The organism is Rhizobium sp. AAP116, from assembly GCF_001295785.1.
Lineage (GTDB): Bacteria > Pseudomonadota > Alphaproteobacteria > Rhizobiales > Rhizobiaceae > Allorhizobium.
The window spans coordinates 1-112,212 of record NZ_LJIB01000016.1 but is presented as its reverse complement, the minus strand read 5'-3'; the positions used below and the strand labels follow the sequence as shown (position 1 = coordinate 112,212).

The window sequence follows — 112,212 nt, the reverse complement described above, 5'->3', positions numbered from 1 at the left end:
CCACTGGCCAGGAAGAGGACGTCTTTTCGAAGGACCGGCTGTCTCGCGTGTTCAGCGAGGACTTCGCATCGGCCTTCGAGGCGGCTTCGAAGAATCCTCCCTATGACATTCCCGAAGGAGAGACTACGGGCTTCCCCTTCGACTATGACCCGATCGCGCAGGGACAGGATGGATGTCCCTTCGAAGACATCAGGATCGAGGACGACGGCGACGGGCAGGTAACCGCCCTGTTCGACAACCGCTCCTGTTTTGGTGGCGGCGATGCTCCGGATACCGTCTTGATCTTTCACGTTGTCGAGGAGGGCGGTCGCCCTGTCATCGACGACATCTATCCCGTCGAGAACGGGCAGTCCGGCAGTTCGATCAAGCAGGACCTGAAGCGGCAGGGTGGCCTGTGAACCGCCTCCGCTCCGTCGGCCTCACCGCCGTTGCCGCAATGGTGGGCTTAATTCCGGCAAAGACGGTCCTGGCAGCCGATCCGCTCGAACCGGTGCGGATCGTGATGAGCATCGCCGGATGGAAAGACAAGGATGCGCCCAAGGTGGAGGCGTCCGGCTATTTCGATGATCGCCTGCTCGCCACGATCTACAGCGCAAGCTTTGTCGACGTCTATCTTCTCGCCGAGAAGACGGACGCGTTGCAGGATGGCAGCGGCTACATGCTCGGCTATGACGTGGTCATTGGCGGCCAGGACAGTTGCGAATTGAAGGATGTCCGCATCGAGGCCCGGGCGGAGCGGGATGGGGTTACCCCCGTCGACGTCTATTTCGATGCCGTCTCCTGCTTCGGCCATGCGCCTGATCCCTCTCGGCCACAGACGGTTTTCCATGTCGTCGAGGAAGACGGTCGCTACGTGATCGACAACCTGTGGAGCGATAGCGACCGCGAGGGTGCGCTCGAAAGCTCGGTCAAGGCGGAATTCGCTGCCATGACCAAGGCCTATCTCGATTTCCGGCTGACGGGATCTTGGCCCAAAGAGTAGGCCCTCCTCTTTGCCTGCGGGGCATTTTGTGCCAAGGGGGGCGCAAAATATCTTTGAGGGAAACGTAATGGCAGGGACGAACAGCGAGCGCGTTCTGCTGGCCGAGGGGCCGGCAATCATTCTGGTGGAGCCGCAACTCGGCGAAAACATCGGCATGGTGGCGCGCGCCATGGCCAATTTTGGCCTGGTTGAGCTGCGTCTCGTCAATCCGCGTGACGGTTGGCCGTCCGATAAGGCCCGTGCTGCTGCCTCCAAGGCCGATCATGTCATCGATGGCACTGTCGTCTATGACACGCTTGAGGAGGCTATCGCAGACCTCAACTTCGTCTACGCGACGACTGCGCGCTACCGCGACGGCTTCAAGCCTGTCCGCTCACCGGTAACGGCGGCGGAGACGCTCCGAGCCAAGTTCCGCACCGGTGAAAAGACCGGCATCCTCTTCGGCCGGGAAAAGTCCGGCCTGTCTAACGAGGAAGTGGCGCTTGCCGACGAGATCGTCACCTTTCCCGTCAATCCTGCCTTCGCCTCGCTGAACATCGCCCAGGCCGTTCTGCTCATGTCCTACGAGTGGATGAAATCCGGCATGGAGGATGTGCATGGGGTGCCCTTTGACGCGCCGGAACAGCCGCCAGCGACCAAGGAGCAGGTCATCGGCCTGTTCGAACATCTGGAAGAAGCGCTCGATGCGCGCAACTACTTCCATCCGGTCCACAAAAAGGCCAGGATGATCGAGAACCTGCGAGCCGTGTTCAGCAGACGTGCTTTCACCGGTCCGGAGATCCATGTGGTCCGCGGTGTCATCAGTTCGCTCGACCGTTTTGCACGACCGGGCCAGAGGCCGCCTGCGGGAAAGAGCGAGAGCGAGGCTGAGGCTCAGCATGACGACAACCGGGACGCCTGATCTCAAGCCGATCCTGGTCTTCGATTCCGGGATTGGCGGTCTCACCGTCTTGCGCGAAGCGCGGCTGCTGATGCCGGAACGTGGCTTCATCTATGTCGCCGACGATGCCGGCTTTCCCTATGGTGGCTGGGAGGAAGAGCCACTCAAGGCTCGTATTGCCCTGCTGTTCGAAGAGCTTTTCGACCGCTACGATCCAGACGCCGTAATTGTCGCCTGCAATACGGCCTTCACGCTTGCCGGCGCCGATCTCAGGCATCGCTTCCCTGACATGCGCTTCATCGGTACGGTGCCGGCGATCAAGCCTGCTGCGGAACGCACGCGATCCGGGCTTGTCTCGGTTCTGGCGACGCCGGGCACTGTCAAGCGGGCCTATACCCGCGATCTGATTCAGTCTTTTGCCTCACAATGCCATGTGCGCCTCGTCGGCTCCGAAAACCTCGCCCGCATGGCGGAAGCTTATATCCGTGGCGAAACCCTCGATGATGCGGATGTTCTGGCAGAAATCGCGCCGTGTTTCGTCGACAAGGAAGGCTTGCGGACAGACATCGTGGTGCTCGCCTGCACCCATTATCCCTTCCTCGCCAATGTCTTTCGCAGGCTTGCGCCCTGGCCGGTGGACTGGCTCGATCCGGCGGAAGCGATCGCGCGTCAGGCGCGGCGGCTTGTCCCGCTCGTCGACGGGGCCGAGCATCCCGATAATTTCGATTTTGCGGTCTTTACGTCCGGTAGCCAGGATTTCGCCACCAGACGCCTGATGCAGGGCATGGGATTGGCCGTGAAGCCGCTCGACACGCCATTTTTCCGCTGATCTCCCTTTGGGACCTGAGGTGCGCCGTGTTACCTATGAGGCGTTGCCGGACGCTCAGCCGGTGTAGAGGAGCTTAGCCCCTTAGTTGTTTACCGAAATTGCGATTGTTCTCTTTCTGACCGTGCTCAACGGCGTTCTCGCCATGTCGGAGCTTGCGGTCGTTTCTGCCCGTCCTGCGCGCCTCAAGGTGCTTGCGGAACAGGGCAGCCGGGGAGCCGAAACGGCGCTCAAGCTTCAGAGTGACCCCGGTCGTTTTCTGTCCACCGTGCAGATCGGCATCACGCTCGTCGGCGTCCTGTCCGGCGCTTTCTCGGGCGCCACGCTCGGTGCGCGGCTTTCCAGCTGGCTGCAGTTGCAGGGGTTTTCAATTGTCGTCTCCGACGCGCTCGGCGTCGGTACGGTGGTCGTTCTCATCACCTATCTGTCGCTGATCGTCGGCGAACTGGTCCCGAAACAGGTCGCACTGCGCAACGCCGAAGGTGTTGCTGCACGTGTCGCCATCGCGATGTCGGTCCTCTCGAGGGTTGCTGCGCCGCTCGTCTGGCTGCTGGACGGGTCGGGCAAGCTTGTGCTTGCCCTTCTCGGACAGAGTGGTGCTGGAGGTGGCAAGGTGACGGATGAGGAAATCCGTACAGTGTTGGCCGAGGCCCACAGCGCCGGTGTCATCGAAACCAGTGAATCCGCCATGCTCTCTGGCGTCATGCGGCTCGCCGATCGGCAGGCACGTGGCCTGATGACGCCGCGTCGCGACGTGCAGATCCTCGATATCGGGGACACGGTGGAGGAAGTCCGCCTGAAACTGCGCGAGATCCCCCATTCGCGCATCCCGGTGCGCAGTGGCGATTCCGACGAGATTGTCGGCGTGCTCTTCACCAGGAAACTTTACGAGCAGATAGCCGAAGGCGGCGCGCTCAATCTTCCAGACCTCATCAGCGAAGTGCCCGTGGTCTCTGATCTGGCAAAGGCGTCCGACATCATCGAATCCCTGCGCCGTACCGCTCTGCATATGGTCCTCGTCTATGACGAATACGGCCATTTCGAAGGCATCATCACCTCTGGCGACATTCTCGAAGCCATTACCGGTGCCTTCAGTCAGGACGAGACGGAAGAGCAGGCGATGGTGCAGCGCGAGGACGGCTCCTATCTGGTGGCCGGCTGGACCCCCGTCGACGAGTTCATCGACATCATCCGTGTGCCGATCGATCCGGATCCGGACTACACGACCGTTGCCGGCTTCGTACTGGACGAATTGAAGCGGATCCCCGAACTCGGCGAGAGTTTCGTCAAGGGCGACTGGCGTTTCGAGGTGATTGACCTCGATGGCCGCCGGATCGACAAGCTCCTCGTTTCCCGCGCCGTCGAGGTTTAAAGTCGACGGACGCCCTGCGACAATTTGTTGCATAAGTGCAACGGCTCGCCGCAAGTTCTGCAATCTCGAATTGCGCGCTTGCGGCGCGCTTTTTGGCGTGGCATGTTCCCAGCATCCGCAACACAAACAACAGGAGGCGACAGATGACTCAATTTTTCATGCGTATGCGCCTCTCTGGCGGATCGGTGTCACCGGCTTTCGTGGGATTTTCTGCGACCTGCCGCTACACCCGATGACTGTCTGATCAGTCATTTTCCCTGCCTTTTTCGGCGTTTTTCCACCATCTGACGTGACTTGCCGCCTGCGCGTGTGAATGCGTTCGCGTGCCTGCATCACGTCGCTTTTCATCATCGAAAGGACCTGGGCGCATCCGCGTTTCCGGGACGGACAAGTCATGCACAAAAATCAATCCATAGTTGAATTGCCGCTGGCCGAGCGGATGGGCGAACTTCTTGAGCGTTTCGGCTCCTGGCGGCTGTTGGCCGCTCTGGTCGGGGCGAGCTGGAGGCGGCGGCAGATCCGCAATCTGGCGTCTCATCTGTCGCCCCAGCTGCGGCGCGACATCGGGCTCCCGGAAGAGGACGAGGCGTGGAGGAGACCGAGAAGCCTCGTCCTCTGGGATTTCCGTGTCTGAGGCAAGGAAGAACGGTTCAGGCGACTGAGCCGTTATTCCTTTTTTGCCGGCAAGAAGACCAGTCGACGCAGTGGTCTTCTTTCCAAACCGGTGCCGCTCGCTGACAGTTGGGATCCACGTGATTCCCTGCCATACCTCCCTCCGGTTCGTTGATGTCCCCCAAACTCACCATCATGGTAGCCTTCTTCTTGCAGCCGATTGCCTTTGGCAGCTGGCTGCCGCAGATCCCCGGCGTTCAGGAGCGGCTGTCGCTCGGCCCTGCCGAACTCGCCATGGCATTGCTCGGACTGCCTACGGGCATACTGCTGATGCTGCCCTTTGCCGGGCAATTGGTTGGGCGTGTTGGTAGCCGCAACACGCTGATCTTCGGGTTTCCGGTGTTTCTGGCGCTCGTGCCGCTGCCTGTGGCTGCCCCCGGTCTCGCCTCGCTGTTCTTCCTGCTCGTGCTTCTCGGGATCGGCCTTTCGACGATCGAACTCGGGCTCAATGTCGAGGCGGATGTGATCGAAAAGCGAGGCACGGCATCGATCATGAACCGTTGCCACGGTTTCTGGAGCCTCGGCATCATGATGGGTAGCCTCGTCGGTGCCGGTTTCCTTGCGTTTCAGACATCGCCCTTCGTGGCGATCGGTCTGCTGTCGCTCGTGCTGGTCCCGATTTCAGTGATGGTTTGTCGCGCACTGCCAGTCCACGAGGCTCCCGTGACCGAAGCGCAGCCTCGCTCGTCGTGGCGGCGCCCAAGCCCCGGTATTCTCGGCATCAGTCTCTTCGTCTTTGGCATCACGATGACGGAAGGAGCGGTGGCCGACTGGTCGGCGGTCTATCTCAAGGATGTGTTCGCGACGTCCGGCATGGCAACCGGCATGGGTTACGTCGTCTTCGCCCTGATGGTCTCGGTCGGGCGATTTGTCGGTGATGGTGCAAAGGAGCGGTTCGGTTCGGTCATGCTTGCGCGGGTCTGCCTCGTATTCGCGCTTTCCGGCATGGTGCTGGTCGTCATGGCGCCGGTCACGCCGCTGGTATATCTGGGGCTCGCCTGCGTCGGGCTCGGCGTCTCAGTCGGGTTCCCGCTCGCGGTCACGGCGGCCGCCGATCTCGGCGACCGTCCGGCGGCCGAGAATGTTGCGATCTTGAGCTTCATTGCGCTTCTCGGCTTCCTGGTTGGGCCGCCGATGATCGGTTTCGTCGCCGAGGTGCTCGATCTGCGTAGCGGGCTTGCCACGTTGCTGCCGGCACTGCTACTCAGCATTCTGCTTGCCGGACTGTTGCGTCCGCGCCGGGGCGCCTGAGAACGCGCAGTTCCCTGTGGGTTTCGCGGATGCGCCCCACACGCAAGCGTCCAAGTCTGTTAGGGACTTGAGATCAACACATGATTTGAGGATGCCGTCATTGAAGGTCGGAATCGATATGGGAACGGTGCAGGGGGGACAGCCTGCCAAGCTCGATATCGAGGAGCTTCTCGCCACGCGCCTTTTGGTGCAGGGCAATTCGGGCTCGGGCAAGTCGCATCTGCTGCGCCGCCTGTTGGAGCAGTCTGCCCAGTGGGTGCAGCAGGTGATCATCGACCCCGAGGGTGATTTCGTCACGCTTTCCGACAAGTATGGCCATGTGGTCGTCGACGGCGAGCGCACTGAAGCAGAGCTTGCCGGCATTGCCGACCGCATCCGCCGCCACCGTGTTTCCTGCGTGCTGACGCTGGAAGGTCTCGATGTCGAGCAGCAGATGCGCGCCGCCGGCGCCTTCCTGAACGGTCTCTTCGATGCCGATCGCGAATTCTGGTATCCGGTGCTGGTCGTCGTCGACGAAGCGCAGATGTTTGCGCCTGCCGTCGGCGGCGATGTCTCCGAAGACGCGCGCAAGATGTCGCTCGGCGCGATGACCAACCTGATGTGCCGTGGCCGTAAGCGTGGACTTGCGGGCGTGATCGCGACGCAGCGTCTGGCAAAACTTGCGAAGAACGTCGCGGCCGAAGCCTCCAACTTCCTGATGGGTCGAACCTTCCTCGATATCGACATGGCGCGTGCAGCCGACCTGCTCGGCATGGACCGTCGCCAGGCGGAGATGTTCCGCGACCTGCAGCGCGGCAATTTCGTGGCGCTTGGTCCTGCCATGTCGCGTCGCCCGCTGCCGATCGTCATTGGGGCGGTCGAAACGTCGGCGCGTTCGTCGTCGCCCATGCTGATGCCACTGCCGGATGCACTGCCGGATGTCGAAGACCTGATCTTCACGCCGGACCCGGAAGAGTTCACACGACCGATCGTCCGCCGTGCACCACCGGCGCCGCGTCCGACGACGGATATTCTGGCCGAACTCTCCCGCTCGACGCCGGCTTCACTGGCTCCCTCCTCCAGTGAGACGCCCAGCCGCGGCGCGGAAATGTCAGCCGAGGAGCGTGAGGACCGGCTATCCGCCGTCCTTTCCGAAATCCTCGGCGATCCGCAGGCGGCCTATCGGACCGACAGCGTGCTCTACCAGGAGTTCCTGGTGCGCGCCCGCATGCGCCGCGTGTCCGGCCCGCCCATGCCGATGGGAGAATTCCGCCGTCGTGTCGCAATCGCCCGTGCCGGTGTGGACGAGGAGACAGCGGCGAGCGAGGGCTGGCAGACGGCGCTGTCGCTGTCCGTCCGCGTTTCCGACGATTTGCAGGGCGTGTTCCTGCTGCTTGCCAAGGCGGCGCTTCGCAATGAGGAGTGCCCCTCGGACCAACGCATTGCGAGAGCCTACGGCACCCACTCGGCGCGCCGTGCCCGGCGTCTTCTCGGCTATTTCGAGGAGCAGGGGCTGGTCGTCGTGCACACCGACTTTTCCGGCAAGCGCATCGTCGCCTTCCCTGATCTCGAAGCCGAGACGCAGCCCGGCGATCCGAACCAGGTGGATGCCGAGGAGCGGACGCCATCGGCTGCCGAGTGAGAGCCTGGCGGCTCTTTACCGGGCGGCTTAGGCCGCCCGCTCTTCCCAGACTCGGACGAGAGCGACAATCGTCTCCACCGCCTTTTCCATGTCCTGAACGCTCACCCATTCGAGCGGTGAGTGATAGGCGTGGCCGCCGGTGTAGATGTTGGGGCAGGGCAGGCCCATGAAGGAGAGGCGCGAGCCGTCGGTGCCGCCACGAATGCTGTGGCGGACGGGTTCCAGTCCGACGCGGCGCACGGCTTCCTCGAGATTGTCCATGATCTCCGGATGGCGGTCGAGGACTTGCCGCATGTTGCGATACTGGTGCCTGACCGTGAGCGTGTGGTTCGAGCCCGGATAGGTTGCCATGACCTCCTGGGTGATCTTCTCCAGCAGCTCTTCCTTCTCTTTCAGGCCGACTTCAGTGAAATCTCTGACAATGAGCTGCAGTCTGGCGCTTTCCATGCTGCCGGAGATGTCGACCGGGTGGATGAAGCCCTGGCGTCCGTCGGTGGTCTCCGGTGCGATGTCACGCGGCAGGCGGGCGACGATGTCGCTTGCGGCTTTGATCGCGTTCTCCATCTTGCCCTTGGCATAGCCTGGATGCATGGCGACGCCGGTGATCTCGATCACGACACCATCGGCGGAAAAGGTCTCGTTTTCGATCTCGCCGACCGTCGAGCCATCGAGCGTATAGGCGAAGCGGGCGCCGAGCTTTTCAAGGTCGACCTTGTCGGCGCCGCGACCGATTTCCTCGTCCGTCGTGAAGAGGATCTTGATCGTGCCGTGCCTGATGTCGGGGTTGGCCATGAGATGAGCGGCTGCCGTCATGATCTCGGCCACACCTGCCTTGTCGTCCGCGCCGAGCAGCGTCGTGCCGTCGGTGGTGACGATGTCGTTGCCGATCTGGTTCTTCAACTGCGGATGGGAGGCGACACGGATCACCTGGCTGGTGTCGCCGGTCAGCGTGATGTCGCCGCCCTGGTAGTTGCGCACCAGCTGCGGCTTGACGTTCGTGCCCGTGAAGTCGGGCGCCGTGTCCATGTGGCTGCAGAAGCAGATGACAGGCACGTCCCTGGCCGTGTTGGACGGGATCGTCGCATAGACATTGCCGTGTTCGTCGAGATGGGCGTCGGTGAGACCAAGCGCCAGGAGTTCGGTGACCAAAACGCGCCCGAGATCCTTCTGCTTCTCCGTCGAGGGCTGGCTGTCGGAGGCCGGATCGGACTGGGTGTCGATGACGACATAGCGGAGGAAGCGGTCGAGAACGGTGTCGGTCATGGCAATGGCTTTCTTGGGGCTTCCTGTCGTCACTGGCTGGCTTTGGTTCCGAAGTGACGGTCGAACAGCGTGATCATTTCCTGCGTGCGAGCATTGGCGCTGTCAGCACCCAGAACCACGCCGATCAGGCGGCGGTCACCCTGGCTTGCCGATGTCACGATGTTGTAGCCCGAGGCATTGGTGAAGCCGGTCTTGATCCCTTCGGCGCCCGGGTACTGCACCAGGAAGGCGTTGTGACCGCGAAATTTCATGCTGCGGAAGGTCATGCCGCGCGAGGCGAACAGCTTGTACTCTTCGGGGAAGTCCCGCAGCAGTGCCAGACCAAGACGCGCCATGTCGGTGGCGGTCGTCACCTGGCGGGTGTCGGGCAGGCCCGAGGGATTGGTAAAGACGGTGCTGGTCATTCCCAGTTCACGGGCTTTCGATGTCATCATCTGTCCGAAGGCTTCCTCGGAACCTGCAAGCGTTTCGGCGACGGCCGTCGCTGCGTCATTGGTCGACAGTACGACCATGCCCATGACCGCTTCCTGCACGCTGATCGTGTTGCCGGCTCCGACTGCGAACTTGTACGGCTCCTTGCCGTTTGCATTCTCGGACATCACGAGGCGCTCGGCCCACTTCAATCGTCCGGAATGCAAAGCCTCGAAGGTCAGATAGAGCGTCATCATCTTCGTCAGCGATGCCGGATAGAGAACCATATCGGCATTCTCAGCCTCGAGGATCGCACCGGTGCCAGCGTCGATCAGGATATGGGCATGACCGGGTTTCTGGGCTTCGGCCGCTGCCGGCGCACACATCGAGAGCGTTACAGCGAGGGCGAGCAGGATACGGCGGGACAGGTCTGTCATCATCGAGGAAGAGACTTCTTTCATGGAGGATGGTATGGGGGATAGCGAACTTCTCTGCCTCTGTCAGCCTTTGCAGGCGCTATCGCCCGGTTTTCCGCCATAGAATGGGCCAATGCTGCAGTCACTCTTTCGTCACACACGCTCCTGATAACGTGTTGACATTTCTCACGCACCCCACTAATGACGCCCCAACGCCGGGCCGAAACGCCCGGTGTTTGTTTTGACATGTCCCGTGGTTTTCTCCGTTCGCTGACGTGAGAATCCTGTCGGAGCCTCGGAAACGGAGGCTCAGAGGAGGGCGTGTTTCCTTAAGCGGCTTGGTAACAAACCGCTGTAACCTGTTGAGAGGAAATACGGATGAGCAAGCGCGCATCTTCCAAGTACAAAATTGACCGTCGTATGGGCGAAAACATCTGGGGCCGTCCGAAGTCCCCGGTGAACCGCCGCGAATACGGCCCGGGCCAGCACGGCCAGCGCCGCAAGGGCAAGCTTTCCGACTTCGGCGTTCAGCTGCGCGCCAAGCAGAAGCTCAAGGGCTACTACGGCGATATCCGCGAGAAGCAGTTCCGCGCCACCTACGACGAAGCCAACCGTCGCAAGGGTGACACCGGCGAAAACCTGATCGGCCTGCTCGAGTCGCGTCTGGACGCCATCGTCTACCGCGCCAAGTTCGTACCGACGGTCTTTGCTGCCCGCCAGTTCGTCAACCACGGCCACGTCACCGTCAACGGCGTTCGCGTCAACATCGGTTCGTACCGCTGCAAGGCCGGCGACGTCATCGAAGTTCGCCAGAAGTCGAAGCAGATGGTCACGGTTCTGGAATCGGTATCGCTCGCTGAGCGTGACGTTCCTGACTACATCGAAGTCGACCACAACAAGATGGTTGCCACCTTCGTTCGCGTTCCTGGCCTTTCGGATGTTCCGTATGCGGTCATCATGGAGCCGAACCTGGTCGTCGAATTCTACTCGCGCTAATTGCTCGCGAGACGGATTTGTGGAAAGCCGCCCTTCGGGGCGGCTTTTTCTGTTTGCAGTGCAGCGTTCACCGGGAAAGATGACGGGGTACGAACGCGGGTAAGGGGAACGACATGGATCTGCAGCTGATCGCCGACGAGATTGTCAGTGCGCTCGAACCGCGCCTTGGCGAGGGCAAGGTGGCCGACTACATTCCCGAGCTCGCGCGTGTCGATCCGAAGCAGTTCGGCATGGCGATCACCACCGTTGACGGGCAGACCTACAAGGCCGGCCATGCCGACACGGCCTTTTCGATCCAGAGCATTTCCAAGGTCTTCATGTTGACGCTGGCGCTCGGCAAGGCCGGCGAATCGATCTGGAAGCGGGTGGGTCGCGAGCCGTCCGGCTCCTCCTTCAATTCCATCGTCCAGCTCGAACACGAGCATGGCATCCCGCGCAATCCCTTCATCAATGCCGGTGCGATCGTCGTCACCGACATGGTGCTTGCGGGCCATGCACCGCGCGAGGCCATCGGCGAGTATCTGCGCTTCATGCGCTATCTCGCCGATGACGAGACACTGTCGATCGACGAGAAGGTGGCCCAGTCGGAGCAGCGCACCGGTTACCGCAATTTTGCGCTCGCCAATTTCATGCGCGGCTTCGGCAATCTGCAGCATCCGGTCGAGCACACGCTCGGGGTCTATTTCCATCAATGCGCGCTGGCGCTGTCCTGCGTTCAGCTTTCCCATGCCGGCCTGTTTCTGGCCAACAGGGGCACCAATCCGCTGAGTGGCTTTTCTGTCGTCTCGCCGAAGCGGGCGCGCCGCATCAACGCGTTGATGCTGATGTGCGGCCATTACGACGGCTCGGGCGATTTCGCCTATCATGTCGGTCTGCCGGGCAAGTCGGGCGTCGGCGGTGGCATCCTTGCCGTCGCTCCGGGCAAGGCGTCGATCGCCGTCTGGTCGCCCGGGCTGAACAAGGTTGGCAATTCGGCGCTCGGCTCGGCAGCGCTTGAAATGCTCGCCACCCGCACGGGCTGGTCCGTCTTCGGGACTTGATCTTGCCGGTCGCAAAGGGCATTGGAGAGCCGAACAGCCGCCGAGGCCGGAGCCGAAGATGAACCTCGTCAACATGATCGACAGTCAGAATGCCGCCTTGCTCGAGGGTGAAGGCGAGGATGAGCTTGATCTCTCGACGGTGCATCCGGTCTTCACTAGGGCACCGCGCTCGGTCTCGTTCAACAAGCTGCGCAAGCGGCTGATCCGCCAGGTGCGCCAGGCAATGTCTGACTTCGACATGCTCAAAGGTCAGAAGCGGTGGCTGGTCGGTCTGTCGGGAGGCAAGGACAGCTACGGCCTGCTGGCGATCCTGCTCGATCTGCAATGGCGTGGCTTGCTGCCGGTCGAACTGGTCGCCTGCAATCTCGACCAGGGGCAGCCGAATTTTCCGAAGCATGTCCTGCCCGAATATCTAGCCTCAATCGGTGTGAAACATCGCATCGAGTATCGCGATACCTATTCGATCGTGAAGGAGAAGGTCCCCAGCGGCGGCACCTATTGCTCGCTCTGTTCGCGGCTGCGTCGCGGCAACCTCTACCGGATCGCCCGCGAAGAGGGCTGCGATGCGCTGGTGCTCGGCCATCACCGCGAGGACATTCTCGAAACCTTCTTCATGAACTTCTTCCATGGTGGCCGCCTCTCGGCCATGCCGGCCAAGCTGTTGAACGACGAGAAGGATCTCTTCGTCCTGCGTCCGCTGGCTTATGCCGCGGAAGAGGACATGGCGCGTTTTGCGCAGGCCATGGAATTCCCGATCATCCCTTGCGACCTCTGCGGATCGCAGGACGGTCTGCAGCGCAATGCGATGAAGGAGATGCTGGCTGGTATCGAAGCGAAGATGCCCGGTCGCAAGGATGCGATGCTGCGCGCGCTTGCCCATGTCGATCCCTCGCATCTGCTCGACCCGAAGCTCTTCGATTTTGCCGGGCTCGCTGTCATGACGCCGTCACAGACGGACGGCTAAGAACGACCACCTTCAACCTCAAGACCCCAAGACAGATCTTCATGCAAGGGCTCCAAGGAATGCCAAGTGGCGATCCGCGAGAGCTCGACGTATGTCTGTCATCCTGGCGTCTAGGCAGTGCAAGACGGACCAAGTGCATGACTTTTCGCGACAGTGATCTCTTCGATATCCTCGACCTTGTCAGGACGGCCGGGCAGAGGGAGATCCTTCCGAGGTTCCGCCGCTTCGATGCGCCCGATATCGTCGAAAAGAAGTCCTCGATCGATCTTGTAACCGATGCGGATCTCAAGACCGAGGCCTATCTCACGGCAGAGCTTCTGAAGCGATGGCCGGAGGCGCTGGTCGTCGGAGAGGAGGCCTGTGAAAGCAATCCGGCGCTCGTATCCGCTCTGCCCGATGCAGACCTGGCGTTTGTCATCGACCCCGTGGACGGGACCTTCAATTTTCAGGCTGGTTTGCCGGTCTTCGGGACTAACCTTGCCGTGGTCAAAAGGGGCGAGACGATCGCGGCATTGATCCATGACTGCGTGCTCGCTGACACGCTGGTCGCGAGCAAGGGTGCGGGCGCGCGCTGGCTGAGGGCCGACGGCACTGTGGCCGCGATCCGGGTTGCCGCGGCGACGGAACTTTCGATGATGGTGGGCACGATATCGATCAATGACATCGGCGAGGAAGAGCGTCGGCGTATCGCCGGCAATCTGGCGCAAACCAGGATGGCCTTCGCCTATAACTGCTCGGCCTACGAATACTGGCTTGTCGCAACCGGCAAGGTTCACTTCATCGGGCACCACAAGCTGATGCCGTGGGATCATCTTGCTGGCGTTCTTCTGCATGAGGAAGCCGGTGGCGTGACGAGGAGGTTTGACGGCTCGCCCTATCTGCCCGGGCAAACGACCGGTGGCATTCTCAGTGCACCGGATGCCGATAGCTGGGAGATGATCCTGTCGAGAGTGGTTCTTGCGAGCTAGGGCGATTTGCGATGGGTCGTTGGCGGGCTGCCTCCGGGTGGCTCGATCGGCAGGTCCCAGGTCTGTCGCAAACAAGACACAGGAAATGTCAGTATTTCCGGAAGTGCTTGTGACTTTGGCTGGACTGTGTCGGAGCCTTCTTGCACATTGCGGGTCAACGAAGATCCTTGAGCCTTGCTCTAGGTTTCGAGCAGTGCGTAGGAGTAGGAATGTCTGAGGTCGCTCAGCCTTCGGTGTCGAGACGTGCCGTCTTTCTCGTCGGAGGATATGAACGCAACGATGCTGCAGGCTTCTTTCGGCGCATCGGTCGCGAAATGGAGCGCTTCTGCAAGTGCTGGTCGGTCGAAGCCAAGCTGGGGGTACCGGTCGAAGCGACCGGCACCATGGCAATGACTGCCGTGGCCGATTATCGCGGGCCCGACGGTGCCTGCCGATCCGAGATCACTTTTTTGAGTTTCGACGATATCGTCAAGCATGATGGGGCCAGACCGTTCATCTCGCGGCTCTTTGCCTATCTCATTGCGTTCATCGACTATGTCGTCTCTGGAACGATGTTCCGCTTCTTTGCCACCAACTGGCGCTTCGCACTCTATTTCCTCTATCCCCTCGTCATGCTGGGGCTGTTCGTCTGGTTCGGGACGATCGCTTACCGTCTCGTGGACTGGATCGGGCTTCCCGGTGACCCGCTTCTGCCGGGACTTGCCGGCCTTGCTGTCATCTATGCTCTCGGGCGTTATGTCGGCCGCCGCTATTTCGTCTATCATCTCATGGATCTCTGGTCGTGCAGCCGCGAGCACCTCCATTGCCGGCGCCCCAGCATGGATCAGCGGATCGATACCTGGGCCGCGTTGATTTCGCAGCGCATTGCGCAATCGGCCTATGACGAAGTCCTGCTTGTCGGGCATTCGACGGGCGGCGCTCTCATCCTCGATGTCGCTCACCAACTGGCCGAGAGGCTGGTGGCTGAGGGCAGGCCCGTCGACTTCCAGCTGGTCACCGTCGGCTCGACATCGCTCAAGGTTGCGCTGCACCCGGCAGCATCTCGGGCACGTGCGCGACTTGAGGTGCTTGCCCGTCATCCCGGCATCCGCTGGACAGAGTTCCAGGCGCTGACCGACATCATCAACTTCTACAAATGCGATCCTTACGCCCGGGCTGGTCTCAAACATCAGCGGGCTGATCAGTTCCCGCGGCAGTTCCAGGTGCGCATTCGCGACATGCTCGAGCGGGAGACCTATCGGCGCGTGAAGAAGAACTTCTTCCGCGTTCACTATCAGTTTATCTCGGCCAATAGCCGCCGGTATTTCTACGATTTCTTCATGATCTGCTGTGGCACCCGGCCGATCGAAGCCGTAAGAGGCGATAGGCTGCCGCTATCGGCAGAGGCAGGCAAGACGGTAGAGGCGACTTCATGATCCGCATTTCCTTCATCCTCTGGGCCCTGATGCTGGTGACCTGGTGCGGCATGCGTTATCCGGCTATGCGTCGGGCGCGGCGGCAGAAGACGGCGGTCGACAAGCGCACGCCGCTCGACATTTCATTGCTCGTCTTCTGCACGTTCGGGCTGGTTGTGATGCCGGTTCTCTGGCGGCTGGAGGTCCTTGGAGGGCTGGCCGATCGCGGGCAGGGGGGTGTGACCCTTGTCCTCGGGACGCTCTCCGGGATCGCCTTTCTATGGCTCTTCCGCCGCAGCCACAAGGATCTCGGCAAGAACTGGTCGGTGACGCTAGAAGTGCGCGAAGGACACCAGCTGGTCACCGGCGGTGTCTACGCCTATGTGCGTCACCCGATGTATGCCTCCTTCCTGCTCTGGGGCGTGACCCAGGCGCTGCTCATTCCCAACTGGATTGCAGGCCTTGCCGGACTGGTCGCCGTCTTTGCCCTCTATGCCGTCCGTCAGTCACGCGAGGAGGCGATGATGCGGGACACCTTCGGCGCCGAATACGACGCCTATTGCGCCCGCACCAAGCGGCTGGTTCCCGGCATATTCTGAGCGCCTCAGCGACGACGAAGCGCCTGCTTGATTTCCTTGATCGACCGCTCGTGCAGCTTCGGGTTCTTGTCGATGTTGAAATGGCCGATGCCACTGATCGCCGTTTCGCCCTGGCGCAGGTTGATGTTGGCGAGTTCGCCCTTGAAGCCGGGCGCGGGCAGGACGGGTGACCAGAGGTTTTCGCCGCCGGTGTAGAAGTTCAGCGTCTTCTTGACGTTGGCGGGCACAGGCCCCTTGCCGGTCGGATCGAAGCTCAGGATCAGAGCGACCGGGATCTTCATTGGCTGCAAGGCGCGTGCAACTGAAAAGGTCATGTCGGCCCCGAGCGAATGCCCGACCAGGACTATCGGGCGGGCACCCTTCGAGGCGCGGTAGCGATCGGCAATCCTGCGTGCAAAGGTCTGAGCATTCGGGAGAGACATCACCTGCGCGTTGACGCCATCCGCCTTCAGCTGCTGCCCCAGGGTATTCAGACCCGTCGAGAAAATATCGGCAAATCCGCGAAACAGGTAAACCTGGCCATTCGGCTGCTGCGGCTTTCGGGGCTTTGCGGCTTCGGCGGGCAGGACGGAGGCTGCAAGAAAAAGGGATGCGTGGGAGAGGAGGGTGCGCCTGGAAATCATGTCTGAAGGACATCCTCGAAAATGGAGTGCTTTCGGATTCATGCATGATTTAACGAGCCTGACAACCGACATGCCGGGCCATCGGCCCTGTACTTCGCCCTTGTCGGCAGGCTAGAACGGGCGCACCCCGGACGGCGCCAGATTTCGCGCCTCTCTTTCACGGATCAGAAAGGCCACTCATGACCGCGACCATCGATATCGCCGCCCTTGCAAATCTCCTGCAGGAGGCTGCCGTCGAAGAGATCCTGCCGCGCTTCCGCAATCTCGGCGACGGTGATGTCAGGATGAAGACCGAAGCGATCGACCTGGTGACAGAAGCGGACGAGGCTGCCGAGCGTGTCATCCGCAAGGGGATCGAGGCTATCATGCCTGATGCCCTGTTCGTCGGCGAGGAATCGGTCGCGGCCGATCCGGCGCTTCTCGATCGACTGAAGGGCGCCGAGCTTGCCGTCGTGGTCGATCCGATCGACGGGACCTTCAACTTCGCATCGGGGCTAACACTGTTCGGCATGATCCTCGCCGTGGTGTCCAAGGGCGAAACCATCGGCGGCGTCATCTACGACCCGATCGGTAACGACTGGGCGCTGGTAGAGAAGGGATCGGGTGCCTGGATCTATCGGCCAGATGGCAGCCAGGAGCAGATGCAGGTGCGGCCCAGCGGCCCGCTCGAACAGATGATCGGGATCGCCAATACCGGTTTCTTCGATATCGAGACTCGCCGAAAGATCCTGTCCAATCTCGCAGAGGTCCGTCTCTTCACCAGCTATCGCTGTGCCGCCCATGAATACCGGCTGCTCGGCCAGGGGCATATGGATTTTGCCATGTACAACAAGCTGATGCCCTGGGACCACCTCGCCGGCGCGCTGATGATGCAGGAGGCGGGCGCCCATGTCGCGCGCTTCGATGGTTCGCCCTACCTGCCGCATCATACGTCGGGCGGACTGCTCGTGGCCTCCGATGCCGACGCCTGGCAGGAGTTGCGCGAACGCATCTTCACCGTCGACTGATCAGGAAAAAGGCCCGGCGATGACCGGGCCTTTCGCTTTTCTGAGGAGTGTCTTGGATCAGACCGGCTTGTTGTGGGCCTGGAACAGCCGACCCTTCTCGCCGATCAGCACGAAGATCAGACCGATCACCGAGACCACGAAGAAGCCTGTGACCATCGGCAGTGCGGTGCCATCGAAAGCCTGGCCAATGGCCGCGCCGATGATCGAGCCGCCGATCGTGCCCATGAAGCCTAGAACCGACGACGCGGTGCCCGCGACATGGCCGAGGGGCTCCATGGCCAGCGAGTTGAAGTTCGAACCGATCCAGCCGAACTGGAACATCGCCAGCGAGAAGAAGGTAATGAACAGGAAGAAGGGCATCGGCTGGGGGCCGAGTACCTGCACCACCAGCCAGATCAGGTTGATCGCGATGAAGCCGAGCAGCGAGCCATGCGAGAGCTTGCGCATCCCGAAGCGGCCGACCAGCTTGGCATTGACGAAGGACGACAGTGCCATGAACAGGGCCACTGCCGCGAAGGCGACCGGGAACCAGACGCCCAGACCATAAATGCCGACATAGACCTGTTGGGCGGAATTGATGAAACCGAACAGCGCGCCGAAGATGAAGGTGCTGGCGATGGTGTAACACAGCGCCACACGGTCGGTGAGGACGATGCGGAAGCCGTCGAAGATCACCTTCACGGTGAAGGGACGGACATCTGCGGGCGCCAGCGTCTCCGGCAGGCGGACATACATCCACACGCCGACGATCACCGCGATTACCGCCATGAAGACGAAGATCCAGTGCCAGTCGCCGAACAGCATGATCACCTGACCTGTGCCGGGAGCGACGACCGGAATGACCATGAAGACCATCATGATCAGCGACATGACTTCCGCCATCTGGCGGCCACCGAAAACGTCACGGACAATCGAGACCGTGATGACGCGGGTTGCAGCCGAGCCGATGCCCTGGATGAAGCGCAGGATCAGCAGTGATTCGAAGGAGGGAACAAAGACGACGGCAAGCGACGACACGACGTAGATCGCCAGGCCGACGATCATCGGAATGCGCCGCCCGAAGCGGTCGGCGATCGGGCCGTAAAAGAGCTGGGCGAAGCCGAAGCCGATCAGGTAGGCGGAAACGACATACTGGCGATGGTTTTCATTTTCGACATTCAGAGCCGCGCCAATTTCCTGGAGACCCGGCAGCATGATGTCGATCGCAAGCGCGTTGAGCGCCATGAGGAATGCCATCAGCGCGATGAATTCGGCACGTCCCATTCCCCCAAGTGTCTTGGGAGGGGACTGTAATGAATCTGACATGAATAATGACCTTAGAACGGCATGAAGGCGTTGCTTGGGACAACGCCTTCATGCCTGGAGATTTTTTGAAGCCTTGCGGCTGATGTTGTCAGGCAGCGCCGCGGACGGCGATGCCCTGATCTTCGAAATGCTTCTGCAGTTCGCCCGCCTGGAACATCTCGCGGACGATGTCACAACCGCCGACAAACTCACCCTTGATGTAGAGCTGCGGGATCGTCGGCCAGTTGGAATACTGCTTGATTCCTTCGCGGATTTCCATGTCGGCCAGCACGTTCACGCCCTTGTAGTCCACGCCGAGGTAGTCAAGAATCTGAACCACCTGACCGGAGAAACCACACTGCGGAAACTGCGGGCTGCCCTTCATGAACAGGACGACATCGTTGGTCTTGACTTCGTTGTCGATGAATTCGTGGGCGCTCATAGCATTCTTCCTTTTCACATGCCGTTCAAGGCGGCAGCTTCGATCTGTCGTAGAAATAGCAACACGGTTTTACTTTTGCCAGTGGCGACTTTGCGACAGCGCCGGAATTAACGGCTGCGCTGGCGGCTACGCTTGGCAGCCGTGCGGCGACGGCTCACTTGTTTGCGGGGAGGGGCTTTGACACGTTTCGTCGTCTTGCGGACATAACGGCCCGTGGTCGCGGAGCGGGTCTGGCGCTTGCGCCTGCGCGTGGTGCCCTTGCGGGTCGACTTCTTGAGTATCTCCTTCAGCACGCCCTCTACGACGTCCTTGACGATGTTGCCGATCAGATCCGCCATCTTTCCTCCCCCACGCCCTCGAATTCAGAGGGTTTTTGTTCCCTCTGCTCTTTAAATCAGCGCAATTCTCGTCTAGCAAGCGCCACCTGCGGCGGCGAGCCGTCTATCAAGTGACCGTCTCAATGATCCAAAGCCGCATCGTGCTGCATTTTCCGGGCTTCGAACCCCTCGACGCCGAAGCCCATCGTCAGCGCTACAAGCGTTCTGCAGCGCAAGCCTCGGCCGTCTGGCCGGCGCGGTTTGAGGTCGGTGACCTCTTGGTTGACGGGCAGGGTGCGCATTTCGCGGTGAATGCCCATGGGGACAGTTATGCGGTCCGGTCGCAGATCCATGTTTTCGACCATAATGCCCTGATTTCTGCCATGCGGTCAGAGCCGCTCTGGATGCAGATTGCGAAAGGCTTCAAGGCGGGCTTTGACGTGGTGCGGCAGGGCGGTGCCTGGCGCTATTTTCGCAACGCCTGGCGCTTTGGTCTGTTCTTTCTTTTCCCCTTCCTGTTCGTGGCCGCGGGCCTCGCGCTTGCGGTGAACATCGCGGCCATTCCCTCAACCTTCGAGCTCTCCGCCTGGTGGTTCCTGCTGGCACTTCCTGCCGGCTATCTCGTCTTCCGCCACGGGGTCATTCCGTTTTCGGACCGGTACCACGTCCTGCATCTGCTCGCAGACTGGCGCCTCGCCGTGGCGGTCGCGGAAAATCGCCGAGAGATCGATGCCTTCATCGAACGGGCAGCAGACGAGGCGGCTTCTGCCTTGGAAGGCCCAGCCGATGAAATTCTTGTTACATCCCATAGCATGGGTGCGAATTTCGCCATTTCCGTCGTGGCCCGGCTTCTCGAAAGGTCTCCAGGCGCGCTCCAAGGGCGACGGCTCGTCTTCGTTACCCTGGGCGGTGCCGCCCTGCAGTGCAGCCTTCTGTCGTCTGCGTCCGTCCTCAGGCAACGGATCGGCGCGCTCGCGCGCCATCCATCCGTCGACTGGTTCGATATCCAGTGTCTCACGGACCCGATCCATCTCTATAAATGCCACACCGTTGCGCTGTCGGGACATTCAAACGCGCCGCAGCCCAAGCTTGTCTTTATCCGCTTCAAGCATGCGCTCTCTGCGGAGCGCTATCAGAAGAACCGCCGCGACTTCTTGAGAATGCACCGGCAATATGTGCTGGGACCGGATCAGTCGAGCGGTTTCGACTTCACGCTGATGACGGCGGGACCGTTGCCGGCGCGTTCTTTCGAAGCGCTGGAATCGGCAAAGCCCCCGAAACTCGAAGCCTTCGCAATATAAAAAGGCCCGCCACTGATAGGGCAGGCCTTTGGCAGTGTCTCGATCGGGTCGGCTTAAATCAATCAGGGATGCTCGTCTGCAATGCCAGCGCATGCAGCACACCGCCCATATTGCCCTTCAAGGCGTCGTAGACCATCTGGTGCTGCTGGACGCGGCTCTTGCCCCGGAAGGCTTCGGCGACGACCTCGGCGGCATAGTGATCGCCGTCTCCCGCGAGGTCACGGATAACGACCTTGGCTCCCGGAATGCCGGCCTTGATCATGTCTTCGATGTCGCCTGGTTTCATCGGCATGTAATGGATCCCTCATGCAAATCAGCTATGCGAGAACTATCGTGCATTCGCAGAAGCGATTCAATGGGGCAGGCAGCGCCTACCCCATGCTCCACAGGCATGTGATCGCAGGCTTCAGGCCAGTTCGCCGTCCATAAGCGCCGGGAACCAGGCTTCGTGGGCAGTCTTGAGGTCCTCGACCGCGACAGGCTTGGCATCGCCGAGCACGACGTTCGAACCGCCAGTGCGGCCGATCCAGGGGCAGAAGACGCCTGCGGCTTCGGCGCGGACCTGAACCTGATCGACATTGGCTTCGGTGACTGTCAGGACATAGCGGCCCTGGTCTTCGCCATAGAAGACGGCGATCGGGTTCGCATCGTTCAAGGCGTTGATATGCGCACCGATGCCGGAGGCCATGGCCATTTCGGCTACGGCCAGGCCAAGGCCGCCCGAAGAGCAGTCGTGTACGGCGGTTGCGAGACCGTCCTGGATCAGGCTACGGACGAAATCGCCGACCTTCTTTTCATGCGCGAGATCGACATGCGGGGCGGGGCCATCGGTGCGGCCATGGATGTCGCGTAGATAGACGGACTGGCCGAGATGCGAGCCCCAGCCGGACGGAGCGCCGGCCAGCAGGATCGCCTCGCCCTGAGCGGCAAAGCGGATGCGGGCCATCTTCTTCCAGTCCTTCATCAGGCCAACGCCGGCAATGGTCGGGGTCGGCAGGATGCCCTGGCCGTTGGTCTCGTTGTAAAGCGAGACATTGCCCGAGACGATCGGGAAGTCGAGGGCGAGGCAGGCCTCGCCAATGCCCTTGATGGCAAATACCAGCTGACCCATGATCTCCGGGCGTTCGGGATTGCCGAAGTTCAGGTTGTCGGTCGCGGCGAGCGGGAGGGCACCGGTCGCAGTGATGTTGCGCCAGCATTCGGCAACCGCCTGCTTGCCGCCTTCGAAAGGATCCGCCTCGACGTAACGCGGGGTAACGTCAGACGAGAAGGCGAGCGCCTTGGAGGCGTGACCTTCGACGCGGATGACGCCGGCATCGCCGCCCGGAAGCTGAAGCGAATTGCCCTGGATCAGCGTGTCATACTGTTCGTAGACCCAGCGACGCGAGGAGTTGTTGGCGGAGCCGACGAGCTTCAGCAGGGCGTCTGCGACGTCGCCGGCCGGGATGTCGTTTTCGGCAAGCGGGGCAGGCGTCTTCGGCTCGATCCACGGACGGTCGTATTCCGGGGCTTCGTCGCCCAGTTCCTTGATCGGCAGGTTTGCGACTTCCTCGCCCTGGTGCAGAACGCGGAAGCGCAGGTCGTCGGTGGTGTAGCCGACGATCGCGAAATCGAGGCCCCATTTGACGAAGATCGCCTTGGCGACTTCTTCCTTGGAGGGTTCGAGTACCATGAGCATGCGCTCCTGGCTTTCCGACAGCATCATTTCATAGGCCGTCATGCGCTCTTCGCGCACCGGCACCTTGTCGAGATGCAGCTCGATGCCGAGGTCGCCCTTGGCGCCCATTTCGACAGCCGAGCAGGTCAGGCCGGCCGCACCCATGTCCTGGATGGCGATGACGGCGCCAGTCTTCATCAGCTCAAGGCAGGCTTCGAGCAGGCACTTCTCGGTGAAGGGGTCGCCGACCTGCACGGTCGGGCGCTTCTCTTCGATCGATTCGTCGAATTCCGCCGACGCCATGGTCGCACCACCGACGCCGTCGCGGCCGGTCTTTGCACCGAGATAGACCACCGGCAGGCCGACGCCCTTGGCTTCCGACAGGAAGATACCATCGGCCTTGGCAAGGCCAGCCGCAAAGGCGTTGACCAGGATGTTGCCGTTGTAGCGGGCGTCGAACTCGACTTCACCGCCAACGGTGGGCACGCCGAAGGAGTTGCCGTAACCGCCGACACCGGCCACGACGCCGGCCACCAGATGTTTGGTCTTCGGATGATCAGGCGCGCCGAAGCGCAGGGCGTTCATGGCGGCGACCGGACGGGCGCCCATCGTGAAGACGTCGCGCAGGATGCCGCCGACGCCTGTTGCCGCGCCCTGATAGGGCTCGATGTAGGACGGATGGTTGTGGCTCTCCATCTTGAAGACCACGACGTCGCCGTCATCGATGTCGACGACACCCGCGTTTTCGCCAGGGCCCTGGATGACGCGCGGCCCCTTGGTCGGCAGCGTCTTCAGCCACTTCTTGGAAGACTTGTACGAGCAGTGCTCGTTCCACATCGCCGAGAAGATGCCGAGTTCGGTGAAGGTCGGCTCGCGTCCGATCAGGTTCAGGATGCGATCGTATTCGTCCGGCTTCAGGCCGTGGCTTGCGATCAATTCTGCGGTGATGGGACGGGAGTTGGAAACGGTCATCTGGCTCTCAGGGCAACGGGAGATCGGTGGGAGATCGGTTTCGAGGCAGGCTATAACCCAAGCCTGCGCCCGGCGCACTTGAAAAATGCGCGCAATCAAGCCTTTCCTGCCGGTTTCGGCGCCTTACGTCTGGAGCTTTCCCTATGGATCAGACGATGGCGCTGGTGCCAAGCGGCGACTGGTCGAGGATGCGGCGGACCGTCTTGAGGCCTTCGATCGATATGGCGCGATCCCGGCCCTCGCTGAAGCCGACGCGAACATGGTGATACACCCGCGAAGAGCGGGCTGGCTTGAACTCGTCCTCATCGTCGATCAGAACATCGGCATCGAGCACGGCCTGCTTGAATGTGCCGGACATCCAGGGTTCGGGAAGCTTCAGCCAGAAGAAGGGCAGGCGCGGATGGGAGCGGAAATCCTTGCCGGCAAAAAGCTCGCGGACGACTGCTTCGCGCGCGCCGATTTCCGTCAGAACCTTGCTCCTGATTTCGCCGGCAGCGCCTGACAGCACCAGCCGGGCGGAGAGTTCGGCGAGAAGGAAGGGCAGGCCGCCGCTCACCATCTTTTGGGTGACGCGCACGCGCTGGCTCATATGGGGCGGGCAGGCGACCCAGCCGCCGCGCACGCCCGCCGCCACGCATTTGGACAAGCCGTTGAGCAGGAAGGTCCGGTCCGGCGCCAGTTCCGCCAGAAGTGGGATCCCGTCTGCGATCATGCCACCATAGAGATAATCCTCGATCAGCCAGACATTGTACTTGCGGGCGATTTCGACGATGTCCTTACGGCGGGAGAGCGGCAGGCAGGCGAGCGTCGGGTTCTGGCCCGACGACATGATGAAGGCTGCCTTGGGGTGTTCGCGGGCGCAGACCCTTTCGAAATCCTCCGGCATGATGCCGTCCTGATCCGAATCGACCAGCGCGATCTGGCGTCCCATGAGGTTGGCGCTGCGCGACACCTGCGAATAGGTGAGGTGCTCGCAGACGATCCGGTCGCCGGCGCCGCTGACTGCGGCGACAACGGCGTTGATGCCGGCATGCACGCCAAGCTGCGGCAGGACCTGCTCGGCCTCCGGCTGCCAGCCACCCGAAGCGAGCCATTGCCGACCGGCCTCCAGCCAATCGGGAGAGAGTGTGCGGGTATAGCTCGAAATCTCGCCCGGATGGGCTGTTGCGATCTCTGCCATGATCCGTCCGACCGTCTCGGCCTGACCGACGTCTATCGCCGCCGTGGTGTCGAAGCGCAGTTTGCCCGGCGGCGGAACCATCGCGCGGGTGCCCCCATAATTGATCGTCACCGGGTCGCGGGCCGAAAGCTCGTTGCCGCCGCTGCTCGCCTGGACATAGGTGCCGCGGCCAACCTCGCCGGTCACCAGTCCGCGCTCTCGAAGCAAAGCGTAGGCGCGCGAGATTGTCCCTATTGTCACCCCAACATCATAGGCGAGATCGCGCTGCGGCGGCAGCTTCGCTCCATGGGGGAGGGTGCCTGATTTTATGGCGCTTTCCGCATCATCCGCAATGCGTATGTAAAGCGGACCAGTGCCGGTATCGAGTGAGGGGAGCCAATTTGTCATGAGGACAATTCTATAGATTGTCACCCTCTTCCAGTCAATTCATAGAGAATTCCTAGAAGAGAAAAACCAGGATTTGCCGCCATGGTGACAATAGATACAATGCCGTCGAGCGACTCCCGTCAAAAGATCGCTTTGCCGATCCGCAACGAGGCGTCGTCGCCATTGAGCAGTCTTGCCCGAATGCTCAAGCTGTGGTGGCGGGTGCGGAAGACGCGTGTGCAGCTTTCGCAATTGACGGAAGAGCAATTGCGCGATGTCGGAGTGTCGCCTGATATGGCCGAGCGGGAAATCAAGAAGTCGCGGCTGCTTTTGATCGATCGGTGTTTTCAGCCGCCCATGTGATCAGCAGTCATTCCTGCCGTTGGCCCATCGAACGACGTCCTGGCGAATCCGCGGCGCGACATCCTCGTTCAGGAGTGGGCCGAATGCGTCAAGGCGAGGGGGCTTTCCTTCCGCCTGAACCACCAGCACGGGGCGGTCGTCGCGTGATCCCTTGCGCACAAGTAGGATCCGTGGACGACCGGAGAAAGAGCTGAGTTCAGGAGAGAGCTGGTAGGTCTTGAACGCGGCGTCTCCGGACTTGAACCAGCAGCGGTTCGCAGCGACAGCGACTTTTTCCATGATGTCGAGTGCCGATTGACCGGCTGCCGGCGGGCGCGGTGCCTCCGGCTTGCAGGCGGAAAGGCCGGCTGCTGCAACGAGAATGGCGGAGAAGGCGAGGCGGCGCATGGGCGATCTTTCGGCTGATGGCCGTCTTCCCTTAAACGTCCGTGGTTAAGCGAAGCTTACTTCAGGCCGCGATGACGTCCAGCGCCGAGGCGAAGATGCCGCGGCCATCGTTGCCGCCGTGGGCAGCTTCGATCAGGTTTTCCGGATGCGGCATCATGCCGAGCACGTTGCCCTTCGCGTTGATCACGCCGGCAATGTCGTTCATCGAGCCGTTCGGATTGGTGCCGTCGGCATAGCGGAAGACGACCTGGCCATTGCCCTCGATCGTCTTCAGCGTCTCTGCGTCCGCGAAATAGTTGCCGTCGTGGTGTGCGACCGGGCAGCGAATGATCTGGCCCTTGGCATAGGCGCGGGTAAAGTCGGTATCGGCGTTGACGACCTCGAGCTTGATTTCCTTGCAGACGAACTTCAGCGAGGTGTTGCGCATCAGTGCGCCCGGCAGCATGCCTGCTTCGACGAGGATCTGGAAGCCGTTGCAGACGCCGATGACCTTGACGCCCTGTTCTGCCTTTTCCTTAATCGCCTGCATGACAGGCATGCGGGCGGCGATCGCGCCGCAGCGCAGATAGTCGCCGTAGGAGAAGCCGCCGGGGATCACGATCAGGTCGACATCCGGGATCTCGGTCTCGGTCTGCCAGATCGTCACCGGCGCATGGCCGGATATCTTGGTGAGTGCTGCGATCATGTCGCGGTCACGGTTGAGGCCTGGGAGCTGGACGACGGCTGATTTCATGGCTGTGGCTCAAACCTTATCTGGGCTTCCTGGAACTCCCGCAGTTCCAGGCGATTTTCGATCCGATCGAGACGCGTCTCCTGGCGAGCAAGCGTCGTGTGGATGTTGTGGATGTCCTGATGCACGGAAACGAGTGCACCCCGTATCGCATTCATCTCGGCGCGCAACTCCCGCTGCCCCAGCTTTATGTCCGCACCATCGGCATGAATCCGCCTCAGAAGCTCAAACATCAATTCGCTGGTGACGTCAGCCATCGCGCATCTCCTACAACCCTCAGGCGATGGAGATAGTATAGTTCTCGATGACCGTGTTGGCGAGGAGCTTCTCGCACATCGCCTGCAGGTCGCTTTCTGCCTTGGCCTTGTCTTCGCCTGCAAGCTCGAGATCGAAGACCTTGCCCTGGCGGATCTGGCCAACGCCGTCAAAGCCGAGCGCGCCGAGCGCGCCTTCGATGGCCTTGCCCTGAGGGTCAAGTACGCCGTTTTTCAGGGTTACGGTGACGCGTGCCTTGATCACTGATCTCTTCTCCAAAGCTTACTTGACGAGAACCGGGCCAGTGCCGCGCACCGGTTCGTTTTCATTCATGATGCCGAGACGACGGGCGACTTCCTGATAGGCTTCAAGCAGCCCACCCAGATCTTGGCGGAAGCGGTCCTTGTCGAGCTTCTCGCGGGTCTCGATGTCCCACAGACGGCAGCTGTCCGGCGAGATTTCATCGGCCAGGATGATGCGCATCATGTCGCCTTCATAGAGGCGGCCGCATTCGATCTTGAAGTCGACGAGCTGGATGCCGATGCCGAGGAAGAGGCCTGAGAGGAAGTCGTTGACGCGGATGGCGAGCGCCATGATGTCGTCGAGCTCTGCAGGGTTCGCCCAGCCAAATGCCGTGATGTGTTCCTCGGAGACCATGGGGTCACCGAGCGCGTCCGACTTGTAATAGAACTCGATGATCGAGCGCGGCAGCACGATGCCTTCCTCGATGCCGAGGCGGGTCGACAGCGAGCCGGCGGCGACATTGCGCACGACGATCTCGAGCGGGATGATCTCGACTTCCTTGATCAGCTGCTCGCGCATGTTCATGCGGCGAATGAAATGGGTCGGGATGCCAATCTTGTTCAGATGCGTGAAGACGTATTCGGAGATGCGGTTGTTCAGAACGCCTTTCCCGTCGATGACTTCATGCTTCTTCTTGTTGAATGCCGTTGCATCGTCCTTGAAGAACTGGATCAGCGTGCCGGGCTCGGGACCTTCATAGAGGATCTTTGCCTTGCCCTCGTAAACGCGGCGGCGACGGTTCATGGGTGGTTTTCTCTATTGTTGGCATCCCGGCGCGCCTGGCGCGGATGCAGTGGATCGGTCTTTGAAGCGGTCCCTTAACGGAAAACCTTCGTTTTCACAATGCGCAGATCACCCCTTCCTGCCAAAACGTCGCGCTGCCAACGACTCATCCGGACTCGCGGAAGTTTGCATTGCACTTTGTACTCCCTTTTGATTAATGGGGAAACGAAACCGCACGATGGCGGCACAAAATGGGAGATCGATATGAGCGGCATCAGTGATCGCGAAAAGGCCTTCGAAAACAAGTTCGCACACGACCAGGAGCTTCGCTTCAAGGCGGAAGCCCGCCGCAACAAGCTGGTGGGTCTGTGGGCCGCCGGCCTGCTCGGCAAGACCGACCCGGACGCCTATGCGAAGGAAGTCATCGCTGCCGATTTCGAAGAGGCTGGCGACGAGGACGTGATCCGCAAGGTCATGGGTGATCTGACGGCCGGTGGCGTGTCGATCACCGACGAAGAGCTGCGCACGAAAATGGTCGAGTTCCTCGGTCAGGCCATCGACCAGATCCAGAACAGCTGATCAAACGATCCGCGACTGCAACGACAATCCGCCCGGGCTCAGCCTTGGGCGGATTTTCTGTTTCTGAGCCGTTCGGAGACATCACTGAAGCTGGCCGGCCAGGCAAGGCCGTAGCCCTGCAGGATATCACAGCCGAGCCGGGCGAGGATGCGGGCATGCTCCTCGGTCTCCACCCCTTCGGCCGTCACCTTGATGCCGAGCGAGCGGGCGATCTGGATGATAGACTTGACCAGGATGCGCTGCTCCTGGCTGTCGGGCACGTCCTCGATCAGTTGCCGGTCTATCTTCAGTGTGGTCGGTTTGAGGTTCAAAAGCCCGACGATCGATGCATGTCCGGTGCCGAAATCGTCGATCTCGATGTCGATCGCCAGGCGTCGCAGCATGTCGAGGTTGCTCATGACGGCAGAGTCCTGACGGTCGAGGAAGACGCTCTCCAGAAGTTCGAACGACACCGTGCCCGGCTTGATGTCGAGATCGGCGAGGCCACGTGCCAGGTCGGGGTCCGTCAGCCGGCGGGCGGAGACGTTCACGGAGATCTTCGGCGGAGCGATGCCCTCCTGGCGCCACGCGTCCAGGTCGCGAAGCGCCTTTTCAAGGATCAGGCCGTCGATCTGGGCGAGGATGCCATACTCTTCAGCAATCGGAAGGAACTTGTCGGGGCCGAGGATGCCACGGGTTGGGTGGCGCCAGCGTGCGAGGCACTCCGCCCCGGCAACGGCCCGCGTGCGAGCGTCGAACTGCAGCTGGTAGTGGGGGAAGATCTCATCGTTCTCCAGCGCCCGCAGCAGTTCGCTGGAGAGACGGTTGGTATCGGCGATCAAGGTTCGGCTTGCCTGGACATAGAATTCGTAGCGGTTGCGACCGAGATTTTTTGCCTTGTAGAGCGCAATATCTGCATTCTGCAGCAATTGCTTCGGGTCGATGTCGCGGGTCAGGGTATGCGCGATACCGATGCTTGCGCCAAATCGGCATTCCTGGCCATTGTACCAGGCCGGTTGCCGCATCTGGGCTATGATGCGGTTGGCGATGGCGATGAGAGTGGGTGTTGCGCCGTCGTGGTCGAGGAGAACGACGAACTCGTCTCCCCCGATTCGCGCGGCAAAGTCGGTGATCCGGATGTTTTCGCGCAGGATGCGGGCCGCCAGCATCAGCATGGCGTCGCCGGCGCCGTGACCGAGCGTGTCGTTGATCTGCTTGAAGCGGTCGAGGTCGATGTGCAGGATCGCGATGCCGGATCCGAGCGCGCCCTTGCCGGCGCGCCATTCTTCGAGCTTTTCCTCGAGGTAGCGTCGGTTCGGCAAGCCCGTCAGGTAGTCGTGCAGGGCCGACTGCTCGGCCTCCAGTCTTGTCCGCTCAAGCTCCGCATTGCGTGCTTCGGCGAGCATCTTCTGCTGCTCGAGTTCCTGTCTGAGGCGCTGATCCTCGGTCACGTCCCAGTTCACGCCGATCATCTTCAGCCGGCCGTCGTGGTCCATGAAGGGGAGGCTGTTTGAGCGGATATAGCGTGTGCTGCCGTCCCGGGCGATGATCCGGTAATTGTCAGTGAACGGTTTCAGTTCGGCAATCTTTGTCGCGACGCAAGCCAGCGTCCGGGCACGGTCTTCCGGATGAAGCTTGCTCTCCCAGAAACCGCCGATCTGGACTTCGCAATCGTTTTCGACCTCGAAGATGCGGCGCATCCCTTCGTCCCATTCGCTGGTGCCGGCGTCGAAATCCGTTTCGAAGATGCCGATACCCGAGATGTCGATTGCGAGCTTCAGGCGGCGGGAGAGCCCCTCCAGCCATTCTTCCTGCTGCTTGCGGGCGCTGATGTCGGTGTCGGTGCCGATGATGCGGGCGGGCTTGTCGTTTTCGTCGCGCTCTACGCAGGCGCCACGGCACTCGATCCAGACATAGTGACCGTCCCGATGGAGTTCCCGGTACTGGAAGACGCTGTAATCCGGGTCGCCCGCGTTTTGCCGTTCGATGCAATGCACGACGCGCTCACGATCCTGAGGATGGACGAGTTCCAGCCATTCCTCCATCGTTGGCGGGAAAGTGTCGTTCGGTCCCAGTCCCCGGATCTTGCGCCAGACGTCGGAGTAATAGAGTTCGCCCGAACTGCGTTGATCCCAGACACCTAAGATCGAGCCGACCAGCGCGTGGTTCCAGCGGCTTTCGCGCTCTTGCACCTCATGCAACTGTCGGCGAAGGGCTGTCACGTCCGTCATCTGGAGCAGCACGGAACCGACCCTGGAGTCTGCTGAGGCTTGGCTTGCCAGCGTGACGATGAAATGTCGTGCGTCGCCGCCCGGCGTCGAAATTTCCAGTGTCGACGGAGCCCCGTCCATTCGCCGGCCAAGGGCCAGCAGCAATTTGGCGGCGTCGGCGCCCTGCAGGTGTCTGACGAGATTGTCGCCGGGCGCAAGGGCCTCCCCGAGGGCCGCGCCCAGAGCCTTGTTCATCGTCCGGATAATGCCGTCGGGATCGAGCCAGGCCGCCGGGAAGGGAAGGCAGGCGATGTCGATACCATCCGCGCCGGGAGTAGAGGGAGAGGCCGCGTGTGGGCGCAAAATCAGGCTCCTCGCTTCACATGATTGCAAGGAGTCTATGAGTACCCGCTTAAGAAGGGCTTAAACTGGTCCTGAAGATGCCAGGATTAACCCAACGTTTGCATCTCTTCGGATTGGACGCTTGCTCTCGAACTCAGGCCTGCAGGCGGCCGATGAACTGCGCGAAGACCATCGTGCCTTCCGGCCATGGTCCGTGCCCGGATTCGGCGTTGATGTGACCCGATTCGCCTGCATCGATCAGGAACGAGCCCCAGGCATTGGCGATATCCTCTGCATGGGCATATTCGCCGAAGGGATCATTCCGGCTCGCGATCAGGAGCGATGGAAAGGGCAGGGTCAGGCGCGGATATGGCCCGAAAGTCATCAGGTGCTTGGGCCGGATCTCGGGATTGGAAACGTCGGGCGCGGCGACGAGAAAGGCGCCGGCGACCTTGTTCTTCATCTCCGGGATCGCATGCACGATCGCGGGCACGCCAAGCGAATGCCCGACGAGTACGACCGGCTTGGTGGCCGCGTTGACCTCTTCGGCCACGCGGGCGACCCAGTCTTCGCGCACGGGCTTTGACCATTCCGCCTGTTCCACGCGCCGCGCCGTCGATAGCTTGCCCTCCCACCGGGTTTGCCAGTGGTCGGGGCCGGAATTGGTGTAGCCGGGAACGATCAGGATTTCTGCGTCTGAAACTTTCATGGCCCCTATCTGCTGTCCCGCATGGTCGCCGTCAAGATTGTGCCTCCTCGAAGGCTCGATAAAAATAATACGCAACACATACTAGTTCGATCTTGTGGGCGGTGTTACGATCACATCGTGCCCGGATCGGGAGGAGATCGATCGGGGCAGTTATCGGGAGGAATTTCATGAAGCACGTCCATTTGACGGCGGCGGCACTGCTGCTGCTCGGCCTTGATCCGTCTGCCGCGCGCGCTGCTATCGCTTGCGCCGACCTCGCCAAAACAGAGAACACGCCCGCCGACGTAACAATCACCGAGGCTGTCGAAACGCTTCCGAGTGAGGAGGTTTCCGTCGCCCATTGCCTGATCAGGGGCAAGACGCCCGACAGGCAGGGGATCGATGGCAAGACCTATGCGATCCGCTTCGAGTTGCGGCTGCCGGTCGAATGGAACGAGCGTTTCGTTCACCAGTTCAATGGCGGGAATGACGGCGCTGTCGTTCCGGCGCTTGGTCCGCTTCTCGGAGGTCGCAAGAGTGACACGGCGCTTGCGCGGGGTTACGCCGTTGTTTCGAGCGATGCCGGTCATGACGGCAAGGCCAATCCGGACCGGGGTCTGGCCGGCGGAGCGGCCTTCGGCTTTGATCCGCAGGCGCGCCGTGACTATGGCTACGGCGCCGTCGCGACCCTGCAGCCGATCGCCGAGCAGATCGTCGAGAAGCATTACGGCAAGCCGATCGCCTATCGCTATGGGATTGGCAGCTCCAATGGCGGTCGGCACGGCATGATGGCGGCGGAGCGGATGCCCGAGGTCTTCGACGGATTGCTGGTCGGTTATCCCGGTTTCAACCTTCCGAAGGCGGCGATCCAGCACGCGCTCGACATCCAGGCCTGGTCGACCGTCGATCCCGATATTGCAAAGGCTTTCAGTCGCGATGACCTCAAGACCGTGGCGGATGGCGTGCTGGCCGCCTGCGACAGTCTCGACGGTGTTCCGGACGGCATCGTCGCGGATGCCGACGCTTGCGAAACGACATTCAAGATCGAGACCCTTGCCTGCGCGAGCGGGGCCAATACTGGCTGCCTTCGTACGGAGCAGATCGAGGCGCTCAAGACATCCATTGCCGGGCCTAGGGATGCCGAGGGCAGGGCGCTCTATACGCACTGGATCTTCGATACCGGCATAGCCTCGTCCAACTGGCGTACATGGAAGCTCGAGAGCCCGATCGAACCCTGGGCCAAGAGGCCGATCATCGGGGTGATGGGGGCAGCCTCCCTGGCCCAGGTCTTCACGACACCGCCGACGGAAGTGGGCGGCACTCCGGACGAGTTGATCGCTTTCCTGCGCGATTTCGACGTTGCGCGCGACGGTGCGAGGATCGCGGCCGCCGACGAGACCTTTACCGAGTCGGCCATGGACTTCATGGTGCCGCCCGGTGCCGATAATCCCCGGCTCGACGCCTTCCGGGAGGCGGGCCACAAGATGCTCGTCTTCCACGGCAATTCCGACCCGGTTTTCTCGGTCGTCGATACGGTCGACTGGTACAAGAAGCTCGATGCCAACCATGATGGCAGGGCGTCGGATTTCGTGAAGCTCTACCGCATCCCGGGAATGCCGCATGGGGCGAGTGGTCCTAGCTTCAACGACTTCGATTTCTTCACGCCGCTCGTCGACTGGGTCGAGCAGGGCAAGGCGCCTTCCGGCGTTGCGGCAGGAATAACGGAAGACAATACGGAAGCGGCTTCGCTCGAGGGCACGCGCTTCCTCTATTGCCCCTATCCTGCCGTGACGCGTGCGGGCGCCGATCCAGCCGCCGACGGCGAGGGCCGCTATACCTGCCGTTGACGGTCCGGCCCCGGCAGCGGCAGTGCCGATCTGCCGGGGCTGTCACGCCTTCGTGCGCAAGTTGCGCAGGACATGGCAAATGTTAGCTGATACACTAATTAGCTCAGGACAAAGTGCGTCGCATGTTTCTTGAAGCATACGATGTCCCTGTTTACGGCGCGTTGTCGCGACCGCTCCGGCCCCGACGCCGCCCACGCATTTCACTTTGCAGCTTACAGACCCTGTTGCTCGAGGAGGAAGTGAGAATGTCGACATTTCATGTGATGACCGGTGCGACCGGCACGATTGTCAGGCCTACGGTACGGCAGATCGCCGTGTCCGACGTCTTTGCAGCACTGCGTGAAGGTTATGAGGATTTTCGCGAAAAGCCTTCCCACTATGCCTTCGTGGCGCTGATTTATCCGATTGCCGGCGCAATCATGATCGGTTGGAGTTCAGGCGTCGAACTGCTGCCGATGGTTTATCCGCTGCTGGCCGGCTTCGCGCTTGTCGGCCCGCTTCTGGCGCTCGGGCTCATGGAAATCAGCCGTCGCCGCGAACTCGGCCAGCCTGCCAACTGGTCCGACGTGCTGAGCCTCTTCAAGTCGCCATCATTGCCTGCGCTTCTGATGATGAGCCTCTACCTGCTGACGCTGTTCATGGTCTGGCTGGTGGTGTCGCGCGGGCTCTATCTCTCGCTGATCGGTGACTATCCGTCGCCGGGCCTCTTTGCCTTCGCGGGCGGCATTCTCGACCATCCGAATGCCCTGGCCTTCCTGTTCTGGAGCAATGGCTTCGGCTTTGTTCTTGCGCTGATCGCGCTTGTGATCAGCATCGTCGCCTTTCCGATGTTGCTGGACCGCGATTGCGGCGCCGCCTCGGCGGTTTCGACGTCGGTCAGGGCAAGCCTTGCCAATCCGGTGCCGGTCGCCGTCTGGGGCCTGATGGTCGCTGGACTGCTGGCGATCGGGATGGCGACGCTGATGGTCGGGCTCGTGATCATCGTGCCGGTGCTTGGCCATGCGACCTGGCACTTCTATCGCCGGCTGGTGGTCTGATCCTCGACCCTTATGCGCCGCCGACGGCATAGGCGGCGAGCGCCGCCAGGGATAAGACGAGAGGCAGCAGGCGCTCGCCTCTCGTTCGCACGTTGGTGATCAAGGCCATCATCGCAGATGCAACCAAAGCGGCCGCAAGCAGTAGCGTGCGAACCAGCGCGCGGCTGCCATCAGTCTTGATCCCGGAGGGGTCGATGGTCGGATCAAGCCCCGGCATCCAGTCGTATCGGTCGCCGCTCAGCAGCAAAATGCCCGAGATGGCAAGGATAGCGGTTGTCGAAAGAAAGAGGCGGGAAAGGCGCGCCATGCTTCACTCCTCCCCAATCAAAACGGGCGCGAATGTCTCCGCGCCCGTCTCATTGTGTCCCATGTCCGTTCGCCGGGTATCAGCCGAAGACGCGGGCAAAGATCGTGTCGACATGCTTGGTATGGTAGCCGAGGTCGAACTTTTCGCGAATGTCTTCTTCCGAAAGCGCTGCGCGCACCTCTTCATCACCCAGAAGTTCCTCGAGGAAGTCGGCGCCTTTTTCCCACACCTTCATCGCGTTGCGCTGCACGAGCCGGTAGCTGTCCTCGCGCGAAACGCCGGCTTGCGTGAGCGCCAGCAGAACGCGCTGGCTCATCACCAGGCCCTTGAACTTGTTCATGTTCTTCAACATGTTCTCGGGGTAGATCACGAGCTTTTCGATGACGCCGGCCAGACGGTTGAGCGCGAAATCAAGCGTGATCGTGGTGTCGGGGCCGATGGCGCGCTCGACGCTCGAATGGCTGATGTCGCGCTCGTGCCAGAGGGCGACGTTCTCCATCGCCGGAACGACCGACATGCGCACGAGGCGGGCGAGGCCCGTCAGGTTCTCGGTCAGAACCGGGTTGCGCTTGTGCGGCATGGCGGACGAGCCCTTCTGGCCCGGCGAGAAGAACTCTTCGGCTTCCAGCACTTCCGTGCGCTGCATGTGGCGGATTTCGATCGCGACGTTCTCGATCGAGGACGCGATGACGCCAAGCGTGGCGAAGAACATCGCATGGCGGTCGCGCGGGATGACCTGGGTCGAGATCGGCTCCGGCACGAGGCCAAGCTTGGCGCAGACATGCTCTTCGACGCGCGGATCGATATTGGCGAAGGTGCCGACGGCGCCGGAGATTGCGCCGGTCGCGACTTCTGCGCGGGCATTGACCAGGCGGTCGCGGTTGCGGGCCATTTCGGCATAGAAGCGGGCGAAGGTCAGGCCCATGGTCGTCGGCTCGGCATGGATGCCGTGGCTGCGGCCGATACGAACAGTGTCCTTGTGTTCGAAGGCGCGGGCCTTCAGCGCTGCCAGAACCCGATCCATGTCGGCGATCAGGATGTCGGCGGCGCGGACCAGCTGAATGTTGAGGGTCGTGTCGAGCACGTCCGACGAGGTCATGCCCTGGTGCACGAAGCGGCTATCCGGGCCGATGAATTCGGCGAGATGCGTCAGGAAGGCGATGACGTCGTGCTTGGTGACGGCCTCGATCTCGTCGATGCGGGCGACGTCGAAATCGGCCGGACCACCCTTTTCCCAGATGGTGCGTGCGGATTCCTGTGGGATCACGCCGAGGTCAGCGAGCGCGTCGCAGGCATGCGCCTCGATCTCGAACCAGATGCGGAACTTGGTTTCGGGGGACCAGATGGCGACCATTTCCGGCCGGGAGTAACGCGGGATCATCGGGCTCGTCTTTCGTTGTACATGGGAAAATGCTGGCCCCCCTTAGCAAAGTGGGGCGGCAAGCTCAACGGCTGCGGCGGGCCATCACCATGCTGAGCACCAGAAGCATGGCCAACCCGGCCGGCAGCAGGTGGCGCAGCCCGAGCACGGCAAACTGGTAGAGAGCGGATGCCGTGGTGAAAATCTGCTGATAAACCCATATGCGCGAGGGGAATGGCGCGTGCCAGTGGGCATAGAAGCTTCGATATTGCAGGGCATAGATCCCTGAGATCGCACCGACCGTGACAACACCGAGCAGCAAAAGCCAGGCCGCCAAAGCAGTCTGCGGCCCGCCGCGCTTCTCGACCAGGTGGATGAGGGGCAGCGCGATGAGCCAGCCGAGCAGACCGCCGGCAGCGTAGATCAGGGTCAAGGCGAGGTCATGGCTGCTTGTCGCGCGTCCGAAGAGATGGACGGAAAGCTGAAAGCTTGCCGCCATGGCCAGAGCCCAGGCAAGCGAACCGCCCATCCACAACTGCACCGACGGCAGCGGGCGGCGCGGCATCAGGGCTTCACCGGGACGGCCAGCCAGCGCAGATTGTTGCCCTCGAAGCCAAGGGATGCGACTAGGACCATGATCATGTGCGGTCCGTTCGAGCCGTAGCCTGGGGTAACGACACCGCCGACGGCGTAAGCACTCGGGCAATTGCGGCTCTTCGGAATGGATTTGTCGCGGTAGACCTCGCGCCGCACCTCGGGTTTTGCATCATCGGCGATCGAGAGCGCAAAGCCGCGCACATTGACGTTCAGGTTGACACAGAGATCCTCGCCCTTGGCCTCGAATTGTTCGAGGCTCACGCGGTACACTCCTTCCGACACATAGAAGCTCGGATAAGCCTGGTAGCGTAATTCATCGGTTTTGCCAGCGAGTTCGCCGATCGGTGCCATGGCCACCAGATGGCCGGGATCGTCACCGATTTTGCGTTCATCGAGGATGGCCTTCGCCTGTTTCAGGCTCTCCCGTCGTGCTTCACCGATGGAGGCTTGCTCCCGCTTGATCAGAACGCTGACCGGCGTACCTGGAACATACTGGTCCGTTTCGGTGTCGATCACCTGAATTTCGGCATAGGCGAAGCCGGAGCCATCCTGCTCGCCGAACTGCTCGAAGGCGAAGAACTTGCCGTCAGGCGAGAAACCCAGGGGACGCATTTCCGCCACGTCTCCGGCTGAGGCCGCAGAGGCCGTCAGAAGCGCGAGCGCGATGGCAGATAGCTGCAGTTTCAAGCCCGACCTCCCTCGGCTGCCTTGCGCAGACTGTCGACCGTCTTGCGGTAGTCGTCAACGCCCTTGCCCTTGAAGATTGCCGAGCCGGCAACCAGCGCATTGGCGCCGGCCTTGGCGATTTCGGCGGCATTGTCGGCGGTGACGCCGCCATCAACCTCGAGGTCGATCGGGCGGTTGCCGATCAGGGCCTTCGCCTTGGCGATTTTGTCCGTCATCGCCGGAATGTACTTCTGGCCGCCGAAGCCCGGGTTGACGCTCATGATCAGGATCAGGTCGAGATCATCCATCACATGCTCGAGGACCGAAAGCGGCGTTGCCGGATTGAGCGAAACGCCGGCCTTCTTGCCGAGCGCCCGTATGGTCTGCAGCGAGCGATGCAGGTGCGGACCGGCTTCCGCATGCACCGTGATGATGTCGCAGCCGGCATCGGCGAAGGCGGCGAGATAGGGATCGGCAGGCGCGATCATCAGATGGCAGTCGAAGACGGCCTTGGTCCAGGGGCGCAGCGCCTTGATGATCGCGGGGCCGAAGGAGATGTTCGGGACGAAATGGCCGTCCATCACGTCGAGATGCACCCATTCTGCGCCGGCGTCGACGACGTCGCGCACTTCTTCTCCGAGGCGGGAGAAGTCGGCAGCCAGAATGGAAGGCGAGATCAGGAGAGGGCGGGTCATCGGAAGCTCCTCGCGGGCCAGGGATCGATCGATGCCGTCGCGGACGAGAGACGCGGGCACCAGCTGTTGATGGCGGTCCGCATAGCATCGGCGCCCTTGAGCGGCAACCATGCCTTCGGATGAGACGCCAGTCATCGGCATGGCTGGCCTTGACGATTGCTGCCCGGCGCTGCATCCCTCGGCAAAAGCATAGCCATCCGGGAGGACGTCGTGGCCAAATTTGCAATCATCACCGGCGGAAGCTCCGGCATCGGCCGTCATCTGGTGTCGGCCTTTGTGCGCGAAGGATATGACGTCGCCTTTACCCATCTCGGTCAGCCGGATGCCGCAGCGGAGGTCGAGAAGGATGTGTCTGCGCTTGGTGGTCGCGCGATCGGTCGGGAATGCGAGGTGGCCAACAGCGCTGACATCGAAGCATTCCTGGACGAGGTGATCGCCTGGGCGGGACAGGTGCCGGACGTGCTCGTCAACAATGCCGGCATCCAGACCTGGGCCTCGATGCTTGAGCTTTCCGAAGAGCGCTGGGACGCCGTCATCAGCACCAATCTCAAGGGCACCTTCCTCAACAGCCAGCGTGTGGCGCGCCGCATGGTCGAGGCGGGCAAGGGCGGGTCGATCATCAATCTCGGTTCCGGCTGCAACAAGCAGGCCTTTCCGAAACTGGTCGACTATACTGCATCGAAGGGTGGCATCGAGCAGCTGACCAAAGTGTCGGCCGTCGAGCTCGGGCCGCATCAGATCCGCGTCAATTGCGTGGCACCCGGTGCGATCGAAACGGCACGCACCCAGGCCGAGGCTCCCGATTATGCGAAGACCTGGGGCGATGTGACGCCTCTGCGTCGTGTCGGCACGCCGGAAGACATTGCAGGACCGGTCCTTTTCCTCGCCGGTCCGCAATCGGCTTTTGTGACCGGCCAGACGATCTGGGTGGATGGCGGCGTGTTCAGCCAGGCCTTCTGGCCCTACCGCGACTGATCGCGGTTACTGCGATGGTTCGGACACGGGCACGAATGCGTTGTCCTGCCATTTCAGCAAGCGATAGGGGTTCTCGGTCAGCTCGTGATCCTCACCGAAGGTGATCGGGCCGATCACCGTCTCGAAGGTCGTGCCGATCAGTGCATCCGTGACGGGTGTGCCCATGGCGGACGAGATGCCCCAGGAATCCGCGAGCATGGTGACGGCCGCATGGGCCGGCAGAACATAGCCCTCTGGAGCTATCCCTGCGGCCTCGAAATCGCCGATCAGCGCCGGAGCCGATGGCCCCTGCGGTGTCTCGACGAGACCGACCGCGAGCACGCCATCTTCCAGTGGAACCGGTTCATCTGCCGCCCGCATGGCTTCGCCGCCGAGAAGCGTCAGTGACAGGTCTTCAGCCTTGGCGTCACGGGCGATGATCGAGACATCGTTGCGATCGCCACCGACAAAGACATGGCTGATGCCGGCCGTCTTGAGCCGACGGACCAGTGTCAGCTGCTGCTCCTGACCCGGTCGGAAGGTGTCAATGAAGGCGGGTTTCAGGCCGCGTTCTTCGAGCGTGATCCGGATCGCCTCGGTCAGTTCTCGGCCGCGGATCGTGCCGTCTTCCAGCAGAGCCACCGGTTCGCCTGGCCAATCACGCAGGATGACCTGAGAGAGCTTGCCGGATTCCTGATCGCCATTGGGTGCGAGACGGAACAGCGGCCAGCCGGCCTTTACCGCATCCTCCATCAGCCCTTTCCAGCGGACCGACAGTGTCAGTGCGGGAAGGTTGGCATCTGCCAGAACGGGCAGGCCCTCCTTCAAGGTTTCGCTGCAGAGAAAGCCGACCGCTGCCTTCACCCCTGCCGCCGTGATCGCTTCGGCCACCGCCTGGCCGCTGCCTTCGGTACAGGGCTCGTCGATCTCGACAATGCTGATTGATAGTCCTTCTGCGGCCAGCGCCGCGCCCTCGCGCACCTGGTCGCCGAGCACGGCGAAGCTACCGGCCGTCGGGGCGACCACGGCAAGTTTCAGCTCCGCAGCCGACGATGCGGGTACGCTGAGCACGAGCAAAGCGGGGAGCGAAAGCCAGGTTGTGAAAGGGCGTGCGTGGGTCATGGCACGATCCTAGCCGAACGCGCAGGCAATTGGAAATGCTGGCTTTACGCCGGGCAATGCGGGGCATCACCGAAATCGTGATGGTGTTGTGGAAAAGATAAGGGCTGCGGCCCATATTGCGGTGTCTTGAGGGCAAGCTTCCAAGGGGGAAACGTGAGTTTGAGCATGCAAATTCTGGATCCAGCCGTTTATCGCGAGGCCATGAGCCATTATGCGGGGCATGTGCAGATCGTGACGACGGAGCACCAAGGCATCCGGCGCGGGGTTACGATTACCGCCGCCTGCTCGGTGTCCGACAGCCCGCCCATGGTGCTTGCCTGCCTCAACAACAGCAATGCGAGCAATGCCGTGCTTTTCGAGAGTGGGCATTTCGCCTTGAATACGCTGGGTGCCCATCACCAGGATCTGGCCAATGCCTTTGCAGGGTTCGGCAAGCTCTCTGCCGAAGACCGGTTTGCCCAGGCTGAATGGCAGGTGATGGAAACCGGGTCGCCGGTGCTTGTCGATGCGATCGTCGCCTTCGACTGTGTCGTGACCGACCGCAAGGTGACGAATACCCATACGATCCTTTTCGGCGAGGTGAAGGCGGTGCATTTCGGTCAGCGTGAGCCGTCGCTCATCTATCTGGACCGGGGCTATCACACGCTATAGACTTCCCCTCGAACATGGGAGGAGACATGGCAGAGACCTCGGGAAAGGTGCTGCCGGAGACGATCGATGGCATAATCGATCTGCTTTCGGCTGAGGATTATCTGGCCGGCAGGCCGCTGGCGACGGTGCTATTTCTCGCGCTCAAGATGAAACGGCCGCTTTTCCTGGAAGGGGAAGCCGGTGTCGGCAAGACCGAAGTCGCCAAGGTGCTGGCCAAGGCGCTCGACCGCCCGCTGATCCGCCTGCAGTGCTACGAAGGCCTCGATGTGGCCTCCGCAGTCTACGAGTGGAACTACTCGGCACAGATGCTGGAAATCCGCATGGCTGAAGCCTCCGGCGTCTCGGATCGAACCCGGCTCGAGGGCGACATTTTTTCCGAGCGCTATCTGATCCGCCGTCCGGTCCTTCAGGCGCTGCAAGGCGAACCGGGACGCGCGCCGGTTTTCCTGATCGACGAACTCGACCGCACTGACGAGGCCTTCGAGGCTTTCCTGCTGGAAGTCCTCTCGGATTTCCAGGTGACCATCCCCGAATTCGGGACGGTGAAGGCCTCCGAGCCGCCGATCGTCATCGTCACGTCGAACCGCACCCGCGAGGTGCATGACGCGCTGAAGCGCCGGTGCCTCTACCATTGGGTCGACTATCCGGCCGCTGCCGACGAACTGGCGATCATCCGCCGCAAGGTGAAGGGTTGCAACGAACAGCTCTCCCGGCAGATCGTCGCCTATGTGCAGAAACTCAGGACCATCGACCTGTTCAAGAACCCCGGCATCGCCGAGACCATCGACTGGGCAACGGCGCTTACCGAACTCGACCGGTTGGCGCTCGATCCGGAGACGATCGCCGATACGCTCGGCACGCTTTTGAAGTACCAGGAAGACATCGCCCGCATCCAGGGCAGCGAGGGCGAGAAGCTGCTCTCGGAGGTCAAGGCCGAACTCCTGGCGAAGGCCGGCTGAGATGGAAAGCTTCGGGCCGCATCCCGCCAATGGACGTGACGGAATCGTTGTGCCGCCACCGGTTAAGGGCGACGGGCGGCTCGCCGACAATATCGTGCATTTTGCGCGTGTCTTGCGAAAGGCTGGCCTGAAGCCCGGCCCCGGTGCCGTGATCGACGCCATCGAGGCGATCGACGCGATCGGCATCGGCTCGCGCATCGAGTTCCATGCGGCGCTCTCGGCGATCTTCGTCAAGCGGCACGAGGATCAGCCGGTTTTCGACGAGGCCTTTTCGATCTTCTGGCGCTCGCGGGATCTCGTCGGCAAGATGATCGCGCTGATGTCGCCGGTGGCGGCGATCGGAGAGCGGCAGAAGCCGAAGGCCGGCGGAGCGCGTGTCAGCGATGCTTTGTTTGCCGACAGAAAACGCGAGCCGAAGCCACGCGACGAGCCGGATGTCGAGATCGATGCTCGGCTCACGGTTTCGGGCCAGGAGGTCTTTCGCCGGCTTGATTTCGGGCAGATGACGGCGAGCGAACTGAAGGAGGCGCGGCGTGCCATTGAACGCTTGGCCATGCCGCTCGATCTCGTTCAAACGCGCCGTTACCGGATGTCGCCACGCGGGCGCATCATCGATCCGCGCGCCAGCATGCGCCAGTCGCTGCGGACTGGCGGCGACCTGATGCTGCCCAAGTTTCGAGAGCGCCGGCAACAGCCGCCGCCGCTCGTCATCCTCGCGGACATTTCCGGTTCGATGAGCCAGTATACCCGCATCTTCCTGCATTTCCTGCATGTTCTGACCGAACGTCGCCGCCGGGTGCATACCTTCCTCTTTGGTACGCGGCTGACCAATGTGACGAGGCAACTCCGTCACCGAGATCCGGACGAGGCGATTGCGCAATGCACAGACGCCGTGGCCGACTGGTCGGGCGGTACGCGGATCGGCGAAACGCTCAGGCTCTTCAACCGCCATTGGGGCCGTCGCGTTCTGGGGCAGGGTGCCGTTGTTCTCCTGATCACCGACGGGCTGGAGCGGGACGAGGTCGATATGCTTGCCCGCGAGACCGACCGGCTACATCGTTCGTGTAGGCGCCTCGTCTGGCTCAATCCGCTGCTGCGCTTTGCCGGTTTCGAAGCGCGCGCGCGGGGGGTGCGCGCAATGCTGCCGCATGTCGACGAGTTGCGGTCAGTCCATAATCTGGAAGCGCTTTCGGATCTCGTCCAATCTCTTTCCGGGGCGCCGGATCGGAACTGCGATCCGCGGCGTTACCTCGCTTCAGACAGGAGCCAGCCATGATGACCACCGACGCCGTTCTGCGCGATCCGCTCGAAATTGCCGAAAGCTGGTTCGCCGAGGGACGATCCGTCGCGATCGCGACCGTGATCGAGACCTGGGGCTCGGCGCCGCGCCCGATCGGCAGCCATCTTGTCATCGATGGCGAGGGTAATTTCGAGGGCTCGGTGTCCGGTGGCTGTGTCGAAGGGGCTGTCATCACGGAGGCGCTCGACGTGATCGAGAGCGGGACGCCGAAGATGCTCGAATTCGGCGTGGCCGACGAGACCGCCTGGCGGGTGGGGCTGTCCTGCGGCGGCCGCATCCGCGTGCAGGTCGAGAGGCTCGGCTGATGGAGATTTCGACGCTTGCGGCTCTGAACGCCGCGAAACGTGACCGTCTCGGCGCCGTGCTGGTGAGCGACCTCGACTCGGGCGTCTCGCAACTAATCACCGAGGATCAGGTTGCGACCGATGCCCTGGGGCAGGAGATCCGGGCGCGTCTTCTCTCCGGCAAGTCGGGCACTGCCGAGATCGCGGGCAAGAGCCTGTTCCTGAACGTGCATCTGCCGCCGCCGCGGATCGTCGTGATCGGCGCCGTGCACATCAGCCAGGCACTGGCGCCGATGGCGGCGTTATCAGGCTTTGCCGTCACCATCATCGATCCGCGCACAGCCTTCGCAACGCCCGAGCGCTTCTCCGGTATCGATCTACGGGCTGACTGGCCGGACGAGGTCTTCGCCGGGATGCCGCTCGACCGCTATTCCGCCATGGTGGCCGTCACCCATGATCCGAAGATCGACGATCCCGGCCTGATCGCGGCGCTGCAGGCGGGCTGCTTCTATGTCGGTGCGCTTGGCTCCCGCAAGACGCATGCGAAGCGCGTCGAGCGCTTGACGGCGGGCGGTCTGGATGCCGAGACCATTGCCGCCATCCGGGCCCCGATCGGCATCGATATCGGCGCTGCCACACCGGCCGAAATCGCGGTCGCGATCCTCGCCGATGTCATCCAGTCGCTGCGCCGGCGTAGTGTCGGGGCGGCCTCCGGCTCCCATGAGGCATCGCCGTGAAGTTCGGGCCGATCCTGACACCAGAAGCTGAGGGTGCGATCCTTGCGCATTCCCAGCCACTCGCCTCCGGCAAACTGCAGAAGGGACACCGCCTGCAGACGGCGGATCTCGTTCGCTTGCAGGCAGAGGGGGTAACGACCGTCATTGCCTGCCGGCTGGAACCGGGCGACCTGATGGAAGACGAAGCGGCCGACCGGTTGAGCGCTGCAATAGAGCCCAGAGGCCTGACCCGCAGTCCGGCCTCGACCGGGCGGGTGAATTTCTATGCCTCTGCAAACGGTCTCTTTCGCGCGAACAGGACGTTGGTCGACCGCTTCAACGCCGTCGATCCCGCGATCACGCTCGCCTGTCTCGCTGATCGGCGGGACGTGCGGGCCGGTGATCTCGTCGCGACCGTGAAGATCATCCCGCTGGCCGTGGCCGGTGCACGTGTTGCAGAAGCTGCTGCCCTCCTGCAGGAGGTCATCGCCTTTGAGGTCGCGCCCTATTGTCGCCACCGGGTACATCTCGTCGCGACCCATCTGCCGTCCCTGAAACCGTCTGTCATGGACAAGACGACCCGCGTGCTTGAAGCCCGGCTTGCGCCCTCGGCGAGCCGACTTGCATCTGAACACCGGGTCCCGCATCGGGCTGACGCCGTGGCGGACGCCATCCGCGCCTCGCTTAACGACAGAGCTGCCGTGGAAGACGGTCCGCCGCTCATCGTCGTCTTTGGTGCCTCGGCCGTGTCAGATGCCGATGACGTGATACCCTCCGCCATCCGCCTTGCCGGTGGCGTGGTCGATCAGGTCGGCCTGCCCGTCGATCCTGGCAATCTGCTGGTTCTCGGTCATGTGGGCGATGTCCCCGTCATCGGTGCGCCAGGCTGCGCCCGCTCGCCGAAGGAAAATGGTTTTGACTGGGTGCTGAATGGCATTCTCGCCGGTCAACCGCCCGACCGCATGGAAATGGCGGGCTGGGGCGTCGGTGGTCTGCTGATGGAAATCCCGAGCCGTCCGCTGCCGCGTCTAAGTGCCACGAAGGACGTCGATCCGGCGGCCTTTGGCCTCGTGGTGCTTGCCGCAGGGCGGGCAAGCCGGATGGGCGAGGGTGGTCGCCATAAGCTGCTCGCCGAGTTCGAGGGCGAGCCGCTCGTACGACGCTCCGTGCGTCAGGCAATCGAGGCCGGCGTCGGTGCTGTTACGGTCATCACCGGCCATCGCAGCGGCGAGGTTGCCGAGGCGCTTGCAGGGTTCGCTGTTGAAGTGCTGGAAAATGAACACTTTTTGACCGGTATGGCGAGTTCGCTGAAGGCGGGTCTTGCCTCGGTCGAGGCCAAGGGGCTGCCTGGCATGATGGTGCTGCTGGCTGACATGCCGAACGTCTCCAGCGCGGATATCGCAGCACTTGCAAGCGCTTACGGTAAATCCGGCGGCAAGGCGATTGTGCGCGCCGTTTCCGATGGCCAGCGCGGCAATCCCGTCATTTTGCCCGCAGCAACCTTCGAGGCCTTGAAGACGCTTGAAGGCGATATCGGCGCCCGGCCTGTGATCGAAAGCGCGGGGCTTGCAGTCATCGATGTCGAGATCGGCCCCGCTGCCCGTCTTGACGTCGATACGCCCGAGGCCATTCTGGCAGCCGGCGGGATCCTGAAGGATTGATCATGGACAATGCGGCGATTGAGGAGATGTTCGAGGCGGTCGGGCCGGTGTCGATCCGTCGGATGTTCGGCGGCAAGGGCATTTATGCGCGCGGCATCATCTTTGCACTCGAACTGCGCGGCGAACTGATGCTGAAGGGTGACGAAGAGAGTGCGCCCTTGCTCGAAGAAGCCGGCGCCCGGCGCTGGTGCTACGAGGGTCGAAGCGGCAAGCCTGTCGCCATGCCCTATTGGACGATCCCCGACGAAGCGCTCGACGACCCCGACATCATGGCGAAATGGGCTCGGATCGCGCTCGATGCCGCGATGCGGGTTACTGAGCGTGAGGCCGCTCAGCGCAGATAGGTCAGAACCGTCTGGGTGAAGGCGGAAAGCGGCTGCGGCAGGTCATCCAGATCAAACCAGCTGATTTCCGAAAGCTTGTCCGGTTCGGTCAGTTGTGGATCGCCGGATGTGTCGTCGGTGACGTAGAGCAGCGAGATCCAGTGCTGGCGGTCCGCCTCGATCAATTGTTCGGTAATGCCGAGATAGCGGATCGGACCGATCGAGAGCCCCGTTTCTTCCTCGGCCTCACGGCGCGCGGCGATCTCGGCACGCTCCATGTGATCGACCTTGCCGCCGACGATGTTCCAGTGGCCGGCTTCCGGCGCCTTCATGCGCTTGCACAAAAGCAGTTTGCCATCCCGGAGGATGGCAAGACCAACCCCGAGACCGGGGAAATCGATACCGGGCTGACCCACAGGGATCAGGCCTTGGCGGCAGCGACGATCAGCATGAAGGCCGGGATGTCATCGCCGAAGCCAACGGGCGTCGGGCCGTCGTCATGGTCGTTATGACGGTTGCGGCGGCGATCACGATTGTCGTCGTTTGCCGGATAAGGATTGTTGCGGTTGTTGCGCGGGTTCTGATCGCGGCGCTTGTCCGTTTTGCGTTCTGTCGCCACCGGCTCCACCTTGATCGCTTCCACTTTCACCGCTTCCATCACCTGTTGTTCCTCTGCCGGTTTGACATACTCGCTGCGCGTATCGGATTTATGACCGCCGCGCCGCTCACGACCCTTGTCGCGGCCGCGTTTTCCACGGCTTTCGTCATGGCTCTCGGCCGGCGCCGGAAGGGCCGACAGGTCGCCATCAAGCCATTCGATCTTCTGATCGATGAGCTTTTCGATGGCATCGAGGAACTTGGTGTCGCTGCGCGTAACCAGGGTAAAGGCCGCGCCTGAGCGTCCGGCACGACCGGTACGGCCAATGCGGTGGACATAGTCTTCGGCGTGGATCGGAACGTCGAAATTGAAGACATGGCTGACATCGGGGATGTCGAGGCCGCGGGCGGCGACGTCAGAGGCGACGAGCAGCGTGATCGCGTTGGCCTTGAAGCCTGCCAGCATGGTCGTACGAGAGCGCTGGTCCATGTCGCCATGCAGCGCGCCCACCGAGAAGCCGTGGCGCTCGAGCGACCGGAAGAGGTCGGCGACATCCTTCTTGCGGTTGCAGAAGATGATCGCGTTCTTCAGGTCGTCCTGGGCGCGGATGAGGTCTCGCAGCTTCGAACGCTTCTCGTAATCTTTGTTGTGGCATGCGACGAGGCGCTGCGTCACCGTCTTCGCCGTCGATGACGGCGGAGCGACTTCGATTCGCTCTGGATTCTGCAGAAACTGGTCGGCCAGCTTCTGGATTTCTGGCGGCATGGTTGCCGAGAAGAACAGCGTCTGACGCGTGAACGGGATCATCTTGGCGATGCGCTCGATATCGGGGATGAAGCCCATGTCGAGCATTCGGTCGGCTTCGTCGATCACGAGGATCTCGACGCCTGTCATCAGAAGCTTGCCGCGCTCACAATGGTCGAGCAGGCGGCCTGGTGTGCAGATCAGGACGTCGGCACCACGTTCCAGTTTGCGATCCTGCTCATCGAACGACACGCCACCAATCAGCAGCGCCACGTTCAACTTGTGATTCCGTCCGTACTTCTCGAAGTTCTCGGCGACCTGGGCTGCCAATTCGCGCGTCGGCTCCAGAATGAGCGTGCGCGGCATGCGAGCCCTGGCGCGGCCCTTCTCGAGCAGCGTCAACATGGGGAGAACGAAGCCTGCCGTCTTGCCGGTGCCTGTCTGGGCGATGCCGAGAATGTCACGCCGCTGCAGGGCCGGCGGAATTGCGCCTGCCTGGATCGGGGTCGGAATGGTGTAGCCGGCATCGGTGACGGCAGAAAGGACTTTTTGGCTCAGGCCAAGGTCAGCAAAAGTGGTCAAAGGGAAGTAGTTTCCGTTCCTGTTCTCGCGAACATCGCTCAATAGCCCGGAAGATCGGGCAACAATGGTTGCGGCGAATAGAAGGAAACTGCCGGAAAGTCAAGGAAACGGGCGGATTTACCCCTACAAAGGCTTAATGATCACGATTAATTGGCTTGCAACGTCATGGTTATCCGCAAACCGGAGCCCTGCTGACGGAAAACCTGCTGCGAATCGTCCTGTCGCCGTCAATTGATCAGCGGCGTCAGCTTCATTCCGGCATTGAGAAAACGCATGGGATCGACAGGGTCGCCATTGCGCCGGACCTCGTAGTGCAGATGCGGGCCGGTCGACCGTCCCGTCGAGCCTGCCAGGCCGAGAATCTGCCCGGTTTCGACAGTGTCGCCCTCGCTCACCAGAATGCGGGACATGTGCCCGTAACGGGTGGAGAGGCCGAGGCCGTGATCGATTTCGACCATGTTGCCATAGCCGCCCGAAAAGCTTGCGGTGACGATCTTGCCTGCCCCGGTGGAGCGGATTTCCGTGCCCGTCGGAGCGCGGAAATCGATGCCGGCATGCATGGCAAGTCCGCCGAAGAAGGGATCCGGACGGTTGCCGAATCGGCTGGTGATTTCCCTGCCAGGGGCGGGGTTTGCAAAGGGCAGGCGCTTGGCTGTGTCGCGAACCGTTTCCAGCCGCGTGAGGGCGACATCCAGCGCATTCAGCGAAGCGTTGAAATCGCGGTCTGACTGCGGCGCCAGATAAGGGCCACCGACGGCGTCGGTTGCCGGCAGTGCAGCCTGTTCGTCGATCGGCACGCCCTGACGCCTGAGGATCGCGGCAATCTCGTCGGCGGTCTGCGAGGCGCCGTTCGCCAGTTCCTCGATTCGTTGCAGCTGTTCGGCCTCGATCTCCTTCAGCGACAGCGTCATGTTCGAAAAGAGGCGGTCGGCGCGATCGGCGACATTTTCGCCGGTCATCGGCACGTAACCAAGCGCGAGTGCCGGCCTATGCGGGACCTCAGTCTTGGGTTCTGGTGCTGTTTCGCCGAGCAGGGCGGCGAAGGCCTGTGTGCCCGTTGAGAAGGAAGCCTGATCCTTGCCATCGACCACTGGCTTCTCGGCGGGCAGGGGGCCATCCGTCGGCAAAGCGTCAGGCTCACTCCCCGTCTGCAGAAGCGCGTCGATCCGGCCATGGCGGGAGGTGAGAGCCATCTGCTGCTCGAGCAGTTTCTCGACCTTTTCCTCGACTACCTGCTGGTCGAGCAATTGGCGCGAGGTGACACGGTCGACTTGGGCGCGGAGCGCTGCGATCCGGTCTTCATATTCATGCTGCATGCGCGCCTGGCGCGCCATCGTGGCGCCAATCAGGTTGTCGCGCAGGACGAGGTAGGTCGTGGCGCCGAGGTAGCCGATTGCCATGGTGCCTAGAAAACAGACTGTGAGCGCCACCATCCAGGGACGGATCGTCATGTGCCGGATGCGGTCGCCGCTCGCCAAGATGACGATATGCTGCTCCCTGCGCTTTCCGAAGACCTGGCTGTTCGAACCCGTCGTCACGCTGTCCCCCAATAAAGTCGGGCGCGCCTCGCGTAGCGTCATGCCCGATATCGGCGAGTCGCCTGTCCGATCCGCCGTTAGCAATTACGCATAATTAGGGTTAATGAAGCGTTAGGCGCTTGGAATTGCGTGTCAAACCGACGAGTTGTTCTTGGAGGACAGCGACCGGTAGAAGGATGGCGTCAGGCCCGCTTCGGCGCGTGCGACATCGTTGAAGGGCGCCTTCAGCTGGCCGCGGAAATTGGCGCGCACCAGGTCCTGAAACGCCCGTGCGGGGTCACGTTTTTCGCGGGCGCAGAGGAAGCGGAACCATTTCGCGCCGACGGCCACATGGCCTTTTTCGTCTTCGTAGATGACCTTCAGCACGTCGGCGCTTTCGAAATCGCCCGTTTCGCGCATCTTGTCCTGAAGCGATGGCGTCACGTCGAGGCCCCGCGCTTCGAGAATGAGTGGCACGACAGCGAGGCGAGCGGTCAGGTCGTTCTTCGTCGAATGGGCCGCCTGCCAGAGTCCATCATGGGCGGGCATGTCGCCATAATCTGCACCGAGCGCCCGCATGCGGTCGCGCACCAGCCGGAAATGCTTGGCCTCCTCGTAGGCCACCTTCATCCAGCCGTCGAAGAAGGAATGGGGCACCGGTTCGGTGGCAAAGCGGGCGACGATGTCGAGGGCGAGATCGACGGCATTGAGTTCGATATGGGCGAGCGCGTGCAGCAGAGCGATGCGGCCGGGCAGGGTGTGCAGCGAGCGCTTCCCGACGGCCTTTGGCGGCACGAGCTCGGGTTTTGCCGGGCGGCCCGGCCGATCGGGAAGCGGCGGATCGAGCGGTGAGCGCAGCGACAGGCGGCGCTCATGCCAGCGGATCGCAGCAGTCTGGGCGAGCGCCGTCTTCTCGTCGAGGTCGGCGCTCAGGATTGCGAGGGTGGCAGCGCCGCGAAGGGAATGGAAAGCCGTCTCGGGCTGCGTCGTCTCCAACATGTCAGAGAGCCTGCGTCGCCTTCAACACGGCCTCGGCATGGCCGGGGACCTTCACCTTGCGCCAGACCTCGGCCACCTTGCCGGACTTGTCGATCAGGAAGGTGGAGCGTTCGACACCCATATAGGTCTTGCCGTACATGCTCTTTTCCTTCCAGACGCCATAGGCTTCCAGTGCCTTGTGCTCCTCGTCAGCGGCCAGCACCACCGAAAGGTTGTGTTTGGCGGCAAACTTGTCATGGCTCTTCACCGAATCAGGCGACACACCGATGACGGTCGCGCCGAGCTTTGCGAACTCCTCGGTCAGACCCGAGAAGTCGACCGCTTCGGTCGTGCAGCCGCTGGTGTCGTCCTTCGGGTAGAAATAGAGAATCACCGGCTTTCCGGCGAAATCGGAAAGAGAAACGGTGCCGCCGCCATTGCGGGGCAGGGAGAAATCGGGGGCCATGTCCCCGGCAGTCAAATCCGTCATGGGATAACCTTTCTTTTGCCCGTTTTGTGGGTGAATGTGGGCGCCTTCGATATATAGTCCGCTCCGCAGTCGTCCAGAGCGACTTGTTAGCGGCATCGATCGACGGAGACAATCACCAGGACATGTCGGAGATCCGGGGCGAAAAGCTACGGTTTCGCAAGCGGGATATTGTGCCGCTGCATGCTCTTCCGTCTGCCCAGGCCGAGGATCCCCTCATTGTGCATTGTCCGCCGCCGAAGCGATCGCTGTTTCGGCGCCTGTTGCGGGTGCTGGCCGGCTTCGCAGGGCTCTGGGTCGTCGTGTTCTTTGCGGTCTATGCCGTGGTCGAAAGCGGCACCCTCGATGCCGCCCTTGCGCAACGGGCGCAGGCCGTCCTGAACAATGCCCTCGGACCGCAGTTCACCGCCAAAATCGGCGGCACGGAAGTGCGCTTCTCCAATGGGATGGAATTGTCCGTCGAGGCGCGGGACGTCACGTTGCACGAACAGGCGGGCGGCGAGCGGGTCGCCCTGACGAATTCGGTCCGATTCATCGTCGAGCCATTGGCGCTTCTCGGCGGTCGGTTTTCCATCCGCGAGATCGTCAGCGAGGGCATCGATCTCGATGCGACGGTGCTGCCGAAGGGTGAGCGTGTCGACATCTCGGATTGGCGGATCGATCATATTCCGGCCCGGTTGGCAGATGCCTTTGCCGAACTCGACCGGCTGCAGGGTTTCATTGCCCGCGGCGGTCTCGACCGCATGCGCCTTGCCGGACTGGAGATCGCCTCCACGAGTACCAGTGGGCGGCCGATGACGCTTGCGATCGACGACATCGTGCTGGAGCGCGGCGATGACGGTTCCCTTTCGATCTTCGGCGCGGTTGCAGTCAACGGGCAACAAACGGAACTGACGGCGCTGACCACGAATGTCGACGGCCGTGCCGAATCGCTGACGATGCGGGTTGCCGATGTGCGGCTGACCCCGTTCCTGCTGCGGCGTTCCAGCACGGGCGAAGCGCGCCAGGGCATCGACGGCTCGGCCGAATTGCTGCTGAATGCTCGGCGCGAGGCGCCGGATCAGGATGCCAGCGTCTCGCTCGGCATCAACATGCAGAAAGCCGGCTTCTACTCCGACGGCCAACGCCAGGAGATCACCGACGCTCGTCTCAGGCTTTCCTACGACTTTGCCAAGGATACGATAGAACTTGCCGATTCGACTGCCCGATTCGACCAAACCATCTTTCCGCTCTCCGGCGGCCTGATCGATCTCGATCGGCTGCCGGAAGGCAGTAGTTTCGGCAAGGGTTTCGGCATCGACCTTGTGGTCACCGATGGCCGAGCAAATGTGCCGCGCGCCGGCGAAGCACCGTTTCCCTTCTTCCTGAAGGGCTATGGTCGCTACCTGGTCGAAGAGAACCGCCTGCAACTCGACACGCTTGACGTTTCCACGCCGTCGGGCAACATGCGCGGCAAGCTTCAGGTGGGCTTCGGTGGAACGGGGCCGGAGATCCGGTTCAACGCCGTGGTCGAGAACATGCGCACCACCGTGGTGAAGCAGTTGTGGCCCTACTGGATTGCCTCCAAGCCGCGCGAATGGGTTCTCGGAAACCTCTATGGCGGCCTGATCCCCAAGGGGACGATCGACGTCTTCATTCCGCAGAACCGCCTGTCGATCGACCCGAAGCCGGTGCGGCTTGATGCCGACGAACTGAAGATCGGTTTCGATCTGGAAGACGCGCGCCTTAACCTGACCGGCGAACTGCCGCCGCTTCGCGACGTCTACGGCCGCTTCGACATGGTGGGCGAGCGGGTGGATGTCGCCATCCGCTCGGCCGGTTCCTTCTTCCCGTCGGGCCGCATGGTCAAGCTGGAGAGCGGTCGTCTGGTGCTGCAGGACGCCTATGAGAAACCTCTGATGGCGGATATCGATCTCGATATCGCAGGCGCTGCGGATGCCGTGGCCGAACTCGTTTCCTTCAAGCCTATCGAAGCGCTGAAGGTCGTCGACTTCCAGCCCTCGGACTTCTCGGGCAAGGTTCGCGGGCAGGCGAAGATCCGGCTCGGTCTGGTGCCGGATCAGTCGCCGCCCGATCCGAGCTGGACGGCTGAAGTCGCGCTCAACGATGTGGATGTGGCCAAACCCTTCGACGGGCGTCAGATCGCCGATGTCACCGGATCCCTGTCTGTCGATCGCGACAAGGCCATGCTCGATGCATCAGCGAAGATCGACGACGTCCCGATGGAGGTGAAGCTCACCGAACCGGTGCGTCGCGGCGATGGTGCCGTAGCCCGCGAACAGGTCGTAACGGCGACACTTGACAATTCAGCCCGCGAAAAGCTCGCGCCGGGGCTCGGCGAGATCGTCAACGGGGCGATCAAGCTGGAGCTGCGCCGGCTCGACGACACGACACAGGCCGTGTCCGTCGATCTCCGATCCGCGACGCTGACCATTCCCTGGGTGGGTTGGTCGAAGGGGCAAGGCATTGGCGCGACCGCCAAGTTCGAGTTGACCAAAGACGGAAAGCTGTCGGTGATCCGCAAGTTCGCTCTGGATGGTGAGGGCTTTGGCGCCTCCGGCGACATGAGCATTGATGATACCGGGCTTGTTGCGGCCAATCTGTCGCGCGTCCGCCTGTCGCCGGAAGACGAGGTGGCGCTGACCGTCCGTCTCAGCAAGGGCGTCTATTCGGTTGTGGCCAATGGCCGCGCCTTCGACGCTCGCTCTCTGATCTCCACCCTGCAGCGTCCCTCCACTGACGGCGACACCAAGGCTGCGCGGACTTCGCTCAGGATCGAAGGACGCTTCGACCGCGTGGTCGGCTTCAGCGGCGAGCAGTTGTCGGGTGTTTCGATCATCTATGGAGCGAGCAAGGGCCGGGTCAGTGCCGTCGACTTTTCCGGTGTGACAAGCAGCGGTCAGGCATTGGTCGCCAAACTGCGTCAGCCCGAAGCAATGAGAGAGCTCTCCGTCACCACCAGCGATGCCGGTGCCGTCCTGCGCTTTCTCGACACGTACAAACGGCTGGGCGGCGGTCTTGCCAACCTGCGCCTGACGGAAACGCGCGACGGCGCCTGGAGCGGCAATCTCGATCTGCGCAACTTCCAGGTCGAGAACGAAGAGCGGCTTCAGACGATCGTCTCCGCGCCGACCGGTGCCGGCGGACGCAGTCTCAACAATGCCGTCCGCAGCGATATCGATGTGAGATCTGCCCGATTCCAGCGCGCTTTTGCCCGTCTTGCGCTGGTCGGCGGTACGCTCAGCGTCGAAAACGGTATCGTGCGCGGCGAGCAGGTGGGTGCGACCTTCCAGGGGATCGTCCGCGATCAGGCCGGACGGATCGACCTCACCGGCACGTTCATGCCGGCCTATGGGCTCAATCGACTGTTCGCCGAACTGCCGGTGATCGGCGCCATCCTCGGCAATGGGCGCGACCGCGGCCTGCTCGGCATCACCTTCAAGTTGACCGGGCCGACGATGAAGCCGAATCTGGTGATCAACCCGCTGTCGATCATCGCGCCGGGCGTGTTCCGCCAGATCTTTGAGTTCCGCTGAGCCGCAAGCTGTTCAGTCGCGTTCGAGCATCACGACGAGCATGGCGAGGCGTCGTGCTGCAAGGATCTTGGCATAGCCGGCGGGACCACCAGAATTGCGGCAGACGAGATGCGTGACGCCATGTGCCGTCAAGAGTTCTGCCTCGCGGTCGGGATCGCTTGCCGGTTTGCCAAGGACGAGGGTGTAATCCGCGAAGGCGAGCGGCGTTTCCGGCGTATCGACCATTCGGATCACGAAGCGGCAGTCGTCCCGCCCGACGAAAGCGTCGAGATACTGTCGGCCAAGGGCGAGGAAGACAGTCGCGCCCGATGGCAAGGCCTCGGCCGCCGCCTCGAGTGTGGCTACGCTCCTCCAGCGGTCACCCGGCTGTTTCTGCCAGCGTGGGCGCAGCCGCTGTTCGAGAGGCACGCCTGAGATCGCCGCAGCCCTGATCGCATTCTCGCTGATCCGCCGCGCGAAGGGATGGGTGGCGTCGATCATCCGGTCGAATCCCTCCGTCTTCAAATAGACCGCCAGACCTTCCGCCCCTCCGAATCCTCCGATCCGCACTGCGCCCGCAGGCAGGATTGGGTCAACCGTTCGCCCCGCCAGCGAGGTGGTGACAAGATGGCCTTCGACCACGAGCCTTTCCGCCAGAAGACGGGCCTCGGTCGTGCCGCCGAGGATCAGGATTTTCTGCAGCGCATCCTCCGGTTCAGCTCGCATGGGCGATGATCGCTCCCTTACGATCCGTGACGATGATGTCCACCACAACGCCGCTGTCGCGCAGCACGCCCTCGGCCGTGCGTTTTGCCGCCTCGGCCACAGATGCGGCGATTGCGATCCCTTCTTGTGTCATGATCTCAAGTACTTCCATCGCGGTATTCGCGTTTTCGACGGCACTACGAGCAGAATCTTTGAGGATATGACTGCAAGGCATTGAAAGAAAGAAATGATTGTCGATTTGGCTGCGTGAGGAATGCAGGTCGAGAGCCCCCTGGGCCAGTTTCGTCATCTTGGCAAAGCCGCCAGCGATCGTCAGCTTGGGGACTGGGTGGGCACGCAGGTATTTCAGCAATCCGCCGGCGAAGTCGCCCATGTCGATCAGGGCGCCGTCCGGCAGGTTGTGAAAGATCTGGGCCGCTTTTTCCGATGTCGAACCGGTCGCGCCGAGCAGATGGGTCAGGCCTTCGGCGCGGGCGACGTCGATGCCGCGGTGGATCGAATGAATCCAGGCAGCGCACGAGAAGGGATGCACAATGCCTGTCGTGCCAAGAATTGAGATCCCACCGAGAATGCCGAGCCGAGGGTTCCAGGTGCTTTCTGCGATCTGTGCGCCACCGGGAACGGAGATCTTCACCTCGAGATCCGGCGTGACCTCATGTGCTGCAGCAATCGCTTCGATCTCCGCCGTCATCATGGCGCGGGGTACCGGATTGATCGCCGGTTCTCCGACGGCAATCGGCAGGCCCGCTTTGGTGACGGTGCCGACCCCGTCGCCAGCCACAAAGCGGATGCCGCTTCCGGGAGGTAGGCGGGTCACTGTCGCGATTACGGTGGCGCCATGGGTCACATCCGGATCATCACCGGCATCCTTGACGATGCCCGCATGGGCGCTCTCGCCGTCGAAACCTTCGCGGGCGAGGGCGAAGGCCGGCGTTTCGCCTTTCGGCAATGTGATCGAGACCGGGTCTGGAAAGTTGCGCGTCAGAAGAGCCGTGAAGGCCGCCTTGGTTGCCGCCGTCGCACAGGCTCCCGTCGTCCAACCATTGCGCAAGGGGGTGCCTTCCGGCTTTTCAAGCCGGTGGCCCTCGGCCCCATTTCTTCCAGCCTGTTTTTCGACGTCACTCATGGCTCGCTTATAGGCGAGCCGGCGGTCTTGAGGAAGGCGTATGGGCGAAGGTTTGGGGCGGAAAGAGCCATGGCGGAATTGCAATTTTGCCGCACGAGGCCTAGACCATGACCATGAGTGACACGATGCGTCTAGCCCTGCCCATGAGCCTGCTGGCCCTCGAGCCCGGCCATGTGTGGCTGGCCGGCGCCGGCCCCGGCGATCCGGGCCTCCTGACGCTCCTGGCGGCCAAGGCGCTGTCGGAAGCCGATGTCATCGTGCACGACGCTCTGGTGAACGACGACTGCCTGAAACTCGCGCGCAGTGGCGCCATTCTCGAATATGCAGGAAAACGCGGTGGGAAGCCGTCGGCCAAGCAGCGAGATATATCGTTGCGTCTTGTCGAACTCGCAAAGGCCGGCCACCGCGTGCTCAGACTGAAAGGCGGCGATCCCTTCGTCTTCGGGCGTGGCGGCGAAGAGGCGCTAACGCTCATCGAATATGGCGTGCCCTTCCGCATCGTTCCGGGCATCACGGCGGGGATCGGCGGGCTTGCCTATGCCGGGATCCCGGTCACCCACCGCGAAGTCAATCATGCCGTGACATTCCTCACCGGCCATGATTCCTCCGGCGTCGTGCCCGATCGAATCGACTGGGCCGCCATCGGTCGCGGTTCACCCGTCATCGTCATGTATATGGCGATGAAACACATGGGCCAGATCGCCGCCAATCTGATGGCCGCCGGTCGCCGGGCAGACGAGGCCGTGGCCTTCGTCTGCAATGCGGCGACCCCGGAACAGACCGTGCTCGAAACCACGCTCGGACGCGCCGAAGCGGACATGCTTGCCGCGGGGATCGAACCGCCGGCGATCGTTGTCATCGGTGAGGTCGTGCGTCTGAGGCCTTCGCTCGACTGGCTGGGCGCCCTCTCGGGCCGCAAGCTTCTGCCCGATCCCTTCGCCGTGGAGCGGAAAGACACGGCATGAGCGGATTGCTGATCGCCGCGCCGGCTTCCGGTTCGGGCAAGACAGTGGTGACGCTCGGCTTGATGCGGGCGTTGAAGCGTCGCGGTCTAGTGGTCGCGCCCGGCAAGGCCGGTCCGGACTATATTGATCCCGCCTTTCACACGGCTGCGAGTGGTACACCCTGCTTCAACTTCGATCCCTGGGCCATGCGCCCGTCGTTTCTCCACGCACAGGCCGCTCAGACAACACCTGATGCCTTGCTGGTCATCGAGGCGATGATGGGGCTCTTCGATGGCGCGGCCGACGGAATGGGAAGTGCAGGGGATCTCTCGAGCCTTCTGTCCCTGCCGGTCGTGCTGGTTGTCGATTGCGCTCGTACATCGCAATCCGTCGCGGCTGTCGCAACGGGCTTTGCCCGATTTCGCGCTGACGTGCGGGTCGCCGGCGTCATCCTCAACCGCGTCGGCAGCGACCGCCATGAAGCCATGTTGCGCGCCGCAATGGCCAAGACCGAGGTGCCGGTGCTGGGTTGCCTCAGGAGTGACCCGCAGCTTTCCCTGCCGGAGCGGCATCTCGGTCTGGTGCAGGCCGGCGAACATGCTGCTCTCGAGAACTTCATCGAGCGAGCGGCCGATGCGATCGATGCGGGGATCGATATTGGCGCACTGCTTTCAATCGTCCAGGCAGCGCCTCTCAGAGAAAGCGCGCCGGTGCGCGGCATCGCCCCGCTCGGTCAGCACATCGCCGTCGCCCGCGATCTCGCCTTCGCCTTTTCCTATCCGCATCTCCTGGAGGGCTGGCGGGAGCAAGGCGCGACGCTCTCCTTCTTTTCGCCGCTCGCCGACGAGGGGCCATCGCCAGATGCCGATGCAATCTACCTGCCGGGCGGATATCCCGAATTGCATGCCGGGAGATTGGCCACTGCTGACGGCTTCCGCTCGTCAATGATGGGAGCGGCGGACCGGGGAGCGCGGATCTATGGGGAATGCGGCGGCTATATGGTTCTGGGCGATGGGCTCGTGGACGCTGACGGCCATCGTCACGCCATGCTCGGCCTCTTGCCGCTGGTGACGAGCTATGCGGTCCGCAAACGTCATCTGGGTTATCGGCGGTTGAGATCGCTCGCGCCCGATCTGTTTGCCGGCAGCTATACCGGCCACGAATTCCACTATTCCACGGTTGTTGCGGAAGGGGCGGCGGACCGCCTGTTCGAGGCAGAGGACGCTCTCGGCGAACCGCTCGGTGCCGTCGGGCTGAGGCGCGGTTCCGTTGCGGGGTCTTACATGCACCTCATCGACATTGCAGGAGCGGGCGCATGAGCGGGCCGATTCAGCATGGAGGCGGTCTCGCCGCTGCTTCTGCCCTCTATGGCGGGCGCATTGAAGACTGGCTCGACCTGTCGACCGGCATCAACCCCTGTCCGCCTGATCTGCCCGTGATCCCGATGCGGGCCTGGCATCGCTTGCCCGACCAGGAACGGGAGACGGCGGCGAGAGTGGCGGCTCAGCGCTTCTACCGCTCGCGCGATCGGCTGCCACTTCCGGTGCCGGGGACGCAATCGGTCATCCAGTTGCTGCCGCGCCTGGTGCCATCAGGTGCCCGGGTTGCAGTGGTCTCGCCAACCTATGGCGAATATGCGCGTGCCTTCACGCTTGCCGGGCTTGCCGTGGATGCTATCAGTGATCTCAATGAGATCAGCAAGGCGCATGGTCTTGTCGTGGTGGTCAATCCGAACAATCCGGACGGACGGCTCCACACACCGACCGAGCTTCGAGCGCTGGCCGGTGATCTCGCAGATCGGGGCGGGATGCTTGTGGTCGACGAGGCCTTCGGTGACATGCTGCCCGACCAGAGCCTTGCCGGCGATGACAGTGCTAACCTGATCGTCTTCCGCTCCTTCGGAAAATTCTTCGGCCTTGCCGGCATTCGCCTCGGATTTGTCATCGCCGCCGACGAAGTCGCAGCGCAATTTTCCGAATGGCTTGGACCTTGGGCCGTGTCCGGCCCGGCGCTCGTGCTTGCCGAGCGTTTGATGTCTTCCGATACCAGCCTCATTGCCCAGCAGATCCGAAGCCGCGCGCTTGCACTTCAGGAGATTCTGTCCGAAGCCGGCTTCACAGTCAGCGGTGGCACCGAGCTTTTCCAACTGGTCGAAGATGCGAGAGTCGGCGAATTGTACCGGCATCTCTGCAGCCACCAGATCCTGACGCGCAAGTTCGACTACCGACCGGACTGGCTGCGTTTCGGCCTTGCCCCCGACGAGGCGGGCGATACGCGTCTCCGCGAGGCGCTCAGAACATTCCGGAGTTCGTCAGCATGAACCATCTGCTGCTCCTTCTTGCAGCCATCGTTCTCGACCGGGTCGTCGGCGATCCGCCATGGCTCTGGCAACGTGTGCCGCATCCGGTGGTGATCTTCGGCAAAGCGATCGATCTCTTCGAAAAGCGCCTGAACAGGACAAGTTTCACAGCCGAAGGTCGACGCTTGAATGGCGTCTTCACGATCGTGACGCTGCTCGCCGGCTCAGTGGTTGTCGGCATGCTGCTTTCTGCCCTGTTCGGTAAACTCGGCCTTGTCGGCATCGTTCTCGAATTGATCATCGTCGCCGTTTTCCTCGCCCAGAAGAGCCTTGGCGATCATGTCCAAGCGGTGGCCGACGGTCTCTTGCGTGATGGTCTAGAGGGAGGTCGTCAAGCGGTAGCGATGATCGTCGGGCGCGATCCGAAGACCCTCGACGAGGCCGGCGTTTCGCGCGCGGCGATCGAAAGCCTGTCCGAAAACTTTGCCGATGGTGTCGTTGCACCGGCTTTCTGGTACGCGATTGCCGGCCTTCCCGGCATCCTCGCCTACAAGATGCTGAACACGGCTGATTCGATGATCGGCCACAAGAATGAGCGCTTCCTGCAATTCGGCTGGGCCTCCGCCAGGCTCGATGATCTCGCGAACTGGCCGGCTGCGCGGCTATCCGCCGAGTTCATCGCCCTGGCTACAGTCTTGAAACGCGGGGCAGGGGCCGGCCGTCGCTCGTTGTCTGCGGCCTTGCGCGATAGCGGATTGCATCGCTCGCCGAATTCCGGTTGGCCGGAAGCCGCAATGGCGGGAGCACTCGATCTGCAGCTCGCCGGTCCGCGCGTCTATGGCGGCACCAGAGTGAGCGAGCCGATGATGCATGCATCCGGCCGCAGCGATGCCGGGCCTGCTGATATCCTTGCGGGAATCGGTGTTTTCTACGCAGCCTGCGGCGTCATGGCGGCATTAATCGCCCTGATATGGGCGATCTCGAAAATCATCTGACGTTTCGAGCTTAAATTGGCTGGCGGTGTGCCCCGGCTTCGCCTCTGACAGCACAACTGATCAGTCGATACCGGCTGCGTCGCGCAAGCGATCGAGCTTCGGCACGATGACGTGGCGGTTGTTCTCGATGACGATGATGCCATCCTTGCGCAGTTTGGTCATCTGGCGGCTGACGGTTTCGATGGTCAGCCCGAGGAAGTCGGCGATATCGGCACGCGACAGCGGCAGATCGAAGGTCTGTGTGCCCTCGCTTTCGGGGTCAATGTGAGTCGCGATCAGATAGAGGAAGCTCGCCACTTTCTCCTGGGCTGTCTTGCGGCCCAGCGTCAGCATCCAGTCGCGGGCCTCGTCCAGTTCCTTCAACGACTGGGAATGGAGCTTGCGCTCCATGTCGGGCACTTCGCCAACCATACGGTCGACGATGTTGCGCGGAAAGGTGCAGATTTCCGTATCCGTTGCGGCTTCCGCCGTGATCGTGCTTTCGCCGAGGAACGGCCGGCCAAGGAAGTCGGGCGCAAATTGCAGGCCGACGATCTGCTGGCGGCCATCCGCCATCATCTTCGACAGCTTGATGACGCCCTTGAGGATGTTGCTGTAGCTTCCGACCTGTTCGCCCTGGCCGATAACCTCGTTACCGGCGTCGACCCGGCGGCGGATCGAATGCTTGTTCAGTTCGGTCAGTTGGGCTGAGGTCAGGACTGAGCAGAGGCCGCCATGGCGCGCGTCGCAGGATCGACAAACGGCAGGAGCCTCACATTCCGGAAAATGTTTTCTGAAAGTGTCCATGGTCGTGCCATCCAATCAGACCGTCTCTGGACGCCATGCGTCCCTCGGTCAGTGCCCAATTCGGGCTTCTGAGTTTCAATAAACTCTACGTGAGAAATGTATCAGTAAATTGATCGATGTCAAAGGCCGGGACAAGAGACGGCGCTATCTTTGGTCGCAGCTCGACACGTCTCAAGGCAGCGCAAAACCATGCAAAATTCCCTTCTGGCCAAATATTCCGGCGCTGTCCCTCGTTACACCAGCTATCCCACGGCGCCACATTTTCACGAAGGCATCGACTGCGGCAAATATGCGCAGTGGCTGCAGGCGATCACTGGACAGGAGCGCATCTCGCTCTACATCCACGTCCCTTATTGTGACCGCCTCTGTTGGTTCTGTGCCTGCCACACCAAGCATACGCTGAAATACGAGCCGATTGCGATCTATCTGGAATCGTTGAAAAAGGAGATTGCGGCCGTCGGCGCGCTGGTCAGTCGCGACGCTGCCGTGACGGCGGTTCATTTCGGTGGGGGGTCTCCCACGATGGTCCGGCCCGACGACATGATCGACCTGATGGCAGCACTCCGCTCGGCCTTCACCTTTGCCGAGGATGTCGAGATCAGCGTCGAGATGGATCCGAACGACCTCGACGAGCCGCGTTACGATGCACTCGCCGCCATCGGCATGACGCGCGCCAGTCTCGGCGTTCAGGACTTCCACCCTGAGGTGCAGAAGGCGATCAACCGTATCCAGACCTTTGAACACACGAAGTCGGTGGTCGAGGCGGTCCGCGCGCGCGGCGTGCATTCCGTCAATTGCGACATCCTCTACGGTCTTCCGCACCAGACGGAGGCGACTGTCGCTGAAACGGTGAAGGACATCCTTTCCCTTGCCCCCGATCGGATCGCGCTTTTCGGTTATGCGCATGTGCCGTGGATGAAGAAGCACCAGACGATGATCAAGGACGAAATTCTGCCCGGGCTTGATGAGCGTTTCGCCCAGATGAACCTTGCCGCCTCGATGCTGGTTGCCGCCGGTTACGAGCCTATCGGCATCGACCATTTCGCGCTGCCCGACGACCGGATGGCGATTGCAGCGCGGGAAGGGCGGCTGCGGCGAAATTTTCAGGGCTATACCGACGATGCCGCCGAAGCGCTGATCGGGCTGGGCGCCTCCTCGATCGGTCAGTTGCCACAGGGCTATGTCCAGAACATGCCGGCGACCGGCGAGTATCAGCGCATGGCCGACGCCGGCGGACTGGCAGCCGTGCGCGGCATCGAGGTCAGCGAAGACGACAGGCTGCGGCGTCGGGTGATCGAGGAAATCATGTGCCGCTTCGCCATGTCCTTCTCGGAACTGCGGCAGGAGTTCGGTGATGCGGTCGATGCGATCGCAGCCGAGGCGAAGAGCTTTGCGCTATCCAACCAGGATCGTATCTGCCTCATCGAGGGTGATCGTTTCGTCATCACGGATGTCGGCCGGCCCTTCGCGCGGACCATTGCCGCCGTCTTCGACAGCTATCTCGCCAATGGCAAGGGACGCCATTCGATTGCTGTTTAAGCAACACTTAGGCTCCAAATTTCGCTGTCGCACAAAACCACCATTGGCATTTGACCGTGTTTTCCTTATGTGGAACCCAGAATTTAAGACACATGAGGTACTGGCGTGACCGCTACATTCGACAAAGTTGCCGACATCATTGCTGAGACCAGCGAAATCGACCGCGAGACGATTACGCCGGAAAGCCACACGATCGATGACCTTGGCATCGACAGCCTCGACTTCCTCGACATCGTCTTTGCGATCGACAAGGAATTCGGCATCAAGATCCCGCTCGAGCAGTGGACGCAGGAAGTCAACGAAGGCAAGGTTTCGACCGAAGAGTACTTCGTGCTGAAGAACCTCTGCGCCAAGATCGACGAACTTCGCGCCGCCAAGGGCTGACCCGTCTCCAAAGGAGCGGACATCGTCATGCTGCTTGAATATTTCCAGATGATTGACAAGGTCGAGAGCGTTGATCTCGGCCTTGGTCGTTTGAAGGCCACTTCGACCGTGCCGATGGAAAGCCCTGTCTTCGAAGGGCATTTCCCCGGTATGCCGCTGGTTCCTGGCGTGCTTTTGATCGAGACCATGGCGCAGGCCTCCGGCATGCTGTTGCTTGCCGTCAAGGACTTCGAAGCCATGCCTTTCCTGATGTCCGTCGATGGCGCAAAGATGCGCACCTTCGTCGAGCCCGGCGCTGTCCTCGATATCGAGGCGGAACTCGAGCATGACGGATCTGGCTTTGCCGTGACCAAGGCGAAGATCACGAGCGGCGGCAAGAAGGTCTGCGACGCCCAGCTGAAGCTCCGCACCATGCCGTTCTCGGAGGTGCCGCTCGCGCCGATCGTGCGCAAACGCGCCGAAGAGGTTGGCCTGATGGCCGCGATGGCGGCCCAAGGCTGACACGCTTTCGGCCGCAAGGGCGCAATTCCTATTGACCTTGGGGCCTTATTCGGGAAAACCCGCATTTTACGTCGGTGAGCCTGCCGGCGAGAGGATTGCATATGGTCAAACAACCGAATGATGTGGTGATCACCGGCGTCGGGATCGTCACCTGCCACGGCACCGGCAAGGACGCGCATCTCGCGCTGCTCTCCGCAAAGACCGCACCTGAACCGGTGCTCGAGACCGAAAAGTTCGCGCCTTATGTCGTGCACAAGCTGCCCGAGATCGACTGGTCGCAGCAGATCGCCAAGCGTGGCGACCAGCGCCAGATGGAAAACTGGCAGCGCCTCGGCGTCTTTGCAGCTGGCCTCGCGCTCGACGACGCCGGCATGAAGGATGACGCAGACGCCTGCGGCACCATGGACCTGATCGTCGCCGCTGGCGGTGGCGAGCGTGATATCGCGGTCGACAGCCTGATCGTCGACGAGGCTTTGCAGCGCAATGACCGAGAGAAATTCCTGATCGAAAAACTGAAGACCGAGCTTCGTCCGACACTGTTCCTGGCGCAGCTTTCCAACCTGCTCGCCGGCAATATCTCGATCGTGCACAAGGTCACCGGTTCCTCGCGCACCTTCATGGGTGAAGAAGCGGCCGGTATCTCGGCGATCGCAACCGCATTTGCCCGCATCAAGGCCGGCCAGTCGACCCACACGCTTGTCGGTGGCGCCTTTGTTTCCGAGCGTCCCGACATCCTGCTTCTGGTCGAAGGCATCCGCGCCCATCAGACCGGCCCATGGCAGCCGCTCTGGTCGCGTGACGGTTCGTCCGGCGGTGGCATGATTCTCGGCACGGTCGGCGCCTTCCTTGTGCTGGAATCGCGCGAACATGCCGAAGCGCGTGGCGCGCATATCTATGCCGTGCTGGACGCCGTCGAAGGTGATCGTGGCAATCGCGACGAGGGCAAGCTCGAAGCCCGTCTCGGCAGAATGGTCCCTGAGGCGGCTGCCTTGTCGGCAGGTGACACCATCGTGTTTTCCGGCGCGTCCGGTCTCGCTGACCTTACGCAACGGGAAAAGATTCACCTTGCGGAACGTTTCGCCGGCATGCCGGTGCGTGGCTATGCCGGTTCAATCGGCCATTCGGTCGAGGCACAGTTCCCGGCAGGCCTTGCGCTCGCGGCGCTTGCCATCGACGCCGGCGCCACGGTGCCTGCCTTCGACGCTGCGAACGAAGCGGCTCATGCCGGTCCTGCCAAACATGCCATCATCTCCACCGTCGGCTATGTGCGGGGCGAAGGCCTCGCCGTGCTCTCGGCGAATGCGTGAGGAACTAGATCCATGACCGACAGCCGTTTCAAGGATCATCTCGGCCGCCCGATCATCGCCGTCACTGGCATGGGCGTCATCACCTCGCTCGGCCAGGGGCTTTCCGACAACTGGTCGAAGCTGACGTCGGGACTATCCGGCATCCACTACATCAAGCGCTTCGACACCGAGGGCATGTCGACCCGAATCGGTGGCACGGTCGATTTCATCGCCGTGCCCGCCAACAATGCCGTCGAGCGCTCCTATGCGCTGGCTCGCGAAACGACCATCGAGGCTCTGGCCCAGGCCGGCATCAATGGCGACTTCAACGGTCCGCTATTCCTGGCCGCACCACCAGTCGAGCCGGAATGGCATGACCGCTTTGCGCTGGCCGAACGGGCTCCGGCCTCGACCCAGCCGGGCGACGCCTATGTCCGCTTTCTCGCGGCAATGCGCGAAAAGCCCGATCCGGTCTTCCTCGAAGCCGTGCAGTTCGGCTCGATCTCAGAGCGTCTTTCCGACAAGTTCGGCACGCGCGGTCTTCCGGTGACGCTGTCAACGGCCTGCGCTTCCGGTGCCACCGCCATCCAGCTTGGCGTCGAGGCGATCCGCCAGGGCCGCACGACACGCGCCCTGACGGTTGCGACCGACGGCTCGATCAGCCCGGAAGCCGTGATCCGCTTCTCGCTGCTCTCGGCGCTCTCGACCCAGAACGATCCGCCGGAAAAGGCATCGAAGCCATTCAGCAAGGAGCGCGATGGCTTCGTGATCGCCGAAGGGGCGGCAACCCTGGTGCTCGAATCGCTCGAAGCAGCCGTTGCCCGTGGCGCCAAGGTGCTCGGCATCATCAAGGGCTGCGGCGAGAAGGCCGATCATTTCCACCGCACGCGCTCGTCACCGGACGGCGGTCCCGCCATCGCCACGATCAAGGCAGCGCTTGTCGATGCAGGCCTGTCCGAGAATGCTATTGGCTACATCAACGCTCATGGCACATCGACGCCCGAGAATGACAAGATGGAATATGGCGCCATGCTGTCGGTCTTCGGCGACCGGTTGAAGGATGCTATTCCGGCTTCGTCGAACAAGTCGATGATCGGCCACACGCTGACGGCCGCCGGCGCGGTCGAGGCGGTGTTCTCGATCCAGACCATGCTGACCGGCACGGTGCCGCCAACCATCAACTACACGAACCCCGATCCCTCGATCGTGCTCGACGTGGTGCCGAACGTGAAGCGGGAGGCCTCGGTTTCGGCTGTGCTCTCGAACTCCTTCGGTTTCGGTGGTCAGAACGCCAGCCTTGTCATGACGCGGGAACCGGTCTAAGGCCTGCGCCAACAATTCGGGACGTCATCCTCGGCCTTCGAGCCGGGGATCCACGCACCTCGCAAGAACAACGAAGGTCGGCAGATGCCAGGGAGTAACCCCTGGTGTGACGATGAAAGCGTGACGACGCTTCATCCGCATCTGCCCGATAGGCCCTGAAGGAAACATGTCATGCGCGCATTGCAACTCGTCGAAGACCGCAAGCTTGAAATCGTCGACCTGCCGGAGCCGGATGCTCCGGGTCCAGGTGAGGTTACGCTGCGCGTCAAGGCCGTCGCGCTGAACCATATCGACGTCTGGGGCTGGCGCGGCATGGCATTCGCCAAGCGAAAGATGCCGCTTGTCATCGGTGCGGAAGCCTCCGGTGTCGTCGAGGCGATCGGTCCAGGCGTCGGCAATATCCTGCCTGGCCAGCTCGCCGCCGTCTATGGCGCGCGCACCTGCGGTCTCTGCAAGCCCTGCCGCGAAGGCCGTGACAATCTTTGCGAAAACGTCTCGGGGGTGCATGGCTTTCATCTCGACGGCTTTGCCCAGGAAAAGATCAACCTGCCGGCCCGCCTGCTCGTTCCGGCCCCTCCGGGCGTCGATGCGGTTGCCGCGGCTCTCGCCCCCGTTACCTTCGGCACCGTCGAGCACATGCTCTTCGACAATGCCAAGCTCCAGCCGGGTGAAACCATCCTCATCCATGCCGGCGGTTCCGGTATCGGCACGGCTGCCATCCAGCTTGCCAAGAAGATCGGCTGCACTGTGATCACCACCGTCGGCTCCGACGACAAGATCGAGCCGGCCAAGGCACTTGGCGCCGATCACGTCATCAACTATCGCACCGACCGCTTCGAAGGCATGGTCCGCAAGATCACCAAGAAGAAGGGCGTCGATGTCGTCTTCGAACATGTCGGCAAGGACACGTTTGCGGCATCGATGTTCTGCCTGAAGCGCGGCGGCCGCCTCGTGACCTGCGGCTCCACCTCTGGTGTCTCGACCGAAGTGAACCTGATGATGCTTTTCCAGCAGCAGCTCAAGCTCTTCGGCTCCTTCGGCTGCCGCATGGAAAACATGGCGGATGCCATGCAGAAGATGGCGCGCGGCCTCGTGCACCCCGTCATCGACACGCAGGTCTCTTTCGACGATATCGACAAGGCCCTTGCCCGCATGGAAGGCCGCCAGGTCTTTGGCAAGATCATCCTGAAGATGGACTGACCGCGTGCGGATGCTCGTCACCCGCATCGTTCTGGCGCTGCGCAAGTTCTATCAGTGGTCCGTCGCCCAGGCGGCCTTCGGCTTCCTGACGGCATTGAAGATCCTGCCGGCGGATGCCGCGATCAACTTTGCCGACCGGCTGATGCGCTGGGTCGGGCCGAAGACGAAGCGCCACCGGCTGATGCAGGTGAACCTGCGCAATGCGTTCCCCGAGAAGTCGGATGCCGAACGGGAGGAGATCGCGCTGGCGAGCTGGGGCCATATGGGCCGGCTTGCCGCCGAATATGTCTTCCTCGACCGTCTGTTCGACTTCGATCCGGAAAAGCCAGGCGAGGGCAGGGTAGAGGTGTCGGGCGTCGAGCAGTTTCTCGACCTGCGCGACAATCCGCGTCCCTTCATAGTGTTTACCGGCCATACCGCAAATTTCGAGCTTCTGCCGGTCGCGGGTGCCGCCTTCGGGCTTTACGTCACCGTCCTCTTCCGGCCGCCGAACAACCCCTATATCGCCGAGAAGGTCTTCGACTTCCGCCGCAAGCGCATGGGCAAGCTTGTGCCGTCGCATGCTGGGTCCTCCTTCGCACTGGCCCGGCAGCTGGAGCAGGGGGGTGGCGTCGGCGTGCTCGTCGACCAGAAGTTCTGGAAGGGCGTCGAGACCCAGTTCTTCGGCCAGCCGGTCAAGACCAATCCGCTGCTCGCCAAGCTGACGCGTCAGTTCGACTGTGAAGTCTATCCGGCGCGTTGCATCCGCCTGCCCGGCAATCGTTTTCGTCTGGAGATCGAGCCGCGCATCTCGGTGCCGCGCAACGAGCGGGGCCAGGTGGACGTGAACGCCACCGCCCAGCTGCTCAACGACAAGGTCGAGGCCTGGGTTCGGGAATATCCGGAGCAGTGGCTCTGGTATCACGATCGCTGGGCGATCAAGGACAAGATCTGACGGTCTCTGCTTCAGGCTCGTCTGAAGGATAAATCGGAATGTGCGCGGAGCGTCGCGGCCGGTCGCCATGCGCATTATCGCCTATTCGTTTCATCTGATATTGCAGATATTTTTTGGGCTGCGATGCGCGTGAGTGCCCGTAGCGATTGAAGGTGACGCAACCTCATGTTACGGACGCCGAAAGTGGTGTGACGTAATCATTTCTTTTGTCACACCTGAGGGATGAGGTTGCTGATGTCTTTTGGCGAATTCCGTGATTCGAATCTGCGCGCAATGTTCGAAGCGGTTTCGTTGAAGAACCTTCAGTTGCAGCAGGCCATCCGCAATGGTGACGACCATCTCGTGCGCATGCTCGATCGCGAGATCGATCCGCTGATCGCAACGCTCGTCAACTACCGCGCCACGGATCTCGACGATGTCTATCTTCAGATGCGACTTCTGACGAAGCTGCTGCGGGAGGATGCCGATGACGGGGCCTGCGTGCTGCGCCACGCCTCCATGCTGTCCTTGCTGATCGAGCGCTATTTCGGTCCGAAACGCAGTGACCAGAGCCCAGCACCACGGGTTTTCGACACACGCCAGCCGCGTGATGGTGACGATGAGCAGCTGAACGAGGCGATCCTCAACAACTTGCCGGAACGTGTGGCCGTGGTCACCCGCGACTGTCGCTATCTCTTCGCCAACACGGCCATGGCCAGAATGCTCGGCATGCGACAGATCGAGCTGATTGGACGCAGCGTCTTCGATCTCGGGCTTGCGGCCGGCGGTCATGACTGGCTTCAGGATGCGCTCGATTCGGCCTTTGCAGGACGTTCGGGATCCTTTGTCGCCCGGATGTCGGCCGCAACCGTCACCGGCGACATGCCGGCTCGTTTCAGCCCGTTTCGGGCCGCAGACGGCAGCATTAGCGGTGCCATCCTGACGCTTGGGGAATGCGAGCCGGTCTATGGTGGCGTCGCCGCCTGATCAAGGCCGAGGCGCGAGTGCCGATCTAACGGCAGGCTCTTGCCGCCCCGTTTTTCTCAATCCGTGACGCCCTGAAGCAGATGTTCTCGCTCGAAGGCGATGTGGCGTCTGATACCCTCGAAGAAGCCTCGCAACATGTAGCCGACGGCCTCCATGTTCACACGATCTCCGGATCCCAGCTTCAGCAGCGCATCCGTCAGTTCCTCGGCGAAGCACTCGTCCTCGCAATGCTCGAACTTTAGCCGCTCCAGCGTCGGTCCCAATGCGTCCGTCGCGTCGGGGCTCGACTGTAGCTGCGGAAACAGCACCGTCTCCTCGTAGTGATGTATGCCCTTGATGAGCGGGCCGAGCGCCTTTGCCGCATAGATGCATTTCTGCCGGTTGATGCTTGCCGGCAATGAGTCGGCGATCTCTTCCAGTTCCCGGCAGAGCGCGAGCTGTTCGGTGTGAGCGCGGTGAAGCCAGGCGAGGTCGCGCTTGCCTGCATCGAGCAGGCGGTTGCCCGTCCATGTGTCGCTCGCACTCCGCTTGCTGTTCTCGATATTCGTCAGCATGTCCGTTTTCTCCAACGGGGCTTTTCGCCGCGCGTAACCCCAGTGCTCCAAGACACGCACGAGCGGGCCTTGGCCCAAGCGATGTGCCGGCCTTGGTGTCCGAAGGTCGCAAACCCGATTGCAGCTTCGAGCCTCGCGAATTTTAGAGAGACTTGCATTGACTTGGATCAAGGTGGCTGGGCGGCCCCAGTGCGATTGGTGCATTCGACGCGGGAGGCATTTCCCCAGGGTGAGGCCCCCGCGATGAGATCAGCAAGCCGTTGGGGGATACCAACAATGAACTATACGTTAGAGACACTGGTGATGGCGGTACTCGCCTTCGCCGCGCTGCTCGGGGTGGCTTTCGCCCATGACAGCCTCTTCGCGGCCCATATGTGGGTCGCCTTCTTCGTGCTCGCGGGGGGCACGATCATCATGCTGCGCCGGATGCAGTTTGCACCGACCACGGCATCCTCCTCCTCTTCCGGCCAGTCCAAGGCAAGCCAGTCGGAGTATTTCGACGACGTGGTGCGTTACGGCGTCATCGCCACCGTCTTCTGGGGCGTCGTCGGCTTCCTGGTCGGCGTTGTCGTCGCGCTGCAGATGGCCTATCCCCAGCTCTATATCGAGCCCTGGTTCACCTTCGGCCGCTTGCGTCCCCTCCACACCTCAGCCGTTATCTTTGCCTTCGGTGGCAATGCGCTGATCGCCACGTCGTTCTACGTCGTCCAGCGGACCTCGCGTGCACGTCTGTTTGGCGGCAATCTTGGCTGGTTCGTTTTCTGGGGATACCAGTTCTTCATCGTCATGGCGGCGACCGGCTATCTTCTGGGCATCACCCAGGGCCGCGAATATGCCGAACCGGAATGGTATGTGGACATCTGGCTGACCGTGGTCTGGGTCGCCTATCTGATCACTTTCATGGGTACGATCCTGAACCGCAAGGAGCCGCATATCTATGTGGCGAACTGGTTCTACCTGTCCTTCATCGTCACCATCGCGATGCTGCATATCGTCAACAATCTGGCGATGCCGGTCTCCTTCCTTGGCGTGAAGAGCTACTCGGCCTTCTCGGGCGTGCAGGATGCGCTGACCCAGTGGTGGTACGGCCATAACGCCGTCGGCTTCTTCCTGACGGCCGGCTTCCTCGGCATGATGTACTACTTCGTGCCCAAGCAGGCTGGTCGCCCTGTCTATTCCTACCGCCTGTCGATCATCCACTTCTGGGCCCTGATCTTCATGTATATCTGGGCAGGTCCTCACCACCTGCACTACACGGCTCTGCCCGACTGGGCGCAGACGCTCGGCATGGTGTTCTCGATCATGCTGTGGATGCCGTCCTGGGGTGGTATGATCAACGGCCTGATGACGCTGTCTGGCGCCTGGGACAAGATCCGCACCGATCCGATCATCCGCATGATGGTGATTGCCATTGCCTTCTACGGCATGTCGACCTTCGAAGGCCCGATGATGTCGATCAAGGCCGTCAACTCGCTCAGCCACTACACCGAATGGACCATCGGTCACGTTCACTCGGGCGCTCTCGGCTGGGTCGGCATGATTACCTTCGGCGCCATCTATTACCTGACGCCCAAGCTGTGGAACCGCAACCGCCTCTACTCGATGCGCATGGTCAACTGGCACTTCTGGCTCGCAACGCTCGGCATCGTGGTCTACGCCGCCGTGCTCTGGGTCGCCGGCATCCAGCAGGGTCTGATGTGGCGCGAATACGACGATCAGGGCTTCCTGGTCTACTCCTTCGCCGAATCGGTCGCTGCCATGCATCCCTACTACGTGCTGCGCACAATCGGCGGTGTCATGTATCTCCTGGGCGGCATCATCATGGCCTACAACGTCGCCATGACCATTCTCGGCTACGAGCGTCAGGAAGCACCGATCGCCGGAACGGTCGTGCCGGCTGCCGCGCAGCCTGCTGAATAAGAAGGAAGGCTCACATGTCCATTCTTGATAAACACGCAATCCTCGAGAAGAACGCGAGCCTTCTCTTCCTCGGTTCGCTGGTGGTCGTGACCATCGGCGGTATCGTTGAAATCGCTCCGCTCTTCTATCTCGAGAACACGATCGAAAAGGTGGAGGGCATGCGGCCCTACTCGCCGCTCGAACTCGCCGGCCGCAACATCTACATCCGTGAAGGCTGCTATGTCTGTCACAGCCAGATGATCCGGCCGTTCAAGGACGAGGTCGAGCGCTACGGCCACTACAGCCTCGCAGCGGAATCGATGTACGACCATCCGTTCCAATGGGGATCGAAGCGAACCGGGCCTGACCTCGCGCGCGTCGGTGACCGCTATTCCAACGAGTGGCACGTCCAGCATCTCGTCAATCCACGCGACGTGGTGCCGGAATCGATCATGCCTGGCTATGCCTTCCTGAGGGAAACGCCGCTCAAGATCACGAGTATCGGCATGATGCTCCAGGCCAACCGCACCGTCACCGTCCCCTATACCGACGAGATGATTGCCGAGGCCGAAGCCGATCTCACGGCACAGGCTGATCCGAACGCCGATACGACAGGCCTGATGGAGCGCTATCCGAAGGCCAAGGTCGGTGATTTCGACGGCGATCCTGCCAAGCTGACAGAGATGGACGCGCTCGTCGCCTATCTGCAGATGCTCGGCACGCTGGTCGACTTCTCCACCTATGACGACGCAAGCGGTTACCGCTGAGGAGGACATCATGGAAACCTATACCGCCATGCGCCAATTCGCCGACAGCTGGGCTCTGCTTGCAATGACCCTGTTCTTCGTCGGCGTCGTCCTCTTCACATTCCGCCCGGGCGGCAAGAAATCTGCCGACGACGCGGCCAGCATCCCTCTCAAGGAGGATTGAACAATGGCAGACAAGAAACACATCGACGAGATCAGCGGCGTCGAGACCACCGGCCATGAGTGGGATGGCATTCGCGAGCTGAACAACCCGATGCCGCGCTGGTGGGTCTATACCTTCTACGCGACCATCGTCTGGGCGATCGGCTACACGATCATGTATCCGGCCTGGCCGCTCCTGACCGACAACACCAAGGGTCTGCTCGGCTATTCGAGCCGTGCAGAAGTCGCTCAGGAACTGGCGGCGGCGAAGTCTTCGCAGGCAGTCTATCTCGACAAGATCGCGACCCTGCCGCTCGAAGAGATCATCGCCGACAAGGAACTGACCCAGTTTGCCGTTGCCGGCGGGGCTGCCGCCTTCAAGGTCAACTGCTCGCCTTGCCATGGTTCGGGTGCTGCCGGTGGCGCCGGTTATCCGAATCTCAACGACGACGACTGGCTCTGGGGCGGTGATCTCGAAGCGATCCACACCTCGATCGCCCACGGTATCCGCTATGACCAGGATCCGGACACCCGGTTCTCCGAAATGCCGGCCTATGGCGACATTCTCGACGCCGATCAGATCAAGCAGGTGGCGGCTTATGTCGTCAGCCTGACCGGCACGCCCCTCGATGCCTCGATGGTCGAGCCTGGCCAGCAGATCTATGCCGAAAACTGCGCAGCCTGCCATGGCGAAGATGCAAAGGGCGGGCGTGACTTCGGCGCGCCGAACCTCGCTGACGCCATCTGGCTGAAGGTCGATGGTGAAGCGCAGATTGCGGCCCAGATCCGTCAGCCGCGCCACGGCGCGATGCCCGGCTGGGGCCAGCGCCTGGGCGACACCACTGTCAAGCAGCTGACCGTCTACGTGCATCAGCTCGGCGGCGGCGAATAATCGACCTGTCCTCCGAAAGCTTGGGCCGCATCCGGTGATGCGGCCCTTTTCGTTTTATATTGTGCAAAACATATGTATTGCGACGCTTCGCCGCTGCTTGACTTAAGTCAAGGCGAGCTGGTCTGCGAGATGGGACAAGGCGAGCATCAGAAGAAGGTTCTCGTCCCATGAACATACTTTCCGAGCCACACCGAGCACCGGACGCGCCCGAGGTCGAAAGACTCGACGCCGAGGCCGTGATGTCGGCCAAGAGCCGGGGTCCGCTCTATGAAGCTCGCAAGAAAATCTTTCCCAAGCGTGCCGAAGGTGCATTCCGCCGATTCAAGTGGATCATCATGGCGATCACGCTCGGCATCTATTACCTCACGCCCTGGCTCCGCTGGGATCGTGGCGAATTCGCGCCCGACCAGGCCGTGCTGATCGATATTGCCCACCGCCGCTTCTATTTCTTTTTCATCGAGATCTGGCCGCAGGAGTTCTTCTTCGTCGCAGGCCTGCTCGTCATGGCCGGATTCGGCCTGTTTCTCGTCACCTCGGCCGTCGGCCGTGCCTGGTGCGGCTATACCTGTCCGCAGACGGTCTGGGTCGATCTCTTCCTCGTCGTCGAGCGTTTCATCGAGGGCGACCGCAATGCCCGCATCAAGCTTGAATCAGCGCCCTGGACCTTCGACAAGATCTGGAAGCGTGTCAGTAAACACGCGACCTGGATCCTGATCGGTGTGTTGACGGGTGGTGCCTGGATCTTCTATTTCGCCGATGCGCCTTCGCTTGCCATGGATTTTCTCACCGGCAACGCTGCTCCGATCGCCTATATCACCGTCGCCATCCTGACCGCCACAACTTACGTCTTCGGTGGCCTGATGCGCGAACAGGTCTGCATCTACATGTGCCCGTGGCCGCGCATCCAGGCCGCCATGCTCGACGAGAATTCGCTGGTCGTGACCTATAATGACTGGCGCGGCGAGCCCCGTACCCGCCATGCCAAGAAGGCGATTGCATCAGGCGAATCGGTCGGCGACTGCGTCGACTGCAATGCCTGCGTCGCCGTCTGTCCCATGGGCATCGATATCAGGGATGGCCAGCAGCTCGAATGCATCACCTGTGCGCTGTGCATTGACGCCTGTGACGGTGTCATGGACAAGATCGGCAAGCCGCGCGGACTGATCGCCTATGCCACCCTCGACGAGTATCAGTCGAACATGGCGCTCGCCACCAATGGCGGCGTAACTGCGATCGATCCGAAGATGGTGCGCAACGCCGATGGCAGTTTCTCCGACAAGATTCGCCATTTCGACTGGCGCGTGATTTTCCGCGCTCGCACGCTCCTCTACATGGCAGTTTGGACTGCCGTCGGTGTCGGCATGCTGGTTGCGCTTCTTGGTCGCGACCGACTGGAGGTCAACGTCCTGCATGATCGCAATCCGCAATTCGTGCTCGAATCCGATGGTTCGATCCGCAACGGCTATACAGTGCGCATTCTGAACATGATCGCCGTCCCGCGCGACATTGAGGTGTCGATCGAGGGATTGCCGGATGCCTCGATGAAGATCAACGGCATCAACCAGCCGCCGTCGCGTGCCTTCACGGTCTCGGTCGAGCCGGATGAAGCCACGACACTGAAGGTCTTCGTTACACTTGCCGGTGACAAGGTCACCGATGCCAACCAGAATTTCCAGTTCATCGCCCAGGATGCCGACGGCGACGAGCGGGACGTCTATGATGCAGTCTTCATGGGGCCGGGAGCCAGGAAATGAGCACTTACGCCAAGAAACCCTTCACCTTTACAGGCTGGCACATGCTGGCGATCATGCTGGCCTTCTTCGGCACGATCATCACTGTCAACTTCACCATGGCCTATCTCGCCACATCGACGTGGAGCGGTCTGGTGGTGAAGAACACCTATGTCGCCAGCCAACAGTTCAACGGCAAGACTGCCGCGATCCGCGAGATGCTCGCAACCGGTATTGCGGGTGAACTCTCTGTCGATGCCAAGGGCATGCGCTACCGCCTGACATTGCCTGAAAACACCCCTGTCATTGCCGATTCGGTCACCGCCCATTTCAAGCGTCCGGTCGGCACTGCCCAGGATTTCGAACTGCAACTGACGCCGGCCGGTGATGGCCTCTACCTCGCCGAGATGGACGTGCTTGCGGGCAGCTGGATCGTCGAGATTCAGGCGATCAAGGACGGCAAGATGATCATGCATGAGGCGAAGCGGATCACCGTTTCGGGAGAATGACGATGAGTTGCTGCGCGGCAGGGACCGAAGGGGCACTGGACATGGAGCGGGCAGGGGTCTCCCTGCCGTCGGCTGAAGAGCTGAAGCTCTGCAGCCGTGCGGTCGGGCCAGGCCTCTGGCAGGTCGACATGAGCGTGCCCGCGGTCCATTGCGGCACCTGCATCTCGACAGTGGAGGGTGTGCTCAAAGCCTTGCCGGAAGTCGAGCGGGCCCGCGTCAACCTCTCGACCAAGCGCGTTTCCGTCGTCTGGAAAGAGGCGGTCAACGGGGTCGAGACCGATCCGGTGAACCTCGCGCGTGCCATCGCCACAACAGGCTATTCCGCCCATCTCTTCACAGCCGCAGAAGAAGCCTCTGACGCCTTGCGCAATCAGCTGGTCCGCGCGGTTGCCGTGTCGGGCTTCGCTGCCACGAACATCATGCTTCTGTCCGTGTCGGTCTGGTCGGGTGCAGATGCCTCGACACGCGATCTCTTCCACTGGATCTCGGCGATGATCGCGGCCCCTGCGCTGATCTATGCCGGCCGCTTCTTCTACGAATCGGCCTGGAATGCGCTGAAGCACGGGCGCACCAATATGGATGTGCCGATCGCCATCGGGATCACGCTCTCCTATTTCGCTTCGTTGTGGGAGACCATCCATCACGGCGAACACGCCTATTTCGATGCGACGGCCTCGCTGCTCTTCTTCCTTTTGATCGGCCGCACGCTCGATCACATCATGCGTGACCGGGCGCGCTCCGCAATCAGCGGGCTTGCCCGCCTCAATCCGCGTGGTGCCATGGTGCTTTCCAACGATGGCTCGCGGGAGTATCGCGCGGTCGATGAAATCCGCGTCGGCGATCAGGTGTCCATCGCTGCCGGCGACCGGATCCCGGTCGACGGTGTCGTCGTCTCCGGTGAGAGCGATCTCGACATGTCGATCGTCAATGGCGAAAGCGCACCTGTTTCGGTCCGCCCAGGCTCCGACGTCCAGGCGGGTACACTCAGCCTGACCGGCTCGCTGACGGTCAAGGCGACGGCCACGGCGCAGAACTCGTTCCTCTCAGAGATCATCCATTTGATGGAGGCAGCCGAAGGGGGCAGAGCACGATATCGGCGGATCGCTGACCGTGCAGCTCAGTATTATTCGCCTGTCGTGCACCTGCTCGCCATCATCGCCTTCATGGGCTGGGGGCTTTATGACGGCGACTGGAAACACGCGATGATGGTGGCGATCGCAGTCCTCATCATCACCTGCCCCTGTGCCCTTGGTCTCGCAGTCCCGGTCGTTCAGGTCGTCGCTGCTGGTCGGCTGTTCAAGGCCGGCGTGATGGTCAAGGACGGTTCCGCCATGGAGCGGCTCGCCGAAATCGAGGCCGTCGCCTTCGACAAGACCGGCACGCTGACACTGGGGCGCCCGAAGCTGGTGGACGTTGCCAAAATTGAGCCGATTGGCTTCGCTGTCGCCGCCGGTCTTGCCGCCCATTCCCGCCATCCGCTGTCGCGGGCGCTGTGGGCCGCTTATGGTGGCCAGCCGCGCGGCTTCGACACCGTTCGTGAAGTGCCGGGCGCTGGCGTTGAGGCGGAGACCGAAGAGGGTGTCTGGCGTCTCGGCAATCGCCGCTTTGCCTGTGCGACGCCGATGGCGAAAAGCGAAGACAAGCCCTATTCCGAAGTTGTCCTCTCTCTCGACGGTATCGAACGCGCCACCTTCCTGTTCGAAGATACGCTCCGGCCACGGGCCCGTGCCTCGATCGAGACGCTGAAGAATGGTGGCCTCGAACTCGGCATCCTCTCGGGTGACCGTGCGCCTGTGGTGGCCAAGCTTGCCGCCGATCTTGGGATCATCAACTGGCGCGCTGGCCTCACGCCACGGGACAAGGCCGAAGCCTGCGCTGAGGCGTCCGCCCACGGCCAGCGCGTGCTGATGGTCGGCGACGGCATCAATGATGCTCCGGCGCTTTCTGCAGCCCATGTCTCCATGGCGCCGGCGACGGCTGCCGATGTCGGGCGCCAGGCAGCCGATTTCGTCTTCATGCGCGATGGGCTCGAAGCCGTGCCCTTCGCCATCGAGGCCTCGCGCCGGGCCGGACGTCTGATCCGCGAAAACTTCGCGCTCGCGATTGGCTACAATGTCATTGCCGTGCCGATCGCGCTGCTCGGCTACGCGACCCCGCTGATTGCCGCGGTCGCCATGTCCACCTCGTCGATCATCGTGGTTGCCAATGCGCTCCGCCTCAACCGTCTTTCGCTCGATGAGCGGACATTGACGGAGCGCCCGGCCGCGGTCCTCTCGACGGGCGCCTCCGACAATGCGAGGATCGCCGCATGAACATGCTGATCTACCTCATCCCGATCGCACTCTTTCTCGGCGGGCTCGGTCTGTTCGCCTTCCTCTGGTCGCTGAAGAGCGGTCAGTACGAAGACCTCGACGGAGCGGCCTGGCGAGTGATCTCCGAGGAGGACGACCAGCCGGACGCTTGATACAGCGTTTACGGAACGGTCAAATTTCAGTCTTGCCGCATCCCTTCGCGAATGCGAGAAAGCCCCATCCATGAAATTGCATGCGGAGGCTTCATCGTGCAGCAGGCGGAAATCGGACTGATCGGTCTCGGAGTCATGGGCTCCAATCTGGCGCTCAACATTGCCGAGAAAGGCAACCGCATCGCGGTCTTCAACCGGACGCCTTCGCGCACGGATGAATTCCTCGGGGAAGCCGGCGATCTGGCCGGCCAGATCATCGGTTGCCATACGATCGAAGAGTTTGTCGCCGCCATCCGTCCGCCGCGCCCGATCATCATCATGATCAAGGCCGGCGAGGCCGTCGACCAGCAGATGGCAGCCCTTCTGCCGCATCTCGCCAAAAACGACATCATGATCGACGCCGGCAATGCCAATTTCCGCGATACGGTTGCACGCTTCGAAAAGCTCGCCGGAACCGACGTGACCTTTATCGGCATGGGTGTGTCCGGTGGTGAGGAAGGCGCCCGCCACGGGCCCTCGATCATGGTCGGCGGCACCGAAGAGAGCTGGAAGCGCGTCGAGCCGGTGCTGACCTCGATCGCCGCCAAGTTCAACGACGAGCCCTGCGTTGCCTGGCTCGGGACCGATGGCGCGGGCCATTTCGTCAAGACCATCCACAACGGCATCGAATATGCCGACATGCAGATGATCGCCGAGATCTACGGTATCCTGCGCGACGGCCTCAAGATGTCAGCCGCCGAAATCGGCGAGATCTTCGGTCAGTGGAACAAGGGCCGCCTCAACTCCTACCTGATCGAGATCACAGAGAAGGTTCTCAAGGCTACCGATCCGGAAACCGGCAAGCCGATGGTCGACGTGATCGTCGATGCCGCCGGCCAGAAGGGCACCGGCAAGTGGTCGGCCATCGAGGCGCAGAACCTCGCGGTCGCCGCATCCGGCATCGAGGCCGCGGTTGCCGGTCGCGTGCTTTCCTCGCTGCGCGAAGAGCGTATCGCTGCGGAAAAGCTCTTCGGCCTGCCGGGACTGACGGAGGCTCCCAAGGACAAGGCCGCCTTCATCGCCGACCTTGAGAATGCGCTGCTCGCTGCCAAGATTGCGGCCTATGCGCAGGGCTTTGCCGTGATGTCCTCGGCCTCGGAAGAGTTCAACTGGTCGCTGCCCATGCCGACGATCGCCAAGATCTGGCGCGCCGGCTGCATCATCCGCTCGCAGTTCCTCGACGAGATCACCTCGGCCTTCACCAAGGATCCTGATGTGGCGAACCTCGTCGTCACGCCGGCCTTTGCCGCCATGGTCAAGGAAACCGACGGGGCACTTCGCCGTGTGGTTGCCCATGCCGTCCTGTCCGGCTTGCCGGTCCCGGCGCTGGCCTCGGCGCTCTCCTACTTCGACACCTATCGTCGCGGCCGTGGCACGGCGAACCTGATCCAGGCGCAGCGCGATTTCTTCGGCGCGCATGGTTTCGATCGTCTAGACGGCAAGGACATCCATCACGGCCCCTGGGCCGGCCAGTTCTGAGCGATCCCGTAACGTCTTGCAGTTCGAGGCCCGATATCCCGCGATGTCGGGCCTCTTTTTCATTGGGGGCAGATCATGACAGACAGGCTTACGCTTCTCGGCACCAAAGGCGGCCCCGCGATCCGTCCCGGTGGACCCAATCCGACGTCGTTGCTGCTTGACCTGTCCGGGCGCCGTATCGTCATCGATTGCGGGCTCGGTGTGGCGCGGGGTCTGGTCGAGACCGGCATGTCGCTCAAGGAACTCGACCTCGTCTTCATCACCCATCTGCATTCCGACCATGTGCTGGAGCTCGGGCCGCTTATCCATACGGCCTGGACGACGGGGCTAGATCATTCCGTCACGGTCTATGGTCCCAAGGGTACGCTGAACGTCTGGGCGGGATTTCTCGCCTCGCTCGCCTATGACATTGAAACGCGGATCGCCGACGAGGGGCGTCCGGATCTGGCGAGCCTGGTCGAAATTGTCGAATATGGTCCGGGCGAGATCTTCCGGGAGGGGGATCTGGTCGTTGAGGCACTGCGCGTCGACCATCCTCCGGTGACGGACTGTTTTGCGCTGAAGGTCTCCGGTGCGGATAAGACGCTCGTCTTTTCCGCCGATACCGCGCCGTTCCCGCCGCTTGTCGACTTTGCCCGGGGGGCCGATATCCTCGTGCACGAGGCGATGCTGCCGGAAGGGCTGGACAGCATTGTCAGGCGGACCGGAAATGGTGCCCGTCTGCGCGAGCATCTCGTTGCCTCGCACAGTTTCGCTGCGGATGCGGCTCAGATTGCAACGAAGGCTGGCGTCGGCATGCTCGTCCTCAATCATCTCATTCCGGCCGATGATCCCGCCTTTACCGAGGACGACTGGCGGGCGGCCGTCGCGCCGCATTGGACCGGACCGCTCATCATCGGTCGCGATGGCTTCGCAATTGCCTTGTGAATGAAGGCGACGGCGCGCCGATTTTGGTAAAATCCTATGTTTTCGTTTACCTTGGAGTTAACGCCTGTCGCCTAGCTTGCCGGAGCGGTTAACGATTCCGCGCGTATTTCAGGCGATTCATGATGGTATCCGTTAATCTATCTACACTGGCGCTCGGCGCATTCGCAGTTATGGCGATCTTTGCTGCGCTTTATGCGCGACATTGGCGCGAGGAGCCGAATCGAAACGAATTCTTGCTGTTTGCCGCGGCATCCGGGCTTGCTGCGCTCGGTGCATTGCTCTCGGCCTTCTCGGATGGCGGCCACGGACTGATCACGGTTGTCCTTGCCCAGACGCTCATTCTGTCGGGCGCGGCACTTGCCTGGCAGGGCATGCGTGCTTTCGATCACCGGGCTCTTGATCTGAAGCTCGCCGCCGTGGGGCCGCTTGCCTTTTTCCTGTTCGCGGCGTCGGCGCCCCTTTTGCAGGACGACGTGACGGCCCGTTTTCTGGTCGCCGCCGTTGTCGGCGCGATCTATACCGGATTGGCTGCCTGGGAGCTGAAAGCGTCCGAAGTCGAAGAGCGACTTTCCAACCGTCCCTTCGCCTATCTCTGGTTTGCGGCCCTGTCCGTGGTTCTGCTCATCGCGGCTCTTGTGGCCTATGTCTGGCCGTTTAACGCCTCCGATGTCGTCGGCTCCGGACCTCTCTGGCTGACCGTCGTCGCGTTTGCTGCCTTCCTGCACGCGGTAGTCGCGCCGCTGTCGATCTTTCTTCTGGTGCGCGACCGCCTGCTGGTGGAACATCGCTGGTCGGCAGCGACCGATAACCTGACCGGCCTTGCCAATCGCTTCACCTTTCTCGACATGCTGCAGACGCTCTCGACCAAGGTGCGCGGCGAGGGGGCCTTCCTCTATGTCGATGTCGACCATGTGAAGCGGATCAACGACCAATACGGGCATTCCGGCGGTGACGAGGTCCTGAAGACCTGCGCTGAACTCATCCTGCGCGAGTTGCCCGAGCACGCCCTGCTCGGCCGTCTGGCAGGCGCCGAGTTTGCCGCCTATGTGCCCTTCTGCAAGGTCGAGGAGGCCGAGAAGCTCGGCCACGTCATCCACGACAGCGTCGAGCAGCAGATGTTCTTCCTCGGTGGCGAACTCGTGCCGGTGACGGTCAGCGTCGGCGTGGCCCATGGCGCAATGCAGGTCACGGCGGACGAGCTCTTGAAGCGGGCGGACGCGGCGCTGCATACGGCCAAGGTCAACGGCCGCAATTCCGTGGTGGTCTGGGACGGCGGCCAGCGTCCGTCCTACGCCTGACCGACCTCAACGCGCAAAACGGGTTGTCCTTGGTCTGCGTTAGGACTGCTCCCAGCGCGGCTCGCTGATGCTCTGCAGCAGCCCAGGGTCGACGCCGTCGATCCGGGCGATGACCGCCTTGGCGAGCTCTCGGCCCGATTGCCGCACATCCTCGTAGACGGCGATAATCTCGGGACGTATCCAGTTGAGGATTGGTGTGCCCTGTTTGGCCACCAGGTCAATCTCTACGCCGACCCGCTTGCCTGCCGCTTCGATGCCGGCATTGGCGGCAATCGCGCTGCTGCCGGAAGAGGAGATCAAGCCGTCCGGCGCATCCGATCCTCGCATCAGATCCTCGACCGCCGCGCGGATCTGTCCGAGCGAGGCGTCGATGTTGATATGGAGCGGCACTTCCTCCGCACCGAAGGCCTTCAGGCCGCGCATGAAGCCGTCGAAGGTGTGCTTGTAATAGGTCAGCTTGCTCGGGGGCGGCAGAAGTGCGATGCGCTTGCGGCCGCGCTTCACCAGCCGTTCGACCGCCTGGTAAGCGAAGGTCTCGTTGTCGAAGTCGTGATAGGGATGCTCGATGCCCATGTCTGTGCGACCATGGGTGACGAAGGGCATGTTCTGCTCGGTGAGCAGTCGCACCCGGGCGTCATCCGGCTCGGTGCGTGAAATGATCACACCATCGGCAGACCCGGTCTCAAGGATGTAACGCACCGGCAGCATCGGATCCTTGGTATGCGCATGCGGCGTCACGACGATATGGTAGGGCGTACCGGCCAGCACCTCCGATATGCCGACGACCATCTGGTTGGAAAAGCCGAGGATTTCCTCGTCGATCCCAAGCACCAGCGCGATCACGTTGGTCTTGCCGGTCCTGAGGCGGACACCCGCGCGGTTCGGCTGATAGCCGAGCTGACGTGCGACCATGCGCACGCGTTCCTTGGTCTCCGCGCCGATGTCGGGCGCATCTTTCAGGGCGCGCGACACCGTTGTGATGCCGAGCCCGGTCATGAAGGCGATGGTCTTGAGCGTCGGCCGCTCTTTCGTCGCCACTGGGCGGTCCATCAGGCCGCTCCCCTGCTGATCTGTCATGTCGTCCCCGTCACTCGCACAAGTCACGCTTATAGTTGGCTTTTTCCTGCCTGCAAACCTGGAGACCGGCACCTCCTCCCGGTGCGGTGAAGGAAAAATCTGAAACGATACAGTCGATTTGTCGAGCCCTTTTCCATGCTGCGCTGCGAATGGGTGCAACCAAGACGGGAGATGGCGCGTTATTCTGTGGTTTCCGTCGGATATGGGCGCTCTTGGACGCCCATGCAGCAAATTATTCTTGATTGGTCCGCAAGACATTGGAGCTGTAACGATACTTCTCATGCTGCTGCGCAATATCCATCTCCCCCAAAGCGTTTTGAGCGACGCGCCTGAAACACACGCCTGCGCTGAAATTTGGCTGTAATGGAAAATTTACAATCCGACAGGTTGCGCTCCAAAATTCTTTGACATAAGTTTTTCCGGCAACGTTTCAGTGAGGGAGGAGACTCATGAATTTTCGTAGCTTTGCGGCAGCTTTGGCCGCTACTGTTGTCATGCCGTTTGCGGCAGCGCAGGCCACCGATCTCGAAGTAACCCATTGGTGGACGTCGGGCGGTGAAGCCGCTGCTGTCGCCGAGCTTGCCAAGGCATTCGACGCCACCGGCAACAAATGGGTCGACGGTGCTATCGCCGGTTCCGGCGGTACCGCCCGCCCGATCATGATCAGCCGCATCACCGGTGGTGATCCGATGGCTGCAACCCAGTTCAACCACGGTCGCCAGGCCGAGGAACTGGCTGAAGCCGGTCTGATGAAGGACCTCACGGCCGTCGCCGAAAAGGAAGGCTGGAAGGACATCATCAAGCCGGCAAGCCTGCTTGAAAGCTGCACGATCGACGGCAAGGTTTACTGCGCCCCGGTCAACATCCACTCCTGGCAGTGGCTGTGGCTTTCGAACGGAGCATTCGAAAGTGCGGGCGTCGCCGTGCCGAAGAACTGGGACGAATTCGTCGCGGCAGCCCCCGCACTTGAAGCGAAGGGCATTATTCCGCTCGCCGTTGGTGGTCAGCCGTGGCAGTCGGCTGGTGCCTTCGACGTTTTGATGGTCGCCATCGCTGGTAAGGAAACCTTCGAAAAGGTGTTCAAGGACAAGGATGCAGACGTTGCAGCCGGTCCTGAGATCGCCAAGGTGTTCGCCGCTGCCGACGATGCGCGCAAAATGTCCAAGGGCTCCAACGTTCAGGATTGGAACCAGGCCACCAATCTGGTCATCACCGGCAAGGCCGGCGGCCAGATCATGGGTGACTGGGCACAGGGCGAATTCGCTCTGGCCGGTCAGGTTGCCGGGAAGGACTATACCTGCCTTCCGGGCCTCGGCGTGAACGAGATCATCTCGACCGGCGGTGACGCATTCTACTTCCCCGTCCTCGATGACGAAGAAAAGTCTGCTGCACAGGACGTTCTGGCTGCCACCCTGGTTGCACCCGCAACACAGGTTGCGTTCAACCTGAAGAAGGGCTCGCTGCCGGTTCGCGGTGACGTCGATCTCGCTGCTGCCAACGACTGCATGAAGAAGGGCCTCGACATTCTCGCCAAGGGCAATGTCATCCAGGGCACCGACCAGCTGCTTTCTGCCGACAGTCAGAAGCAGAAGGAAGACCTCTTCTCTGAGTTCTTCGCCAATCCGTCCATGACCGTCGAAGATGCGCAGAAGCGCTTCGCCGACATCATCGCTTCCGCTGATTAATCGCGGGTGACCTGTCCAGCCAGGGGCGACCCTGGCTGGACACAGGCCATTTTCGACCCGGGGTAGGGCGTCGAGCCCATGTGCCGGCTGCGTGCGGGAAGCGTGTGCGTTTCAGCGTGACGGCCTTGGTACGACACCCGTGTCCAGGACGAGGAGGACTGACCCATGGCGAGCCCGTCGCATGCTGGTCGACCCAACAAGCTGTTTCGCAATCTGAACGCCAAGATCGCGTCCATTCCAATGGTGCTGACCGCCATGGTCATCTTCCTTGGAGGGACAATCTGGACGGTCGTCTATTCCTTCACCAATTCGCGGCTTTTGCCGCGCGCCAACTTCATAGGCTTCGAGCAGTATGAACGTCTGTGGGATGCGCCGCGATGGATCATTTCGATCCAGAACCTGGCGATCTACGGGATACTCTCGCTGATCTTCTCGATCGTTATCGGGTTCCTACTGGCCGCGCTGATGGATCAGAAGATCCGTTTCGAAAACGCGTTCCGCACGATCTTTCTCTATCCCTTCGCGCTGTCCTTCATCGTCACCGGTCTCGTCTGGCAATGGATCCTCAACCCGGATTTCGGGGTGCAGTCGATCGTGCGGTCGTTGGGCTGGGAGACCTTCACCTTCAACCCGCTCTACAATTCGGAGATCGTCATCTACGGCATCCTGATCGCCGGTCTGTGGCAGGGCACGGGTCTCGTCATGTGTCTGCTGCTCGCGGGTCTGCGTGGCATCGACGAAGACATCTGGAAGGCCTCGCGCGTCGACGGCATTCCCATGTGGAAGACCTATCTCTTCATCATCATCCCGATGATGCGCCCTGTCTTCATCACCACGCTGGTCATCATCACATCCGGCATCGTCCGCCTCTACGACCTCGTCGTCGCCCAGACCAGCGGCGGCCCCGGTATCGCCTCCGAAGTCCCGGCCAAATACGTCTACGACTATATGTTCCAGGCACAGAATCTCGGCCAGGGCTTCGCCGCATCGACCATGATGCTGCTGACGGTCGCGATTATCATCATCCCCTGGGCCTATCTCGAATTCGGAGGAAAGAAGCGTGGCTAATCCCGGTTCTCTCAACGCTACCGCCGCCGGTTTCGACGCGGTCTCAAATCAGGTTGGCTCCGATCATGTCGGGTCGGGCCCACGCGGGGCCAAGCCGAAGCGCACCTTCTCGGGGCGCAACATCATGCTCTACGGGTCGCTGATCTTCTTTGCGATCTACTATCTGATCCCGCTCTACGTGATGATCGTGACGTCGCTGAAGGGCATGCCGGAGATCCGTCTCGGCAATATCTTCTCGCCACCGATGGAGATCACCTTCGAGCCCTGGGTCAAGGCCTGGGCGACCGCCTGCACCGGGCTGAATTGCGACGGCCTGTCGCGCGGTTTCTGGAATTCGGTCCGGATCACCGTGCCTTCGACGCTGATCTCGATCCTGATCGCCTCGGTCAACGGCTATGCGCTCGCCAACTGGCGCTTCAAGGGTGCTGAACTGTTCTTCACCATCCTGATCATCGGCGCCTTCATTCCCTATCAGGTGATGATCTATCCGATCGTCATCGTGCTGCGCGAACTGGGCATCTACGGCACGCTGACCGGTCTTGTCGTCGTGCATACGATCTTCGGCATGCCGATCCTGACGCTGCTCTTCCGCAACTATTTCACCTCGCTGCCGGAAGAGCTGTTCAAGGCCGCCCGTATCGATGGGGCGGGGTTCTGGCAGATCTATCTCAGGATCATGCTGCCCATGTCGCTGCCGATCTTCGTCGTCGCCATGATCCTGCAGATCACCGGAATCTGGAACGACTTCCTGTTCGGCGTCGTGTTCACCCGACCGGAATACTACCCGATGACGGTCCAGCTCAACAACATCGTCAACTCGGTCCAGGGCGTGAAGGAATACAACGTCAACATGGCCGCAACACTTCTGACCGGCGCCGTGCCGCTCATCGTGTACTTCATTTCCGGACGCCTCTTCGTCCGGGGCATCGCCGCCGGCGCAGTCAAGGGTTAAGCTCATGTCGCATAGTGTATCGATCAAGGACCTCTCTTTGAGCTTCGGCGCCGTCAAGGTGCTGGAAAACCTCAATCTCGACATCGTCGACGGCGAGTTCATCGTTCTCCTGGGCTCGTCCGGCTGCGGCAAGTCCACTTTGCTCAACTGCATCGCCGGCCTGCTCGAGCCGACCGACGGGCAGATCTTCATCAAGGGTAAGAACGTTACCTGGGAAGAGCCCAAGGACCGCGGCATCGGCATGGTGTTCCAGTCCTATGCGCTCTATCCGCAGATGTCGGTAAAGAAAAACCTCTCCTTCGGCCTGCAGGTCGCCAAGATGCCGAAGGACGAGATTGAAAAGCGCGTCCAGCGTGCCGCCGACATCCTGCAGATCGGGCCGTTGCTCGACCGCAAGCCCTCGGCACTCTCCGGTGGTCAGCGTCAGCGTGTGGCGATCGGCCGTGCCCTGGTGCGCGATGTCGACGTCTTCCTGTTCGACGAGCCGCTGTCCAACCTCGACGCCAAGCTACGCTCGGAGCTGCGCGTCGAGATCAAGCGCCTGCACCACAGCCTCAAGAACACGATGATCTACGTCACGCACGACCAGATCGAGGCGCTGACGCTTGCCGACCGCATCGCGATCATGAAGAGCGGCGTCATCCAGCAGCTCGCGGATCCGAACACGATCTACAACCAGCCGCGAAACCTCTTCGTCGCCGGCTTCATCGGCTCGCCGTCGATGAATTTCCTGAACGGCGATCTCGTCAACGAAGGCGGCGAGATCTTCTTCCGCACCCATGACGTTCTCTTCTCGTTGAAGGGGTATCGCTCGGCGGAGCCGCTGACGGGTGGCCGCAAGGTCATCCTCGGCGTGCGTCCGGAGCATATCAAGGTCGATGAAGAGGCTGGCATCGGCGAGTTGCACGAGGCGATCGTCGACATCGAGGAGCCGATGGGCGCCGACAACCTGCTCTGGCTCAAACATGCCGGCCATACCATGTCGGTCCGCATCGGCGGCACCCGTCGTTATGCGCCGGGCGCCAAGGTTCGCCTCGGCTTTGACATGGAAGTTGCCTCCCTTTTCGATGCGCAGACTGAAGAGCGCATCTGACACGTTCCCCCCTGCGTCCCGGCCTGTGACCGGGGCGCCTTTTTCTTCTGCAGGACTGTCGTCATGACCCAGAATGCCCACAACGGCGCCATCGATCTTCACGGCGAATGGCGTCTTTCGTCCGCCGACGGCGACCATCAAGCGGCGATCACGCTGCCGGGTGATGCGCATTCGGCGCTGCATGCCGCAGGCCTGATCCCCGATCCCTATTTCGGTCGCAACGAAGAAGTCGTGCAATGGGTTGCCGAGCGCGACTGGGTCATCGAACGTCAGGTCGTCGTGCCCGATATCTCCGGCAGCTGGTATCTCGACATCGACTATCTCGACACGGTCGCCGTCGTCTTCGTCAATGATGTGCCGGTGCTATCCGCCGACAACTGTTTCCGCCGCTATCGCCCTGATGTCAGCCACGCGCTGCAGCCGGGCGGAAACACCATCCGCATCGTCTTCCACTCCAGCATCACGGCAGGCGCCGAGCGCCAGGCCCGCCAGCCCTTCTACATTCCCTATTCCACCGGCAATTGCCCGATCCCCAATGGCAACATGCTGCGCAAGCCGCAATGCCATTTCGGCTGGGACTGGAATATCGCGATCGCACCGCTTGGGATCTATGGCACGCTGTCCTTGAGGAAGCTCGATCCCGCGCGCATCGAGCATGTCGAGACCGAACAGCGCCACCATGCCGATGGTCGTGTCGAACTCAAGGTTACCGCTACCATCCAATCCGCCGAGCCGGCCGTCGTGCCCGTACATTTCGGCCTCGACAGCGACCGGGTCCGCCTCGATGTCGGCATTTCTGCTGGCGAGACCAAGGTCGTGCATGTCTTCGAAATCGAGAGACCGCGTCTCTGGTGGCCATCAGGTTCCGGCGAGCAGGCGCTCTATACACTCACCGTCGACCTGCCGACCGAAACCGTCTCCCGCCAGATCGGGTTGCGCACCGTCGAACTGATCACCGATCCGGACGAGGCTGGCAGCCGCTTCGCGCTCAAGGTCAACGGTCGCGAGATCTTCTGCCGCGGCGCCAACTGGATCCCGGCGGATGCGCTGTTCTCCCGCTCGTCGGAGGAGAAGACCACGGACCTGCTGCAGTCGGCCGCCGACGCGCATATGAACATGATCCGCGTCTGGGGCGGAGGCTTCTACGAGCCGGACTGGTTCTACGATCTGTGCGACCGGCTCGGGCTGATGGTCTGGCAGGACTTCATGTTCTCCTGCAACCTCTATCCTTGCACCGATGACTTCCTCGACAATGTGGCCCACGAAGTCGAATACCAGGTCAAGCGTCTGTCGAGCCATGCCTCCATTGTTATCTGGTGCGGCGACAACGAGCTCGTCGGTGCGCTTACCTGGTTTCCGGAATCCCGCGACAACCGCGACCGGTATCTCGTCGCCTATGACCGCCTAAACCGTGTCATCGAGCAGGGTGTCAAGAAGACTTATCCCCAAGGCATCTGGTGGCCATCGAGTCCAGCGTCGGGGTATCTCGACTATGGCGATGCATGGCATGCCGATGGCTCCGGCGACATGCATTACTGGTCGGTTTGGCACGAGAACAAGAGTTTTGATAATTACCGAAGCGTCAAACCACGCTTCTGCTCGGAGTTCGGCTTCCAGTCCTATACCTCGCTGCCGATCATCGAAGGCTTTGCGGACAAGGCCGACATGAACATCGCTTCGCCGGTGATCGAGCTTCACCAGAAGAATGCCGGCGGCAATGAGCGGATCGCGGGCACCATGTTCCGCTATTTCCGTTTTCCCAAGGATTTCGCCAACTTCGTCTATCTGAGCCAAATCCAGCAGGGCCTCGCCATCAAGACGGCTGTCGAATACTGGCGCTCGCTGAAGCCCCATTGCATGGGCACCATCTACTGGCAGCTCAACGACACTTGGCCGGTTGCTTCCTGGTCCAGCCTCGACTACGGCGGCAGCTGGAAGGCGATGCATTACATGGTGCGCCGCTTTTTCCAGCCGGTCGCGGTCGCCGCCATCCCGTCCGAAGACGGCACGACGATCGCGCTCTCCATGGTCAACGACACGCTCGATACCGTCACGATCGATGCCAATCTCTTCGTTTTGACCCTGTCGGGCGATCGCATTCCGCTGAAAAGCGTGCAGGGCGATTGCGGTCCTGATGCCGCAGATGTGCTGGTCACGCTCGATGCCAGCGAGATCCCGGCCGACGGGCTGCTTGCCTGGAGCTTCATTGCGTCCAACGGCATGAGCGGGGAGGGCCATTTCCTTGATGGCACCTACAAGGCGCTGGAGCTTGAACCCCCGCGTCTGGAAACCACTGTTGCCCCGACCGTCGACGGTGCGTTCGAGGTGACGGTCACGGCCAGAGGCCTGGCACTCTTCGTCATGCTCGAAAGCGCAACCCCCGGGCGCTATTCCGACAACGCCTTCGACCTTTCGGCCGGCGAGAGCCGCCGCATCCTGTTCACGCCTAACACGGCTCTGGCTGCAGGCGAGATTCCGGAGTTCCGCATCTACGATCTCTACACCTGCCAGTCGGCGGACTGACAGGCCTTACGCCCATCCAAGCCCTGGGCGCCCGATCCAGGGGAACACGAGGAGGAATACCCCATGACCACGCTCGGCTTTCAGCTTTACAGCGCCCGCAATTTCCAGCCCTTCAGCGGCATCTATCCGAAGCTTCAGGCCGCCGGCTACGGTGAGGTCGAGGGTTATGGCGCGCTTTACGCGTCGCTTGCCGATGGCGAACTCGATGCGTTCCGCAAGGAGCTTGATGACAACAGCCTGACCATGCCGACCGCCCATTTCGGCCTCGACATGATCGAGAACGATCCGGCCCGTGTGATCAAGATCGCCAGGACGCTCGGCATCGACGCGGTCTACTGCCCCTATCTGATGCCCGATCAGCGTCCGACGGATGCGGCCGGCTGGTTCGCCTTCGGCCAGCGCCTGCAGGCGGCGGGCAAGCCGCTGCGCGATGCGGGCCTCGTCTTCGGCTGGCACAATCACGACTTCGAATTTGCGGCCCTGCCGGATGGATCGACCCCGCAGGAACAGATCTTTGCCGGCGGTCCCGAGCTCGACTGGGAAGCCGATATCGCCTGGGTCATCCGTGGCGGTGCCGATCCCTTCTCCTGGATCGAAAGCTACGGCAAACGCATCAGTGCCGTGCATGTAAAGGATATCGCCCCCGCAGGTGAAAACACCGAGGAAGACGGCTGGGCGGATGTTGGCCATGGCACCGTCGACTGGAAGGGCCTGATCGCGGCGCTGAAGAGCACCCGCGTCAAGCATTTCGTCGTCGAGCACGATAATCCCAAGGATATCGACCGGCTGATCACCCGTTCGATCGCTTCCTTCAACACCTATTGAACCCATCGCAGCAAGCAGGACATTTCCATGGCACGCGAACTCGGCGTCGGCATCATCGGATGCGGCAATATCTCCACCACCTACTTCTCGCTGGCGCCGCTGTTTCGCGGTCTGAAGGTCGTCGCCTGCGCGGATCTCAACATGAGTGCGGCACAGCTGCGCGCCGAGGAATACGGCGTCAAGGCACAGACGATCGACGAGCTGCTGGCCAATGACGAGGTCGACATCGTCGTCAACCTGACGATCCCGGATGCGCATTATCCCGTCTCCAAGCGTATCCTTGAAGCCGGAAAGCATGTCTATTCGGAAAAGCCGCTCGTGCTCTCACTGGAGCAGGGCGAAGACCTGCGTGCCATTGCCAAGTCCAAGGGCCTGTCGGTCGGCTGCGCACCCGATACCTTCCTTGGTGGCGCCCACCAGCTGGCGCGTGCCTATATCGACAAGGGCGGCATCGGCCGCGTCACCTCCGGCACCTGCCATGTGATGAGCCCCGGCATGGAAATGTGGCATCCGAATCCGGACTTCTTCTTCCTGCCCGGCGGCGGCCCGGTCCTCGACCTCGGACCCTATTACATCGCCAACCTGATCAACCTGATCGGCCCCGTGAAGCGTGTGGCGGCCCTGACCTCGATGGCGAACGAGACCCGCACCATCACCAGCCAGCCGCGCAATGGCGAGACGATCCCGGTGAAGACCCCCACCAACATCCATGCGCTCCTCGAATTCCAGAGTGGCGCGACGATCACCCTGTCGGCCAGCTGGGATGTCTGGAGCCACCGCCACGCCAATATGGAACTCTACGGCACCGATGGCTCGCTCTACGTGCCCGATCCGAACTTCTTCGGCGGCGTCGTCGAGGCATCCGGTCGCGACAAGAACATCCAGCCGCTCGAGGCCTGGGATCATCCCTTCGGTCGCAACAACCAGGAAAGCCCGCAAGGTCCTCGCGCCAACTACCGCACGGCCGGCCTTGCCGACATGGCGGTCGCGATCCTCGAAGGCCGCGATGCCCGCTGCTCGCTGGACCGAACGCTACACGGCGTCGATGTCATGGTGTCGATCCTGAAGTCCGGCGAGACGGGTGAATTCGTAACCCTGTCGACAACCTGCACCCAACCGGCGGCTCTGGGTATCGACGAAGCGCAGGCTCTGCTTAGATAAGGGGAGTGATGTTGTTTGCCCCTCATCCCCCTGCCGGGACCTTCTCCCCGCAGGCGGGGAGAAGGGGGCACGCGGCCGCCGCATCGGCCTTCTCCCCGTTTACGGGGAGAAGGTGGCGGCAGCCGGATGAGGGGCAGCATCGCTCAACAAACATTCCGGGAGAGAACCATCCATGACCTATACCCCCGCCGAAAACCGCTATGAGCGGATGACCTATAATCGCTGCGGCAAAAGCGGGCTGAAGCTGCCGGCGATCTCGCTCGGCCTCTGGCACAATTTCGGCAATGACACGCCGCATTCCACCAAGCAGGCGATCTGCCGTAGGGCTTTCGACCTCGGCATCACCCATTTCGACCTCGCCAACAATTACGGCCCGCCGGCCGGCTCTGCAGAAGAAGCCTTTGGCGAGATCCTCAAGACCGATTTCCGAGGCTACCGCGACGAACTGATCATCTCGTCCAAGGCCGGCTACAACATGTGGCCAGGTCCTTACGGCGAGTGGGGTAGCCGCAAATATCTGATCGCCTCCTGCGACCAAAGCCTGAAGCGCATGGGCCTCGACTATGTCGACATCTTCTATTCGCACCGCTTCGATCCCGACACGCCGCTCGAAGAAACCTGCGGCGCGCTCGACCACATCGTCCGCTCGGGCAGGGCGCAATATGTCGGCATTTCCTCCTACAATTCCAAGCGCACCCGCGAAGCCCATGCCATCCTGAAAAGCCTTGGCACGCCGCTTCTCATCCACCAGCCCAGCTATTCGATGATCAATCGCTGGATCGAGGAAGACGGGCTGATCGACACGCTCGAAGACCTCGGCGTCGGTTCGATCGTCTTCTCGCCGCTCGCGCAGGGCATGCTGACCTCCAAGTATCTGAATGGCATTCCGGAAGGCACCCGCGCGACGCAGGACAAGTCGCTTGATCCGGGCTTCCTCAACGACCGCAATCTCGAAAACATCCGGGGCCTCAACAAGATCGCGGAAAAGCGCGGCCAGACGCTGGCGCAGATGGCGCTCGCCTGGGTGCTGCGCGGCGGCCATATCACCACCGCCCTGATCGGCGCGTCGAAGCCCTCTCAGGTCGAGGACTGCGTCAAGGCAATCGAAACGCCGGACTTCACCGCGGAAGAACTCGCCGAGATCGACGTTTTCGCCAAGGACGCCGACATCAACATCTGGGCAGCGTCCGCCGAGCGCAAGGGCCCGCCACGGAAGAAGAAGTAGAAACCTATCTCCCCCCCTTGCGGGGGAGAACGGGATTTCAGCAGCTTAGCGTCAGCTAAGTGCTAGAAATCCCAAGAGAGGGGCTTGTCAGTCAGGCAGCCCCTCTCCTGAAAAATCTAGGGCTTGAGCCTTTGGCTAAGACCCTGATTTTTTTAGTCTCCCGCAGGGGGAGAGGTAACTGCGGAGGAGGAACCACACGTCATGATCATCAACCCCATCCTGCCGGGCTTCAATCCGGACCCGTCGATCTGCCGCGTGGGCGAGGATTATTACATCGCCACCTCCACCTTCGAATGGTTCCCCGGCGTCCAGATCCACCATTCGCGCGACCTCGCCAACTGGGAGCTCGTCTGCCGTCCGCTCAACCGCGCAAGCCAGCTCGACATGCGCGGCAATCCCGACAGCGGCGGCGTCTGGGCGCCGTGTTTGTCCTATGCGGACGGGTTGTTCTGGCTCGTCTATACCGACGTGAAGCGTTTCGAAGGTTCCTTCAAGGACGCACACAATTACATCGTCACCGCACCTTCGATCGAAGGGCCCTGGTCCGATCCCATCTATGTCAATTCCTCAGGCTTCGACCCCTCGCTCTTCCATGACGATGACGGCCGTAAGTGGTTTACCAACATGCAGTGGAACCACCGCCCCGAAGCCCGCAACACCATCGGCCATGCCAAATTCGACGGCATCCTGCTGCAGGAATGGGACCCGAAGACGAAGACGCTCACCGGCCCGATCAGGAACATTTTCGAGGGCAGCAAACAGGGCCTCGTCGAAGGCCCGCATCTCTTCAAGCGCAATGGCTGGTACTACATGACCACCGCCGAAGGCGGCACTGGATATGACCATGTCGTCACCATGGCCCGCTCGCGCGCCATCGAGGGTCCCTATGAGATGCACCCGAATACGCATCTCATCACCTCCAAGGATGACCCGGACGCCGATCTGCAACGCGCCGGTCACGGCCAATATGTCGAAACACCGGATGGTCAGTTCTATCACACCCATCTCTGTGGGCGTCCGATGCCGCCCAAGCGTCGCTGCACGCTGGGCCGCGAAGCGGGCCTGCAGAAATGCGTCTGGAAGGAGGATGGCTGGCTCTATCTCGAACAGGGCGGCGTCGTGCCCGCCGTCGAGGTTCCGGCGCTTAATGGAGCCATCAAACGCGACGAACCGGTCGAGATCGTCAGGATGTTCGACAGCGCAGACTTACCTAGGGAATTCCAGTGGCTGCGCACTCCGCATCCGGAACGCCTGTTCAGCCTAAGCGAGCGGGCCGGGCGCTTGCGCCTTTTCGGCCGGGAAAGCATCGGTTCCTGGTTCGAACAGTCGCTGATTGCCCGCCGTCAGGAGCATCACAGCTTCCGCGCCGAAACGCGCCTCGACTTCTCGCCCGAAACCTATCAGCAGGTCGCAGGCCTGACGCATTACTACAATCGCACCAAATTCCACGCGCTGGGCATCTCGACAGATGAGAAACTCGGCCGCTCGCTGATCATCCTGTCCTGCCCCGGCGATTATCCCTCCGGCAGTCTGACCTTCCCAGTCGGCATGGGCCAATCGATCCCCGAGGGTGCCATCGATCTTGCTATGGAGATCACCGAGAACGACCTGCAATTCTCCTGGCGGATTGCAGGCGAAGGCACGTGGCAGGCCATCGGCCCCGTCCTCGACGCCGGCGTCGTCTCCGACGAAGGCGGTTTCGGCGAACACGGCTCGTTTACCGGGGCGTTTGCCGGCATGTTCTGTTTTGATGTGTCGGGGCAGGGCAAAGCGGCGGATTTCGAGCGGTTTGTCTATCGGCGGGGGTAAGGGGCGCGCTGACATACGCCGCCGTCATCCTCGGGCTCGTCCCGAGGATCTACTTACGTCGCAGTCAATTCAACGGTAGCGGATGCTCGGGACTGGCCCGAGCATGACGGCGTTTTGCCTTTAGTTCACCCCAACCGCTGCGCATGCCACTTCAGATGATCCTCCATGAAGGTCGAGATGAAGTAGTAGGAGTGGTCATAGCGCTCATGCATGCGCAGCGTCAGGCCGATGTCCGTGCCCTTCACCGCCTCTTCGAATTTCCAGGGGGCGAGACCTGTCTCGAGGAAACTGTCGGCCTTGCCCTGATCAACAAGGAATTCCGGGAAGCGGGCGCCGTCTTCCACCAGTGCGCAGGCGTCGTATTCACGCCACTTCGCCCGGTCGGGGCCGAGATATTTCTCAAACGCATCCTGCGTCCAGTCCGCCGTCAGCGGATTGACGATCGGGGCGAAGGCTGAGCAACTCTTGAAGCGCTCAGGGTTCTTCAGCGCAATCGTCATGGCGCCATGGCCCCCCATGGAATGGCCGAAAATGCCCTGGCGGTCCATGTCGGCGCGGAACTGCTCGGCGATCAGGCTGGGGAGCTCTTCGGTGATGTAGGAATACATCTGATAATGCTCGGCCCAGGGCGTTTCCGTGGCATTGAGATACATGCCCGCACCCTTGCCCATTTTCCAGTTGGTCAGCTCGTCGGCCACGTCATTGCCGCGCGGGCTCGTATCCGGGCAGACGACGATCAGGCCGAGCTCGGCTGCCATGCGCCGGTATTCACCCTTTTCCATGACGTTGGCATGGCTGCAGGTCAGGCCTGAGAGATACCAGAGCACGGGCCGCTTTTCCGCAATCGCCTGAGGCGGCACGAAGACGGCGAAGGTCATCTCGGTGCCGGTCACGTCAGACTGGTGCGAGAAGACGCCCTGCATGCCGCCGAAGGCGGTGTTCTGGGAAAGGATATTCATGGGGATCTGTCCTTGTTCAGGCCCTTTCGGGGCTCATTTCTTCACCCGACGGCAAAGCCGGTCGAGCGTTTCGAGGAAGGCCGAACGGTCGCGCGGCGAAAAGGCGGCATTGTAGCCCTTGCTCTCGCCGGTCTCGCGCAAGTGTGCGCCAAGGTCGCGCATCGCCGTCGCCATGCCAATATTGGCCGTGTCGAAGATCCGTCCTGTCGGGCCGGTGACCAGTGCACCGGCGGCGACGCATCGACCGGCCAGCGGCACATCGGCGGTCACGACGATGTCACCTTCGCTGCAGCGCTCGGCAATCCAGTCGTCAGCCGCATCGAAGGCGCCTGATACAATGACATTCTTCACCATCGGATCGCGCGAGGGGCGAAGGCCGGAATTCGCAACAAAGGTCACCGGTAGATCATGCCGCTCGGCCACTTTCAGGATCTCCGGCTTCACCGGACAGGCGTCGGCATCGACATAGATTTCGGGCATCGGCTATCCTTTCCGCAGCATATCCACATGCGGGATGCCATCCTCCAGATACTCCTCCGAGATCACCTCAAACCCCAGCGACCCATAGAATTTCTGCAGATGGCTCTGCGCCGAGATCTCGATCGGTTTACCCGGATGGCGCTTCTCGACCTCTGAAATCGCCTCGCGCATCAGCGCTTCGCCAAGCCGCTTGCCGCGATGATCAGGAGAGACCGCAACGCGGCCAATGCGCGGATGGTGCTCCGCCGAAGGCCGCCACAGCCTTGCGCAGGCGAGCAGGTCCTCGCCATCGAGCAGGCGAAGATGCAGGCAGTCCTTGTCGTTCCCGTCGAGCTCCGGATAGGGGCAATGCTGCTCGACGACGAAAACGTCGACGCGCAGCTTCAGCATGTCGTAGAGGTCGGCGGCGGAGAACTCGTCGAGCCTCCGCACGTCGACAGTGTAATGCGCAGACATCAATAGACCACGACGCCGCGGATCGATTCGCCCTTGTGCATCAGGTCAAAGCCCTTGTTGATGTCTTCGAGCGGCATGGTGTGGGTGATCATCGGGTCGATCTGGATCTTGCCCTCCATGTACCAGTCGACGATCTTCGGAACGTCGGTGCGGCCGCGCGCGCCGCCAAAGGCGGTGCCCATCCAGTTGCGGCCGGTGACCAGCTGGAAGGGACGCGTCGAGATTTCCTGGCCGGCGCCGGCGACGCCGATGATGACGGACTTGCCCCAGCCGCGATGCGAGCTTTCCAGCGCCTGGCGCATCACCTTGGTATTGCCGGTGCAGTCGAAGGTGTAGTCCGCGCCGCCGATCAGATCGTTGCCGCGCTTCGTCATGTTGACGAGGTAAGGCACGATGTCGTCGCCGACTTCCTTCGGATTGACGAAATGCGTCATGCCGAATTTCTCGCCCCAGGCCTTGCGATCCGGGTTGATGTCGACGCCGATGATCATGTCGGCACCGGCCAGGCGCAGGCCCTGCAGCACGTTCAGACCAATGCCGCCGAGACCGAAGACGATGGCGGTCGAGCCGATCTCGACCTTGGCGGTGTTGATGACCGCACCGATGCCGGTCGTCACACCGCAGCCGATGTAGCAGATCTTGTCGAAGGGCGCGTCCGGGTTGACCTTGGCAACGGCAATCTCGGGCAGAACGGTAAAGTTCGAGAACGTCGAGCAACCCATGTAGTGGTGGATCTTGTCCTTGCCGATCGAGAATCGGCTCGTACCATCCGGCATCACGCCCTGTCCCTGGGTTGTGCGGATAGAGGTGCAGAGATTGGTCTTGCGCGAGGTGCAGGAATAGCATTCGCGGCATTCCGGCGTGTAGAGCGGAATGACATGGTCGCCCTTCTTCACCGAGGTCACGCCCGGGCCGACATCAACCACGATGCCTGCACCTTCATGGCCGAGAATGGCCGGGAAGAGACCTTCCGGATCGGCGCCCGAGAGCGTGAAATCGTCGGTGTGACAGATCCCGGTGGCCTTCACCTCGATCAGCACTTCGCCGGCGCGCGGGCCTTCGAGTTGAACGGTCATGACCTCAAGCGGCTTTCCAGCCTGCACGGCGACGGCGGCGCGAACATCCATGGTTTTTCTCCTGACAAATCGTTGGTGGCGACTTTGGCACGCCTTCGCCATCCGGCTCAAGGCCCGAGCCGGATTTTCTCAAAAGTCTGATTTTTATCGTCTATTCGGCGGTGAGCACGGGGAAATGCGGTGCTGCATCTGGCCGCAGTTTACCCGTCTGTCTGGGATCTTCGAAAATCTCGACCATGCGCTTGTAAGGTCTGAAACCGGAGCGCTGGTAGAAGGCGAGTGCCGCCGGATGGTCGAGATGGCAGGTGTGAACCCAGAAGCGTGATATCGGCTTTTCCCAGGCCGTGTCGATCGCGACATTCATCAGGATACGCCCGGCGCCCGATCCAATCAGGCTCTGGTCGAGACCGAAAAAAGCGAGTTCGCATTCTGCGCCTTCGCGGAAGTCGAGTTCCAGCAGCCCGAGCTTTTCGCCGTTGCGCGTCAGCGCATGGATTTCAACGGCGGGATCTTCGATGATGGCCCTCAGCTTCTCGTCATCCATCACGGCGCGCGAGACCCAGAGCCAGTCCTCTCCCACGCGGCGGTAGAGCGCGCGGTAATCCTCAAGCGCCGGCGCGTTCCAGCGCTCCACCGTCAGCCCATCGGTCGGCGGATTGGGGCGAGGTGCTGGTCTTGTCGTCATTTCAAGGCAGGTGACGATGGTCGCGAGCATGTTCGGCGCGACGTCGTGATAGCCGGCGGGGAGGGGCTTTTGTTCGGTATCCATGCGGTCTCTTGGAGCTTGAGCGCCGCCGCATGTCAAGCGGGTGAAGCAGCGGCGGGATCAGGGAAACAGTCTGTCGCAGGCATAGATCACGGCGTAGACGTGGATGGCCAAGGCCGCATAGTAGCCGAAGCCGGTCATCAGGCGCTCCGGACCATTCATCGGCACGAGGGCCTCGCGGGGCTTTGCCGACTTCGTCCTGATCATGCCAAGCAGGGTGAAAAGTGCCACGCCGATGGTCAGTGCTGGTGCTGAAAGCCCAATTCTCCAGCCGGTCCAGGCCACCACGCCTGTCACCATAAAACTGGTGAGCGCGAGGGCGCGTGGCGCTTGAAACACCTGTCGCAGCACCTGGCCGCCGTCAAAGCGGTAGGTCGGAAGAAGGTTCAGAAGATTGAAGGCGCCGAGAATCACCAGAAAGACCAGGATCGGGCCATCCATCGCCGTCGAATGGGGAATGTCCCCCGCCGATTGATGGGCAGCGACAAGGATCGGGACAAGCAGCGCCGAGAAGCCGGCCCCCATCAGGGCGCAGGTTGCGACCTCGAAATGGGTATTGTAGGGGCGCCCGCCGATGGCCACGCCGCCCAGCAGCGGCACGAAGAGCATCCGCGTCGTCGGATGGCCGAAGGCGCGGTAGGCCACCATGTGGCCGAGTTCATGCAGCAGGATGACGAGGGTCAGGAACACCGAGATCATCAGGCCCTGTGCGGTCAGGCCAAAAAATGGCCAGAGCAGAACGGTCGAGAGCAGCACGAGCACGGTTTGCCAAAGCGGGTGTTCGAAATGCAGAAGGCCCGACGCCGGACTTTCCTCCACATGGTTCTGCAATGCGGAGAGTTCGCGGGCGAGGGCTATGCGCCGGAACAGATAAAAGGCGAGCCCGCGATAGTTGTCCGTCTGCTCGAAGGTGACCCGGCTGCCGAGGGGGGCACGTTCGACCTTGCGGCTTTCGCGATAGCCTTCCCAGAAGGTGTGGTCGAGCGTCGTGTCATTGACCACCCTCAGTTCGCAGGTGAAACAGCCGGCGGCCGTCATCGCGGTGCGGTCAACGATCATGGTTCGTCTGCTGGGATGCCCGTGACGATCGCTTTGCCGATAGGCGAATTCCACCAGGTCCGGTTTGCCATCGACAGGTTCGACGGCAATGACATTTGGATGCCAGGAGGTTTGGTCGCCAGCGGGACGGGTGATGTTCCACAGCTCTTCAGGACGCTCGCGGATGATACGGCTCACGCGGATGGTCCGCCGCCCAAGCGGTGCTGCCATCAGAAGCCACAGCAGGCCGAGATTGAAGGCGGCCAGAAACACTGCGGCCTGATACGTCGCCAAGAAGCTCTCCCGGTGCTGCGGATGAATGCGCCGAACCTAGGCGAGAACCCTTAGAATCCCGTGATTGAAATCATTCAAATGCCGTCGAACGGCCGGTCTTTCAGGCAATGTCCGCGACGGTCCGTGCCGGCGTTGTGCGTCTCTGTTCGCGCCAGAGAATGAAGAGACCCGATCCGACGATGATCAGGATGCCGAGCCATTTGGACGGTGTCGGAAATTCGTCAAACAGCAGGTAACCCAGCGCAACGGCGGCGATGATCTCGAAATACTGGAAGGGCGCGAGCACGGACAGCGTCGCCATGCGAAAGGCGCGGACGACGAGGAGATGGATGTAGCCGGAGATCGCGCCGAGCAGGACGAGCAGGACGAGGCCAAGCCATGAGGTCGGCAGCGACATCTCGAAGTCGACGCCGTCGGCAGCGGTGCCGAGCAACAGGGCGCCCCCCATGAAAATCGTGCCACCGATCCCGGCCATGGTCTGCATGGTCATCGGCGTGTCGGCCTCGCCGATCGCCCGGTTCAGGAACATGTAGAGCGCATAGAGAAAGGCGCAGGCGACAGGCAACAGGGCCTTCATGCCGAAAACTTCGTAGCTCGGCTGGATGACGATCATCGCACCGCCAAAGCCGACCGCGATCGCCAGCCAGCGGCGCCAGCCGACTTTTTCCTTGAGGAAGATGGCCGACATGGCCGTCAGAATGAAGGGCTCGACAAAGTAGATGGCGAAGACATCGGCCAGCGGCATGTATTTGACCGCCATGAAAAACATCAGGCTCGCGGCACCATGGATCGCGCCGCGCAGCAGGTTCATCCACGGGCGTTTCGCCGAAAAGGCTGCCAGACCGTTGAGGGCGATCAGAACCGGCAGGACTGAGGCCAGCTGGAAGAAGAAGCGGTAAAAGGTTACCTGTCCCGGTGACATGCCTTCGACCGTCGCCATGTATTTGGCAATCGCATCCATCACCGGCAGCACGAGCATGCAGCCCGCCATGAGAACCATGCCGCGAAATGGACTGGAAGGCGTGGCGCTCATTGTCGGGACTCACCGGAGGACTTCGTGCTTGAGAGAACAAGCATGAGGCGCGCTCCATGATCAAGCAAAGAAAATGCGGAACAAAAATTCGCTGGCAGCGTTTACGACGCGTTTGTACGCATCTCCAGGATGTCGCCGTGTGACGGGTTTTCACCTGTTGGTGGCGCCTGCGGAAAGATGCAGGATCATCATGTCGTCTAATGTAGCGATGTGAGATCGAGGTAGAAAGGACCGTCGCCCTCCGGGTCGGCGTTTCCTCACGGTCAGGAGAAGTCGCATGCCCACACGTAAGGTCTATCCCCGGATGACGGATTCGAGTGACGATACGCTTGGGGGCCGCCTGTCGGCTGCGCGCGACGCATCTGGCCTCTCACTTGCCGATGTCGCAAACCGCGTCGGTGTGAAGCGCGACAGCCTCTTGGCCTGGGAAGCGGATCGTGCCGAGCCGAGACCGTCAAACCTGATCGATCTCGCAGGCATTCTCGGTGTTTCGCCGATGTGGCTGATGACCGGCGTCGGTTCGGGCCCTATTCAGGAGGCCGGGGATCTGCCGCTCGAAGCGCTCAAGCTCGATCTTCAGCGCCTGACCGAGGCGCATCTCGAATGCGGCCGGCTGATCGAAAAGATTGCCCGACAGATCGAGACCTACGAGGAACGGCACGAAAGTCGCCGCGATCCCGGCGATCTCGACGGTCCGGTGATGGGACGCGCCTGAGGTCTCAGCCTTCGTTCACCGTAGGCCCGAAGACGTCTTCGAAAGCTTCGCGCAGGCGCATGTCGACGTCTGCCATCATCACCGGCAGCCCGAGATCGACGAGGCTCGTCACACCATAGGCGGAGATGCCGCAGGGCACTATCCCGGTGAAGTGCGAGAGATCGGGATCGACATTGATCGACAGGCCGTGAAAACTCACCCAGCGGCGCAGGCGAATGCCGAGCGCTGCGATCTTGTCCTCGCTCATCGTGCCATCGGGCAGAACAGGCTTTTCCGGACGACGCACCCAGACGCCGACGCGGTCCTCGCGGCGCTCGCCCTTGACGTTCATGCTGTCGAGCGTGCGGATCACCACTTCTTCGAGGGCTGCCACATAGGCGCGGACATCCTGGCGCCGGCGCTTCAGGTCAAGCATCACATAGGCCACCCGCTGGCCCGGACCATGATAGGTGTATTCACCGCCGCGACCGGTCGCGAAAACCGGGAATCGTTCGGGCTCGATCAGGTCCTTGGAATCAGCACTGGTGCCGGCCGTATAAAGGGGAGGGTGCTCCACCAGCCAGACCAGTTCGTCGGCCTTTCCGTCGGCAATCAGAGCCACCTGATGCTCCATTTCGGCAACCGCATCCTCATAACCCACGAGACCGTCCGAGACTCGCCAACGCACGGAAGGTGAGCCTTCACGAGGGTGCATGGCATGGTCGAGATCTGTGCGAAGCATGAAAATTGCCTTGGGCTGTGGATTGGCGAAAAGCCTTGTTTTCCCTGTATTTGGCAAGAAAAGCCCCGGAGTTCAAGGGCGCCGGCCTCCCCCATGCAGGGGGCTTATCCACCGGTCATGACGAATTTTCAAAAATCTGTCACGGCGGGCTTGTGGACCCCCAAGGCTTTTGCTACATGCAGCCCCGCCGGAGCAATTCGGCGCCTACCACGATGCGGTCGTGGCGGAATTGGTAGACGCGCAGCGTTGAGGTCGCTGTGGGGCAACCCGTGGAAGTTCGAGTCTTCTCGACCGCACCAAAAAAGAACCCGGCCTTCGAGCCGGGTTTTTTGTTGCCGTGATTTCAACGACTTCTCAGTCGCCGTCATTAGGAATGTGACTGTCGACGCCGAGCGTTGTGATGAAGTTCTTCACGTCGCTGACGCCCTTCACGCCCAGTACCTTCAACTCGACCATCCGGCGCTCCTCCGCCGTGTCGACCGACCCGCGCAGCGTCACGACATGGCCGTCCACATGGATGTCGAGACCGGCCAAAATGGTGTCATCAAGACCTTCAAGCGCGGTCGCGATATCGGATTCGAGCTGGTCATCGTCTTCTCGGCCATCCGTGGTCGGCAGTACCGGTCTGGCGACATCAGGCTCGAAGCCATCGGCATTGACCGCGTCGATCCGAAAACCTTCGTTGCGGTCACGGTCGAAGTTGGCGCCGGTTTCGCCATAGCCGCGATTCTCGACCGGTGTCGCCGTCGCACCCGCGCCATCGGCATAGGGCCAGCCTTCGCCGATATTGCGCTGGTCGTAATCGCGGTAATCGTCTTCGCGGGAAAATTCGGTCTTGCGGTCGTCCTTGGCCATGGGAGGGCTCCTTTTCATCTCGTCTGACGGAGATAACGCCCGGCCACTGGCTTTGTTCGATGCCGTCAGCGCGGCGCCTTGTCCCATTTCTTCAACAGCCGCTCGCGCTTCAGGCGCGAGAGCCTCATGATCCAGAAGATACCGTCGAGCTGGTCTATCTCGTGCTGCATGCAGATCGCGGCAAAACCTTGCATCTCCTCCTCGACCACGGTCCCGTCCAGCGTCTGATAGCGGATCCTGACGGCCTCGGGTCGCGTGACCTCGTCGGTCATTCCCGGCATCGAGACACTGCCTTCGGTATGGGTCATCATGACATCGGAGGCCCAGAGGATTTCCGGGTTCACATAGTCGCGCCGCCCGCCAATTTCGGGGAGGTCGATCACCGTCAGTCTAAGGAGAATGCCGCAATGGGGTGCGGTGATGCCGACACCGGGGGCAGCCTTCATCGTTTCGTAGAGATCGTCGGCGAGGGTGGCGAGGTCAGCCCCGAAGTCGCTGACGGGCTCGGCGGTCGCCTTCAGGGCGGGGTCGGGATAGCGGCGGATGGTCAGGCGGGTCACGAAAAGCTCATGTCTTCAGGTGTGATGTGATTGTCGGCTGTGGCGGTCCGGCGACGCTAGCAGGCGCAGCATCGCTTTGCACTGACAACAGGAGATTTCCGCTATCTGCTTGTTGACTTGAGGGTTTTTGCGGCCATTCTCCGGGGCGTCCGAGTGTGGTGCCGCGAGTGAGAGGTTGGGATGACAGAGAACGAAGACGAAATTGTCAACCGTCCCGCGGCCGAAGAAAGCCACGACGACATCTATGACGACGAGGGATCTGTCCGTCACGATTTCCTGACGTTGGTCGGGGCGGCGATCACTGATCGTGACGTGCTGTTTCTCCGGCAGAACGTCGCGCGATTGCACGAATCGGAACTCGGCGACCTGATCGAGGCGATCCAGCCCGATCAGCGTCTGGCAATGATCCGCCTGCTCGGCGACGACTTCGACATGACGGCGCTGACCGAGGTCGATGAAACGATCCGTATGCAGATCGTCGACCAGATGCCGAACGACCAGATTGCCGCGGCGATCGGCGATCTCGATTCGGACGATGCCGTCTATATTCTCGAAGATCTCAACGACGAGGACCGCGAGGAGATCCTTGCCCAGCTGCCGTTCACCGAACGGGTGCGTCTGCGTCGTGCGCTCGACTATCCCGAAAGCTCGGCCGGCCGACGCATGCAGACCGAATTCGTTGCCGTGCCGCCCTTCTGGACGGTTGGGCAGACGATCGACTATATGCGCGACGAGGAAGACCTGCCGGAGAGCTTCACGCAGATCTTCGTCATCGATCCCACCTTCAAGCTGCTCGGTGCGGTCAATCTCGATGCGATCCTGCGCACCAAGCGCCAGGTGAAGATCGAGACCATCATGCATGCGACCAACCACCCGATCCCGGCCGAGATGGACCAGGAAGAGGCGGCCCAACTCTTCGAACAATACGACCTCCTGTCGGCCGCCGTCGTCGACGAGAACGAACGGCTGGTCGGCGTTCTCACGATCGACGACGTGGTCGACGTCATCCAGGAAGAGGCGGAAGAAGACCTGTTGCGCCTCGGCGGCGTCGGCGACGAAGAGCTCTCCGACAGCATTGCCGAAACGTCTCGTTCGCGCGTGCCGTGGCTTGCGGTCAATCTGGTGACCGCCTTCATGGCGGCCTCGGTGATCTCACTGTTCGAGGCGACCATCCAGGAGATCGTCGCACTCGCCGTCCTGATGCCGATCGTCGCCGGCATGGGCGGCAATGCCGGCTCGCAGACGATGACGGTGACGGTGCGGGCGCTTGCGACCCGCAATCTCGACATCCACAACGCCTTCCGCGTCGTGCGCCGCGAGGCGGGCGTCGGGCTTTTGAACGGTCTGATCTTCGGCGTTTCGATCGGCGCCGTGGCGGGTTTCTGGTTTCAGGACCCCAATATCGGCGGCATCATTGCCACGGCGATGCTGATCAACATGATGGCGGCCGCCATCGCCGGGATCCTCATTCCCCTGTCGCTGGACCGCTTCGGCGCCGATCCTGCCGTCTCCTCGGCCGTCTTTGTCACAACCGTGACCGACATCACCGGCTTCTTCGCCTTTCTGGGGCTCGCGACCTGGTGGTTCATGTGACCGCCGACACAGGCATGACGGCATAATCGCGCAAGAGGCGGTCAGGGCAATGCCGAAAAATTGACTTGTACGTAAAAGTCAATATCATGGTCATCCCTACAGGATCGGATGACCGTGAAGAAATACTATAGCATAACAGAGCTCACGCGAGAATTCGGTGTGTCAACGCGCACCCTGCGTTTCTACGAGGACGAGGGCCTGCTGCATCCGGAACGTCGTGGCCGGACGCGCCTCTACCGTGCCGCTGACCGCCGTTTCCTGCAGGAAATCCTGCGCGGTCGCCGTATCGGCTTCACGATCGCCGAAATCCGCGAAATCGTTCACGTCTACAAGGAGCCGCCGGGCGAAATCGGGCAGCTCAAGCTGATGATGAAGAAGATCGACGAGAAGCGCGACGAGCTTCGCCAGAAGCGCCGCGATATCGACGAGACGCTCTCGGAACTCGATCAGGCCGAAGAAGCCTGCCTCACCCGCCTGGTGGAAATCGGCGTCGGGACCTGATCCTGGGCCGGCAATCTCCCCGAATCAGATCCAGCGCCGCGTGCGCTTGCGGTAGCTTTCGTAATCGTAGCCGAAGCGGGCTTCGAGATGGCGTTCCTCCCCGGGGATCGCCAGGATCCGTGTCGCCAAAAGCGCCAAGAATGCCGCGATGAAGAACCAGGCATTGCCGGTTATGAAGCCGAGCGCCACCGTGAACAGCGTATAGGCGAGATAGATCGGATTGCGGCTGAACCGAAACGGACCGCAGGTCACGAGATGGCGCGCACAGCCGGTATCGAAAACCGGGGTCTGTCGCTCCATCAGGGTGCGCACCGCCCAGATGTCGAGGGTAACGGCAAAGAGGCCGATACTGAATCCGATCGACGGCAGAACGTAGGGAAGCGGCGAGGGGACCGGCGCCAGGGCAGTGAACCTGCCGGCCATGATCGCACCGATGATGCCCGCCAGATAAAGCAGTGGCGGCCAGGGATATCGCAGAGGCTTCGCGCGGTAGGCATTCATATTAGAATTCCCCCTTGTACCAAGTCGAGGTGATGGAGGACCTATGGGGGCCTATCGTCGAGATTTGGTACTACGGCGCTGGCTGACTCCTGATGGTGCATTCCTCGGCCAGCGTCTGGATGCGTGTATTCTGCTCGTCCAAGTTTGCGCCAGACTGGACAGGGTCGAGGAGGTTTTCTGCCTGCAGGCGCTCCAGGGTGCAGCTGCAGAAACGCTCGCAGAGGCCCGCATCGTTGCCCTGCTGTGCACAACTTGCCTCGCAGCTCCCGATATAGGATGCGACCGGATCCAGGGCGGGCGGCGGTATGACGAAGCTCGCCAGATAGACGCCGGCAATCAGCACCGGTTGGTGTAGCAGATAGACGGTCAGCGAGTGGCGTCCGCCCCAGCGTAACCAGCGAGGCCCCGCCGGCAGCCGGTCGATCCAGCCGAGGCGGTTGCGATCGACCAGAAACCGTGCCGTGGCAATGCCGGTCAACAATGCGCCGATCCAGGGCAGGAGGGGCACATAGTCATTGGATCGGGGCAGGGTCTCCGAGATCCCGAGGAACCAGAACCAGGCCGAATCGAAGGCCGATGAGCGCAGGAATTCGGGGAGAGAAAACGCCACGACTGCCGAAAGCAGTGTCAAAATCGGCGGGACCCGGAGGAAGAGAAGGCCGATCAGGCTCGAGAGCGCGATGGCATGCAGAATCCCGAAAAAGATCCAGCTGTCGGGCGTGAACCAGTAGGTGGCAATGGAAATGGCGGCCGCTGCGGCGGCGATCACGCCAAGGCGCCGCAGGAAGGGGTCAAGCCTGAGCCTCGGATAATGCGCAAGCACGAGGCTGAAGCCCGCAAGGAATAGAAAGCTCGACGCGATCATGCGGGCGTAGAGACGCAGGAACCCTTGAGTAGATGTCCCGGGCGCGAGGTAACCGAAGAATTCCAAGTCCCAGCTGAAGTGATAGGTCGCCATTGCGATCAGGGCGAGCCCGCGCGCCGCATCAAGCGCCAAAAGGCGCGGTCGGGTCGCAACGGTTCGGGGCTCGGTCGGATCTGCCACTTGCTCTTCCTTAAGCTCTTCGACGGTGGACCTCGCCATCGTCACTATGGTTCGGCGGGGTCGGCACCAAAGACGGCGAATTCAAGGCTGCGGCCACCATGCCTGCCATCACCTGTCGCTCGTGTTGAGGAGGGCAAGGCGCGCCTCGGAGAAAAACTGACGGCGCAGCAGCACGATGAAGACGAGTACCGTGGCGATCATGAAGACCCAGGGGCTTACGAACCAGCCGAGATAACCAATCGAATAGAAGATCGCTCTAAGTCCCATGTTGAAGTGGCTGGCAGCGATGATGTTCATGCGAATCGTTCGCTCGGCGGTTTGCATCGCCCGCTCAGGATCCTTTGCCGCTTCGTCCGCCATCGGGATCGCGCCGAAGAGAATGGTGCAGTAGTTGAACAGGCGATAGGACCAGCCGAACTTGAAGAAGGAGTAAGCAAACAGTGCGATCAGGCCGCAGACCTTCAGCTCGAAGATCGCGCGCCCGCCCTGCACGATGTAGGGGATGTCCCTCAAGATGGCATCGACCTGCTCGGTCGCACCAAGAAGCGCGAAGCAGCCACCGATCGCGAAGATCGTCGTGGAGGCAAAGAAGGCTGTTCCGTTCTGCAATCCGCCCATGATCTGCGTGTCGATCATCTTCAGATCACGCTTCATCGAGTTCAGGATCCATTCGCGTCGGCGCTCGGCCATGGCCTTGGTGAGGCTCGTTCTCGACAGGATCTGCTGGTCGCCGGTGATGCGAGCATAAGCGAGCCAGAGCAGCAGAAAGAGCGCCATGGCGCAGTAGTCGACAATGGTCATATCGAGCGAATCCCAGGGGCAAGATCGGTTGGGGCATTATCCTGCCGTTCGGTTCATCCACAACGGAAATTAACCACCCGAAAGATATTGGCCCGAATTGGGGCAGGGCGGTTGCGATTCTGATGTACGCAGCAAGCTGCTATCCCATTGAAATCTCGACAATCCATGCAAGCTGCGCATGCCTGCCTCCCATCTGGAGCCTTCCTTTTGCCATTTTTGCAGTTGCGAACCCGCTCCGATTTTAATAGATCAGGCGTCAGAAAGCGGTCGGGGGACGGCTTTCCCTGTGAATGTGATCTCACTCGGAGTTTTCATGGAAGGTAGTTTCCATAAGTCGTGCTGGGGTGTTACATTTCGTGCCTTGATGGGTTTCGCCGGCTTCATGTGCCTGGCTTACCTTTTTGGGTCGATCTGACACCCGCCACAGGCGATTGATCAAACAGCGCGGTCCTCACGGCCGCGCTGTTTGCGTTTCCGCAGTTCCGATCTCATCTCTCGTCATGTCGCGGCGGTGAAAGCCGATGTCGATTGCAAGGAGCATTCGTGCTACGCGATGCTCTAGCCTTTGCGCTTTCAATCCCGCATGCGAGGAGCTCCATGTTTCTTTCGGTTTTCGACGTGTTCAAGATCGGCGTCGGCCCCTCGAGTTCCCACACCATGGGTCCGATGACGGCGGCCAACCGGTTCCTCGACCTCATTCTCTCCGACCAGTGGCCGCGTCCGGCCGGCGCGCAAGTGGCAGCGCTCAAGGCCAGCCTGCATGGTTCGCTCGCCTATACCGGCATTGGTCACGGCACGGGCAATGCTGTCATCATCGGTTTGATGGGCGAAGCGCCCGACAGCATTGATCCGGATCGGATGGAGGCGATCATCGCCGAAGTCGAGCGTACGGGACGGGTCACCCCTCCCGGTCACCCCGGCTATGTGTTCCAGCCGAAGGATGACCTCGTCTACGACAAGAAGACGCCGCTCTCGGGCCATGCCAACGGCATGCGGCTTTCTGCGCTCGACAAGGACGGTCGGGTTCTGCTCACCCAGATCTACTATTCGATCGGCGGCGGTTTTGTCGTCACCGATACCGAGCTGCTCGCCATGCAGAAGCAGAAGAAGCAGGCCTCGTCGCAAAAAGTGCCCTATCCCTTTTCCTCGGCGAAGGAAATGCTGGCGATGGCCGCGGCTTCAGGGCTTTCGATTGCCCAGATGAAGCGGGCAAACGAGGAAGCGGTCCGCTCGCGCGAGGATCTGGATGCCGGGCTCGACAAGCTCTGGGACGCGATGTCGAGCTGCATCGATCGTGGCCTGCGCCAGGAAGGCCAGCTGCCGGGCGGCTTGAAAGTGCGCCGTCGCGCCAAATCGATCCACGACAAGCTGCAGGAGGAGTGGCGCTCCAACCGTCTCAATCCCGTTCTCGCCAATGACTGGCTCTCGGTCTATGCGATGGCGGTGAACGAGGAGAATGCTGCTGGTGGCCGCGTCGTGACCTCGCCAACCAATGGGGCGGCCGGCGTGGTGCCGGCGACCGTTCGCTACTATCTTCATTTCCATCCCGACGCCGATCAGGAAGGCATTCGCGACTATCTGCTGACGGCGGCTGCCATTGGTGGGATCATCAAGCACAACGCTTCGATCTCGGGCGCGGAAGTCGGCTGTCAGGGCGAAGTCGGCTCGGCCTCGGCCATGGCCGCAGCGGGTCTTGCCGCCGTTATGGGCGGCACGCCGGAACAGATTGAAAACGCTGCCGAAATTGCGCTCGAACACCATCTCGGCATGACCTGCGACCCCGTGGCAGGCCTTGTCCAGGTGCCCTGCATCGAGCGCAATGCGCTTGGCGCCGTCAAAGCCGTCACCGCCGCCTCGCTCGCGCTCAAAGGCGACGGCGTGCATTTCGTGCCGCTCGATGCCTGTATCGAAACCATGCGCCAGACCGGCAACGACATGAGCGAGAAATACAAGGAAACCTCGCTCGGCGGCTTGGCCGTCAACGTCGTGGAATGTTGATGCGGGCAGGGGGCTGGCGGGGCGGCGGCTGTCTCGACACCTTCCCTCCGTCATCCTCGGGCTTGTCCCGAGGATCTGCCGCCGCTGCGATGTGTTCGGCGCCAGTGGTCTTTTCTTCCTGAACGTTCCGTCCTTGGCCTCTCCCAATAGATCCTCGGGACAAGCCCGAGGATGACGCCGCGGCCCTCACTCCACCGAAACTGTTGAGCACATCACCCCTGCGACACCCCAGCCCTTGACCCGCCGCATGGACAGGCTATCTCGGGTGTCATGGCACTGCATCTCCTCAAGCTCTGCGTCGGAGCCGACTCCATCGATGATCTGCGCGACTGGGTCGCCGAACGCTGCCTCGTCGCGGTTGCGGCGGGCCTGGAGCCGCATTCTTCGCATGTCACCCGCATGGTGCCGAAGCGCATGGAGGAACTGCTCGATGGCGGTTCGCTCTACTGGATCATCAAGGGCCAGTTGTCTGCGCGGCAGAAGCTCCTTGATATCAAGACCTTCACCGGCGGCGACGGGATTACGCGCTGCGAGCTGATCCTCGGCCCCGAGGTCATCGAGGTGGCACCGGCGCCGCGCCGTCCGTTCCAGGGCTGGCGCTATCTGGATGCGGATGTCGCCCCGCGCGACCTTGCTGCCTCCGGCGCCGATATCGAGGACATGCCTGACGATCTCAAGCGGGAACTGGCCGAACTCGGCCTGCTTTGAGTTGCCCTTTTTGATCCGCATCAGGAGAAGGTTCCTGCTTGTGAGTGCCGTTCTCTGACGGTACCCTAAATTTTGGGTGGATTGCGCTGCCAGGGGGCAGGGCGCGGTCCGGGATCAGGGGGAACCATGCCGTCTTATAAATTGCCTTGTCTTGCGCTGGCCCTGGCTGTCGCCGCGTCGCATCCTGCTGTGGCGGAAGACTCGTCGATCGATCTGAAGCTCTTCGGCAAACACGAGATCGAGGGTGGCCTCAGCACCTGTCATCTCACCTTCTGGCAGAGCAACAAGGATCCCGAGACCGACAAGTATGCCTATCTGATCTATATGCCCTTTGATCAGGATGGCGTGCCGTTGCAGGCGGTTGTCGAGATCGGCACGGAGAAGATTGCGCTGACGGAGAGTGCGCGCGGCGATTTCGATCCGCCGTCGCGGCTCGGTTACCGGCTCTTTTCCAGCATCGACCACGAGACGCATATGCTGGTTCGGATCGAAGAGGCTGTCGTGACCGGTTCGTTGCAGACGGTCGGCAAGGCAACCGTCACTGTGGTGCGGCCGGATCTCCCGCCCTTCGTTGCGGGCGCCAAGGGCGTCATCGGCTGCCCTGGCACATCGGCGCCCGAGACGGCTGCCGCTATTCCTTCTGAGCCCGTCTCCGACGAGGGTGCCGCCGCCGGCGGGCCGTCGCCCTATACCGGCCCCGTCGGGCTGCCGCTTGCCCCGCCT

General features: G+C 61.7%; 112 protein-coding genes and 1 tRNA gene (1 of these 113 only partly in view). 67 read left to right on the top strand and 46 right to left on the bottom strand.

All coding sequences use genetic code 11. The features are described from left to right. From IP85_RS11275 to IP85_RS11255, 5 genes are all read left to right on the top strand, one after another. Positions 1 to 398 carry the 3' portion of a hypothetical protein gene (locus IP85_RS11275; RefSeq protein WP_054149772.1) on the top strand. 121 nt of this gene lie to the left of the window's left edge, so 398 of the gene's 519 nt are visible here — the last part of the coding sequence; its start codon lies off the left edge, out of view; its stop codon occupies positions 396 to 398. Then, entirely contained in the window at positions 395 to 982 is a 588-nt protein-coding gene (locus IP85_RS11270) for a hypothetical protein (protein ID WP_054149771.1), read from the top strand. Before IP85_RS11275 ends, IP85_RS11270 begins: the two co-directional genes overlap by 4 nt. Positions 983 to 1,049: 67 nt before the next feature. Next, positions 1,050 to 1,883 carry an RNA methyltransferase gene (locus IP85_RS11265; protein WP_054149770.1) on the top strand — a complete coding sequence of 278 codons (834 nt, stop codon included), beginning with the start codon at positions 1,050 to 1,052 and terminating at the stop codon, positions 1,881 to 1,883. After that, complete coding sequence (gene murI, locus IP85_RS11260) at positions 1,861 to 2,691, top strand: glutamate racemase (RefSeq protein WP_054149769.1); 831 nt, start codon at positions 1,861 to 1,863, stop codon at positions 2,689 to 2,691. The genes IP85_RS11265 and murI overlap by 23 nt, the downstream gene beginning before the upstream one ends. A gap of 85 nt (positions 2,692 to 2,776) precedes the next feature. After that, positions 2,777 to 4,060, top strand: a complete 1,284-nt coding sequence (locus tag IP85_RS11255; protein ID WP_082347657.1) for a hemolysin family protein — start codon at positions 2,777 to 2,779, stop codon at positions 4,058 to 4,060. 244 nt (positions 4,061 to 4,304) lie between these two features. On the opposite strand, the gene IP85_RS22185 is transcribed toward IP85_RS11255, so the two are convergent. Beyond that, positions 4,305 to 4,598, bottom strand: a complete 294-nt coding sequence (locus tag IP85_RS22185) for a hypothetical protein (RefSeq protein ID WP_156322849.1) — start codon at positions 4,596 to 4,598, stop codon at positions 4,305 to 4,307. A gap of 248 nt (positions 4,599 to 4,846) precedes the next feature. On the opposite strand from IP85_RS22185, the gene IP85_RS11245 reads away from it, so the two are divergent. Both IP85_RS11245 and IP85_RS11240 read left to right on the top strand, forming a co-directional pair. Then, positions 4,847 to 5,983, top strand: coding sequence for an MFS transporter (locus tag IP85_RS11245; protein ID WP_054149767.1), 1,137 nt, complete (start codon positions 4,847 to 4,849; stop codon positions 5,981 to 5,983). A 100-nt stretch (positions 5,984 to 6,083) separates the two neighbouring features. After that, positions 6,084 to 7,604: an ATP-binding protein gene (locus IP85_RS11240; protein WP_054149766.1), complete on the top strand. Its 1,521-nt coding sequence runs from the start codon at positions 6,084 to 6,086 to the stop codon at positions 7,602 to 7,604. 27 nt (positions 7,605 to 7,631) lie between these two features. Here IP85_RS11240 and pepT read toward each other — a convergent pair whose 3' ends face one another. Beyond that, positions 7,632 to 8,867 carry a peptidase T gene (gene pepT / locus IP85_RS11235; protein WP_054149765.1) on the bottom strand — a complete coding sequence of 412 codons (1,236 nt, stop codon included), beginning with the start codon at positions 8,865 to 8,867 and terminating at the stop codon, positions 7,632 to 7,634. 29 nt (positions 8,868 to 8,896) lie between these two features. Then, complete coding sequence (locus IP85_RS11230) at positions 8,897 to 9,664, bottom strand: D-alanyl-D-alanine carboxypeptidase family protein (RefSeq protein ID WP_348625559.1); 768 nt, start codon at positions 9,662 to 9,664, stop codon at positions 8,897 to 8,899. Between the two features lie 408 nt (positions 9,665 to 10,072). On the opposite strand from IP85_RS11230, the gene rpsD reads away from it, so the two are divergent. The 6 genes from rpsD (at position 10,073) to IP85_RS11200 (ending at position 15,655) form a co-directional block, all read left to right on the top strand. Then, complete coding sequence (rpsD, locus tag IP85_RS11225; RefSeq protein ID WP_006726124.1) at positions 10,073 to 10,690, top strand: 30S ribosomal protein S4; 618 nt, start codon at positions 10,073 to 10,075, stop codon at positions 10,688 to 10,690. 113 nt (positions 10,691 to 10,803) lie between these two features. Continuing rightward, positions 10,804 to 11,730 (top strand): glutaminase, encoded by a 927-nt coding sequence (locus tag IP85_RS11220; RefSeq protein WP_054149763.1) that lies wholly within the window; start codon positions 10,804 to 10,806, stop codon positions 11,728 to 11,730. A 58-nt stretch (positions 11,731 to 11,788) separates the two neighbouring features. Then, positions 11,789 to 12,694 carry a tRNA 2-thiocytidine(32) synthetase TtcA gene (gene ttcA / locus IP85_RS11215; RefSeq protein ID WP_082347656.1) on the top strand — a complete coding sequence of 302 codons (906 nt, stop codon included), beginning with the start codon at positions 11,789 to 11,791 and terminating at the stop codon, positions 12,692 to 12,694. Positions 12,695 to 12,831: 137 nt separating this feature from the next. Then, positions 12,832 to 13,662, top strand: coding sequence for an inositol monophosphatase (locus IP85_RS11210; RefSeq protein ID WP_054149762.1), 831 nt, complete (start codon positions 12,832 to 12,834; stop codon positions 13,660 to 13,662). Positions 13,663 to 13,871: 209 nt separating this feature from the next. Further along, complete coding sequence (locus tag IP85_RS11205; protein ID WP_054149761.1) at positions 13,872 to 15,077, top strand: alpha/beta hydrolase; 1,206 nt, start codon at positions 13,872 to 13,874, stop codon at positions 15,075 to 15,077. Then, entirely contained in the window at positions 15,074 to 15,655 is a 582-nt protein-coding gene (locus IP85_RS11200) for a protein-S-isoprenylcysteine O-methyltransferase (protein WP_054149760.1), read from the top strand. Before IP85_RS11205 ends, IP85_RS11200 begins: the two co-directional genes overlap by 4 nt. A 5-nt stretch (positions 15,656 to 15,660) precedes the next feature. Here IP85_RS11200 and IP85_RS11195 read toward each other — a convergent pair whose 3' ends face one another. Next, positions 15,661 to 16,278 (bottom strand): thioesterase domain-containing protein, encoded by a 618-nt coding sequence (locus tag IP85_RS11195; RefSeq protein WP_054149759.1) that lies wholly within the window; start codon positions 16,276 to 16,278, stop codon positions 15,661 to 15,663. A 179-nt stretch (positions 16,279 to 16,457) separates the two neighbouring features. Between IP85_RS11195 and IP85_RS11190 the strand changes: the two genes are divergently transcribed. After that, positions 16,458 to 17,285 (top strand): inositol monophosphatase family protein, encoded by an 828-nt coding sequence (locus IP85_RS11190; protein WP_054149758.1) that lies wholly within the window; start codon positions 16,458 to 16,460, stop codon positions 17,283 to 17,285. A 57-nt stretch (positions 17,286 to 17,342) separates the two neighbouring features. Here IP85_RS11190 and IP85_RS11185 read toward each other — a convergent pair whose 3' ends face one another. The 3 genes from IP85_RS11185 to IP85_RS11175 all read right to left on the bottom strand — a co-directional run bounded on the left by IP85_RS11185 (position 17,343) and on the right by IP85_RS11175 (position 19,349). Further along, a complete protein-coding gene (locus tag IP85_RS11185; protein ID WP_054149757.1) occupies positions 17,343 to 18,548 on the bottom strand; it encodes a multidrug effflux MFS transporter in 1,206 nt (401 codons plus the stop codon). A gap of 130 nt (positions 18,549 to 18,678) precedes the next feature. Then, positions 18,679 to 19,011, bottom strand: a complete 333-nt coding sequence (gene grxD, locus IP85_RS11180) for a Grx4 family monothiol glutaredoxin (protein ID WP_054149756.1) — start codon at positions 19,009 to 19,011, stop codon at positions 18,679 to 18,681. A gap of 107 nt (positions 19,012 to 19,118) precedes the next feature. Next, positions 19,119 to 19,349, bottom strand: a complete 231-nt coding sequence (locus IP85_RS11175) for a hypothetical protein (protein ID WP_054149755.1) — start codon at positions 19,347 to 19,349, stop codon at positions 19,119 to 19,121. Between the two features lie 122 nt (positions 19,350 to 19,471). Here IP85_RS11175 and IP85_RS11170 point away from each other — a divergent pair, with 122 nt between their 5' ends. Continuing rightward, on the top strand, positions 19,472 to 20,629 hold the full coding sequence (locus IP85_RS11170) for a hypothetical protein (RefSeq protein ID WP_054149754.1): 1,158 nt from the start codon (positions 19,472 to 19,474) through the stop codon (positions 20,627 to 20,629). Positions 20,630 to 20,687: 58 nt separating this feature from the next. Here the strand turns inward: IP85_RS11170 and IP85_RS11165 are convergent, their stop codons facing one another. The 3 genes from IP85_RS11165 to IP85_RS11155 form a co-directional block, all read right to left on the bottom strand. Next, positions 20,688 to 20,921, bottom strand: coding sequence for a BolA family transcriptional regulator (locus IP85_RS11165; RefSeq protein ID WP_054149753.1), 234 nt, complete (start codon positions 20,919 to 20,921; stop codon positions 20,688 to 20,690). A gap of 114 nt (positions 20,922 to 21,035) precedes the next feature. Continuing rightward, positions 21,036 to 23,258: a phosphoribosylformylglycinamidine synthase subunit PurL gene (gene purL / locus IP85_RS11160; protein WP_054149752.1), complete on the bottom strand. Its 2,223-nt coding sequence runs from the start codon at positions 23,256 to 23,258 to the stop codon at positions 21,036 to 21,038. 148 nt (positions 23,259 to 23,406) lie between these two features. Beyond that, positions 23,407 to 24,825 (bottom strand): PLP-dependent aminotransferase family protein, encoded by a 1,419-nt coding sequence (locus IP85_RS11155; RefSeq protein WP_054149751.1) that lies wholly within the window; start codon positions 24,823 to 24,825, stop codon positions 23,407 to 23,409. Between the two features lie 81 nt (positions 24,826 to 24,906). Between IP85_RS11155 and IP85_RS11150 the strand changes: the two genes are divergently transcribed. Continuing rightward, positions 24,907 to 25,167, top strand: a complete 261-nt coding sequence (locus tag IP85_RS11150; RefSeq protein WP_054149750.1) for a DUF1127 domain-containing protein — start codon at positions 24,907 to 24,909, stop codon at positions 25,165 to 25,167. Here the strand turns inward: IP85_RS11150 and IP85_RS11145 are convergent, their stop codons facing one another. The 5 genes from IP85_RS11145 to purC form a co-directional block, all read right to left on the bottom strand. Continuing rightward, complete coding sequence (locus IP85_RS11145) at positions 25,168 to 25,554, bottom strand: hypothetical protein (protein ID WP_054149749.1); 387 nt, start codon at positions 25,552 to 25,554, stop codon at positions 25,168 to 25,170. Positions 25,555 to 25,615: 61 nt separating this feature from the next. Beyond that, the gene (purQ, locus tag IP85_RS11140; RefSeq protein ID WP_054149748.1) at positions 25,616 to 26,287 is read right to left on the bottom strand and encodes a phosphoribosylformylglycinamidine synthase subunit PurQ; all 672 of its coding nucleotides are present in this window, start codon (positions 26,285 to 26,287) and stop codon (positions 25,616 to 25,618) included. Continuing rightward, the gene (locus IP85_RS11135; RefSeq protein ID WP_054149747.1) at positions 26,284 to 26,541 is read right to left on the bottom strand and encodes a hypothetical protein; all 258 of its coding nucleotides are present in this window, start codon (positions 26,539 to 26,541) and stop codon (positions 26,284 to 26,286) included. The genes purQ and IP85_RS11135 overlap by 4 nt, the downstream gene beginning before the upstream one ends. Before the next feature lie 19 nt (positions 26,542 to 26,560). Further along, positions 26,561 to 26,803: a phosphoribosylformylglycinamidine synthase subunit PurS gene (gene purS / locus IP85_RS11130; RefSeq protein ID WP_054149746.1), complete on the bottom strand. Its 243-nt coding sequence runs from the start codon at positions 26,801 to 26,803 to the stop codon at positions 26,561 to 26,563. Positions 26,804 to 26,821: 18 nt separating this feature from the next. Next, positions 26,822 to 27,586: a phosphoribosylaminoimidazolesuccinocarboxamide synthase gene (purC, locus tag IP85_RS11125; protein WP_054149745.1), complete on the bottom strand. Its 765-nt coding sequence runs from the start codon at positions 27,584 to 27,586 to the stop codon at positions 26,822 to 26,824. 243 nt (positions 27,587 to 27,829) lie between these two features. Between purC and IP85_RS11120 the strand changes: the two genes are divergently transcribed. Next, positions 27,830 to 28,144 carry a DUF1476 domain-containing protein gene (locus IP85_RS11120; RefSeq protein WP_054149744.1) on the top strand — a complete coding sequence of 105 codons (315 nt, stop codon included), beginning with the start codon at positions 27,830 to 27,832 and terminating at the stop codon, positions 28,142 to 28,144. Positions 28,145 to 28,182: 38 nt separating this feature from the next. Here the strand turns inward: IP85_RS11120 and IP85_RS11115 are convergent, their stop codons facing one another. Beyond that, complete coding sequence (locus IP85_RS11115; protein WP_054149743.1) at positions 28,183 to 30,696, bottom strand: EAL domain-containing protein; 2,514 nt, start codon at positions 30,694 to 30,696, stop codon at positions 28,183 to 28,185. A 133-nt stretch (positions 30,697 to 30,829) separates the two neighbouring features. Beyond that, positions 30,830 to 31,384, bottom strand: coding sequence for an alpha/beta hydrolase (locus tag IP85_RS11110; protein ID WP_054149742.1), 555 nt, complete (start codon positions 31,382 to 31,384; stop codon positions 30,830 to 30,832). 167 nt (positions 31,385 to 31,551) lie between these two features. On the opposite strand from IP85_RS11110, the gene IP85_RS11105 reads away from it, so the two are divergent. Then, positions 31,552 to 33,210, top strand: a complete 1,659-nt coding sequence (locus IP85_RS11105) for a tannase/feruloyl esterase family alpha/beta hydrolase (protein WP_054149741.1) — start codon at positions 31,552 to 31,554, stop codon at positions 33,208 to 33,210. 245 nt (positions 33,211 to 33,455) lie between these two features. Beyond that, on the top strand, positions 33,456 to 34,247 hold the full coding sequence (locus IP85_RS11100; protein ID WP_054149740.1) for a DUF2189 domain-containing protein: 792 nt from the start codon (positions 33,456 to 33,458) through the stop codon (positions 34,245 to 34,247). 10 nt (positions 34,248 to 34,257) lie between these two features. On the opposite strand, the gene IP85_RS11095 is transcribed toward IP85_RS11100, so the two are convergent. From IP85_RS11095 to rpe, 5 genes are all read right to left on the bottom strand, one after another. After that, the gene (locus IP85_RS11095; protein WP_054149739.1) at positions 34,258 to 34,554 is read right to left on the bottom strand and encodes a hypothetical protein; all 297 of its coding nucleotides are present in this window, start codon (positions 34,552 to 34,554) and stop codon (positions 34,258 to 34,260) included. Positions 34,555 to 34,633: 79 nt separating this feature from the next. Then, positions 34,634 to 35,935: an adenylosuccinate lyase gene (purB, locus tag IP85_RS11090; RefSeq protein ID WP_054149738.1), complete on the bottom strand. Its 1,302-nt coding sequence runs from the start codon at positions 35,933 to 35,935 to the stop codon at positions 34,634 to 34,636. Positions 35,936 to 35,999: 64 nt separating this feature from the next. After that, the gene (locus tag IP85_RS11085) at positions 36,000 to 36,479 is read right to left on the bottom strand and encodes a hypothetical protein (protein ID WP_054149737.1); all 480 of its coding nucleotides are present in this window, start codon (positions 36,477 to 36,479) and stop codon (positions 36,000 to 36,002) included. Continuing rightward, positions 36,479 to 37,198 (bottom strand): DUF2259 domain-containing protein, encoded by a 720-nt coding sequence (locus IP85_RS11080; RefSeq protein ID WP_054149736.1) that lies wholly within the window; start codon positions 37,196 to 37,198, stop codon positions 36,479 to 36,481. Before IP85_RS11080 ends, IP85_RS11085 begins: the two co-directional genes overlap by 1 nt. Next, complete coding sequence (gene rpe, locus IP85_RS11075) at positions 37,195 to 37,872, bottom strand: ribulose-phosphate 3-epimerase (RefSeq protein WP_054149791.1); 678 nt, start codon at positions 37,870 to 37,872, stop codon at positions 37,195 to 37,197. The genes IP85_RS11080 and rpe overlap by 4 nt, the downstream gene beginning before the upstream one ends. Before the next feature lie 210 nt (positions 37,873 to 38,082). Here rpe and IP85_RS11070 point away from each other — a divergent pair, with 210 nt between their 5' ends. Further along, on the top strand, positions 38,083 to 38,847 hold the full coding sequence (locus IP85_RS11070; RefSeq protein ID WP_054149790.1) for an SDR family NAD(P)-dependent oxidoreductase: 765 nt from the start codon (positions 38,083 to 38,085) through the stop codon (positions 38,845 to 38,847). A 6-nt stretch (positions 38,848 to 38,853) separates the two neighbouring features. On the opposite strand, the gene IP85_RS11065 is transcribed toward IP85_RS11070, so the two are convergent. After that, positions 38,854 to 39,948 (bottom strand): branched-chain amino acid ABC transporter substrate-binding protein, encoded by a 1,095-nt coding sequence (locus tag IP85_RS11065; protein ID WP_054149735.1) that lies wholly within the window; start codon positions 39,946 to 39,948, stop codon positions 38,854 to 38,856. A 165-nt stretch (positions 39,949 to 40,113) separates the two neighbouring features. On the opposite strand from IP85_RS11065, the gene IP85_RS11060 reads away from it, so the two are divergent. The 7 genes from IP85_RS11060 to IP85_RS11030 are packed head-to-tail and all read left to right on the top strand — an operon-like array spanning position 40,114 to position 45,863. After that, a complete protein-coding gene (locus IP85_RS11060; protein ID WP_054149734.1) occupies positions 40,114 to 40,599 on the top strand; it encodes a flavin reductase in 486 nt (161 codons plus the stop codon). 26 nt (positions 40,600 to 40,625) lie between these two features. Next, positions 40,626 to 41,558 carry a MoxR family ATPase gene (locus IP85_RS11055; protein ID WP_054149733.1) on the top strand — a complete coding sequence of 311 codons (933 nt, stop codon included), beginning with the start codon at positions 40,626 to 40,628 and terminating at the stop codon, positions 41,556 to 41,558. Between the two features lies 1 nt (position 41,559). Next, a complete protein-coding gene (locus tag IP85_RS11050) occupies positions 41,560 to 42,834 on the top strand; it encodes a VWA domain-containing protein (RefSeq protein ID WP_153762289.1) in 1,275 nt (424 codons plus the stop codon). After that, positions 42,834 to 43,163 carry an XdhC family protein gene (locus IP85_RS11045; protein WP_054149788.1) on the top strand — a complete coding sequence of 110 codons (330 nt, stop codon included), beginning with the start codon at positions 42,834 to 42,836 and terminating at the stop codon, positions 43,161 to 43,163. The genes IP85_RS11050 and IP85_RS11045 overlap by 1 nt, the downstream gene beginning before the upstream one ends. Then, positions 43,163 to 43,879 (top strand): XdhC family protein, encoded by a 717-nt coding sequence (locus IP85_RS11040; protein WP_054149732.1) that lies wholly within the window; start codon positions 43,163 to 43,165, stop codon positions 43,877 to 43,879. The genes IP85_RS11045 and IP85_RS11040 overlap by 1 nt, the downstream gene beginning before the upstream one ends. After that, on the top strand, positions 43,876 to 45,519 hold the full coding sequence (locus IP85_RS11035) for a molybdopterin-binding/glycosyltransferase family 2 protein (protein ID WP_054149731.1): 1,644 nt from the start codon (positions 43,876 to 43,878) through the stop codon (positions 45,517 to 45,519). Before IP85_RS11040 ends, IP85_RS11035 begins: the two co-directional genes overlap by 4 nt. Positions 45,520 to 45,521: 2 nt before the next feature. After that, positions 45,522 to 45,863 (top strand): TfoX/Sxy family protein, encoded by a 342-nt coding sequence (locus IP85_RS11030; protein WP_054149730.1) that lies wholly within the window; start codon positions 45,522 to 45,524, stop codon positions 45,861 to 45,863. On the opposite strand, the gene IP85_RS11025 is transcribed toward IP85_RS11030, so the two are convergent. The 5 genes from IP85_RS11025 to bcp all read right to left on the bottom strand — a co-directional run bounded on the left by IP85_RS11025 (position 45,851) and on the right by bcp (position 50,751). Further along, positions 45,851 to 46,258, bottom strand: coding sequence for an NUDIX domain-containing protein (locus IP85_RS11025; RefSeq protein WP_054149729.1), 408 nt, complete (start codon positions 46,256 to 46,258; stop codon positions 45,851 to 45,853). The genes IP85_RS11030 and IP85_RS11025 overlap by 13 nt on opposite strands. Before the next feature lie 5 nt (positions 46,259 to 46,263). Continuing rightward, positions 46,264 to 47,766, bottom strand: a complete 1,503-nt coding sequence (locus IP85_RS11020; protein ID WP_054149728.1) for a DEAD/DEAH box helicase — start codon at positions 47,764 to 47,766, stop codon at positions 46,264 to 46,266. A 227-nt stretch (positions 47,767 to 47,993) separates the two neighbouring features. Beyond that, a complete protein-coding gene (locus IP85_RS11015) occupies positions 47,994 to 49,346 on the bottom strand; it encodes a peptidoglycan DD-metalloendopeptidase family protein (RefSeq protein ID WP_245280852.1) in 1,353 nt (450 codons plus the stop codon). 90 nt (positions 49,347 to 49,436) lie between these two features. After that, complete coding sequence (locus tag IP85_RS11010; RefSeq protein ID WP_054149727.1) at positions 49,437 to 50,282, bottom strand: ferritin-like domain-containing protein; 846 nt, start codon at positions 50,280 to 50,282, stop codon at positions 49,437 to 49,439. Position 50,283: 1 nt separating this feature from the next. Continuing rightward, positions 50,284 to 50,751 (bottom strand): thioredoxin-dependent thiol peroxidase, encoded by a 468-nt coding sequence (bcp, locus tag IP85_RS11005; RefSeq protein WP_054149726.1) that lies wholly within the window; start codon positions 50,749 to 50,751, stop codon positions 50,284 to 50,286. 122 nt (positions 50,752 to 50,873) lie between these two features. On the opposite strand from bcp, the gene IP85_RS11000 reads away from it, so the two are divergent. Beyond that, entirely contained in the window at positions 50,874 to 54,284 is a 3,411-nt protein-coding gene (locus tag IP85_RS11000; RefSeq protein WP_054149725.1) for a DUF3971 domain-containing protein, read from the top strand. 12 nt (positions 54,285 to 54,296) lie between these two features. On the opposite strand, the gene IP85_RS10995 is transcribed toward IP85_RS11000, so the two are convergent. Together IP85_RS10995 and IP85_RS10990 are read right to left on the bottom strand one after the other, a co-directional pair. Continuing rightward, positions 54,297 to 54,989: a cobalt-precorrin-6A reductase gene (locus IP85_RS10995; protein WP_054149724.1), complete on the bottom strand. Its 693-nt coding sequence runs from the start codon at positions 54,987 to 54,989 to the stop codon at positions 54,297 to 54,299. Further along, on the bottom strand, positions 54,979 to 56,115 hold the full coding sequence (locus IP85_RS10990) for a cobalt-precorrin-5B (C(1))-methyltransferase (RefSeq protein ID WP_054149723.1): 1,137 nt from the start codon (positions 56,113 to 56,115) through the stop codon (positions 54,979 to 54,981). The genes IP85_RS10995 and IP85_RS10990 overlap by 11 nt, the downstream gene beginning before the upstream one ends. Positions 56,116 to 56,228: 113 nt before the next feature. Between IP85_RS10990 and cobA the strand changes: the two genes are divergently transcribed. From cobA to cbiB, 4 genes are read left to right on the top strand one after another with little or no spacing between them, the layout of a single operon-like run. Further along, complete coding sequence (gene cobA, locus IP85_RS10985) at positions 56,229 to 57,080, top strand: uroporphyrinogen-III C-methyltransferase (protein WP_054149786.1); 852 nt, start codon at positions 56,229 to 56,231, stop codon at positions 57,078 to 57,080. Then, on the top strand, positions 57,077 to 58,378 hold the full coding sequence (locus tag IP85_RS10980) for a cobyrinate a,c-diamide synthase (RefSeq protein WP_054149722.1): 1,302 nt from the start codon (positions 57,077 to 57,079) through the stop codon (positions 58,376 to 58,378). Before cobA ends, IP85_RS10980 begins: the two co-directional genes overlap by 4 nt. Next, on the top strand, positions 58,375 to 59,379 hold the full coding sequence (cobD, locus tag IP85_RS10975) for a threonine-phosphate decarboxylase CobD (RefSeq protein WP_054149721.1): 1,005 nt from the start codon (positions 58,375 to 58,377) through the stop codon (positions 59,377 to 59,379). Before IP85_RS10980 ends, cobD begins: the two co-directional genes overlap by 4 nt. Next, the gene (gene cbiB / locus IP85_RS10970; RefSeq protein WP_054149720.1) at positions 59,376 to 60,353 is read left to right on the top strand and encodes an adenosylcobinamide-phosphate synthase CbiB; all 978 of its coding nucleotides are present in this window, start codon (positions 59,376 to 59,378) and stop codon (positions 60,351 to 60,353) included. The genes cobD and cbiB overlap by 4 nt, the downstream gene beginning before the upstream one ends. A 60-nt stretch (positions 60,354 to 60,413) precedes the next feature. Here the strand turns inward: cbiB and IP85_RS10965 are convergent, their stop codons facing one another. After that, on the bottom strand, positions 60,414 to 61,139 hold the full coding sequence (locus IP85_RS10965) for a Crp/Fnr family transcriptional regulator (protein ID WP_054149719.1): 726 nt from the start codon (positions 61,137 to 61,139) through the stop codon (positions 60,414 to 60,416). A 189-nt stretch (positions 61,140 to 61,328) separates the two neighbouring features. Between IP85_RS10965 and hemN the strand changes: the two genes are divergently transcribed. The 8 genes from hemN to IP85_RS10925 all read left to right on the top strand — a co-directional run bounded on the left by hemN (position 61,329) and on the right by IP85_RS10925 (position 69,272). Beyond that, positions 61,329 to 62,678, top strand: a complete 1,350-nt coding sequence (gene hemN, locus IP85_RS10960) for an oxygen-independent coproporphyrinogen III oxidase (protein ID WP_054149718.1) — start codon at positions 61,329 to 61,331, stop codon at positions 62,676 to 62,678. A gap of 105 nt (positions 62,679 to 62,783) precedes the next feature. Continuing rightward, complete coding sequence (locus tag IP85_RS10955) at positions 62,784 to 63,062, top strand: acyl carrier protein (protein WP_003502893.1); 279 nt, start codon at positions 62,784 to 62,786, stop codon at positions 63,060 to 63,062. A gap of 27 nt (positions 63,063 to 63,089) precedes the next feature. Further along, positions 63,090 to 63,563, top strand: coding sequence for a 3-hydroxyacyl-ACP dehydratase FabZ family protein (locus IP85_RS10950; protein ID WP_054149717.1), 474 nt, complete (start codon positions 63,090 to 63,092; stop codon positions 63,561 to 63,563). Positions 63,564 to 63,664: 101 nt separating this feature from the next. Further along, positions 63,665 to 64,870, top strand: coding sequence for a beta-ketoacyl-ACP synthase (locus tag IP85_RS10945; protein ID WP_054149716.1), 1,206 nt, complete (start codon positions 63,665 to 63,667; stop codon positions 64,868 to 64,870). 12 nt (positions 64,871 to 64,882) lie between these two features. After that, positions 64,883 to 66,172, top strand: a complete 1,290-nt coding sequence (locus IP85_RS10940) for a beta-ketoacyl-ACP synthase (RefSeq protein ID WP_054149715.1) — start codon at positions 64,883 to 64,885, stop codon at positions 66,170 to 66,172. 171 nt (positions 66,173 to 66,343) lie between these two features. Then, a complete protein-coding gene (locus IP85_RS10935) occupies positions 66,344 to 67,372 on the top strand; it encodes a zinc-binding dehydrogenase (protein WP_006726181.1) in 1,029 nt (342 codons plus the stop codon). A gap of 4 nt (positions 67,373 to 67,376) precedes the next feature. Continuing rightward, positions 67,377 to 68,306, top strand: coding sequence for a lipid A biosynthesis lauroyl acyltransferase (locus IP85_RS10930; RefSeq protein WP_054149714.1), 930 nt, complete (start codon positions 67,377 to 67,379; stop codon positions 68,304 to 68,306). Between the two features lie 234 nt (positions 68,307 to 68,540). After that, a complete protein-coding gene (locus tag IP85_RS10925) occupies positions 68,541 to 69,272 on the top strand; it encodes a PAS domain-containing protein (protein ID WP_054149713.1) in 732 nt (243 codons plus the stop codon). Between the two features lie 56 nt (positions 69,273 to 69,328). Here IP85_RS10925 and IP85_RS10920 read toward each other — a convergent pair whose 3' ends face one another. After that, entirely contained in the window at positions 69,329 to 69,826 is a 498-nt protein-coding gene (locus tag IP85_RS10920; protein ID WP_054149712.1) for a hemerythrin domain-containing protein, read from the bottom strand. A 276-nt stretch (positions 69,827 to 70,102) separates the two neighbouring features. Between IP85_RS10920 and ccoN the strand changes: the two genes are divergently transcribed. From ccoN to IP85_RS10865, 11 genes are all read left to right on the top strand, one after another. Continuing rightward, a complete protein-coding gene (ccoN, locus tag IP85_RS10915) occupies positions 70,103 to 71,746 on the top strand; it encodes a cytochrome-c oxidase, cbb3-type subunit I (RefSeq protein ID WP_054149711.1) in 1,644 nt (547 codons plus the stop codon). 14 nt (positions 71,747 to 71,760) lie between these two features. Then, entirely contained in the window at positions 71,761 to 72,492 is a 732-nt protein-coding gene (gene ccoO, locus IP85_RS10910) for a cytochrome-c oxidase, cbb3-type subunit II (protein ID WP_054149710.1), read from the top strand. Between the two features lie 10 nt (positions 72,493 to 72,502). Beyond that, positions 72,503 to 72,655, top strand: coding sequence for a CcoQ/FixQ family Cbb3-type cytochrome c oxidase assembly chaperone (locus IP85_RS10905; RefSeq protein ID WP_054149709.1), 153 nt, complete (start codon positions 72,503 to 72,505; stop codon positions 72,653 to 72,655). A gap of 3 nt (positions 72,656 to 72,658) precedes the next feature. Next, positions 72,659 to 73,525, top strand: a complete 867-nt coding sequence (ccoP, locus tag IP85_RS10900; protein WP_054149708.1) for a cytochrome-c oxidase, cbb3-type subunit III — start codon at positions 72,659 to 72,661, stop codon at positions 73,523 to 73,525. Positions 73,526 to 73,692: 167 nt separating this feature from the next. Next, positions 73,693 to 75,279, top strand: a complete 1,587-nt coding sequence (ccoG, locus tag IP85_RS10895) for a cytochrome c oxidase accessory protein CcoG (protein WP_054149707.1) — start codon at positions 73,693 to 73,695, stop codon at positions 75,277 to 75,279. Beyond that, positions 75,276 to 75,764: a FixH family protein gene (locus IP85_RS10890; protein WP_054149706.1), complete on the top strand. Its 489-nt coding sequence runs from the start codon at positions 75,276 to 75,278 to the stop codon at positions 75,762 to 75,764. The genes ccoG and IP85_RS10890 overlap by 4 nt, the downstream gene beginning before the upstream one ends. A 2-nt stretch (positions 75,765 to 75,766) precedes the next feature. After that, entirely contained in the window at positions 75,767 to 78,076 is a 2,310-nt protein-coding gene (locus IP85_RS10885; protein ID WP_156322843.1) for a cation-translocating P-type ATPase, read from the top strand. Beyond that, entirely contained in the window at positions 78,073 to 78,228 is a 156-nt protein-coding gene (gene ccoS / locus IP85_RS10880; RefSeq protein WP_054149705.1) for a cbb3-type cytochrome oxidase assembly protein CcoS, read from the top strand. Before IP85_RS10885 ends, ccoS begins: the two co-directional genes overlap by 4 nt. Positions 78,229 to 78,324: 96 nt before the next feature. Continuing rightward, the gene (gene gndA, locus IP85_RS10875) at positions 78,325 to 79,746 is read left to right on the top strand and encodes an NADP-dependent phosphogluconate dehydrogenase (RefSeq protein WP_054149784.1); all 1,422 of its coding nucleotides are present in this window, start codon (positions 78,325 to 78,327) and stop codon (positions 79,744 to 79,746) included. A 75-nt stretch (positions 79,747 to 79,821) separates the two neighbouring features. Further along, on the top strand, positions 79,822 to 80,673 hold the full coding sequence (locus IP85_RS10870) for an MBL fold metallo-hydrolase (protein WP_054149704.1): 852 nt from the start codon (positions 79,822 to 79,824) through the stop codon (positions 80,671 to 80,673). A gap of 119 nt (positions 80,674 to 80,792) precedes the next feature. After that, a complete protein-coding gene (locus IP85_RS10865; RefSeq protein ID WP_082347654.1) occupies positions 80,793 to 81,971 on the top strand; it encodes a GGDEF domain-containing protein in 1,179 nt (392 codons plus the stop codon). Positions 81,972 to 82,010: 39 nt separating this feature from the next. On the opposite strand, the gene IP85_RS10860 is transcribed toward IP85_RS10865, so the two are convergent. After that, the gene (locus tag IP85_RS10860) at positions 82,011 to 83,021 is read right to left on the bottom strand and encodes a LacI family transcriptional regulator (protein WP_150127376.1); all 1,011 of its coding nucleotides are present in this window, start codon (positions 83,019 to 83,021) and stop codon (positions 82,011 to 82,013) included. 476 nt (positions 83,022 to 83,497) lie between these two features. On the opposite strand from IP85_RS10860, the gene IP85_RS10855 reads away from it, so the two are divergent. The 9 genes from IP85_RS10855 to IP85_RS10815 all read left to right on the top strand — a co-directional run bounded on the left by IP85_RS10855 (position 83,498) and on the right by IP85_RS10815 (position 95,389). Beyond that, positions 83,498 to 84,733, top strand: a complete 1,236-nt coding sequence (locus tag IP85_RS10855) for an ABC transporter substrate-binding protein (protein WP_054149701.1) — start codon at positions 83,498 to 83,500, stop codon at positions 84,731 to 84,733. Positions 84,734 to 84,898: 165 nt separating this feature from the next. Beyond that, positions 84,899 to 85,801, top strand: coding sequence for a sugar ABC transporter permease (locus tag IP85_RS10850; protein WP_054149700.1), 903 nt, complete (start codon positions 84,899 to 84,901; stop codon positions 85,799 to 85,801). Then, positions 85,794 to 86,753, top strand: coding sequence for a carbohydrate ABC transporter permease (locus tag IP85_RS10845; protein WP_054149699.1), 960 nt, complete (start codon positions 85,794 to 85,796; stop codon positions 86,751 to 86,753). The genes IP85_RS10850 and IP85_RS10845 overlap by 8 nt, the downstream gene beginning before the upstream one ends. Before the next feature lie 4 nt (positions 86,754 to 86,757). Next, positions 86,758 to 87,846 (top strand): ABC transporter ATP-binding protein, encoded by a 1,089-nt coding sequence (locus IP85_RS10840; protein ID WP_054149698.1) that lies wholly within the window; start codon positions 86,758 to 86,760, stop codon positions 87,844 to 87,846. A 63-nt stretch (positions 87,847 to 87,909) separates the two neighbouring features. Then, positions 87,910 to 90,369, top strand: a complete 2,460-nt coding sequence (locus IP85_RS10835) for a glycoside hydrolase family 2 protein (RefSeq protein WP_054149697.1) — start codon at positions 87,910 to 87,912, stop codon at positions 90,367 to 90,369. A gap of 63 nt (positions 90,370 to 90,432) precedes the next feature. Then, positions 90,433 to 91,194 (top strand): sugar phosphate isomerase/epimerase, encoded by a 762-nt coding sequence (locus IP85_RS10830; protein WP_054149696.1) that lies wholly within the window; start codon positions 90,433 to 90,435, stop codon positions 91,192 to 91,194. A 27-nt stretch (positions 91,195 to 91,221) separates the two neighbouring features. Continuing rightward, entirely contained in the window at positions 91,222 to 92,355 is a 1,134-nt protein-coding gene (locus IP85_RS10825) for a Gfo/Idh/MocA family oxidoreductase (protein ID WP_054149695.1), read from the top strand. Positions 92,356 to 92,527: 172 nt separating this feature from the next. Then, positions 92,528 to 93,580, top strand: coding sequence for an L-glyceraldehyde 3-phosphate reductase (gene mgrA / locus IP85_RS10820; protein ID WP_054149694.1), 1,053 nt, complete (start codon positions 92,528 to 92,530; stop codon positions 93,578 to 93,580). A gap of 201 nt (positions 93,581 to 93,781) precedes the next feature. Beyond that, on the top strand, positions 93,782 to 95,389 hold the full coding sequence (locus IP85_RS10815) for a glycoside hydrolase family 43 protein (RefSeq protein WP_054149693.1): 1,608 nt from the start codon (positions 93,782 to 93,784) through the stop codon (positions 95,387 to 95,389). Positions 95,390 to 95,514: 125 nt separating this feature from the next. On the opposite strand, the gene fghA is transcribed toward IP85_RS10815, so the two are convergent. The 7 genes from fghA to IP85_RS10780 all read right to left on the bottom strand — a co-directional run bounded on the left by fghA (position 95,515) and on the right by IP85_RS10780 (position 101,491). Further along, positions 95,515 to 96,348, bottom strand: coding sequence for an S-formylglutathione hydrolase (fghA, locus tag IP85_RS10810; protein ID WP_054149692.1), 834 nt, complete (start codon positions 96,346 to 96,348; stop codon positions 95,515 to 95,517). Between the two features lie 33 nt (positions 96,349 to 96,381). Next, positions 96,382 to 96,828 carry a YaiI/YqxD family protein gene (locus IP85_RS10805; RefSeq protein ID WP_054149691.1) on the bottom strand — a complete coding sequence of 149 codons (447 nt, stop codon included), beginning with the start codon at positions 96,826 to 96,828 and terminating at the stop codon, positions 96,382 to 96,384. Positions 96,829 to 96,831: 3 nt separating this feature from the next. Further along, on the bottom strand, positions 96,832 to 97,284 hold the full coding sequence (locus tag IP85_RS10800; RefSeq protein ID WP_171901543.1) for a GNAT family N-acetyltransferase: 453 nt from the start codon (positions 97,282 to 97,284) through the stop codon (positions 96,832 to 96,834). After that, positions 97,284 to 98,411, bottom strand: coding sequence for an S-(hydroxymethyl)glutathione dehydrogenase/class III alcohol dehydrogenase (locus tag IP85_RS10795; RefSeq protein ID WP_054149689.1), 1,128 nt, complete (start codon positions 98,409 to 98,411; stop codon positions 97,284 to 97,286). The genes IP85_RS10800 and IP85_RS10795 overlap by 1 nt, the downstream gene beginning before the upstream one ends. A 100-nt stretch (positions 98,412 to 98,511) precedes the next feature. After that, a complete protein-coding gene (locus IP85_RS10790; RefSeq protein WP_054149688.1) occupies positions 98,512 to 99,129 on the bottom strand; it encodes a GNAT family N-acetyltransferase in 618 nt (205 codons plus the stop codon). 57 nt (positions 99,130 to 99,186) lie between these two features. Beyond that, positions 99,187 to 100,458 carry a hypothetical protein gene (locus IP85_RS10785; RefSeq protein ID WP_054149687.1) on the bottom strand — a complete coding sequence of 424 codons (1,272 nt, stop codon included), beginning with the start codon at positions 100,456 to 100,458 and terminating at the stop codon, positions 99,187 to 99,189. Between the two features lie 100 nt (positions 100,459 to 100,558). Further along, on the bottom strand, positions 100,559 to 101,491 hold the full coding sequence (locus IP85_RS10780; protein WP_054149686.1) for a DMT family transporter: 933 nt from the start codon (positions 101,489 to 101,491) through the stop codon (positions 100,559 to 100,561). A 277-nt stretch (positions 101,492 to 101,768) separates the two neighbouring features. Here IP85_RS10780 and IP85_RS10775 point away from each other — a divergent pair, with 277 nt between their 5' ends. Beyond that, positions 101,769 to 102,206, top strand: a complete 438-nt coding sequence (locus IP85_RS10775; RefSeq protein ID WP_054149685.1) for a helix-turn-helix transcriptional regulator — start codon at positions 101,769 to 101,771, stop codon at positions 102,204 to 102,206. A 4-nt stretch (positions 102,207 to 102,210) separates the two neighbouring features. Here IP85_RS10775 and lipB read toward each other — a convergent pair whose 3' ends face one another. Further along, positions 102,211 to 102,927 (bottom strand): lipoyl(octanoyl) transferase LipB, encoded by a 717-nt coding sequence (gene lipB, locus IP85_RS10770; RefSeq protein ID WP_054149684.1) that lies wholly within the window; start codon positions 102,925 to 102,927, stop codon positions 102,211 to 102,213. A 214-nt stretch (positions 102,928 to 103,141) separates the two neighbouring features. Here lipB and IP85_RS10765 point away from each other — a divergent pair. Beyond that, positions 103,142 to 103,226: transfer RNA gene (locus IP85_RS10765), tRNA-Leu, on the top strand. 55 nt (positions 103,227 to 103,281) lie between these two features. Here IP85_RS10765 and IP85_RS10760 read toward each other — a convergent pair. Together IP85_RS10760 and IP85_RS10755 are read right to left on the bottom strand one after the other, a co-directional pair. Next, positions 103,282 to 103,782, bottom strand: coding sequence for a BON domain-containing protein (locus tag IP85_RS10760; RefSeq protein ID WP_054149683.1), 501 nt, complete (start codon positions 103,780 to 103,782; stop codon positions 103,282 to 103,284). 65 nt (positions 103,783 to 103,847) lie between these two features. Further along, complete coding sequence (locus IP85_RS10755; protein ID WP_150127377.1) at positions 103,848 to 104,342, bottom strand: peptide deformylase; 495 nt, start codon at positions 104,340 to 104,342, stop codon at positions 103,848 to 103,850. Positions 104,343 to 104,522: 180 nt separating this feature from the next. On the opposite strand from IP85_RS10755, the gene mgtE reads away from it, so the two are divergent. Next, a complete protein-coding gene (mgtE, locus tag IP85_RS10750) occupies positions 104,523 to 105,935 on the top strand; it encodes a magnesium transporter (RefSeq protein ID WP_054149682.1) in 1,413 nt (470 codons plus the stop codon). Between the two features lie 108 nt (positions 105,936 to 106,043). Then, on the top strand, positions 106,044 to 106,436 hold the full coding sequence (locus IP85_RS10745; protein WP_054149681.1) for a MerR family DNA-binding transcriptional regulator: 393 nt from the start codon (positions 106,044 to 106,046) through the stop codon (positions 106,434 to 106,436). A 24-nt stretch (positions 106,437 to 106,460) separates the two neighbouring features. On the opposite strand, the gene IP85_RS10740 is transcribed toward IP85_RS10745, so the two are convergent. From IP85_RS10740 to IP85_RS10730, 3 genes are all read right to left on the bottom strand, one after another. Next, positions 106,461 to 106,937: an isoprenylcysteine carboxylmethyltransferase family protein gene (locus tag IP85_RS10740; protein ID WP_054149680.1), complete on the bottom strand. Its 477-nt coding sequence runs from the start codon at positions 106,935 to 106,937 to the stop codon at positions 106,461 to 106,463. Between the two features lie 70 nt (positions 106,938 to 107,007). After that, positions 107,008 to 107,982: a DUF1624 domain-containing protein gene (locus IP85_RS10735; RefSeq protein ID WP_245280851.1), complete on the bottom strand. Its 975-nt coding sequence runs from the start codon at positions 107,980 to 107,982 to the stop codon at positions 107,008 to 107,010. A gap of 108 nt (positions 107,983 to 108,090) precedes the next feature. Beyond that, positions 108,091 to 108,783: a DUF599 family protein gene (locus tag IP85_RS10730; protein ID WP_054149678.1), complete on the bottom strand. Its 693-nt coding sequence runs from the start codon at positions 108,781 to 108,783 to the stop codon at positions 108,091 to 108,093. Between the two features lie 597 nt (positions 108,784 to 109,380). Here IP85_RS10730 and IP85_RS10725 point away from each other — a divergent pair. The 3 genes from IP85_RS10725 to IP85_RS10715 all read left to right on the top strand — a co-directional run. Then, positions 109,381 to 110,781 carry an L-serine ammonia-lyase gene (locus IP85_RS10725; RefSeq protein ID WP_054149677.1) on the top strand — a complete coding sequence of 467 codons (1,401 nt, stop codon included), beginning with the start codon at positions 109,381 to 109,383 and terminating at the stop codon, positions 110,779 to 110,781. 270 nt (positions 110,782 to 111,051) lie between these two features. Continuing rightward, on the top strand, positions 111,052 to 111,489 hold the full coding sequence (locus tag IP85_RS10720) for a DUF1489 family protein (protein ID WP_054149676.1): 438 nt from the start codon (positions 111,052 to 111,054) through the stop codon (positions 111,487 to 111,489). A gap of 126 nt (positions 111,490 to 111,615) precedes the next feature. Beyond that, on the top strand, positions 111,616 to 112,212 hold a 597-nt coding region (locus IP85_RS10715; protein WP_156322841.1), incomplete at its 3' end, for a hypothetical protein.

What these genes read in the sequence shown, in the direction of transcription:
- IP85_RS11265 (WP_054149770.1), top strand. Translation starts at nt 1,050, where the DNA reads ATGGCAGGGACGAACAGCGAGCGCGTTCTGCTGGCCGAGGGGCCGGCA.
- murI (WP_054149769.1), top strand. Translation starts at nt 1,861, where the DNA reads ATGACGACAACCGGGACGCCTGATCTCAAGCCGATCCTGGTCTTCGAT.
- IP85_RS22185 (WP_156322849.1), bottom strand. Translation starts at nt 4,598, where the DNA reads ATGAGACGCCAGATTGCGGATCTGCCGCCGCCTCCAGCTCGCCCCGAC.
- IP85_RS11245 (WP_054149767.1), top strand. Translation starts at nt 4,847, where the DNA reads ATGTCCCCCAAACTCACCATCATGGTAGCCTTCTTCTTGCAGCCGATT.
- pepT (WP_054149765.1), bottom strand. Translation starts at nt 8,867, where the DNA reads ATGACCGACACCGTTCTCGACCGCTTCCTCCGCTATGTCGTCATCGAC.
- IP85_RS11230 (WP_348625559.1), bottom strand. Translation starts at nt 9,664, where the DNA reads ATGTGTGCGCCGGCAGCGGCCGAAGCCCAGAAACCCGGTCATGCCCAT.
- rpsD (WP_006726124.1), top strand. Translation starts at nt 10,073, where the DNA reads ATGAGCAAGCGCGCATCTTCCAAGTACAAAATTGACCGTCGTATGGGC.
- IP85_RS11220 (WP_054149763.1), top strand. Translation starts at nt 10,804, where the DNA reads ATGGATCTGCAGCTGATCGCCGACGAGATTGTCAGTGCGCTCGAACCG.
- ttcA (WP_082347656.1), top strand. Translation starts at nt 11,789, where the DNA reads ATGAACCTCGTCAACATGATCGACAGTCAGAATGCCGCCTTGCTCGAG.
- IP85_RS11210 (WP_054149762.1), top strand. Translation starts at nt 12,832, where the DNA reads ATGACTTTTCGCGACAGTGATCTCTTCGATATCCTCGACCTTGTCAGG.
- IP85_RS11205 (WP_054149761.1), top strand. Translation starts at nt 13,872, where the DNA reads ATGTCTGAGGTCGCTCAGCCTTCGGTGTCGAGACGTGCCGTCTTTCTC.
- IP85_RS11200 (WP_054149760.1), top strand. Translation starts at nt 15,074, where the DNA reads ATGATCCGCATTTCCTTCATCCTCTGGGCCCTGATGCTGGTGACCTGG.
- IP85_RS11195 (WP_054149759.1), bottom strand. Translation starts at nt 16,278, where the DNA reads ATGATTTCCAGGCGCACCCTCCTCTCCCACGCATCCCTTTTTCTTGCA.
- IP85_RS11190 (WP_054149758.1), top strand. Translation starts at nt 16,458, where the DNA reads ATGACCGCGACCATCGATATCGCCGCCCTTGCAAATCTCCTGCAGGAG.
- IP85_RS11185 (WP_054149757.1), bottom strand. Translation starts at nt 18,548, where the DNA reads ATGGGACGTGCCGAATTCATCGCGCTGATGGCATTCCTCATGGCGCTC.
- grxD (WP_054149756.1), bottom strand. Translation starts at nt 19,011, where the DNA reads ATGAGCGCCCACGAATTCATCGACAACGAAGTCAAGACCAACGATGTC.
- IP85_RS11175 (WP_054149755.1), bottom strand. Translation starts at nt 19,349, where the DNA reads ATGGCGGATCTGATCGGCAACATCGTCAAGGACGTCGTAGAGGGCGTG.
- IP85_RS11170 (WP_054149754.1), top strand. Translation starts at nt 19,472, where the DNA reads ATGATCCAAAGCCGCATCGTGCTGCATTTTCCGGGCTTCGAACCCCTC.
- IP85_RS11165 (WP_054149753.1), bottom strand. Translation starts at nt 20,921, where the DNA reads ATGCCGATGAAACCAGGCGACATCGAAGACATGATCAAGGCCGGCATT.
- purL (WP_054149752.1), bottom strand. Translation starts at nt 23,258, where the DNA reads ATGACCGTTTCCAACTCCCGTCCCATCACCGCAGAATTGATCGCAAGC.
- IP85_RS11155 (WP_054149751.1), bottom strand. Translation starts at nt 24,825, where the DNA reads ATGACAAATTGGCTCCCCTCACTCGATACCGGCACTGGTCCGCTTTAC.
- IP85_RS11150 (WP_054149750.1), top strand. Translation starts at nt 24,907, where the DNA reads ATGGTGACAATAGATACAATGCCGTCGAGCGACTCCCGTCAAAAGATC.
- IP85_RS11145 (WP_054149749.1), bottom strand. Translation starts at nt 25,554, where the DNA reads ATGCGCCGCCTCGCCTTCTCCGCCATTCTCGTTGCAGCAGCCGGCCTT.
- purQ (WP_054149748.1), bottom strand. Translation starts at nt 26,287, where the DNA reads ATGAAATCAGCCGTCGTCCAGCTCCCAGGCCTCAACCGTGACCGCGAC.
- IP85_RS11135 (WP_054149747.1), bottom strand. Translation starts at nt 26,541, where the DNA reads ATGGCTGACGTCACCAGCGAATTGATGTTTGAGCTTCTGAGGCGGATT.
- purC (WP_054149745.1), bottom strand. Translation starts at nt 27,586, where the DNA reads ATGAACCGTCGCCGCCGCGTTTACGAGGGCAAGGCAAAGATCCTCTAT.
- IP85_RS11120 (WP_054149744.1), top strand. Translation starts at nt 27,830, where the DNA reads ATGAGCGGCATCAGTGATCGCGAAAAGGCCTTCGAAAACAAGTTCGCA.
- IP85_RS11110 (WP_054149742.1), bottom strand. Translation starts at nt 31,384, where the DNA reads ATGAAAGTTTCAGACGCAGAAATCCTGATCGTTCCCGGCTACACCAAT.
- IP85_RS11105 (WP_054149741.1), top strand. Translation starts at nt 31,552, where the DNA reads ATGAAGCACGTCCATTTGACGGCGGCGGCACTGCTGCTGCTCGGCCTT.
- IP85_RS11100 (WP_054149740.1), top strand. Translation starts at nt 33,456, where the DNA reads ATGTCGACATTTCATGTGATGACCGGTGCGACCGGCACGATTGTCAGG.
- IP85_RS11095 (WP_054149739.1), bottom strand. Translation starts at nt 34,554, where the DNA reads ATGGCGCGCCTTTCCCGCCTCTTTCTTTCGACAACCGCTATCCTTGCC.
- purB (WP_054149738.1), bottom strand. Translation starts at nt 35,935, where the DNA reads ATGATCCCGCGTTACTCCCGGCCGGAAATGGTCGCCATCTGGTCCCCC.
- IP85_RS11085 (WP_054149737.1), bottom strand. Translation starts at nt 36,479, where the DNA reads ATGCCGCGCCGCCCGCTGCCGTCGGTGCAGTTGTGGATGGGCGGTTCG.
- rpe (WP_054149791.1), bottom strand. Translation starts at nt 37,872, where the DNA reads ATGACCCGCCCTCTCCTGATCTCGCCTTCCATTCTGGCTGCCGACTTC.
- IP85_RS11065 (WP_054149735.1), bottom strand. Translation starts at nt 39,948, where the DNA reads ATGACCCACGCACGCCCTTTCACAACCTGGCTTTCGCTCCCCGCTTTG.
- IP85_RS11060 (WP_054149734.1), top strand. Translation starts at nt 40,114, where the DNA reads ATGCAAATTCTGGATCCAGCCGTTTATCGCGAGGCCATGAGCCATTAT.
- IP85_RS11055 (WP_054149733.1), top strand. Translation starts at nt 40,626, where the DNA reads ATGGCAGAGACCTCGGGAAAGGTGCTGCCGGAGACGATCGATGGCATA.
- IP85_RS11050 (WP_153762289.1), top strand. Translation starts at nt 41,560, where the DNA reads ATGGAAAGCTTCGGGCCGCATCCCGCCAATGGACGTGACGGAATCGTT.
- IP85_RS11045 (WP_054149788.1), top strand. Translation starts at nt 42,834, where the DNA reads ATGACCACCGACGCCGTTCTGCGCGATCCGCTCGAAATTGCCGAAAGC.
- IP85_RS11040 (WP_054149732.1), top strand. Translation starts at nt 43,163, where the DNA reads ATGGAGATTTCGACGCTTGCGGCTCTGAACGCCGCGAAACGTGACCGT.
- IP85_RS11030 (WP_054149730.1), top strand. Translation starts at nt 45,522, where the DNA reads ATGGACAATGCGGCGATTGAGGAGATGTTCGAGGCGGTCGGGCCGGTG.
- IP85_RS11015 (WP_245280852.1), bottom strand. Translation starts at nt 49,346, where the DNA reads ATGACGCTACGCGAGGCGCGCCCGACTTTATTGGGGGACAGCGTGACG.
- IP85_RS11010 (WP_054149727.1), bottom strand. Translation starts at nt 50,282, where the DNA reads ATGTTGGAGACGACGCAGCCCGAGACGGCTTTCCATTCCCTTCGCGGC.
- bcp (WP_054149726.1), bottom strand. Translation starts at nt 50,751, where the DNA reads ATGACGGATTTGACTGCCGGGGACATGGCCCCCGATTTCTCCCTGCCC.
- IP85_RS11000 (WP_054149725.1), top strand. Translation starts at nt 50,874, where the DNA reads ATGTCGGAGATCCGGGGCGAAAAGCTACGGTTTCGCAAGCGGGATATT.
- IP85_RS10995 (WP_054149724.1), bottom strand. Translation starts at nt 54,989, where the DNA reads ATGCGAGCTGAACCGGAGGATGCGCTGCAGAAAATCCTGATCCTCGGC.
- IP85_RS10990 (WP_054149723.1), bottom strand. Translation starts at nt 56,115, where the DNA reads ATGAGTGACGTCGAAAAACAGGCTGGAAGAAATGGGGCCGAGGGCCAC.
- cobA (WP_054149786.1), top strand. Translation starts at nt 56,229, where the DNA reads ATGAGTGACACGATGCGTCTAGCCCTGCCCATGAGCCTGCTGGCCCTC.
- IP85_RS10980 (WP_054149722.1), top strand. Translation starts at nt 57,077, where the DNA reads ATGAGCGGATTGCTGATCGCCGCGCCGGCTTCCGGTTCGGGCAAGACA.
- cobD (WP_054149721.1), top strand. Translation starts at nt 58,375, where the DNA reads ATGAGCGGGCCGATTCAGCATGGAGGCGGTCTCGCCGCTGCTTCTGCC.
- cbiB (WP_054149720.1), top strand. Translation starts at nt 59,376, where the DNA reads ATGAACCATCTGCTGCTCCTTCTTGCAGCCATCGTTCTCGACCGGGTC.
- IP85_RS10965 (WP_054149719.1), bottom strand. Translation starts at nt 61,139, where the DNA reads ATGGACACTTTCAGAAAACATTTTCCGGAATGTGAGGCTCCTGCCGTT.
- hemN (WP_054149718.1), top strand. Translation starts at nt 61,329, where the DNA reads ATGCAAAATTCCCTTCTGGCCAAATATTCCGGCGCTGTCCCTCGTTAC.
- IP85_RS10950 (WP_054149717.1), top strand. Translation starts at nt 63,090, where the DNA reads ATGCTGCTTGAATATTTCCAGATGATTGACAAGGTCGAGAGCGTTGAT.
- IP85_RS10945 (WP_054149716.1), top strand. Translation starts at nt 63,665, where the DNA reads ATGGTCAAACAACCGAATGATGTGGTGATCACCGGCGTCGGGATCGTC.
- IP85_RS10940 (WP_054149715.1), top strand. Translation starts at nt 64,883, where the DNA reads ATGACCGACAGCCGTTTCAAGGATCATCTCGGCCGCCCGATCATCGCC.
- IP85_RS10935 (WP_006726181.1), top strand. Translation starts at nt 66,344, where the DNA reads ATGCGCGCATTGCAACTCGTCGAAGACCGCAAGCTTGAAATCGTCGAC.
- IP85_RS10925 (WP_054149713.1), top strand. Translation starts at nt 68,541, where the DNA reads ATGTCTTTTGGCGAATTCCGTGATTCGAATCTGCGCGCAATGTTCGAA.
- IP85_RS10920 (WP_054149712.1), bottom strand. Translation starts at nt 69,826, where the DNA reads ATGCTGACGAATATCGAGAACAGCAAGCGGAGTGCGAGCGACACATGG.
- ccoN (WP_054149711.1), top strand. Translation starts at nt 70,103, where the DNA reads ATGAACTATACGTTAGAGACACTGGTGATGGCGGTACTCGCCTTCGCC.
- ccoO (WP_054149710.1), top strand. Translation starts at nt 71,761, where the DNA reads ATGTCCATTCTTGATAAACACGCAATCCTCGAGAAGAACGCGAGCCTT.
- IP85_RS10905 (WP_054149709.1), top strand. Translation starts at nt 72,503, where the DNA reads ATGGAAACCTATACCGCCATGCGCCAATTCGCCGACAGCTGGGCTCTG.
- ccoP (WP_054149708.1), top strand. Translation starts at nt 72,659, where the DNA reads ATGGCAGACAAGAAACACATCGACGAGATCAGCGGCGTCGAGACCACC.
- ccoG (WP_054149707.1), top strand. Translation starts at nt 73,693, where the DNA reads ATGAACATACTTTCCGAGCCACACCGAGCACCGGACGCGCCCGAGGTC.
- IP85_RS10890 (WP_054149706.1), top strand. Translation starts at nt 75,276, where the DNA reads ATGAGCACTTACGCCAAGAAACCCTTCACCTTTACAGGCTGGCACATG.
- IP85_RS10885 (WP_156322843.1), top strand. Translation starts at nt 75,767, where the DNA reads ATGAGTTGCTGCGCGGCAGGGACCGAAGGGGCACTGGACATGGAGCGG.
- ccoS (WP_054149705.1), top strand. Translation starts at nt 78,073, where the DNA reads ATGAACATGCTGATCTACCTCATCCCGATCGCACTCTTTCTCGGCGGG.
- IP85_RS10870 (WP_054149704.1), top strand. Translation starts at nt 79,822, where the DNA reads ATGACAGACAGGCTTACGCTTCTCGGCACCAAAGGCGGCCCCGCGATC.
- IP85_RS10865 (WP_082347654.1), top strand. Translation starts at nt 80,793, where the DNA reads ATGATGGTATCCGTTAATCTATCTACACTGGCGCTCGGCGCATTCGCA.
- IP85_RS10860 (WP_150127376.1), bottom strand. Translation starts at nt 83,021, where the DNA reads ATGGACCGCCCAGTGGCGACGAAAGAGCGGCCGACGCTCAAGACCATC.
- IP85_RS10855 (WP_054149701.1), top strand. Translation starts at nt 83,498, where the DNA reads ATGAATTTTCGTAGCTTTGCGGCAGCTTTGGCCGCTACTGTTGTCATG.
- IP85_RS10850 (WP_054149700.1), top strand. Translation starts at nt 84,899, where the DNA reads ATGGCGAGCCCGTCGCATGCTGGTCGACCCAACAAGCTGTTTCGCAAT.
- IP85_RS10840 (WP_054149698.1), top strand. Translation starts at nt 86,758, where the DNA reads ATGTCGCATAGTGTATCGATCAAGGACCTCTCTTTGAGCTTCGGCGCC.
- IP85_RS10835 (WP_054149697.1), top strand. Translation starts at nt 87,910, where the DNA reads ATGACCCAGAATGCCCACAACGGCGCCATCGATCTTCACGGCGAATGG.
- IP85_RS10830 (WP_054149696.1), top strand. Translation starts at nt 90,433, where the DNA reads ATGACCACGCTCGGCTTTCAGCTTTACAGCGCCCGCAATTTCCAGCCC.
- IP85_RS10825 (WP_054149695.1), top strand. Translation starts at nt 91,222, where the DNA reads ATGGCACGCGAACTCGGCGTCGGCATCATCGGATGCGGCAATATCTCC.
- mgrA (WP_054149694.1), top strand. Translation starts at nt 92,528, where the DNA reads ATGACCTATACCCCCGCCGAAAACCGCTATGAGCGGATGACCTATAAT.
- IP85_RS10815 (WP_054149693.1), top strand. Translation starts at nt 93,782, where the DNA reads ATGATCATCAACCCCATCCTGCCGGGCTTCAATCCGGACCCGTCGATC.
- fghA (WP_054149692.1), bottom strand. Translation starts at nt 96,348, where the DNA reads ATGAATATCCTTTCCCAGAACACCGCCTTCGGCGGCATGCAGGGCGTC.
- IP85_RS10805 (WP_054149691.1), bottom strand. Translation starts at nt 96,828, where the DNA reads ATGCCCGAAATCTATGTCGATGCCGACGCCTGTCCGGTGAAGCCGGAG.
- IP85_RS10800 (WP_171901543.1), bottom strand. Translation starts at nt 97,284, where the DNA reads ATGTCTGCGCATTACACTGTCGACGTGCGGAGGCTCGACGAGTTCTCC.
- IP85_RS10795 (WP_054149689.1), bottom strand. Translation starts at nt 98,411, where the DNA reads ATGGATGTTCGCGCCGCCGTCGCCGTGCAGGCTGGAAAGCCGCTTGAG.
- IP85_RS10790 (WP_054149688.1), bottom strand. Translation starts at nt 99,129, where the DNA reads ATGGATACCGAACAAAAGCCCCTCCCCGCCGGCTATCACGACGTCGCG.
- IP85_RS10780 (WP_054149686.1), bottom strand. Translation starts at nt 101,491, where the DNA reads ATGAGCGCCACGCCTTCCAGTCCATTTCGCGGCATGGTTCTCATGGCG.
- IP85_RS10775 (WP_054149685.1), top strand. Translation starts at nt 101,769, where the DNA reads ATGCCCACACGTAAGGTCTATCCCCGGATGACGGATTCGAGTGACGAT.
- lipB (WP_054149684.1), bottom strand. Translation starts at nt 102,927, where the DNA reads ATGCTTCGCACAGATCTCGACCATGCCATGCACCCTCGTGAAGGCTCA.
- IP85_RS10760 (WP_054149683.1), bottom strand. Translation starts at nt 103,782, where the DNA reads ATGGCCAAGGACGACCGCAAGACCGAATTTTCCCGCGAAGACGATTAC.
- mgtE (WP_054149682.1), top strand. Translation starts at nt 104,523, where the DNA reads ATGACAGAGAACGAAGACGAAATTGTCAACCGTCCCGCGGCCGAAGAA.
- IP85_RS10745 (WP_054149681.1), top strand. Translation starts at nt 106,044, where the DNA reads ATGACCGTGAAGAAATACTATAGCATAACAGAGCTCACGCGAGAATTC.
- IP85_RS10740 (WP_054149680.1), bottom strand. Translation starts at nt 106,937, where the DNA reads ATGAATGCCTACCGCGCGAAGCCTCTGCGATATCCCTGGCCGCCACTG.
- IP85_RS10730 (WP_054149678.1), bottom strand. Translation starts at nt 108,783, where the DNA reads ATGACCATTGTCGACTACTGCGCCATGGCGCTCTTTCTGCTGCTCTGG.
- IP85_RS10725 (WP_054149677.1), top strand. Translation starts at nt 109,381, where the DNA reads ATGTTTCTTTCGGTTTTCGACGTGTTCAAGATCGGCGTCGGCCCCTCG.
- IP85_RS10720 (WP_054149676.1), top strand. Translation starts at nt 111,052, where the DNA reads ATGGCACTGCATCTCCTCAAGCTCTGCGTCGGAGCCGACTCCATCGAT.